The 83,623-nt window shown below is 41.1% G+C and carries 69 protein-coding genes, 1 pseudogene and 1 riboswitch (1 of these 71 only partly in view); of the genes and pseudogenes, 40 read left to right on the forward strand and 30 right to left on the reverse strand.

Annotation, left to right across the window (positions count from 1 at the left end):
* On the reverse strand, positions 1 to 980 hold the 5' portion of the coding sequence (locus ACM0OY_RS03575; RefSeq protein ID WP_414567515.1) for a phosphotransacetylase family protein. Its footprint begins 115 nt before the window's first position; only the first 980 of its 1,095 coding nucleotides appear in the window; it begins with the start codon at positions 978 to 980; the stop codon falls past the left edge of the window.
* A 1,029-nt stretch (positions 981 to 2,009) separates the two neighbouring features.
* The gene (locus ACM0OY_RS03580; RefSeq protein ID WP_414567516.1) at positions 2,010 to 2,510 is read right to left on the reverse strand and encodes a fatty acid hydroxylase; all 501 of its coding nucleotides are present in this window, start codon (positions 2,508 to 2,510) and stop codon (positions 2,010 to 2,012) included.
* Positions 2,511 to 3,424: 914 nt separating this feature from the next.
* Here ACM0OY_RS03580 and ACM0OY_RS03585 point away from each other — a divergent pair.
* Positions 3,425 to 3,571 (forward strand): ribbon-helix-helix protein, CopG family, encoded by a 147-nt coding sequence (locus ACM0OY_RS03585; RefSeq protein ID WP_096538967.1) that lies wholly within the window; start codon positions 3,425 to 3,427, stop codon positions 3,569 to 3,571.
* Positions 3,572 to 4,020: 449 nt separating this feature from the next.
* On the opposite strand, the gene ACM0OY_RS03590 is transcribed toward ACM0OY_RS03585, so the two are convergent.
* Positions 4,021 to 4,200 carry a RepB family protein gene (locus tag ACM0OY_RS03590; protein WP_414567517.1) on the reverse strand — a complete coding sequence of 60 codons (180 nt, stop codon included), beginning with the start codon at positions 4,198 to 4,200 and terminating at the stop codon, positions 4,021 to 4,023.
* A 442-nt stretch (positions 4,201 to 4,642) separates the two neighbouring features.
* On the opposite strand from ACM0OY_RS03590, the gene ACM0OY_RS03595 reads away from it, so the two are divergent.
* Positions 4,643 to 8,194: an NB-ARC domain-containing protein gene (locus ACM0OY_RS03595; RefSeq protein WP_414567518.1), complete on the forward strand. Its 3,552-nt coding sequence runs from the start codon at positions 4,643 to 4,645 to the stop codon at positions 8,192 to 8,194.
* Positions 8,195 to 8,261: 67 nt separating this feature from the next.
* On the opposite strand, the gene ACM0OY_RS03600 is transcribed toward ACM0OY_RS03595, so the two are convergent.
* Together ACM0OY_RS03600 and ACM0OY_RS03605 are read right to left on the reverse strand one after the other, a co-directional pair.
* Complete coding sequence (locus tag ACM0OY_RS03600) at positions 8,262 to 9,401, reverse strand: 3-oxoacyl-ACP synthase III family protein (protein WP_414567519.1); 1,140 nt, start codon at positions 9,399 to 9,401, stop codon at positions 8,262 to 8,264.
* Positions 9,402 to 9,414: 13 nt separating this feature from the next.
* Positions 9,415 to 11,172, reverse strand: coding sequence for a ScyA-related TPP-binding enzyme (locus tag ACM0OY_RS03605; RefSeq protein ID WP_414567520.1), 1,758 nt, complete (start codon positions 11,170 to 11,172; stop codon positions 9,415 to 9,417).
* Between the two features lie 341 nt (positions 11,173 to 11,513).
* On the opposite strand from ACM0OY_RS03605, the gene ACM0OY_RS03610 reads away from it, so the two are divergent.
* Together ACM0OY_RS03610 and ACM0OY_RS03615 are read left to right on the forward strand one after the other, a co-directional pair.
* Complete coding sequence (locus ACM0OY_RS03610; protein WP_414567521.1) at positions 11,514 to 12,224, forward strand: haloacid dehalogenase type II; 711 nt, start codon at positions 11,514 to 11,516, stop codon at positions 12,222 to 12,224.
* Between the two features lie 325 nt (positions 12,225 to 12,549).
* The gene (locus tag ACM0OY_RS03615; RefSeq protein ID WP_414567522.1) at positions 12,550 to 13,419 is read left to right on the forward strand and encodes a DUF5895 domain-containing protein; all 870 of its coding nucleotides are present in this window, start codon (positions 12,550 to 12,552) and stop codon (positions 13,417 to 13,419) included.
* A gap of 50 nt (positions 13,420 to 13,469) precedes the next feature.
* Here ACM0OY_RS03615 and ACM0OY_RS03620 read toward each other — a convergent pair whose 3' ends face one another.
* Both ACM0OY_RS03620 and ACM0OY_RS03625 read right to left on the reverse strand, forming a co-directional pair.
* Positions 13,470 to 14,720 carry a murein transglycosylase A gene (locus ACM0OY_RS03620; protein WP_414567578.1) on the reverse strand — a complete coding sequence of 417 codons (1,251 nt, stop codon included), beginning with the start codon at positions 14,718 to 14,720 and terminating at the stop codon, positions 13,470 to 13,472.
* 3 nt (positions 14,721 to 14,723) lie between these two features.
* Positions 14,724 to 14,978, reverse strand: coding sequence for a hypothetical protein (locus ACM0OY_RS03625; protein WP_096538960.1), 255 nt, complete (start codon positions 14,976 to 14,978; stop codon positions 14,724 to 14,726).
* 285 nt (positions 14,979 to 15,263) lie between these two features.
* Between ACM0OY_RS03625 and ACM0OY_RS03630 the strand changes: the two genes are divergently transcribed.
* From ACM0OY_RS03630 to ACM0OY_RS03670, 9 genes are all read left to right on the forward strand, one after another.
* Positions 15,264 to 15,512: a DUF4278 domain-containing protein gene (locus ACM0OY_RS03630; RefSeq protein ID WP_414567523.1), complete on the forward strand. Its 249-nt coding sequence runs from the start codon at positions 15,264 to 15,266 to the stop codon at positions 15,510 to 15,512.
* Positions 15,513 to 15,844: 332 nt separating this feature from the next.
* A complete protein-coding gene (locus ACM0OY_RS03635) occupies positions 15,845 to 17,332 on the forward strand; it encodes a glycosyl hydrolase family 57 (protein ID WP_414567524.1) in 1,488 nt (495 codons plus the stop codon).
* A gap of 369 nt (positions 17,333 to 17,701) precedes the next feature.
* Entirely contained in the window at positions 17,702 to 18,295 is a 594-nt protein-coding gene (locus ACM0OY_RS03640) for a Uma2 family endonuclease (protein WP_414567525.1), read from the forward strand.
* A 263-nt stretch (positions 18,296 to 18,558) separates the two neighbouring features.
* Positions 18,559 to 18,810: a hypothetical protein gene (locus ACM0OY_RS03645; RefSeq protein ID WP_414567526.1), complete on the forward strand. Its 252-nt coding sequence runs from the start codon at positions 18,559 to 18,561 to the stop codon at positions 18,808 to 18,810.
* A 216-nt stretch (positions 18,811 to 19,026) separates the two neighbouring features.
* Positions 19,027 to 19,620, forward strand: coding sequence for a LemA family protein (locus ACM0OY_RS03650; protein ID WP_414567527.1), 594 nt, complete (start codon positions 19,027 to 19,029; stop codon positions 19,618 to 19,620).
* Positions 19,621 to 19,626: 6 nt separating this feature from the next.
* The gene (locus ACM0OY_RS03655; RefSeq protein ID WP_414567528.1) at positions 19,627 to 21,525 is read left to right on the forward strand and encodes a M48 family metallopeptidase; all 1,899 of its coding nucleotides are present in this window, start codon (positions 19,627 to 19,629) and stop codon (positions 21,523 to 21,525) included.
* 261 nt (positions 21,526 to 21,786) lie between these two features.
* Complete coding sequence (locus ACM0OY_RS03660) at positions 21,787 to 22,506, forward strand: hypothetical protein (RefSeq protein ID WP_414567529.1); 720 nt, start codon at positions 21,787 to 21,789, stop codon at positions 22,504 to 22,506.
* 534 nt (positions 22,507 to 23,040) lie between these two features.
* On the forward strand, positions 23,041 to 23,808 hold the full coding sequence (locus ACM0OY_RS03665; protein ID WP_414567579.1) for a DUF1350 family protein: 768 nt from the start codon (positions 23,041 to 23,043) through the stop codon (positions 23,806 to 23,808).
* Between the two features lie 299 nt (positions 23,809 to 24,107).
* Positions 24,108 to 25,244 (forward strand): PP2C family protein-serine/threonine phosphatase, encoded by a 1,137-nt coding sequence (locus ACM0OY_RS03670; RefSeq protein WP_414567530.1) that lies wholly within the window; start codon positions 24,108 to 24,110, stop codon positions 25,242 to 25,244.
* Here ACM0OY_RS03670 and ACM0OY_RS03675 read toward each other — a convergent pair whose 3' ends face one another.
* The 5 genes from ACM0OY_RS03675 to ACM0OY_RS03695 all read right to left on the reverse strand — a co-directional run bounded on the left by ACM0OY_RS03675 (position 25,245) and on the right by ACM0OY_RS03695 (position 30,117).
* Positions 25,245 to 25,571: an STAS domain-containing protein gene (locus tag ACM0OY_RS03675; protein WP_414567531.1), complete on the reverse strand. Its 327-nt coding sequence runs from the start codon at positions 25,569 to 25,571 to the stop codon at positions 25,245 to 25,247.
* Positions 25,572 to 26,109: 538 nt separating this feature from the next.
* Positions 26,110 to 28,101, reverse strand: a complete 1,992-nt coding sequence (locus ACM0OY_RS03680; protein WP_414567532.1) for a PAS domain S-box protein — start codon at positions 28,099 to 28,101, stop codon at positions 26,110 to 26,112.
* A gap of 357 nt (positions 28,102 to 28,458) precedes the next feature.
* Positions 28,459 to 29,112: a nucleotide exchange factor GrpE gene (grpE, locus tag ACM0OY_RS03685; RefSeq protein ID WP_414567580.1), complete on the reverse strand. Its 654-nt coding sequence runs from the start codon at positions 29,110 to 29,112 to the stop codon at positions 28,459 to 28,461.
* 126 nt (positions 29,113 to 29,238) lie between these two features.
* Complete coding sequence (locus tag ACM0OY_RS03690) at positions 29,239 to 29,730, reverse strand: Dps family protein (RefSeq protein ID WP_414567533.1); 492 nt, start codon at positions 29,728 to 29,730, stop codon at positions 29,239 to 29,241.
* A gap of 123 nt (positions 29,731 to 29,853) precedes the next feature.
* Positions 29,854 to 30,117: a ParB N-terminal domain-containing protein gene (locus tag ACM0OY_RS03695; RefSeq protein WP_012410090.1), complete on the reverse strand. Its 264-nt coding sequence runs from the start codon at positions 30,115 to 30,117 to the stop codon at positions 29,854 to 29,856.
* A gap of 122 nt (positions 30,118 to 30,239) precedes the next feature.
* On the opposite strand from ACM0OY_RS03695, the gene ACM0OY_RS03700 reads away from it, so the two are divergent.
* Positions 30,240 to 31,907: a SpoIID/LytB domain-containing protein gene (locus ACM0OY_RS03700; protein ID WP_414567534.1), complete on the forward strand. Its 1,668-nt coding sequence runs from the start codon at positions 30,240 to 30,242 to the stop codon at positions 31,905 to 31,907.
* Between the two features lie 343 nt (positions 31,908 to 32,250).
* Here ACM0OY_RS03700 and ACM0OY_RS03705 read toward each other — a convergent pair whose 3' ends face one another.
* Complete coding sequence (locus ACM0OY_RS03705) at positions 32,251 to 32,550, reverse strand: ferredoxin (protein WP_392535201.1); 300 nt, start codon at positions 32,548 to 32,550, stop codon at positions 32,251 to 32,253.
* A gap of 285 nt (positions 32,551 to 32,835) precedes the next feature.
* Between ACM0OY_RS03705 and ACM0OY_RS03710 the strand changes: the two genes are divergently transcribed.
* The 3 genes from ACM0OY_RS03710 (at position 32,836) to ACM0OY_RS03720 (ending at position 35,625) form a co-directional block, all read left to right on the forward strand.
* Entirely contained in the window at positions 32,836 to 33,873 is a 1,038-nt protein-coding gene (locus ACM0OY_RS03710; RefSeq protein ID WP_414567535.1) for a Gfo/Idh/MocA family protein, read from the forward strand.
* Positions 33,874 to 33,883: 10 nt separating this feature from the next.
* On the forward strand, positions 33,884 to 34,669 hold the full coding sequence (map, locus tag ACM0OY_RS03715) for a type I methionyl aminopeptidase (RefSeq protein WP_414567536.1): 786 nt from the start codon (positions 33,884 to 33,886) through the stop codon (positions 34,667 to 34,669).
* A gap of 245 nt (positions 34,670 to 34,914) precedes the next feature.
* Positions 34,915 to 35,625 carry a TIGR04283 family arsenosugar biosynthesis glycosyltransferase gene (locus ACM0OY_RS03720; protein WP_414567537.1) on the forward strand — a complete coding sequence of 237 codons (711 nt, stop codon included), beginning with the start codon at positions 34,915 to 34,917 and terminating at the stop codon, positions 35,623 to 35,625.
* Here the strand turns inward: ACM0OY_RS03720 and ACM0OY_RS03725 are convergent.
* Positions 35,560 to 35,964, reverse strand: a complete 405-nt coding sequence (locus tag ACM0OY_RS03725) for a hypothetical protein (RefSeq protein WP_414567538.1) — start codon at positions 35,962 to 35,964, stop codon at positions 35,560 to 35,562. The two genes, ACM0OY_RS03720 and ACM0OY_RS03725, sit on opposite strands and share 66 nt — an antisense overlap.
* 170 nt (positions 35,965 to 36,134) lie before the next feature.
* On the opposite strand from ACM0OY_RS03725, the gene ACM0OY_RS03730 reads away from it, so the two are divergent.
* The 3 genes from ACM0OY_RS03730 (at position 36,135) to ACM0OY_RS03740 (ending at position 39,627) form a co-directional block, all read left to right on the forward strand.
* Entirely contained in the window at positions 36,135 to 36,881 is a 747-nt protein-coding gene (locus tag ACM0OY_RS03730) for a TVP38/TMEM64 family protein (protein WP_414567539.1), read from the forward strand.
* A 157-nt stretch (positions 36,882 to 37,038) separates the two neighbouring features.
* Complete coding sequence (locus ACM0OY_RS03735) at positions 37,039 to 37,806, forward strand: TVP38/TMEM64 family protein (protein WP_414567540.1); 768 nt, start codon at positions 37,039 to 37,041, stop codon at positions 37,804 to 37,806.
* A gap of 270 nt (positions 37,807 to 38,076) precedes the next feature.
* Complete coding sequence (locus tag ACM0OY_RS03740; protein WP_414567541.1) at positions 38,077 to 39,627, forward strand: mercuric reductase; 1,551 nt, start codon at positions 38,077 to 38,079, stop codon at positions 39,625 to 39,627.
* Positions 39,628 to 39,835: 208 nt separating this feature from the next.
* Here the strand turns inward: ACM0OY_RS03740 and ACM0OY_RS03745 are convergent, their stop codons facing one another.
* The gene (locus tag ACM0OY_RS03745; protein ID WP_414567542.1) at positions 39,836 to 43,345 is read right to left on the reverse strand and encodes a PA14 domain-containing protein; all 3,510 of its coding nucleotides are present in this window, start codon (positions 43,343 to 43,345) and stop codon (positions 39,836 to 39,838) included.
* A gap of 1,008 nt (positions 43,346 to 44,353) precedes the next feature.
* Here ACM0OY_RS03745 and mgtE point away from each other — a divergent pair.
* Complete coding sequence (mgtE, locus tag ACM0OY_RS03750; RefSeq protein WP_414567543.1) at positions 44,354 to 45,754, forward strand: magnesium transporter; 1,401 nt, start codon at positions 44,354 to 44,356, stop codon at positions 45,752 to 45,754.
* Between the two features lie 76 nt (positions 45,755 to 45,830).
* On the opposite strand, the gene ACM0OY_RS03755 is transcribed toward mgtE, so the two are convergent.
* The gene (locus tag ACM0OY_RS03755) at positions 45,831 to 46,088 is read right to left on the reverse strand and encodes a hypothetical protein (protein ID WP_414567544.1); all 258 of its coding nucleotides are present in this window, start codon (positions 46,086 to 46,088) and stop codon (positions 45,831 to 45,833) included.
* A gap of 255 nt (positions 46,089 to 46,343) precedes the next feature.
* Positions 46,344 to 47,207, reverse strand: a complete 864-nt coding sequence (locus ACM0OY_RS03760) for an SDR family oxidoreductase (protein ID WP_414567545.1) — start codon at positions 47,205 to 47,207, stop codon at positions 46,344 to 46,346.
* Positions 47,208 to 48,272: 1,065 nt separating this feature from the next.
* Here ACM0OY_RS03760 and ACM0OY_RS03765 point away from each other — a divergent pair.
* Together ACM0OY_RS03765 and ACM0OY_RS03770 are read left to right on the forward strand one after the other, a co-directional pair.
* A complete protein-coding gene (locus tag ACM0OY_RS03765; RefSeq protein ID WP_414567546.1) occupies positions 48,273 to 49,874 on the forward strand; it encodes a peptide ligase PGM1-related protein in 1,602 nt (533 codons plus the stop codon).
* 341 nt (positions 49,875 to 50,215) lie between these two features.
* Positions 50,216 to 51,079, forward strand: a complete 864-nt coding sequence (locus ACM0OY_RS03770; RefSeq protein ID WP_414567547.1) for an inositol monophosphatase family protein — start codon at positions 50,216 to 50,218, stop codon at positions 51,077 to 51,079.
* Between the two features lie 72 nt (positions 51,080 to 51,151).
* Here the strand turns inward: ACM0OY_RS03770 and ACM0OY_RS03775 are convergent, their stop codons facing one another.
* Positions 51,152 to 55,810, reverse strand: coding sequence for a GAF domain-containing protein (locus ACM0OY_RS03775; protein WP_414567548.1), 4,659 nt, complete (start codon positions 55,808 to 55,810; stop codon positions 51,152 to 51,154).
* A 324-nt stretch (positions 55,811 to 56,134) separates the two neighbouring features.
* Here ACM0OY_RS03775 and ACM0OY_RS03780 point away from each other — a divergent pair, with 324 nt between their 5' ends.
* The 7 genes from ACM0OY_RS03780 (at position 56,135) to ACM0OY_RS03810 (ending at position 63,170) form a co-directional block, all read left to right on the forward strand.
* Positions 56,135 to 56,458, forward strand: a complete 324-nt coding sequence (locus ACM0OY_RS03780; RefSeq protein ID WP_414567549.1) for a YnfA family protein — start codon at positions 56,135 to 56,137, stop codon at positions 56,456 to 56,458.
* 452 nt (positions 56,459 to 56,910) lie between these two features.
* Positions 56,911 to 58,311, forward strand: coding sequence for an ammonium transporter (locus ACM0OY_RS03785; protein WP_414567581.1), 1,401 nt, complete (start codon positions 56,911 to 56,913; stop codon positions 58,309 to 58,311).
* A 159-nt stretch (positions 58,312 to 58,470) separates the two neighbouring features.
* Complete coding sequence (locus ACM0OY_RS03790; protein WP_414567550.1) at positions 58,471 to 59,343, forward strand: SGNH/GDSL hydrolase family protein; 873 nt, start codon at positions 58,471 to 58,473, stop codon at positions 59,341 to 59,343.
* A 78-nt stretch (positions 59,344 to 59,421) separates the two neighbouring features.
* On the forward strand, positions 59,422 to 60,630 hold the full coding sequence (locus ACM0OY_RS03795) for a 4-hydroxy-3-methylbut-2-enyl diphosphate reductase (RefSeq protein ID WP_414567551.1): 1,209 nt from the start codon (positions 59,422 to 59,424) through the stop codon (positions 60,628 to 60,630).
* 193 nt (positions 60,631 to 60,823) lie between these two features.
* The gene (locus tag ACM0OY_RS03800) at positions 60,824 to 61,030 is read left to right on the forward strand and encodes a hypothetical protein (protein WP_414567552.1); all 207 of its coding nucleotides are present in this window, start codon (positions 60,824 to 60,826) and stop codon (positions 61,028 to 61,030) included.
* Positions 61,031 to 61,118: 88 nt separating this feature from the next.
* The gene (purM, locus tag ACM0OY_RS03805) at positions 61,119 to 62,147 is read left to right on the forward strand and encodes a phosphoribosylformylglycinamidine cyclo-ligase (RefSeq protein ID WP_414567553.1); all 1,029 of its coding nucleotides are present in this window, start codon (positions 61,119 to 61,121) and stop codon (positions 62,145 to 62,147) included.
* 336 nt (positions 62,148 to 62,483) lie between these two features.
* Positions 62,484 to 63,170, forward strand: a complete 687-nt coding sequence (locus ACM0OY_RS03810) for a PHP domain-containing protein (RefSeq protein WP_414567554.1) — start codon at positions 62,484 to 62,486, stop codon at positions 63,168 to 63,170.
* Between the two features lie 184 nt (positions 63,171 to 63,354).
* Here the strand turns inward: ACM0OY_RS03810 and ACM0OY_RS03815 are convergent, their stop codons facing one another.
* Both ACM0OY_RS03815 and ACM0OY_RS03820 read right to left on the reverse strand, forming a co-directional pair.
* Positions 63,355 to 63,813, reverse strand: coding sequence for an ACT domain-containing protein (locus ACM0OY_RS03815; protein WP_414567555.1), 459 nt, complete (start codon positions 63,811 to 63,813; stop codon positions 63,355 to 63,357).
* 220 nt (positions 63,814 to 64,033) lie between these two features.
* Positions 64,034 to 64,477 (reverse strand): GNAT family N-acetyltransferase, encoded by a 444-nt coding sequence (locus tag ACM0OY_RS03820; protein WP_414567556.1) that lies wholly within the window; start codon positions 64,475 to 64,477, stop codon positions 64,034 to 64,036.
* Between the two features lie 431 nt (positions 64,478 to 64,908).
* Between ACM0OY_RS03820 and ACM0OY_RS03825 the strand changes: the two genes are divergently transcribed.
* The 3 genes from ACM0OY_RS03825 (at position 64,909) to ssuD (ending at position 68,242) form a co-directional block, all read left to right on the forward strand.
* On the forward strand, positions 64,909 to 65,664 hold the full coding sequence (locus ACM0OY_RS03825) for a dienelactone hydrolase family protein (protein ID WP_414567557.1): 756 nt from the start codon (positions 64,909 to 64,911) through the stop codon (positions 65,662 to 65,664).
* Positions 65,665 to 65,940: 276 nt separating this feature from the next.
* Entirely contained in the window at positions 65,941 to 66,996 is a 1,056-nt protein-coding gene (locus ACM0OY_RS03830; protein WP_414567558.1) for a sulfonate ABC transporter substrate-binding protein, read from the forward strand.
* Between the two features lie 109 nt (positions 66,997 to 67,105).
* Positions 67,106 to 68,242, forward strand: coding sequence for an FMNH2-dependent alkanesulfonate monooxygenase (gene ssuD, locus ACM0OY_RS03835; RefSeq protein WP_414567559.1), 1,137 nt, complete (start codon positions 67,106 to 67,108; stop codon positions 68,240 to 68,242).
* A gap of 217 nt (positions 68,243 to 68,459) precedes the next feature.
* Here the strand turns inward: ssuD and ACM0OY_RS03840 are convergent, their stop codons facing one another.
* From ACM0OY_RS03840 to ACM0OY_RS03860, 5 genes are all read right to left on the reverse strand, one after another.
* Positions 68,460 to 68,759 (reverse strand): RNA recognition motif domain-containing protein, encoded by a 300-nt coding sequence (locus ACM0OY_RS03840; protein ID WP_414567560.1) that lies wholly within the window; start codon positions 68,757 to 68,759, stop codon positions 68,460 to 68,462.
* A 589-nt stretch (positions 68,760 to 69,348) separates the two neighbouring features.
* Positions 69,349 to 69,414, reverse strand: coding sequence for an HAD hydrolase-like protein (locus ACM0OY_RS03845; RefSeq protein WP_414567582.1), 66 nt, complete (start codon positions 69,412 to 69,414; stop codon positions 69,349 to 69,351).
* 80 nt (positions 69,415 to 69,494) lie between these two features.
* Positions 69,495 to 70,544, reverse strand: coding sequence for an aliphatic sulfonate ABC transporter substrate-binding protein (locus ACM0OY_RS03850; RefSeq protein ID WP_414567561.1), 1,050 nt, complete (start codon positions 70,542 to 70,544; stop codon positions 69,495 to 69,497).
* A 558-nt stretch (positions 70,545 to 71,102) separates the two neighbouring features.
* Entirely contained in the window at positions 71,103 to 71,462 is a 360-nt protein-coding gene (locus ACM0OY_RS03855) for a VOC family protein (RefSeq protein WP_414567562.1), read from the reverse strand.
* Between the two features lie 360 nt (positions 71,463 to 71,822).
* The gene (locus tag ACM0OY_RS03860) at positions 71,823 to 72,665 is read right to left on the reverse strand and encodes an alpha/beta hydrolase (RefSeq protein ID WP_414567563.1); all 843 of its coding nucleotides are present in this window, start codon (positions 72,663 to 72,665) and stop codon (positions 71,823 to 71,825) included.
* Positions 72,666 to 73,274: 609 nt separating this feature from the next.
* On the opposite strand from ACM0OY_RS03860, the gene ACM0OY_RS03865 reads away from it, so the two are divergent.
* The 7 genes from ACM0OY_RS03865 (at position 73,275) to ACM0OY_RS03895 (ending at position 78,545) form a co-directional block, all read left to right on the forward strand.
* Entirely contained in the window at positions 73,275 to 73,676 is a 402-nt protein-coding gene (locus ACM0OY_RS03865) for a fasciclin domain-containing protein (RefSeq protein WP_414567564.1), read from the forward strand.
* Between the two features lie 212 nt (positions 73,677 to 73,888).
* Positions 73,889 to 74,224 (forward strand): hypothetical protein, encoded by a 336-nt coding sequence (locus ACM0OY_RS03870; protein ID WP_414567565.1) that lies wholly within the window; start codon positions 73,889 to 73,891, stop codon positions 74,222 to 74,224.
* 42 nt (positions 74,225 to 74,266) lie between these two features.
* The gene (locus ACM0OY_RS03875; protein ID WP_414567566.1) at positions 74,267 to 74,683 is read left to right on the forward strand and encodes a hypothetical protein; all 417 of its coding nucleotides are present in this window, start codon (positions 74,267 to 74,269) and stop codon (positions 74,681 to 74,683) included.
* 236 nt (positions 74,684 to 74,919) lie between these two features.
* The gene (locus tag ACM0OY_RS03880; protein WP_414567567.1) at positions 74,920 to 75,072 is read left to right on the forward strand and encodes a hypothetical protein; all 153 of its coding nucleotides are present in this window, start codon (positions 74,920 to 74,922) and stop codon (positions 75,070 to 75,072) included.
* A 544-nt stretch (positions 75,073 to 75,616) separates the two neighbouring features.
* Positions 75,617 to 75,684: riboswitch (cobalamin riboswitch) on the forward strand.
* A gap of 69 nt (positions 75,685 to 75,753) precedes the next feature.
* Positions 75,754 to 77,145, forward strand: a complete 1,392-nt coding sequence (gene cobG, locus ACM0OY_RS03885) for a precorrin-3B synthase (protein WP_414567568.1) — start codon at positions 75,754 to 75,756, stop codon at positions 77,143 to 77,145.
* 69 nt (positions 77,146 to 77,214) lie between these two features.
* Positions 77,215 to 77,841: a precorrin-8X methylmutase gene (locus ACM0OY_RS03890; protein WP_414567569.1), complete on the forward strand. Its 627-nt coding sequence runs from the start codon at positions 77,215 to 77,217 to the stop codon at positions 77,839 to 77,841.
* Positions 77,841 to 78,545, forward strand: coding sequence for a precorrin-2 C(20)-methyltransferase (locus ACM0OY_RS03895; protein ID WP_414567570.1), 705 nt, complete (start codon positions 77,841 to 77,843; stop codon positions 78,543 to 78,545). Before ACM0OY_RS03890 ends, ACM0OY_RS03895 begins: the two co-directional genes overlap by 1 nt.
* Positions 78,546 to 78,865: 320 nt before the next feature.
* Here the strand turns inward: ACM0OY_RS03895 and ACM0OY_RS03900 are convergent, their stop codons facing one another.
* The 5 genes and pseudogenes from ACM0OY_RS03900 to ACM0OY_RS03920 all read right to left on the reverse strand — a co-directional run.
* Complete coding sequence (locus tag ACM0OY_RS03900) at positions 78,866 to 80,368, reverse strand: DUF3131 domain-containing protein (protein WP_414567571.1); 1,503 nt, start codon at positions 80,366 to 80,368, stop codon at positions 78,866 to 78,868.
* Between the two features lie 168 nt (positions 80,369 to 80,536).
* Positions 80,537 to 80,857, reverse strand: coding sequence for a 2Fe-2S iron-sulfur cluster-binding protein (locus ACM0OY_RS03905; protein WP_414567572.1), 321 nt, complete (start codon positions 80,855 to 80,857; stop codon positions 80,537 to 80,539).
* A gap of 310 nt (positions 80,858 to 81,167) precedes the next feature.
* On the reverse strand, positions 81,168 to 81,770 hold the full coding sequence (locus ACM0OY_RS03910) for a methyltransferase domain-containing protein (protein WP_414567573.1): 603 nt from the start codon (positions 81,768 to 81,770) through the stop codon (positions 81,168 to 81,170).
* A 245-nt stretch (positions 81,771 to 82,015) separates the two neighbouring features.
* The gene (locus ACM0OY_RS03915) at positions 82,016 to 83,368 is read right to left on the reverse strand and encodes a selenium-binding family protein (protein ID WP_414567574.1); all 1,353 of its coding nucleotides are present in this window, start codon (positions 83,366 to 83,368) and stop codon (positions 82,016 to 82,018) included.
* Positions 83,369 to 83,396: 28 nt separating this feature from the next.
* Positions 83,397 to 83,474: pseudogene (locus tag ACM0OY_RS03920) on the reverse strand (cation:proton antiporter); the annotation flags it as partial.
* Positions 83,475 to 83,623 lie beyond the last annotated feature (149 nt).

Here is an 83,623-nt window from a genome sequence, read left to right on the forward strand (position 1 = left end):
ACTTGACCAAAAGTGCGGTCAACAATTTCGACTGTGGTGAGGGTGTCTAAGTCAACAGATAAAATGGGAATTTCTAGTTCTTCAGCACGACTGAGAATGAACGGTGGAGGTGGTAGTTGCCCCGTGAGAATCAAACATTGGGTAGAAGTTTCCAAAGCGGCCTGCTGAATTTCCACGCGATCGCCTCCTGTTACCACTGCCATATTCCGGCGTTTGCGGAAATACTTTACAGCCGAGTTGACATTCATTGCGCCAATTGCCAGACTTTCCACCAACAAATCTAGGCGATCGTTACGACACAGAACGTCAGCCTTTAACTGCTTAACGAGTTCGCCAACACTCACACTCTTAAGTAAATCGCTATTTGGTAGCATTCCCAGCACTGGAATATCCCGCTGTTCCAAAAATGGGCGTAATAGAGTGTCAACCGCTTTGAGTTGTCCCACAGGAATATCATTGATGACAACACCAATCAAGCGATCGCCCATACGCTGCTTGGCAGCCAATAATGCCTCAACTGAAAGCAACGATTTATAACGGGCTACTAACAGGACGCCAGCATCCAAGACCTCAGCCACTTGTAGTAAAGATAAGTCAAACAAATTGCCTTCAGACAAATCACCAGGTCCCTCTAGCAACACCAAGTCTCCTGGCGACATTTGCGAATATTGCTGTAATAGTGACTGCTGATAATTTGTTTTGTCCTCCCCACGCAAGCGTTTTTGCACATTTAGCTCATCCAAAGCCAGCATTGTAGGTGCAACACGGTTTTCCGGCAAATTCAGGCTAAGAGCGATGAACTGGACATCTTCTTCAATTACAGTTCCGCTAGACGAATTCAAACACGTACCGAGCGGTTTACCGTAAGCTATATCCAGTCCTTTTTGCTGTAGCTGATGAGACAAACCCAGAACAGTTGCAGATTTACCGCTGTAAGTCTCGGTTGATCCAATCAGCAAATATTTAGGGGATTTGGGCACACATGCACTCCTAATTTCAAAAGTCAGAAGAACCCAGCTAGGTGTTTCCTAATTCTAGTTCGTTCTGGCAAAAGCCTCTCTCTCTCCTAGAAACTAGGATTTTTCAGAATATAGCCCTTGGAGCTTGGATGCAATACACAACGATACACAATAGAAAATTATGTGAACTGAATTTGAAAAATGATTGTTACAGCTAAGCATTGCTCCCCACCCGTGTCTTGAAAAGACGGTAAAAATTTTCAACGCCCTTTGGGCAAGGCAGAAGACAGGTGGTCACTGAGACTTAGTGTAGCCGAAGTGTGCCTTATGCCTTTCTTCAACTTAATGTGTAACTGATGTCGGACACACTGAACTAAAGTAGATTTGATCTTCGTAGGCGTAGCCCATTGGAGACATCGCTTGCTGATGTCAGGATAGCAATTGAGTTTTGATGATAAATATAAAGTTTTGAATAGTAACATTGAGTAATTTTTTAATTTCTTACTAATTGTATTGACTTATATCAAATTTTTAGGTAAGTATAAATACATAAGTTATTCGATTCATAAGTTTCTAGGCTTTACGGGTTTTCACAGAAGTTGTCCGTTTAACAAACGGTTTAAGCCCCTTATTAAGGTAGGGCTAGAAAAATACAAGTTTTAAGCTTCAGTGCGTAAGTTCTGAGCTTTTCAACTTATTCATTTCAAATTTGTTTTATAAAGCCAAGTAAGTTTTTATAAAAAATTATCAAACAATGTTTTTTTGTATATGATAGCTTTGATTTTTGAAATTGTTTACGTATAAGTAGAGAGGTGATTAATTGCCTTTGTACCCAATTAGGGAATCAGGAATCAGTCTTTTCAACTTGTACCGAGTTGTTTAAAAAATCAAATTTGAGTACATTATACCTATTTTAAAAATGGAAAATGAGAGTAGGGAGTAAGACAGACAACACAGACAATTTTCAACAAGCCTTTCTCCTTGTCCCCCAATCATCTTCCCTACCCTCAATGCCTGATTGAAAAAATTTTAGTTAAGCACTGGCTTTGCTTAAATACGAGAGTAGCGGAAACGAAGCCTCAGTAGCCGTAGCCAGCGCAACCAGATTTGTGCAGGTTGTTCAAAGAAGGTAAAAATATCGCCAAAACCCAAGTTCGTTTTGTGATGATGTAACCAGTGTCTTTCAGGAGTAGTAATAAATAGAATTTGGCATAAAATATTTATAGGCTTTGGAGTTTGCCAACCCAAGACACTTATGTGTCTCCACCATACATGAAACTGACCAAGTAGTAGTCCAAAAATAACGCCGATGGGAGAAAAAGACCAGAGAACTACTGCTATGAGTATATAAGGTAAAGCTCCCAAGATACCATCCAAAAGAACCTGGGGATTGAAAGTCAATATAGCGTAGTGGCGAAAGTCCTTTTTCCAGGAGTGGTGCGTTTTTAAATGAAGGCTACCAAAAACATGCTCGGGTACGTGGTAAAAGAATGTAGATAGGAAATCACCAAAGAATAGTAATAACCAAGCAACAGCGATAGCCTCAAGCATTTTTACTCCTCAAGTTTAGTAACAAAACTTCACAGAAAATATGCAAATTTCATGATGTTGGCGTAGACAGATGGTTTTCCACTATGCAACAAGCATTTTTGTGTCTTATCGGGTCTACGCTCCAGTTAATTTGGTTGGCTTAAAGTTTGTGTAATTTAGTAAGTTACAGTTTCATAAATCTACAATCCTGAACGCACTAAAAAATTAGCGATAAGAGCCTCCTATTTGGCTTCTACGTTTGGGTAGATCGATAAAATACATCTATAAACCGATGGGAATACAGTATTTTACCACAGCTACTACACAATCTTCTTACTAAGGCATACAGCTTGAGCAAAGGTTGAGTTAAAATTAGTACAAATTTAGGTTAAGGCTTTCTTGAAGATTTTTGATTGTAGATTGGTTGTAATTCAGCCTCAATTGTGGAACTGAGCACAACGATAGAACAGTCCTTGTGCAAGGAAACTAAGGTTATTGAAATGAGTAAAGTGGGTTGACAATCTAATTGCTCGACAGCAGAATCTGGGGTATTAGTAATTATCTGGATACCCCAGTGAGCAGAGTATTTAATACTACTGAAATATCCTAATGATGTAGTAGGCGATCGCCTCTAGGTTTTTTGTCTAGATTTCTAGAACTTACGCACTCAAAGCCTAAACCTAAATCGCCTTAACCCCTCTGTAACAAGCAGCGCTGTTTTTTACTAAAAAGCGTTAGTTTACAACCGTGTAAGGGAAAAAAATTAGGTGATAAAAAATATGATTGAATAATAAAGTACAACTGCAATATTACAATATTTACAACTTATCCTAATTTTACGGGTATCTTGGTAGATCCGAAATTTAGGTTACTTTACAGTCGGAAAGGTAAAATCAGGTTTTGAAGTTATCAATACACGATTTAACTGTTTGAGCATGAACAAAAAATGGGCGGTCAAGCGAATTACTGTAAACTTGGCATCCAATGAAGCCAAGAACCTTGAAAAGTATTGTGAACAGACAGGCAGGCCAGCAACGGATGTGATTCGAGAACTCATCCGAGCGTTGCCAGTGATGAAATGAAAGTAGTTCGCAATTTGTTAGTGATGATTGAGACGTAACAGCTTACCGATGGCGTGCTGCGCTCGTTTACAGGCAACACAGTACGCCTCGATAAAGCTGCCTATGCTGTAGGCACAAGGAGTACACACCAAACTAAGTAGAATTTAAGCAAGGAGATTATTATCTTGACGGCACTGCTGATTTCAATCTCTACAAAGGTAATCTTTGCAATAGACTGGAACACGGTACGCATGTCCCAAAAAATAATATTTTTTGGCAGTGCCTATAAACACACTTTCTCAGGTTTTTTGGAGTTATTCTTACCTTCTATGCTGTATCTTTCATTTGTAAACGAAATGGCATAGTAACCATTACTTAGATTGCACAATCGAGAGTCAGAGAATGTTTTTCAACTTTAACTATGGGTCTTGTGGTTTCTGAATTTTTGAAACTCACTGGGAAAACTTAGGTTATGGCAACGAGCGAATGAGTTCCTCAATCACATCCGTTGCCGTTTTCCCTGTCTGTTCGCAATACTTTTCAAGGTTCTGAGCTTCATCTGATGCTAGGTTTATAGTGATTCGCTTGAGCGTCCTTTTTTTTGTGGAGGTTGCTAAACTAGAAAATCTCTTTACGGCAGTATCATTCATTGTATTGATAGACTAAATATTTACAAACTTTCTTTATCAAGATTGCCAATTCACAACTGTCTTTACCAGTGAAAATCGAGATTTTAAGATTGAACTTAAGCTTTACGCCCCAATCAGATTACTGAAAAGTTAATGTATTAAGCAACTAACATCACGCGTAATGAATTTGGCATTACCCAAACGCAATGAGCTTTTAGTTAAACAGATGATGTCAGCAATACCCCAGACATTAGATTGTCTATTGAGTAATAGATTTTGACTTATAGAAACCATTGGATTGTCCAATTTAGCTTTGATCGCTGAACATTTTGGCGTTACACTTTTTTTAAATCCTCTGCAACACAGGATTATTACTTTGTTATAAATATTACTTAATATCTACAGCAACCTCGTAGATAATTCTTTCTAGTCACAGGTGATTAAACAAACGGTGAATTAATACATGACTTTACAGAATTGGAGACGCAAGCGTGGCGTTGCACTTACTAATAAGGGTTTGCAAAAAATTAAAGAAGCAAAGCATCAGTCAGAAGCAAAAGAAAATTTTGGAAACAGGTATACTCTTGAAGAAATGAGCGCACGCTCTGGATTATATTCCGGTACGATATCGAAAGTATTGAATCGCGAAGGAGGGGTTGACAAACAGACTATTGAGAAGCTGTTCTCAGCTTTTTCATTAAAAATAGATAAAAGTGATTATTCAAGCTCAAATAGTCGTCTAGATTGGGGAGAAGCTATCTTTGCATCAGTTTTTTATGGACGTACTGAAGAACTTAGTACGTTAGAGCAATGGATTCTTGATGAAGAATGCCGATTAGTGGCAGTATTGGGAATAGGAGGTATTGGTAAAACCTCACTGTCTGTAAAGTTTGCTCAACAAATTCAAGAAAACTTTGAGTATGTGATTTGGCGATCACTACGAGAAGCCCCACCTGTTAAAATTATTCTCAGTAACTTAATTCAATTTTTATCTGACGAACAGGAAACAGAAGCTAACTTACCAGAAAGCTTTAGCGAACGGCTATCACGGCTACTTGATTATTTACAAAATAATCGTTGTTTACTGATACTTGATAATGCAGAATCAATTCTCCGCAGTGGTAGTCGTGCTGGAGTTTATCGAGAAGGATATGAAGAATATGGTGAGCTTTTAAGGCGGGTAGGAGAAGCAACTCACCAAAGCTGCTTACTACTCACTAGTCGGGAAAAACCAAAAGAAGTAGCATTGCTCGAGGGAGAAACCCTACCTGTTCGCTCTTTACCACTAAGTGGCTTAAAGGTGGCCGAAGGGCAAGAAATCTTAAAACTCAAAGGGCTATCTGCGGCAGAAGATCAATGGAAAATCATGATTGAACGCTATGCTGGCAATCCATTAGCCTTGAAGATAGTTGCCACGACCATTCAAGATATTTTTGATGGTAACGTGACTGAGTTTTTGCAACAAGACACGGCTGTTTTTGGCGACATTCGCGATGTTTTGGAGCAACAGTTTGAGCGCTTGTCAGATTTAGAAAAGGACATAATGTACTGGCTAGCGATTAATCGCGAGTCGATAACACTAAAAGAATTACGAGAAGATATTGCATCACCAATACCACCAGCAAAATTAGTAGAGGCTGTAGAATCGTTATGGAGGCGATCGCTAATCGAGAAAGCTACACCCGCGCTCATTGAACAAACTGCATCGCTTTTTACCCTCCAGCCTGTAGTCATGGAGTATATGACTACTAGCTTGATAGAAAAAGCTTGTGAAGAGATTCTCACTGAGAATATTGATTTATTCAGGCATCATGCTCTGATGAAAGCGACGGGTAAAGATTATGTTAAAGATACTCAAATTCGCCTTATTATCAAACCAGTTATAGATGGACTACTTAAGACTTTAAGAACTAAAAGAAAAATTGAAAATCAGTTAACTCAAATTTTACTAAAACTCCGAGAGACATCACCCCTAGACCCAGGATATACAGCTGGCAATATTCTAAATCTGCTTTCTCATCTGGAGGTCGATCTTAGTAGTTATGATTTTTCTTCTTTGACTGTTTGGCAAGCAGATCTCCGAAGTGTGAATTTGCATAATGCAAATTTTGCTCATGCCGATCTTAATAAGTGTGTTTTTGCTGAAACCTTAGGAGGCATCCATTCGGTGGCATTTAGCCCAAATGGAAAATTATTAGCTACTGGGGATAGCTATGGTGAACTTTGCCTTTATCAAGTTGCAGATGGAAAGCAATTACTTGTTTGCAGTGGACACAAAGATTGGCTCTGGGATGTTGTCTTTAGTCCAAATGGAAATATCCTTGCTAGCAGTAGCAAGGATCAAACAATCAAGCTGTGGGACGTGAATACCGGGGATTGTCTGGCAACCTTACAGGGGCATAGTGGTGGAATTTGGTCTGTTGCCTTCAACCCTGAAGGTAAGATTCTTGCCAGTGCAAGTGAAGACCAAACAGTAAAACTGTGGGATATTAGCACTGGTGAATGCCTCAAAACTTTGCAGGGAAATAATAGTCGAGTTACATCAATTAGTGTTAGTCCAGATGGTCAAACTTTGGCCAGTGGCTGTCATGACCAAACAGTGAAACTGTGGGATATCGGCACTGGTGAATGCCTCAAAACTTTACAAGGGCATAACGGTGGAATTTGGTCAGTTAACTTCAGCCCAGATGGTCTAACCTTGGCTAGTGGCAGCCATGACCGAACAGTTAAGTTATGGGATATCAACACTGGTCAATGTCTCAAAACTTTACAGGAGCATACTGACTGTGTGTATTCAGTTTTTTTCAGCCCGGATGGGAATACACTAGCAAGTAGCAGTGATGACAAAACAGTAAAACTCTGGAACATGTCTACAGGTCTTTGCACAGCAACGCTTTGGGGACATAGTAGCAGAGTATGGTCAGTTGTTTTTAATGTAAACAATTGTATAGTTGCTAGCGGCAGTAGTGATCAAACAGTAAGGTTATGGGATGCTAGGACTGGTCAATGCCTTAAGACCTGGCAGGGTTACAGTAGTGGAATATGGTCAGTAACCTTCAGTGTTGATGGTCACATACTGGCCAGTGGCAGTGGCAATAAAATCGTTAAGCTGTGGGATGCTGATACTGGTCAGTGCGTTAAGACTTTACGCGGGCATAGTCATAGAGTCACATCAGTTGCTCTCAGTTCAAATAATTCGCTCCTTGCCAGTGGTAGTGAGGATCAAACGATAAAGCTGTGGGATGTCGCCACTGGTCAATGTATTAAAACTTTGCCAGGGCATAGCAATTGGGTGACATCAGTTGCTTTTAGTCCAAACTGTCAAATGATTGCCAGTGGTAGTGATGACCATACAGTAAAACTGTGGGATGTTGCTACTGGGCAATGCATTCAGACTTTGAAGGGACATCTTGATAAGGTATGGTCTGTCGCTTTCAATCTCAACGGTCAGACCTTAGCAAGTGGTAGTATTGACCAAACATTGAGACTGTGGGATGTTGCTACTGGGCAATGCATTCAGACTTTGAAGGGACATGATGACTTAGTGTGGTCAATAGCGTATAGCCCTGATGATCGTATGCTAGCCAGTGCCAGCAGTGACCAAACAATAAAACTTTGGGATGTCAGTAGTGGGCAATGCATTCAGACCTTAAATGGACATGGTAGTTCTGTATATTCAGCTACCTTTAGTCCGGATAATTGCATACTTGCAAGTAGTAGCGAAGATCAAACAGTGAAGTTGTGGGATCTCAGCACTGGCCAATGCCTTAAAAGTTTAGAAGGACATACGCAATTAGTTTGGTCTGTTGTGTTCAGTCCCAACGGGCAAACTCTAGCTAGTGGCAGTCAGGATGATACTATTAAAATCTGGCATGTCAAAACTGGTGAATGCATAAGAACTTTGAGGAATCAAAGACCGTATGCAGGTTTAAATATCACAGGTGTTACAGGTATAACTCAAGCTCAGAGAACTTCTTTAAAAAATTTAGGAGCGATCGCTTATGCAGAAAGTTAGCTCTGTTTAGTAGTTTTTTACACCGCTAACTTTTAAATATTTTTGTTTTCAATAATCGTAGAGAATTTTAACAAGAAAGGAGGCTAATATTTTGGGCATCTTTCATTGTTGAGTTGATTGTTGCGAGGGAGTCAAGACCTAGCGCCACTTTGCCCCAGCGCATGATACTTGCAGAAGCAGCACCAGCAGCACCAAATCCATAGATCAGCACCAAGTCGTTTTCACGAATTTTTCCTAACTGTGCAGCATGGTACATATTGGCTATGGTGATTACTGGTCCAACGTTTGCATATTGAGGATAGAGGTTGATTGTACGCTCTGGCTCAATGCCCAATACACGCGTACAGAAGCTTGCAAACCAAGCACTAGTTGTATGGAAAAGAAAAAAGTCAATTTGATCAAGGGTAACACCAGCAGCAGTGACAGCACCCTGGCAACAGGTACGGAGCAAATCCACAGATGTTTCGCGAAATAATTTATTTGCACTTTTGTCAATCTGCATACGAATCAGGGGATTACCGCCTTCATCCTGTGTGATTTGAGAAAATAAACTGTCACACAATATACTTGTATTGATTGTCTTGGTTCCGAGAACTCCCTGGTCAGCTTCAAGTGAGCCAACCACAAAAGCTCCAGCACCGTCGCCGATACACCAGGATAGGGTGTCATTTTCATCAAAAAAGCGAGAATAAGTGCATGAGACCACTACCAGTACGTTTTTGTACTCTCCGGCTCGGACTAGAGCACAGGCAGTTTGCAGTGCAACTGGAGTAACTCCACACGCTCCATCAATATTCCAAGCAGCACCTTGCAAACCTAGTTTACGAGCAAGGAAAGCAGCATTACCAAATCCTATTTGTTCAGGCCAGACTGAGGCAACGATCATCAGTTCAACTTGATCGAGAGAAAGGTTTGCTGCTTTGAGGGCGTCTTTTGCTGCCTGCTCTTCTAGGGTCAGCGATGACTCGTCTAAACTCAGAAGCCGTCGCTCAACACTACCACGAAAAGGGTCTAACAGATAGGGCATCATCTCCAAATCAAATTCGTTACCAGGAGCAGCCCCCGCCAGTGAAAACAACTTTGCCAAACTTTTTTGCTCAGCCTGTGCGAACATATCAGGGTATTTTTCTATGTAATAGTCATTTGTGCGTTTGATGCTTGGAAGGCTCAAAGCGATGGAACGAATACCGACTGGAGAATAAACCATATATAATCTACTGTTAATAATTTGTAGCGCCTTGTACAATCAAACTTTGATTGCGACTCTCAGATGGTGGTATTTGAGTGGGGTCGATGATTACGTCAACTACAAATGGGCCTTTTGCTGCGATCGCTTTTTCTAGGGCTGCCTGAACATCGGACTCGCTTTCTACCCGAATACCTTCTGCTCCCATTCCCTGAGCAATCTTGACGAAATCTGCCTGAGGAATGGTTGCATCCGCGTCATTGAACCCTAGATATGCCATTCCTTGTTGGCATATATTGTAGCGCCCATCATTAAGTACAATCCACACGGCAGGAACTTGATATTTCACAGCCGTGTTTACCTCACTGTTCATCAACATTGCACCATCTCCCACAATGGCAACAGCCTTGCTATTTCGGGCCAAAGCAGCACCCACTACACCTGTAACAAAATGCCCCATAGACCCAAATCCATTACTGATGCGGTAACGATTTGGTGTAGTAAATTGCAGCAGATGAATTACCCAAGCAAAGGAGTTCCCTGACTCTGCCATCACTAATGCATTACTCCCATCAACAATTACTTGTTGAATTACATTCATTAGCAATTCTGGTCGTACTGGACTGCCCGCACGTGGCTTCATAGCATGGCGGTTAAATATTGGCACAGGCAGAATTTTTGGTATCCCAGAGGCATGAGGAAAATACTTCAGTAATGCCTTGACAAACACTCCCACATCGGACTGGATGGCAAAAGTCTTGGCAGATGGATATGCTGTTCCTGGTATCTGCGGATCGATATCAACATGGAGGAACCCCTGACAAGGAACCATCAAAGGGTTCCAAAAGGAGGTGAATTCACCAAGACGTGTTCCCAGCACTAGCACGCGCCTTGGACGTTGCTCGTGCATATATCTCAAAACTGACTCATGCCCACCAAATCCGGTGACACCTACGAACTGAGGATGGTCTTCAGGAAAGATACCCTTACCTCGTGGCGAACACATGACAGCAGCACCTGTCCTCTCAGCAAGCTGGCGAATTTCTTGTGCCGCCCCTCGTGCCCCGAAGCCCAACCATATCGCAAAAGAACCTTCAGATAGCAACTGGGCGCATTCTGCGATTGTCTCCTGGGTTACTGTTGCCACACCGCGAGACAGATTTACTTGTGGCAAAGATATGTTTAGTGAACTTGTCTGGATGTTTGTAGGAATACTCAAATGAGCTACAAATCCTCCCGGTTGTGTTAGTCCAAGGGCAAGCCTTCGAGAAATCTCTGGAAGTTCATTGCTAGATTCCAGAGTAGTTGCGTAATGGAATACTGAACCGGAAGTAAAAATACCTGCGCTAGGCATAGTGTATCTGCTGGTTTCCTGGATAGCCCAACGTCCTCGCTGTGGTGCGGAAGTTGAAGCTGACACAAGAATCACTTTAGCGCCTTCCCACCGAGCAGCTAGCAACCCTGTCAAAGCATTAGTAATTCCTGGTCCTGTAGTAGCGAACACTACAACTGGGCGATCGCTAGCAAAGTACGCCTCAGTGGCCGCAAAAGCGGCTCCGGCTTCGTGGCGAAAGTGCAACATCTGAATGGAACTTTGGTGTAGTGCAGCCCACAGTGGGGCGATCGCACCTCCCGAAACCCCAAAAGCATACTCAACTCCCAGATTTTCTAGGATTTTAACCACTGCCTCTGCTACCAAAAAAGGTCTCGATGGCTTGCTATAAGATTGCTGTTCAGTTGAGTTTAATTCTTTACTGGTATCTGCTTTTATATCCTCAGATTTCGCATCCATACAAACTATCTTAGGAATATTTTCCTGTGCCTTGTAACATTATCTCACACACGTAGACTTAACTAAATATTTATTGCCATAATCGGACAAAAGACTTTAGGGAGATGGCTTTTAGTCTAGTTCATTTTTGTTTACATAGTTTAGTTTTATTGTAACGAACTACTTACTTGTTTTCATCCAGTTTGGTATTTTATTGTATATCTACTTAAACCCTGCTTTGATATATAAAGAAATGCTCAAAGACTTTAAGAGCGCCACATCTGGCGAAAAGTAGATCGTTTTACCTGCTTTTTAGCTTGTTAAAACTCAACACAATCAAGCAAACTCTAGAGTATAAAAACGTGATTAACTTCAATGAGTACAAAGCTTTAACCTTTGATTGTTATGGAACCTTAATCGATTGGGAGAGCGGCATATTAGGGGCGCTCAAGCCAGTTCTACTGGCACACAACCAAAGTTTGGATGACAATCAAATTCTGGAACTTTTTGCTCAATTGGAAGCAGAACTACAACAAGGAGAATACATCAAGTATCGAGAAGTTTTAAAGAGAATAGTCGATAAATTTAGTGAAAAAATTGGATTTAAGCCAACTAATGACCAGATAAATTCACTTCCTGATTCAATTCAGTATTGGCGACCTTTCCCGGATACAGTTGAGGCACTTAAAACCCTCAAGCAAAAGTTTAAGCTAGTAATTATATCAAATATAGATGACGATTTGTTTGCTTTCTCGGCAAAGCATTTGGAGGTGGAATTCGATGAAATAATCACAGCAGAACAGGCAAAAAGTTACAAACCTTCGTTAAATAACTTCAAAGTTGCTATTAAGAGAATTAATCTACCCTTGGAAGAGATATTACACATTGCTGCTAGTGTTTATCACGATATCGTTCCAGCTAAATCTTTAGGACTATCGACAGTCTGGGTGAACCGTCGATCTGGTCAACAAGGAACTGGCGCTACTGTATCAGCAGTCAGTCAAGCTGATTTAGAAGTTCCTGATTTGAAGACCCTCGCTGCTTTGAGTTCAGCAAAAGAGTCGCGATCTTAATCTTTGCATGTGAGCATATAATTTTACTTCGCGCCAGTAGGGAGTGGGGAGGTGGGGGCAAAGGAGAATAATTAATGACTAATGACTGTTGTTAAAAAACGAAACAGGGATTGCAACATAGATTGATTCTGCCTTACTCTGGAAAAACTACTATGGCAGTTTGGCCTGACGTTCGGCAGCCCTTTGCGGCGACAAATTATACCATAGTGTTGGACTAACCGTAACGTAGTTGTTTTTAAACTTGAGGACAGCAGATAACTGTCTCACCAAAATCAGCTTCCTGCCGATAAACTTGTTCAAGAAAACACTTTGATAGCCTAAAACGATGAAAGCATCTGCTAATTTCGACTTTGAAGACGAGAAATTCAATGCACCGCCTTCTCAAGTCATCCCCTGGTGTCAGATGATTAATCCTCGGTATGGCGCAAATGGTATGCAATCTTACGGTTTGGCGCTGAAGCTTGACAATGCCAATGCTGTCGGCTTTGTACCAGATGAGAATTGGCAGCAGGTAGAGCATGAATTTAGCTCTGGAGTAGAAACTGTCTTTATGAGTACGACCCCACGCTTAGTTATAGTGCGGCGGGGGCCATTGTCTGTCAAAGACCGAGAAACGGGTCTAAAACTGGGTACGCTCAAAGATAACTATGATGCTTTTCTCGCAGACAAACTTAAATTTAAAACCTTCACTCGTTATTTAATTTTTATAGTGGGAGAGAATAAAAAGTTTTTACATCAATTACCACTACAACTAACACTTAATGGTGCAGCCGGAGCGAGTTTCAGCAAAACTTACTGCGAATTCCAACAAGGGAAAGTAGTTAGTGGGTTCGTTGCTGAACTAGAAAAAGCTTATGCTGTCTATCGCAAGCAACCATTGACACCAAAAGGCCCTTTGTTCCACGCTCACGGGATTTTTTGCCCGATAATTGAGTGTGAAGAAAGAGGCATTGAACCAAATACAGTTCTAGTAGCTTCAACTGTGGATTACAAACATCCGACAGTCGGAACTTTAACACAATTTTTAATTGCTTCGGACTCTCTGGAGTCTACAATTATCTGCAAGACTTTTGAAGAATACAAAGAATTTGGCAAGGAACCTATAAAATCAGAAACACCGAAAATGGCAATGGCAGGGGTTTCTAGTTCTTATGTGTATGCTGATGAAGATGATTTTGCTTATCCGCCATATTAAGTGGGGATTGGGGATTGGGAAAACTCTTCCCCAGTCCCTAGTCCCCATATTTATTCTTTGAGCAATAAATAATATAGTGAACCATTACCGCCTGTGATGCCAGCACGATCGCCTGCTAATTTCCCAGATCCCATAAAATAATCTACTCGTCCAGGGCCTTTGATGGCGCTTCCTGTATCCTGGTCAAGGACAAAGCGGCTGACAGCACGTCTTTCGAGTTTGCCACCAGTGGTGGGATAGGGAAATGAGTTGTAAATTAGGGCTAGCGCTCCCGGAGGCATGAGAGACTTATCTGTGGCAATGGAACGTTCTGCTGTTACTGGCACATGAATACTGCCGGTAGCTGGTCTACCACCTGTTTCTTGGAAGAAAATAAATCTTTCCCAGCGTGGCAGATAATTATTTAACTCCTGGGGTTTTTGCCGGAAGTAACTAATCAAACGTGGCATTGTCAAACCTTCCAGAGGTAGTTTGCCATCTTTGGCTAGTTCTTTGCCGATACTAGTCCAAGGGTAATCGGTTCCACCTGCATAACCAACAGACGTTGTTTTACCATTAGTTAATTTAATTTGGGCAGAACCTTGGATATGTATCATATATGCATCTAGGCGATCGCGAAACCAAAGTATTTCTAAACCGCTTAGTTGGCTTTTATTTCCTAGTAAGCCATCCTTTCCTTCCAAATCAATTCGTTTTGGGTGGGGTTTCGCCCATTGGCTGAAATCAGTTGGTAGCCTGTAAAGGGGATACTTATATGTTGCAGTCCTGACACGGCTAGCAGTGTAAACAGGTTCATAGTAAGCTGTGAATTTAACAGTACCCTTGCCATCGTTGCCCACAGACTGGTAAAAAACAAATTCCCGCCTGACAGCAGCTTGTAATTGCGCTGGTGACTTAGAACTGACAACCAGTTGACGAAAACGTAATAAACTCCGGCGGACGCGATCCAGCGTAATTTCCTTGATGGGATAATTTTGATATGCTGCGATCGCCTCACCCTTTGCTAAGTAACGCAAACTGTTGTCAATAGAAGCCAATAGCGCTTGGCGATCGCCTGTTTTACCTATTTGGCCCCAAAGTTGGTCATCCCAGCCCAAGCAACTCTGCCGAAGCGTACAATCGGTTCCAATCGCGACTGGTTTTAGCGGCGGGGTTACCTCAGGGGTGGTTAGAGGCGCGAGATCGGGAGTAGTCGGTATTGGCAAGGGCGGTAAATTAGGAACCTGAGCAACAACCGACAAGAGAGGATTTACAAAGGCAATTCCCAGACTTAAGGAAAGCAAAGCAAGGGTTTTTCTCATCATTTAGTTGAATCTTTCAACGCTGGAACTAAAAACGGGTTCTACCCGGATTGCCACGATCCGAGAAGGGCGTACCACCATATACTCTCCCTGAATATTCTTGATCGGGACGCTAATAAAGTCACTTGAAGCAGATTTTGGCACAAGTTCGCCACTATACCACTTTTGAAACTCTTGAATAGTAGGAAAACGTACTTCTTCCCGGTGGCCGGTTTCCAGTAGGAGGTATACGGCGTATTCATTTGGAGTTCTAGGCATAAAGTTGAATCATTTAAAAAACATTCAACCCATTGTTAACCACGTTACCCCAGAATGAAAAGGGTAAGCATACGGGAGATGGGGGGCAAAGGGGAAAATAATAACTCCTAACTCCTAACGGGCTAAACGCCCTGCTACCGCTAACAGCACCCCAACGCCCAATGACTCTTCAACCTAGACGACTAATGCTTTAACCAGTTCCTGAAAAAGTTTGCATAAGTCTCCAATTAACCTCTGATAACTCATCAACATTATTGAACAACAGTTATTCAGGAGGCAAAAACTATGAAACTTTACTACCGTGGTCTAAGTTATGAATATGACCCAAGCCAAGTTAGCAACAAAAAAACACAACGGGCGTTTACGTCAGATCATAATTTGACATACCGTGGCGTTAGCTATCATCTCGATCCAAATTCCAAATTGGACGAAGTTACCCAAGTGCCACTAGCTTATAAATTAAGCTTTAGGGGAATCAGTTACGTTATAAATAAAACTGCATATCCCTCTTCTGTAACTTTCCGAGTATTTTGAATAAAAGAATCAAAAAATAAAACTCTACAAGGTAAGTAGGGCAATAGATATAGAACTACAAATCCTGAAATATTTGGCAAGAGATCCCTACCCAACAGTTGCAAGCAGATGGTAAACAAACTTCATTAAAAAGTAGAACAAAAAGATGGGAAAATCTGGTGAGACTGCGCCAATGACAATTGCCGGATTTGCCTAAGTTCGCAGTTGTTGATTAAAAATCAGCAAGTTAAGAATTGTGTGACTTAGGGTATTGATTGTATATACGGTGATTGGAGTGCTATTAAATACAAACGCAATCTTTCCAGATATAACTCATATTGGAGCAACCAGAAATGCTTTCCTTTCCTACTAATCTGAGTAATTTACCCGAAATCATTGATAACTTGCCGAATATTTCTGGTTGGGAAACAGAAGTTCTCTCTGTAGTTAACCATAATGCGCCTGTATTTTTACCAACAACGAATATTAAGTTAGAAGATGTAAATGCTGTATTTGCGATCGCCTTACACATGCACCAGCCCACGATCCCTGCTGGATACGGTGGTACACTCATTAGCCATCTGCAATACATGTTTGAACATTCCAACGAAGGAGATAATCATAATGCAGCGCCTTTTGCTTATTGTTACAGCCGCATGGGAGATTTCATTCCCGAACTTGTAAATCAAGGTTGTAATCCCCGTGTGATGTTGGATTACTCAGGTAATCTTTTGTGGGGACTCAGACAAATGGGACGCAGTGATATTCTTGATAACTTGAAACGTATTACTTGCGATTCTACCTATCAACCTTATGTAGAATGGCTGGGTACAATGTGGAGCCATGCTGTTATTCCTTCCACTCCCATAGCAGACATTAAATTACATATAATTGCATGGCAACATAATTTTGCGGCAATTTTTGGTTGGGAAGCATTAGCACGAGTCAAAGGATTTTCCCCTCCAGAAATGCATCTTCCAAATCACCCTGATGTTCTCTTTGAATTTGTCAAAGCTCTCAAAGAATGTGGATATCGTTGGCTACTTGTTCAAGAACATTCTGTAGAAACAATTAACGGTGAATCTCTGAGCTACAAACATTTACCACATCGTCTGATTGCGCGTAATTCTCAAGGCGAAACAATTAGTATTACAGCTTTAATTAAAACCCAAGGTTCGGATACTAAATTAGTTGCTCAAATGCAGCCTTATTATGAAGCAAAAACCTTATCTAAACAACACCTAGGAAGTGTATTTGTACCACCAATAGTTAGTCAAATTGGAGATGGTGAAAATGGCGGCGTTATGATGAATGAATTTCCTAGTGCTTTCAAACAAGCTTGGTGGGATATGGTAAATCATGGTGGGGGAAAATCGGGTGTTGTTGGGATGTGTGGCACAGAATATTTAGAATTAATAGAAGCTGCTGGATGCAAACCTGAAGACTATCCAACTTGCCAACCAGTTGGGCAACATCAGATTTGGCAGCGAGTTTCACCAGAAAATTGCCAACCTGGGGCTGTAGAGAATGCAATTCAAGAATTAAAAGAAAATAACTCTAATTTTCACATAGATGGAGCCTCGTGGACAAATCATATTAGCTGGGTAAAAGGGTATGAAAATGTCTTATCTCCTATGTATCAATTAAGCAGTTTGTTTCATCAAAAATTTGATCCATTACAGCAAATTGATTCATTAGAAACTGTTACTAGACAATCTGAATACCGTAACATTCTTCTACATAACCTTTTGCTGCAAACTAGTTGTTTTCGTTATTGGGGACAAGGTGCTTGGACTGATTATGCAGGGGAAATTTATCAACAAGGTAAAAGCTTGTTGTAAAAGACATTTGATATCAGAATTCAGATTCCAGAAGCTAAACAGGGTTCTTACCTAGTTTTGATACGAATATTTGTGTACTTCACGTTCCTTTAAATGTGCTGTAAATAACGTGAGATCGATAATTTGAATTTTACCTCTCTCCTAAAAGGAGAGAGATTCTTGAATAATTGCGATCAATCTTACAGCCTCAGGCAAATATAATATACTTAAGATATTACATCTGAGAAAATACACGCATCCTAGAAGAAGTTATTGACGAAATATATTCAATTCCTAGTGTAAGCGATGTCTGACGACAAGCCGCTTTGCGTTGCGTCTACGCAATTATAGCTTGTAAACTATTTACTCAATAATCATGTTTGTATTTATATGACTTCACAAATTTTAGATAAATTCACCACCCTCGAAGAACAGCGGTTTCTCTTACCTGGCCATTACACTTGGGAAGAATTTGAGAAACTTGAGGCTTTAACAGCAGATGCGCCAGGTTTGCGGATAACTTATCTTGATGGGTCTGTAGAATTTATGACTCTTGGCGAACAACACGAAGCTATTAAAAGCGTGATTGCAATATTACTAGCGCTTTACTTATTTGAAAAAGATATCAACTTTTTTCCTGTAGGTAGCGCTACCCGTCGAGGAAAAGAAAAAGGTACTTCTTTTGAGCCTGATGAATCTTATTATATAGGGGAAAAAAAAGAAAATCCTGATTTAGCAATTGAAATAAATATTACTAGTGGTAGCATCGATAAATTAGAGAAGTACAAGCGTTTTAAAATTACTGAAGTTTGGTTTTGGGAAAATAATCAGTTATCTTTATATCACCTTATTAATGATAACTATGAACAAGTTACTCAAAGTAAATTATTACCAGAGTTAGATATAAATTTGTTATTACGTTGTGTTGTAATGCCTTCAATAATTGAAGCTAGGAAAGAATTTATCAAAGGAATTCGGCAGTAATATTTTAATTAAAATACTTTAAAAAAGATTATACAAGGAAAAAATAAACGTATTCAAATAAATTTAGATTTATCACCATAACTTTATGAGACAATAAGCAATCTGGCGCAACAGATTAATAGAGATAATGCTGAGGTGCTGTTAAAAGTGATGCCTACGCACTTCTATAACTTACAGTATAAGCCAAGCAAAAAGGTAAACATAATCTGGATTGCAGATAAAAACTAAAACTTGGAAACTGAAATTATTGGTATCTAAACAGCATGACATATATAAAATATTTATCAAAAATTATTGCCGCCACAGATAACAACCCGTTGTTTCTATCAATGGAAAACTTACAGTCACCAGAAGATGCAGAACTTGAGCGCAAACTGCGAGAACTCAAATTTAAACAAGAGCTTAGGAAAGATTGGATTATATTTATTGTTAGGGATGTAGTATTTTTTTCTGCTGCTATTCTTTTTATTTTTGCTGTCAGCGGTTATTCCCTATTTATGCAAATTTATAGATAATTTATCTATTTAAGTTGTAAATACTAAACTTTTCGCTGTGCCTGTGTGCTTATTAAAAAATTTGACAACTCATCTTCCTCAGTAAAGTTGCGTAATTAATTTTACAGACGACGAAGCCAACTTGCTACAAGTAAACTCATTGTCATATCCAGCTATTTAGATTATTCCATCAAAATAGTTGAAATTCTCTTCTGCAAGTTTTATGGATTCAAATTTATGACTATCGGAGTTTTCATCTTTGCTGTAGCTTTAGTTGCCATCGTTGCTCTGATTCTAATTAATGGTTACAACGATTTAGTAAAGTATCGCAACCGCTACAAAAATGCTTATTCTCAAATCGATGTTCAATTACAGCGTCGCTATGATTTAATTCCTAATTTGGTGGAAACTGCCAAAGGATATATGAAACATGAACGGGAAACTTTAGAAGCTGTGATTGCAGCTCGAAATTCTGCGATGAATGCTAACAGTCGCGCTGTACAAAATCCTGGCGATCCCCAAGCTATGCAGCAGTTGGGTAATGCTGAAGCAGCACTCGCAGGCGCGTTAAGTCGCTTCATGGTACTTTCAGAATCTTATCCGGAATTGAAAGCCGATCGCACTATCAGTCAAGTGATGGAAGAACTATCTTCTACTGAAAACCGCATTGCTTTTGCCCGCCAAGCTTTTAATGATGCTGTGACACTTTACAACACCAAAAGTGAATCTTTCCCCAGCAACCTTGTAGCAAATACTTTTAATTTTACTGTTGCAGAATTGCTTCCCGAAGCAAATTCAGAAGTGAGAAATGCTCCTCGCGTGTCTTTTTAGGTGTCTATGAATTTCTTTGAACATCAGGATCGGGCACGCCAAAATACGCAACAATTAATCGGGTTGTTTTCTCTATCCATCGCAGCCATGATTTTGGCGATTTATATTGCCACTTTATTTCTGTTTCGCATGGCTCCTCGTATTTGGTGGCATTCAGGTTTATTTCTCTATGTTGCTGGAATTACAATAATTGCGATCGCTTTAGGAAGTCTCTATAAAATTGCCTATCTCCGTGAGGGAGGAAGCGTAATTGCCGAGGAGTTAGGAGGCAGACTTTTACTACCAGAAACCGCCGATGAACAAGGACGACAACTATTAAATATTGTCGAGGAAATGGCGATCGCTTCTGGTATTCCTGTGCCAGAAGTTTATCTCCTCGATAGAGAAACCAGCATTAATGCTTTTGCTGCGGGATTTACGCCCAATGATGCCGTGATTGGAGTTACCCGTGGGAGTTTGCAAAATCTCAACCGAGATGAACTTCAAGGAATTATCGGCCATGAATTCAGTCACATTCTCAATGGAGATATGCGCCTGAATTTGCGTTTGGTGGGACTACTACACGGAATTTTATTCATTTATTTAACTGGGGAATTGCTGTGGCGGCTTCGTGCTGGCTCCCGGGAAGACAAAGGTTTGCCTTTGTGGGCGTTTGGTTTAGCACTAATGGCAATTGGCGGTATCGGCTTACTTTGCGGACGCTTGATTAAAGCCGCAGTTTCTCGCCAGCGGGAATTTCTCGCCGATGCTTCCGCTGTACAGTTCACTCGCAATCCCAAGGGACTTACCGAAGTCTTCCAAAAACTCCAACAAATGGATTCACGTTTGATTTCGCCCGGAGCAGAAGCCGCTAGTCACATGTTCTTCGGTAATGCGCTCAACCCTTCTTTTTGGGACAGCATGTTTTCTACCCACCCACCTTTAGCAGAACGTATCCGCCGTGTTGGGGGTGTCAACGTCAGCAATTTACCTCCTATCCGCAATCATACGCGTTCCCAGGAATCTCTAGCAATGGGCTTTGTGGGTGGTGCCAATGCCACGCCACAAGAGCTAGTCAATCAGGTGGGAACCGTTGCACCAGAGCATTTTGCCCACGCTCAAGGGCTGTTGTCACAGTTGCCAGAATCTTTGCGCTTGGGTGTGCGGCAGCAGGAAAGTGCAATGGCGATCGCTTTTGCGCTAGCCTTAGATACGGAAAATATCGAAATCCAAAAACGTCAAATTGCTTGGTTACGGGAAGTGCAGCCCGGAGATTTGGTAGAAAAAACTCTGGAACTGAGTAGCGAAATTAGCCAGTTAGATCCCAGTATTCGCTTACCACTTGTAGATTTGATAGTACCCGCATTGCGCCAAAATTCCGCCAAAGAATGCCAAAGGCTGTGCAAATGCGTCTACGGTTTAGTGAAAACCAAGGGCGATTTATCATTGTGGGATTTTGTGTTGCAGTTAATACTATGGCATCGCCTCCAACCTTGTATCAATCCTACGGCAGTGATAACAGTAGAATTCACCACCATCGAACAAATTTGGCTAGATAGCATATTAATACTATCGACACTCGCACGTGTCGGACATTCCGAACCCGATGCCATAGCTTATGCTTTTCGTTCTGGAGTTTTTCGACTTCCCAAAGCCGGAGAACAAGAAAAACCAGACACACCAGTTCCTTATAATTTTTCCGATCTGAAGAAAAGCATTGAACGCCTTCAGCTTGCTAGTCCTAAACTCAAGCAAGCTATTATTGATGCCTGTGCCCACACAGTACTCTTAGATAATAAAGTTACTCCAAAAGAAGCAGATTTATTAAGAGCGATCGCTATGACGTTAGACTGTCCTATACCGCCATTTTTAAATTCTCAACGTGGGGTTTCAAAACAAAAACAATCTTCTCCAAAGGTCAGTTAAAGCACAATTAATTTATTTAGCGATCGCAGTAAAAGAGTATCATATTGTACAAAAAAATCCTGACTTGTATATAAGTATTAATTTACTTAAAAAGTTTGGACAAAATACCCACTTGTTTCGCATTTTATAAATTTGGTTGCTATAGTAGATTACAGCGCTTTTCAAGTCATTGAACTACACCACTCCCCATTACCTCCCTGAATTGTGGTCAAATACCTGAAAACTGCTGTAAATAACTATTCTTGCAAGGATTTGAAAGCTGTGCGGGATGATTTACAGGGCTTGGAAATTAGTCAGAATGAACTGCAAAATCTGACTAATTTACCTGTCAATGAGGAACTGTTAATTATTACAAATATCTTGCTAAAATTTGGAAAAACATACATAGATAAAATTAAAGGTTCCGAAGGAGCGACTGTAATATTTATTGGATTTTCCACATTTGTTTTTACCTATATTTTATTTGATTTAGTTCTGAAAATATTTGTTTCATGGATAACAATTCCGTCCTGGATCTTCTTAATTGTTTTAGGTCTTTGGGTTGGTGGATTAACCCAAAGTATTTTATATATAATTTGGAAAAGCAGAACTAAATTAGTTAAAAAAAATATGAATAATTCTCTAGGAATACTTTTACATGATGTGAATAAATATAATACTATTATTAAAGCAATAGATATTAATGACCAAATAGAAGAAGCTGGTAACCCAGAAGTGGTTATAAAGCAAAGAGATAGTGTGATAGAAGCGCTTAAACTCACAAAATCTGACTTAGTTCGCGCTTTAAAAACAGAAAGGATATTGAGGGAAAATAAAAACTTTATTCTTAGTAATACGGAATTATTTGTCAATAATTTAGCAACTTTAACAGCCATGCAAGTACATGAACAGGCTACCGAGCATGGAAGATTACTCAACGAAGCATTACAAATTGCATTAGATGTACAACATGAAATGAAAAAATTACAGAGCCAGCGTTAAAAACAGTACTCCGGCTAATAGCTGCGCTCAGGAAATCAATTGGAGAAAGGATCACAATACTGCTCGCTTTGTGCATTTTTAACTCGGCATTGGATTTGGGGAAAAGGTTAAAGGTTTTTTCTTTCCCCCTTTCCCCTTCCCCTTTTCCCCTTAACCGACAAGTATTGGAAAGGATCAGACAATTTTGGATTTCGGACTTCGGCTTTGCTCAAGGTAACTCGCTCAGTCGAACGATTTTAGATTTTAGATTGACTTCACGGATAAATCCGCTTGCTCCATACCATCAAGGAATCATTGGTCAATACTCTCCATCAGTCCATAACAAACTTCCAACCAATTATCACTAATTGTGGGTGGGCCGAAAAGCCCGCCATTAATCAGGGCATCCTACAAAATATGGTTAGAGCTTTTTTATTTGGAAATTTATAGACGCTGTTGCACGTTAAAGCCCTAATGGCTTTTTTGGTAATCCTTCCCACGGTTGCAATCCCCGGTCTAACATAAATATTATTCATGAAGCGATCGCTTATCGGCATGGACTGGAAAGAAGTTAGAGGTAACTGGGTAGTCATTCCCCGAAATCCTATAGGTATCATCCATTTTTTAGGAGGTGCTTTCGTCGCCACTGCACCGCACCTAACTTATCGCTGGCTACTGGAACAACTGGCAAGTAAAGGTTACGTTGTCATTGCTACACCTTTCGTCAATACCTTGGATCATACTGCGATCGCCAAATCTGTGCTGCTCAACTTTGACCGCACCCTCGAACGCTTACATGACTCTGGGGCATTACGTAAGCTTTACTTCCCCATTTACGGCGTTGGACACAGTATGGGCTGTAAACTTCACTTATTAATAGGTAGCCTCTTTGAAGTTGAACGCGCAGGCAATATTTTAATATCCTTCAACAACTACGCCGCTAAAGAAGCCATTCCCCTAGTAGAACAATTCAATTCTACTTTGAAAATCGAATTTACTCCCTCACCATTGGAAACTAACAGACTTGTCCTAGAGCGATATAATATCCGGCGTAATTTATTAATAAAATTTAGCAACGATACCATTGACCAATCAGCAGCTTTAACCAAAATCTTGCAACAACGCTTTGGTGAAATGGTGACAGCGCAAACGTTACCAGGAAATCACACAACACCTCTAGGTCAAGATATCAAATGGCAAACTGGAACATCTTTCACTCCCTTTGATGCCTTAGGGCAATGGTTCAAACAAGAAGCATACCGCGACTTGAATCAGCTAAAAACCAGCATTCTCTTGTGGCTGAATCCGCTTGCACCTCCATAATCTTTTATGACTTTAAAAAAGCCATAAATTCGACGGAAAAATCAAAATATGTTAGTAGTATTAATACAGCAATATTACTAATATATTACTAAATTCTGATTAGCATATTACCTATCTATTTCTTTGCCTTTTTCGCAACGGCAGTCATTCATTTTAGAGACCAAAAAGACCGTCCTTGCTGTTTTTTGTGATTAGTAAACAAATTAGGTATTTTTCAATCGGTCAGCGAATAGTCTAGATCCTATTTTATTTTTCTATATTTACAGCAAGTTGTTAATTAGTTGTTCCTGCAACGTTCTATGTATCAAATACTAATAATTGATGACGATCATTCAATAAAAATACTCCTGAAAAGGATGTTGGAAAAACAGGGATATGAAGTAATTGCTGCCAGTAGCGGCGAGGAGGGAATAGAAAAGGCGCTGGCTTGCCGTCCAGCACTAATTATTTGTGATTGGATCATGCCGGGGTTGAATGGTCTGGAGGTCTGCCACCGCATTAAAACAGACCCGAAATTTTCCACGACATTTTTTATTTTATTAACATCCTTAGATTCCGTTGCCGATTGTGTTAAAGGGCTAGATGCTGGTGCTGATGATTTTATCTCCAAACCCATTGAACATAATGAATTACAAGCACGGGTAAGAGCAGGATTACGCCTGCATCAATTGAGTAGAGATTTGCAGACTCAAAAGTTGCTTTTAGAATCAGAAATGTCAGAAGCCGCAGAATATGTGCGCTCGCTCCTGCCTTTTCCTATGACTGAACCCTTCAACATCAATTTTCGATTCATTCCCTCACGGCAACTCGGCGGTGACTGTTTCGATTATTACTGGCTTGATGCTGATTATTTGGCAATTTATTTGTTGGATACTGCTGGACACGGACTCAAAGCCACTCTTCCCTCCGTTTCAGTGATGAATTTGCTTCGTTCTCGTGCCCTTAAAGGTCTCAATTACTATCAACCTAGTGAAGTCTTAAAGGCTTTGAATGATACCTTCCAAATGAATTATCAAAATGACAAGTACTTTACAATCTGGTATGGAGTTTACAACCGAATCAATCGCCAGTTAATTTATGCTAGTGCAGGTCATCCACCAGCAATTTTAATTACTGGCACATCTCCCAGGAAATCCGAAATTAAACTCCTGAAAACTACAGGTATGCCAGTTGGGATGTTTCCAGAGGCAAAATATATTGATGCCTTTTGTAATATTGAAAAATTCAGTACTCTTTATATTTTTAGTGATGGTGCTTATGAAATCACGAAATCAGATGGCACACTTTGGAGTTTAGATGCTTTTATTCAGCTACTAGTTAGCTTACAAAATTCTGTTGATAGCCAACTCGAACAGGTACTGAGTTATTTAATCGCTCTCAACTCCAAAGATGGTTTCGATGATGATTTATCTATCTTGCAAATTCAATTTGATTAATTAATTTTTCGACACTAAAACTTGATTAAATGCTTCTTGAGTGGGAAAGATTTCAAATATCTTATCCATATTAGTCAGTTCAAATAATATCCTGACTTGCTCATTAATTGAACAGATAACAAGCTGAATATCCGCTGCTCTCAAGGTTTTAAAAGCTAAGACTAAAGCTCCTAAACCAGAACTATCCATAAAAGTTACATCTTGAAAATCAAGTAAGACAATTTTCACACCAACTTCAATAATTTTAGTAATATTTTGTCGAAATTCTTGTGAAGTTGTGGAGTTCAGATTCCCACTTAGTTTAATAACTTTGACTTCTTCTCTCATAATTATTTCACCGCGATTTGTGTAAATGTTGTTTGGATTTTGCTATTATATACCTATAGTAGGATTTTTTTAACTATCGAAAAATAAAAAATCAAATTCAATATTGATAAATTCTTAATTATTTGAAATTACTAAATAAAACTTTGAGAAATATTCACTATTGATTATTCATTTAATTAAAAGTAGCGATCGCTCCTAAAATTTACTGGCAAAAATATTACATAAGCCCTTGAGTAAATTAGCTTATATATAGTTGTGTAAAATATATTTAATCATTTAAAATATTGATAATTTTTTCTAATTAACATCTAATTTTTTATGTTTCATAGGTTACAGAATTGAACGAATTCAGGTTTGGATTTGAGAACGTAAAACTAATAACTTTGATTTGGTTTCCGCCAAGTTCAAACATACAAATTATACCAATTTTAAAAAAAAATGCGATCGATACATACTCCCAAACCCTTGTTCTGTCTGGCTTTCTTAATTTTAAATTTTGAATTGGTATTAGATGATTTTTCGGCATGAAGGTAGTAGCTTATTTTGGACTAAGAGGAATAGTAATCACAAATTCAGCCCCACTTCCTGGCTGCGAAATACATTCCAAGCTGCCACCATGCTTTTGTGAAATAATTTGGTAGCTAATAGACAAACCCATGCCAGTACCTTTACCAATGGGCTTAGTACTAAAGAATGGGTCAAAAAGTCGCTGTTTCACTTCCTTAGGTATTCCCAATCCATTGTCAGCAATGCGAATAACAACTTGTTTTTCGCTAGTGAGTTCAGTATGAATGGTAATCGTGGGAATTAGATATGTGGCATTGGGAGTCTGGGAGATTTGAGAGCAATCTTTTATAACCTTTCCCTCCACACTTTCCCATCTCTCCATCTCCCCACTCTCTACTCCCCACTCATCATTCCCCATTGCCTCCTCTAAAGCATCAATCGCATTAGCCAAAATATTCATAAACACCTGATTGAGTTGCCCAGCATAACATTCCACCAAAGGCAAATTACTGTATTCTTTGATAACTTGAATGGCAGAGTGGTTAGGTGTAGCCTTGATCCGATGTTCCAGAATCATCAGAGTACTATCGATTCCCTCATGGATATTTACCTCTTTCATATCAGCTTCATCCATGCGAGAGAAATTGCGTAATGATAAAACGATCTCTCGAATTCGTTCGGCCCCGACCTTCATTGAGTTAAGGAGTTTGGGCAAGTCGTCTATCAAAAACTCTAAGTCAATCTCTTGTGCTAATTCTTCAAGTTGAGCTATGGGATGGGGATACAGTTGTTGATAAAGTTCTACAAATCTTACAAGATCTTTGATGTAGTCATTGGCGTGGGTGAGATTGCCGTAAATGAAATTCACAGGGTTATTGATTTCGTGAGCAACACCCGCCACCAATTGTCCCAAACCTGACATCTTCTCACTTTGGACAAGCTGCATTTGAGTTTGCTGGAGTTCTTCAAGGGCTTGTTCTAAATCTTTTGTCTGCTGCTTTAACTGAGTTTCTGCCCGTACACGCTCAGTAATTTGAAATGTTGTTCCTACCAATCGGTAGACTCTACCTTCAGTGTCTTTGAGGGGATTAATTGTAGTTAGCGACCAACTTTCCTCACCTTGGAAGGTCAAGCATTCTTCATAAGTCATTGGCACGCCTGCTTCTAAGCAGTTTATATATCTCTGACGAACTGCCGCACCTTCTACAACACCAGCCACATCTTCTGGCGTTTTACCAATTACTTCTATGCTACTGATACCAGTGGCACGTTCTGTAGCTGGATTCCAACCCGTAAAGCGAAAGTCACTATCTTCTAGAACATCCACTACAAATATCAAATGTTCAGATCCCTCGTAGACGGTGCGGAGGAATTGCTCTTTCTGTTGAAGTTGCACTTCTGCGAGTTTACGCTCGGTGATATCAGTAATTGCACCAACCAAACCAAGATTCTGCCCTGTAGAATCTTTCAGAGAATAAGACCTGAGGAAAGTCTGCATAATCCGACCACTAGCTGACTGTTGCTCAACCTCTCCTATCCAGGACTGACCCGAAATAGTAACTTGCCATATCTCCTTGGCAACTGCCGAGTTAGTAAAGACAGCAGAAAAGCTCCCAAATTTCATGAAATCCTGCACAGTTTCACATTCATACAATTTGGAAAATGCCGAATTTTGGTAAATGTGATTACCCGCAGCATCCGCTATGCCAATAGCATCGCTGGAGCTTTCTACCGCTTGCTTGTAAAGCATTAATTCTGCTTGTGCCTGTTGCCGTTGAGAAATCTCAGTTTGTAGTGCCTCGTTAGTTTTGATTAATTCTTGAGTCCGTTCTTCTACTTGTCTTTCCAGTTCTGCATAAGCTTGCTGGAGTGCCTCGTGGGTTAGTTGAAGTTTCTTGATATCGTTAACAATCTGCAATAGAAAGGCAATAGAGACATTTTGCTGTTGGTTTTTAACTGGACAAGTGCTGACGAGTTCCCATAATTGATTGGGGAACTCATTTGTTTTGTTGTCCTTTTGCATACCCTAAGTCCTGTTTGTAACTGGAGTTTAGATGCACCTTCCCTCTCAAAAAAGTTATCTGAGGCATCGCTTCTGCTGCTTTAGTATTCCCTGCGTCTGTTATTTCTCAACAGACAATACTAAAACTGAGAATTTATGATTTATAACTCCCCAGTGTTAACTTGTAATTCCTGACTTTCTCAATACTTCGTGACGTAAGGGACTGGGGAATGGGGAGTGTGGGGAGTGTGGGGAGATGGGGAGATGGGGAGATGGGGGAGTGTGGGAAGAAAAGGGGGAAAGATTTCTTTCCATCCTCCCACACCTCCCTCACCTCCCACACTCCCTGTTTACCCTATACCCAATTCCCAACCCCTGTTACACAGGACTTACTTTGGCTCTATAAAGCAGTTTGTCACCTTGAAGGTAACCAGTGTAGCGCACCTTGACTATTTCTCCAGGTTGTGCTGTCCCCTCCATCAATTGATGTAGTTGGGGATCGTAGGCTACCTCTCTTCCTACAGATGCGATCGCTTCCACTCCCCATCCGTGTAAAAGTTTTTCTAGGGGTTTCTGCACCAACGGCACTATTTTGACTGCTGCTAGCTGTGGATTTTCTTGGGCTTTTTGTGCTGCTGTTGGCCATTGCAACAACAAAGACTCCAGCAGCTGTATAGTTGACTGCTGGAGTTCTTGTAGTAATATTTCTCGCTGCTGTTCCAATTGAAGTTGCAAGCGATCGTACTCTGTTTTTAAATTTGCAATTTCTTGTAATAATTCTTGATTAGCTGCTGCTGGATTTTGTAATAATTCTACACTTGAAAAAGTTGTGACTAATTCACTCAACGGCATCTCTAGGACTGGCGACAGCTTCAGCAACACATCTACTCGCATCTGCTCTAGTTTTCCTTGCCGTAACCGCAAAATTTGACGCTCTGAGACACCAGCAGCACGACTGAGCGCTTTAAAACTAGAAATACCCACTCGTTGCATTAAATTTTGTAACTTTTGGGTGAAATCAATATTGGGCATAGGGAATAGGACATTGGGCATTGGACATTGGGCGTTGGGCATTGGGCATTGGGCATTGGTTATTTTTCTCATCTCTCCATCTCCCTCATCCCCCATGCCCTATTCCCTATGCCCCATGCCCTATTCCTATTCTTCCAGCAAGCTTCTCAACATCCAAGCTGTTTTTTCGTGTACTTGCATCCGCTGAGTTAATAAATCGGCAGTAGGTTCGTCGTTAACTTCATCCACTACGGGGAAAATAGACCGTGCAGTTCGGACTACGGCTTCTTGTCCCTCTACTAGTAAGTTGATCATTTCCACAGCTTTAGGAACTCCAGGAGTTTCTGGAATCGAACTTAATTTGGCATATTCGCTGTAAGTTCCTGGTGCGGGATAGCCAAGCGCTCTTATTCTTTCAGCAATTAAATCAACTGCTAGCGCTAATTCTGTATACTGGGTCTCAAACATCAGGTGCAATGTTTGGAACATGGGCCCAGTCACATTCCAATGGAAATTATGAGTTTTCAGATACAGTGTGTAGGTGTCAGCCAAAAGGCGAGATAATCCCTCGGCAATTTTAGCCCTACTCGCCTCGTCAATGCCGATATTCACATTTTTGACTGTTACTTGTGATGACATAATTTTCTCCTAATTAGGTTATATGTAATTGGGGACTGAGGAGTTGGGGAAAGACTTTCTGCAACTTCTCCTCTGGCCATCCGCCCCTCCACTCCCCATCTTCCCATCCCCACTCGCCATTCTCTATGCCAAGTGCATCTTCAAAACGCTACGGGGTGCTTTACGGACTCTGGCTAAAACGGTTTCTTTGCCTAAACGCTGGCAAGCTTCATACCGATGGCAACCAGAAAAGCCATAATATTGTCCATCTACTTCTAGAACATCTATCGGTTCTTGCTGCCCAATCTCGGCAATCGATTCCATTAAGGCTTGTACTTTATTTGGATCGTTTGCACGGGGCAACGGGCGTTTAATCTGATTTAATGGAATTTCTTGGACTCTAACCATAAGGAGTTTATCAACTAGTTTTGTTTTGTACCTTTAAATAAATCATAATCGTTATGACTTTGTTTTGCAAGTAGGTAATATTTATTTGGGGCAAAACTGGTAATGGTATCATTGGAGCACTCATGCGACAAAAAGACCGCGTTACAAAGCAATTGGAAAATCAGCTCCAACGCCGCTTTCCGGGGCAGAATCAGGTAGCTATGAAATTTTCCTTTTGGCGTTTTTCCTATACACTGGTGGCGACATTTAGCCTATCGGGACTGACTGCGGCATCGGGACCTCAGAGCAATATCCAGGATGTAGAACTGAAAATTGGGATTGTGCAACGATTTGGCGACGAAGCCACAGCTAAGCTGCAACTAGAACCGACAAAGGGCGATCGCTTAAAGCTAAAATTTCAAACGGGTAACAAGCAGCAAGTTGTGGTTACCAATAAGCCTGTCAAGCTGGAAACAGTTATGCAAGCTTTAGCCCAGCCAGCAGTTGAAGAAGTAGTAGTCTTGGGTACATACCGCACCTTTGAAACTGCCGAAGACAGTGCAAAAAAATGGCGTTCTCAGGGAATGGAAGTAGAAATAGCCCAGCCAGAACGCTGGCAAGTGTGGGCGAAACGCGATGTTTACAGCACTCCTTTATTGCGACGCTTGTTGTTGCAGAACATCCAAGCTGCTAATCAACAAAAAGCATATCTTGATACTAAAGTTTTGAAACAAGTGCCGCGAGTTAGTTGGGTAGTGGATGGTAAGCGCTACAGCCCGAATGATTTAGAAATTAGCACTGAGAAAAACTTGATTCGGGTGAATAAAAGCGATAAACCAGGGAATGCTCGTCTATATGCGGGGCGGCTAAATTTACAACCAAATGCTTACGGTACATACACTTTAGTTAACCAAGTACCCTTAGAAACTTATTTGCGTGGGGTTGTGCCCTATGAAATAGGCACTGATGCACCAACAGCAGCGCTAGAAGCCCAAACAATTCTTGCTCGTACTTATGCTTTAAGAAATTTACGTAGGTTTGCCGCAGATAACTACCAGTTATGTGCTGATACACACTGCCAAGTTTATTATGGACTGAATGGAGCAGCTGCCAAAACAGACCAAGCGATCGCTGCAACTAGGGGTAAGGTACTAACTTATAAAAACGAACTAGTAGATGCCTTGTATTCTTCCACCACTGGCGGTGTCACCGCCTCCTTCAGCGATGTCTGGAATGGTGAGGATCGTCCTTATCTGCGCCCTGTAGTCGATGCTGCGACTAATCTTTGGAACTTATCAAAGCAAAATTTAGCCGATGAAAAGAACTTCCAAAAGTTTATTAATCTGAAACAGGGTTTTAATGAAACCAAGTGGAATATGTTTCGTTGGCGCAGGGAAACCCGTTTAGAGGATATTATCAAGGATTTACAAAAATTTTTGCGGGTAACAAATAGTCCTCATGCCAAATTTAAGACAATTCAAGCTATGGCTGTGGTGAAGCGAAGCGAGAGTGGACGCATCCTCCAACTCGCAGTCAAAACTGATAACAGCACCTTTATTCTTCATAAAGACGAGGTTCGCAGTGCTTTTGCTGCTCCCACAAGTACACTTTTTTATATAGAACCTTTAAACAAAGGCAAACCAGAACTATGGGGATACGCCTTTATTGGTGGTGGATTGGGACATGGAGTCGGCTTGAGTCAAACTGGCGCTCAAAATTTAGCTAAACTTGGTTGGTCGAATCAGAAAATTCTGCAATTCTACTATCCTGGTACTGAGATTAAAATTCTCAGTCAAGAGATTAAGCTGTAAAGCTAATTAGCATGGCAATTTTAGTCATGAACACAAACAATCGAGTTGTGATTTCGCTAATTTATAGCCATAAAAACACTGACGAAACTTGTTGCAAGGACAGTTTCAGCCAATAACTAAAGTTAGGGAATTAAACTTTTTTATACTCTAACTCAATCAATATGTTAATAAAGCAGGAACACAGTATTTCATGTTCCTGCTTTGTTATAAAATTAGGCTTTTTGTCAAACTATCATGAGAAAGGACACATACTATCAGGAGAATATTTCTCCTAAATTCGTTGCTTGTATTATTTGAACGTCAGTAACTCTTGCAAGAGGTTTATTGTTGAGACGCCTAATTCTTAGTAGAGTTCTTCTTCTTTGTGAGTTTCGATTGTTACATCAGACGTCGGGTAAGCAACACAGGTTAGTACATATCCAGCTTCTATTTGATCGTCATCTAAAAATGACTGATCGCCTTGATCGACAGTACCTGATACGAGTTTACCTGCACAGGTAGAGCAAGCACCAGCGCGGCAAGAGTAGGGTAAGTCAAGACCAGCTTCTTCAGCAGCGTCTAAAATATATTCATCATCAGGAACTTCAATCGTTTTGTTCAGCCCTTCAGCCTCATTGATGAGTGTGACTTTAAAAGTTGCCATTGGATAATCCTCTCTTTTTGAAACGGCAGTATAAGTTATGCTAAAGCAAATTTACCGGCTGTTCTTATACGATTAGCCGCCCTTTTATATTTGCTTCAATTCTGATACTACGAGAAAAATTAAACTATGTAACTCTAATTTGACCGCGATTAGTAATGAAATTTAGTTACTTCATACGAATAAGTTTTCTTTATGTATTGTTCGGTGTAGTCAGGCTGCGATCAAGAAAAATTATCTTCCCGGGATTGGTGACTGGGGAGTGTGGGAGGATCAAAAACAGAACTAATGAGGATCGTGTATAATTCAGAAGCAACTTTGGGAAAAGCAAAAGTGCGTGTAGGTTTGGTAGGTACTGGATATGCAGCAAAGTTTCGGGCTGAGGCGTTGCTGAATGATGGGCGAATGGAGGAAGGGAAAGCTGCGCGATCGCACTTAGTTGCAGTTGTTGGTCATACAACTGAAAAAACCCAAACCTTTGCCAGAGAGTACGAAATTGAAGCTTTGAGTTCTTGGAAACAGCTAGTAGAACGCCGAGATATAGATTTGGTGATCATTTCCACTGTGAATCGAGATCATGGTGCGATCGCTCGTGCAGCACTTACCAACGGCAAACATGTGATTGTCGAATATCCACTTTCTTTGGATGTGGCAGAAGCTGAAGAACTCATCGCCTTAGCTAAAGCACAACAAAAACTCCTGCACGTTGAACACCTAGAACTTTTGGGTGGGATGCATCAAGCTTTGAAGCAAAACTTAGCCAAAATTGGTGAAGTTTTTTATGTCCGCTACAGCACCATCAATCCCCAAAATCCTGCACCCCGCAAATGGACTTATAATCATGAGCTTTTCGGTTTTCCGTTAATTGGTGCCCTGTCGCGCCTACATCGTCTCACCGATTTGTTTGGTAAAGTATTTACTGTTAACTGTCACCAAAGATATTGGGAAACCGAATCAGAATACTATCAAAGCTGTTTATGCACTAGTCAACTCTGCTTTGACAGTGGACTTTTAGCCCAAGTAATCTATGGCAAAGGCGAAACTGTTTGGCAGTCAGAACGCAAGTTTGAAGTTCATGGAGAAAATGGTGCTTTAATTTTTGATGGCGACACAGGATTTTTTATCCAGCCAGGGGAAACAACACCTATAGAGGTTGGTCCTCGCCGGGGTTTGTTCGCCAAAGACACAATTATGGTGTTAGACCACCTTTTTCATGGCACTCCTTTGTACGTGACCCCAGAGGAGAGTTTGTACACCCTAAAGGTTGCTGAGGCTGCCCAAAGAGCTGCACTGACAGGGTTAACTATATTTATGAAAGATATTTAGATAGAAGTTGATGAAAACCGAACTAATTGTTATTTTATCCCAACGAGAATTAGAAAAAATGCGTCAAGCTGGACGCTTAGCAGCTAAACTTCTGAAGCATCTAGAACCGATGGTGAAGCCAGGGGTTAGCACTCTTGAACTAAATGATGAAGCCGAACGTTGGACACAAGCGCACGGAGCAAAAAGCGCACCCCTTGGTTATAAAGGTTTTCCCAAGTCGATTTGCACTAGTGTAAATGAGGTAATCTGTCACGGCATTCCTAATGCTAAGCAAATCCTCAAGGAAGGTGACATTATTAATATTGATGTGACACCGATTGTTGAAGGTTACCACGGCGATACATCCAAGACTTTCTTTGTCGGTACTCCTTCCCCAAAAGCGAAAAAGTTGGTGGAAGTGACAGAGAAGTGTTTGCGCTTGGGTATTGCTGAAGTTAAACCAGGGGGACGCATTGGCGACATTGGTGCAGCCATTCAAGAGTATGCTGAAGCAGAAGGTTTTTCTGTGGTGCGAGATTTTGTGGGACACGGAGTCAGTAATATTTTTCACACAGCGCCGGATATCCCCCACTATGGCACACGGGGTAAAGGCAAGCGCCTCAGACCAGGGATGGTTTTTACCATTGAGCCAATGATTAACGAAGGCACTTACGAAGTCGAAGTTCTCAGCGATAAGTGGACTGCTGTAACGCGCGATCGCAAGCTTTCTGCCCAATTTGAGCATACCTTAGCTGTGACTGAAGATGGCGTTGAAATTCTCACTCTACCTGAAGGCGAGAATTACTGGGGTGTATGACAACATAACTATGGAAATTTGCACGATTTTCAATAGCATGAATAAGAGCGATGCCTGCGGCGGGCTACGCCTACGCTAGTTCATACTCATCGTCAAAAATCTGTGAAGAAAGCTCATAACGTTTTATGTGGAGCGACTCATTTTCAATGCGGTTCATCTGAGGCGAGTATGGGGGCTGAAAGTCATCTTAAGGTAACAGTAGAGTGTTCATTTCCGGAGAAAGTGGAAAAGAAAACTCAGCAATCATGAGTGAGAATATTGAGGCAGCAAAAATTTCTATTATCATTCCAACTCTCAATGAAGCAGCGAATATCAAAGAAGCTATTGCTACTACGCAAGCCCGTATAAATATAGAATTCATTGTTGTAGATGGTGGCTCTAGCGATGATAGTGTAGAAATAGCTCAGTCTTTAGGTGTCAAAGTTATCTCATCATCTGCTGGTCGTGCTGTGCAAATGAACGCGGGTGCCGTAGCAGCTAGCGGGGAGATTCTGCTATTTCTCCATGCAGATACCCGTTTACCTGCTGGGTTTGATGAGATGATTTGCACCGCTCTACAACAACCTGGGATTGTGGCTGGTGCATTTAACTTGCGGATTGATGCGTCGCTTTTGAGTTTAAGATGGGTAGAGTTGGGTGTAAAGTGGCGATCGCATTTTTGTCAAATGCCATACGGCGACCAAGCAATTTTTCTCACAAAAGCACTATTTCAACAAATTGGTGGTTTTGCTGAATTGCCCATCATGGAAGACTTTGAACTCATGCGTCGTCTAAAAGCGATGGGACGTATTGCAATTATCTCCACACCAGTTGTTACCTCAGCGCGTAGATGGTTGCAAAAGGGAGTCTTTAAAACTACGTTACTTAATCAAATAGTAATTATTGCTTATTTACTCGGTGTTTCGCCTGAGCGAATTCGTTGCTGGTATCGCAGAGAAAAATTTAAGAGGATTTAAGCTGTTTCTCATGTCAGTAGTATATGTTAGTGGCATTGGATTCAACGTGTAAGTTTCAAAATTGAGCCTCAAAAGGTCAACGTCGAGCCTCAGAAGGTCAAAGTTGAGCCTTAGAAGGTCAAAGTTGAGCCTCAGAAGGTCAACGTCGAGCCTCAAAAGGTCAAAGTTGAGCCTCAGAAGGTCAACGTCGAGCCTCAGAAGGTCAAAGTTGAGCCTCAGAAGGTCAAAGTTGAGCCTCAGAAGGTCAACGTCGAGCCTCAGAAGGTCAAACTTGAGCCTTAGAAGGTCAACGTCGAGCTTCAGAAGGTCAAAGTTCAGCCTCAGAAGGTCAACATTCAATACGGTTCGGTTAAGATCCCCCCGCCTACGACGACCCCCTTAAAAAGGGGGTATAAACAGGATTTTGAGCAAGCCTTTTTAAGGGGGGTTGGGGGGATCTTCGAGGAATAAACACGTTAACCGAACCGTATCGGGTCAACGTCGAGCCTCAAAAGGTCAAATGTATCAAAATGAAGAAGCGTTTATTCAATTCCAAACTTAAAATATTACTGCTAAGTTGCCTGATTGTCGCTTTTATAATTGCCGCTAAACAGTTAAACTTTCAGGGACTTTTACACAGCTTAGTCATTTGGGTAGAGAGTCTTGGCATCTTCGGCCCCATTGCTTACATATTTATCTACAACTTAGCTACATTATTGTTTATACCTGGTTCCCTGTTAACTCTCAAAGGTGGTTGCCTGTTCGGAGTATTTTGGGGATCAATATACGTACTAATTGCTGCCATAATTGGAGCAACATTAGCTTTTGTTATTGGACGCTACCTATCGCGGAATTGGGTTTGTCAACAAATGGACAAACATCCTAAATTTAAAGCGATTGATTTAGCAGTTTCTAAAGAAGGGTGGAAGATTGTTTTGCTAACTCGTCTATCTCCCGTCTTTCCCTTCAATTTATTGAATTATGCTTTTGGAGTTACACAGGTTTCTCTCAAAGATTATATATTAGGTTCTTTTGGCATTATCCCCGGTACTGTAATGTACGTTTATATTGGTTCTTTAGCTGGGAATATTGCCATGATTAATACATCTCATCAACCAACTACTCCAGAAACTCAAATCTGGCAATGGATAATGCAAGGAGTTGGGTTAATTGCTACCATTGCTGTGACTGTTTATATTACAAAAATTGCTCAGAAAGCCCTAGCTAAAAGTGTAGCAATAGTAGAACTAACCAATAATGAAACGAAAAATCATTAATACAGCAGAATGCAGAAGTTTTTTAGCCAGTTTTGTAGGGTGTGTTATGGACGTTAGTCCTAACGCACCAAAAATTTAGGATTGTACGTTATCCCATAGGCTAACGCACCCTACAAAATTAAAGCCAATTTAAAAATTTATCTCACCTTTGCAAGTTATGAAAAAGCAATTTATAGAAAATCGATTAAATCCCAAAGGCTGGCACAAGTTATTTCGATTAACTGGATTAATATTACTAGTACTTGGCTTTGGTTTTTTATTAAATACAGACTTGGCCTTAGCACAAGAATCTGTGAATCCCAATTCTTTTAATCCCCAAGTAATTTTACGAGATGCATTGCAGTGGATTGATAGCCTTGGTACAGTAGGAGCGATCGCTTTTATTGCACTTTACATTATCGCCACCGTCGCATTTTTCCCAGGTTCTATTCTCACCTTAGGTGCTGGCGTTATCTTTGGCGTAATTTGGGGTTCTTTATACGTGTTCATTGGCGCAACCCTTGGCGCTACAGCTGCTTTTCTCGTCGGACGTTATTTAGCAAGAGACTGGGTTGCTCGTAAAATTGCAGATAACAAAAAATTTGCCGCCATTGACCAAGCCGTTGGCAGAGAAGGATTAAAAATTGTCCTGTTAACGCGACTGTCGCCGATATTTCCTTTCAATTTATTAAACTATGCTTTTGGCATCACAGGAGTTTCACTCAAAGATTACTTTATCGGCTCCGTGGGTATGATTCCCGGAACCATCATGTATGTTTACATTGGTTCACTTGCGGGTAATCTTGCCACGATTGGTACTGAAGCTCAACCCACCAACCCCACCATCCAATGGACAATCCGAATTGTCGGTTTTATTGCCACAGTCGCCGTTACAATTTATATCACCCGGATTGCCCGCAAAGCTTTAGAAGATGGAATTTTATAGCTTCTGCCCTCCCTTCCCTCACTAAACCATTTTCTTTATTAACAACCACATAAATTTAGTAAAACTTAGCGTCCTCACCGAAGTTCAGATCGGCAAAAGCCGCCGCTCCGACTTCTCTGTGCGTTTAAAAACTCCTTCCTCTTTCAAAAATCAGATTATTTGTTAATTCTCAAACTGATAAAACAGCGCAAAGATGTAATTCTGATTAAATAACGATTAATAAATTTATCTTGACTTTGGTATTTTCACTTTTGAAATGAGGTATCAACAATGACTAATTCAGAATTCGAGAGAGTCACAGTTCGCCCAATGGATGAGTATAACCAAAAGTTAGTATCTTACGTCCATCCGCCAAATTGGGTGAATCCTCAACCCGCCGATGTTTACGACTTGGTGGTAATTGGTGCTGGTACAGCCGGTTTAGTGGTAGCCGCGGGTGCAGCAGGCTTGGATTTGGGTTTAAAAGTAGCATTAATTGAAAAGCATCTCATGGGTGGAGATTGCTTAAATGTTGGTTGCGTACCATCTAAAACTGTGATTCGCTCGGCTCGCGTAGTTGGCGAAATTTGGAATGCTAAAAATTTGGGAGTTAATATTCCCCAACATAATATTGATGTCGATTTTCCCAAAGTCATGGCCAGAATGCGGCGGGTAAGAGCTGATATTAGCCATAATGACTCAGCAGAACGATTTCAAAATTTGGGCGTCGATGTCTTCTTGGGTAGCGGTCGATTTGCAAGTAAGAATACCGTGGAAGTTGGCGATAAAACTCTCCGCTTTAAAAAAGCTGTAATTGCGACTGGAGCCAGAGCTTCACAACCCGCGATTCCCGGACTGGAACAAGCAGGTTATCTCACCAACGAAACAGTTTTTTCTTTAATCCAACGACCAGAACGTTTAGCGGTAATTGGTGGCGGCCCCATTGGTTGCGAATTGGCGCAGGCTTTCCGGCGCTTGGGTTCTGAGGTGGTACTGTTTCATAGCGGTTCTCAAATTCTCAATAAAGAAGATGCTGAGGCCGCTAAAATTCTGCAAAGGGTTTTGGTTAACGAAGGAATTCGCGTGGTGTTGAATTCCAAATTAGAAGAAGTGGTAACAGTTACCGAAGGTAAACGGCTTTACTTTTCTTCCAATGGTCATCGAGATTCTGTGACAGTAGATGAGATTTTAGTTGGTGCGGGACGTGCGCCGAATGTAGAAGGTTTAAATTTAGAAGCAGCAGGTGTGGAATACGACAAACACCAAGGTGTAAAGGTGAATGATTACCTGCAAACAACCAATCCCAAAATCTACGCAGCTGGCGATATCTGCATGAAGTGGAAATTTACCCATGCTGCCGATGCCGCAGCGCGGATTGTAATTAAGAATACCCTATTTTCTCCCTTTGGCTTGGGACGTACCAAACTCAGTAGCTTAATAATGCCTTGGGTAACTTACACCGACCCGGAAATTGCCCATGTAGGAATGTACGAACATGAGGCGCAGAAGTTAGGTATTGAGGTGACAACGATCGCCATTCCTTTTAATAGTGTAGACCGAGCGATCGCTGATGATGAAGAATTAGGATTTTTGAAAATCTATCATAAAAAAGGTTCTGATGAAATTCTCGGTGCAACTATTGTTGCCCGTCACGCCGGCGAAATGATTTCAGAAGTGACCACGGCAATTGTGAATAAAATCGGTTTGAGTAAATTAAGCAGCGTAATTCATCCTTATCCCACTCAAGCCGAAGCAATTAAAAAAGCAGCTGACGCCTATCGTCGTACACTACTGACATCAACTACTAAAAAATTGTTGGGATTTGTCACAAAGTTATCTTGAATTGGGAATGGGGAATGGGGCATTGGGTAAACAGGGAGTGTGGGAGGTGTGGGAGGTGTGGGAGGTGTGGGAGGTGTGGGAGGATGGGGAAGAAATCTTTCCCCCCTCTCTCCCCTCTCTCCCCACACTCCCCACACTCCCCCATCTCTCCTTGTCCCCTTGTCCCCTTGTCCTCTTCTTTCCCTCATCTCCCCACTTCCCACCTACTTTAAACAGGTTTCCAGCTGTCAATCTTACCTGATATCAAGTCTACGTAGTACAACTTGCCATCATCTCCAGCCTTAACACTTACAGGCACCCCTAAGTTGGAAGCAAACTGTGTAGTTGCAACAACTTTGTTCTGACTGTTCAATGTTAAAGCATCGATAGTTCCCTTACTGGGATTGAAGATCATCAAAGCATTGTTAAAGCTACCACCAGTGTAAAAAGTACCAACGCCGATAGAAGTAGAACCAGTTAAGTGATCGTAGGCGTAAATTGGTGCTGTAACGGGTTTACCACTTGCGTAGAACTCCTTCGCTATATTGAGATTAGAATAGGCGGGTTGTTTGGTGTTGATGAGATTGCCATTTGCATCAACACCACCCTCATAGAATGGCCAGCCAAAGTTTTTGCCTCCGCCGCCAACATTCACCTCTTCCCACTTGTACCAGCCCACATCGCCGATAAAAGGAACATTAGTTTGTTGATTGACGGTAAAGCGGAAGGGGTTACGCAGACCGAAGTCATAGACTTTGGAACGATTGCTGTTAGGATCGCCGTTGTAGAAAGGATTACTTGATAAACCTTGACCAGTAATAGCATTAATGTGCAGGACTTTACCAGACAGATTATCAATATCCTGAACGCGAGCTGCTCGAATATCTGCTCGGTTGTAAGAAGTACCATCACCGAAGCTAACAAACAGAGTACCATCGTTACCAAAGCGTACACTACCACCGGAGTGAGTTGAACTATCAGTCGCTATGAAATCCTGGACATTTGTGAAGTTGCCTGTTTTCAGCGCGTCTACATATTCCTGGGAGTTAGCAAATAATTTGCCAGTAGTTTTGTTTAAAATACCTGATGGTGCTTCATTCTTGCTTTCATCGGTAGGATCGACGGCTGTGCTGTCTTTATCTGGGCGACTAATGTACTGCCAAGTGCTATTTTTGCCTAATAGTATAACTTCACTGCCAGCGATCGCAGTTTTGTAACCAGTGTTGGGATCGGCTGTGACTCTAATTAGCCTTGCTGCACGGTTACCTCGCTCATTGGCATCGTCTAAGGTGCTATTGGGATTATTTTTGGGATTGGTTTTATCTGTTTCAACTGGATCGTAGGTAAACAATAGGTAAACATAGTTGTTGCCAGTCGGACTCTTGCCAAAATCTGGATGTACCGCTAAGCTTAACAATCCGCGATCGGCTACGTTATTGACCTGTCCTGAAATATCAATAAATGCCTTTGATTCTAAGACACCTGTGCTGGTGTTCAACACCTTTACTACCCCATCTTTCTGGGCGATGAACATCAGCTTATCGTCAGCTGACCAGTCAAAGTCTATAGGTGCACTCAACCCAGAAGCCACAGTATTTTTCTCAAACTCACCTAAGTCATTATCAGTAATAGTCACAGTCGTCTGAGTGATAGGCAGCAACACCCCAACTGCGTTACTAAAGTTCAAAGTAAACGCTTCATTCGCTTCTGTAACTGAATCATCTTTAATGGAAATAGAAATAGTCTTACTGGTTTCTCCGATTCCAAAGTTCAAGATTCCAGATAAAGCCAGATAGTCAGATCCGGCTTTAGCAGTTCCATCCGCAGTTGCATAGTTCACACTAGCAGTTGCCGAAGCATTATTGCGTGTAACTGTCACTATTGCAGTACCATTATTCTCACTAACTACTGGCTGACTGAAACTCAAACCTTGACTATCATTATCTTTAATCGTGATTCCGAGAGTTCTTTGGGTTCCTAGTGTTGCACCCTCTGGCTGATCGATAGCCACACTAAAGTTTTCATCTGATTCCGCTAACGCATCGTCAAAGATAGGAATGATGATTTGTTTGCTACTTTCTCCTGGTGCAAAGTTGAGTGTCCCCTCTATTTCTTCCCCACCATTAGCGTAGTCATTCCCTACTGTTGCAGTACCAGCTAAGGTAGCATACTTAATCGAAGATGTACCACTTAAATTACCACTTCTCAGTACAGTAACAGTCACAGTACCATCAGATTCGTTCACACTGGTGGTAGATGAACTCAAGATGATAGTGGTTGGCAGGACTGGTGAATAGAGTTGAGACTGAGGAATAATTTCTTTGGCTTGAGAGTTGCTTGACCAAGATAGTTGAGAAAGTGCAGAGTAAGTATTCTCGAAGTACTCAAGTTTAATATCGTATTTTTGACCTGCAACCAAAGCGATGGAACCAGTATGTTCTGTGTTTCCTTGATTGATAAACTTATCAATCAGCAGTTGATTATTCACCCACAGTCGCACGCCATCATCACTACTGGTGTAGAAGTTGTAAGTCTCGTTGTACTTAGCTTGTACCTGACCTGTCCAACGCACTGAGAAGGTGTCTGGACCGATGAGCGGATCTGGAGAACCACCACCCCACTTAAAGTCCACTTTGCTATCTGTGCGAGTTAACTTCAAGTTAGTCAAATTACTGTTGTCGTAGTATTCTGCTTTGAGTCCGTTGCCATTACCCACAGGTGTACTCACCTGACTATAAAGTTGAGACTGAGGAATAATTTCTTTAGTCTGAGAGTTGCTTGACCAAGATAGTTGAGAAAGTGCAGAGTAAGTATTCTCGAAGTACTCAAGTTTAATATCGTATTTTTGACCTGCAACCAAAGCGATGGAACCAGTATGTTCTGTGTTTCCTTGATTGATAAACTTATCAATCAGCAGTTGATTATTCACCCACAGTCGCACGCCATCATCACTACTGGTGTAGAAGTTGTAAGTCTCGTTGTACTTAGCTTGTACCTGACCTGTCCAACGCACTGAGAAGGTGTCTGGACCGATGAGCGGATCTGGAGAACCACCACCCCACTTAAAGTCCACTTTGCTATCTGTGCGAGTTAACTTCAAGTTAGTCAAATTACTGTTGTCGTAGTATTCTGCTTTGAGTCCGTTGCCATTACCCACAGCTGCAACTACCTGACCCTGACTCACCTGACTATAAAGTTGTGACTGGGGAATAATTTCTTTAGCTTGAGAGTTACTTGACCAAGATAGCTGGGAAAATGCAGAGTAAGTATTGTCGAAGTACTCGAGTTGAATATCGTATTTTTGACCTGCAACCAAGGTGATGGAACCACTATATTCTGTAATTGCTTGGTCTATAAACTTATCAATCAGCAGTTGATTATTCACCCACAGGCGCACACCATCATCACTACTGGTGTAGAAGTTATAAGTTTCGCTGAACTTAGCTTCTACCTGACCTGTCCAACGCACTGAGAAGGTGTCTACACCGATGAGCGGATCTGGAGAACCAACACCCCAATTAAAGTTGACTGTCGCATCTGTGCGAGTTAGTTTCGAGTTGGTGAAGTTGATCTCGTCAAAATATTCTGCTTTGAGTCCATCTCCCTGAGAAACTAGGTTGCTAGACCCACCCAATATACTTGGTTGCGCTTGATCCAGAACTGCTAGAGATGATTGACCACCAATTACTGGACTTGTTGTTGGTAAGAGTGGATTATTTTGATTCTGTAAATCGGCCATTGATATATATGCCTCATAATAGAGTTAAAACTAATACCATAATTCAGTGCTTAAGGATTAGTTTTTAATTGAATCTTTTGAAGGAAAATGTGTAGCTGTCTTAAGGAAATTTACTTAATTTATTAATATATCAATCAATGCTAATACACATTTTCCCTATCTGTTCTTTTGCCTATTGACTCTGATGGTTTGCTGCTTGTTTGTAACAAGTTAAAAATCAGCCAGCATGGGGCGACATATCTTCCTATATCTCCGCTAAAAGCAGATATATAGGAAAATATGTATGACCAGAAATACTAGAGACTAGTTTTATGGCGCATTAGCCATGATTAAACTTTGTTTTCTAGAAATTTCAGAATTTGTGAGCTTATGTAAATTCACTTTGGTCAATTTATTTAAAAAATATAAATCGCCATGAACAACTGATAATTTAACCTGATATGCAATCACATGAGAATTTTAAGAAAGAGGACAGTACTCGGTTAAATTAAGTATATACGTAAGTGCGCTTTAATTCCTCACTTTTGTACTTAGATGTGTTTAGAGTTCAATCAATTGAACATTTGACACTACATGACCGTGTTATGTCTATCTCTTTTATCCAACTTTGTTTAAATATTCATATTAAATATCGATTTTTAAAGGTATATCAAATTTTTTAGGATTTTTAAATAAAAATTACGCATAGATAGCATATTCTCATATTTTTTTTGCCTGTGAATATATAGTTATATGAAAATTTAATAAAGAAACTTTTTTTATTTAAAGATTTTAAAAAGTATTATTTATCATTTACTTCATTTTGATTATAAAATTGGATCTTTGTTACAAGAATTAGCAAAGTACTGAGGTAACAGCGATCGCCTGCCGACGATTAACTATAATTAGTTTGCAAAAGCTTTCAATTGACTCAAGTTAGAAAAAATCACAAGTTTGACGTTGCATATCCCCACTTTCCCCTAGACTAATGGCAGCAACCTTGTTCAAACTGGCTGAGGAAAGTGAACTTTGACTGAGACAAACAATTTAAACTCTACCCTCCAGAATGTCTCACGCAGGGAATTGCGGGATTTGGTGCGGACTCAGCTGCAAATGCTGTTAGAAGCAGGCGACTTGCAGGGAGCAAAAGCTATTCTCGTACCTGTGCAGCCGGCGGATATTGCCGAGGCAATTGAGGGTTTGCCAGAAGCGATGCACGCTTTGGCTTTTCGCTTGCTTTCTAAGGATGAAGCTATCGAAGTTTATGAGTATCTCGACTACACCGTTCAAGAACGGTTAATTGACGAACTTAAAAGTCAGGAAGTCCGTGATATTGTAGATCAAATGTCGTCAGATGACCGAGCGAGGTTATTTGATGAGTTACCCGCAAAAGTCGTTAATCGTCTCCTAGAACAACTAAGTCCATCAGAACGCCAAGCTACAGCCTTATTATTGGGTTATGAAGCTGACACTGCTGGGCGAATCATGACCCTAGAGTTAATTTCGCTCAAAGAAAACTTCACAGTATCTCAAGCCCTAGAGCGAATTCGCAACTTAGCTAATGCCAGTGAGATGATTTATTATCTTTATGCCACTGATGCAGAAAGGCGGCTAACGGGAATTGTATCGTTGCGGGAATTGGTGACATCCCAGCCAGAACAAATTATTGGCGAAATCATGACGCGTGATGTGGTGTTTGTCCACACCGATACAGACCAGGAAGAAGTCGCCAGATTAATCCAAAGATATGATTTTTTGGCTGTGCCTGTGGTAGATCGAGAACAGCGTCTAGTAGGTATTGTCACTGTAGATGATGTGATTGATATTCTGCAACAAGAAACCACCGAAGATATCTATGCCTTGGGTGGTGGTGTACAGTCTGGGGGCGACAATTATTTTCAGACAAATTTATTAGAAGTTGCTCGTAAGCGGGTTTTATGGTTGTTGGTTTTACTGATAACCAATACGGTCACAGGAACGATTATTAAGTCTCAAGAAGATATTTTAACAAAAGTCGTGACACTGACAGCATTTATCCCCTTACTTACTGGTACTGGTGGTAATGTAGGTGCCCAGTCTTCCACAGTTGTAATTCGCGGGATGAATACTGATGAGATTCGATCGCTTGGTTCATTACAGGTAATTGGACGGGAGGCGATCGCAGGTACTTTATTAGGAGTTATGTTAGGTTCGATCGCTACTATCTGGGCTTACTTTTTGCAGGGACGATTAGAAGTAGCGATCGCTGTGGGCACTAGTCTGGTAGCCATTTCTATATTAGCTTCTGTCTCTGGTTCAGCACTGCCATTTCTATTTCGTTTCCTACGTTTAGATCCAGCATTAATGTCAGCACCATTCATCACCACGGCGGTTGATGTACTTGGTGTTTTAATTTACTTCAATTTGGCACGGGTAATTTTAAAATTATGAAAACTATCATTACTCATTAGTCATTGGTCATTTGTTATTTGCAAAGGACAAAAGACTAATGACTAATGACTAAATTTTACAATTCTGATGCTGTATCTGGAGCAATGATTTCGCCAGTACCCAATTGCAATATCAAGTCTTGCTCAGTAATCAGTTCGCTAAGTTCCTTTACTTGCAAATTCATTTCTTCGCAAGCTTGTCTGAGTTCTCGCGCAAATTTGTTGAGATCTTCACCATAGCCACATTGATAAGCAGCAGTTTCAATACCTTGCTTTGCATTTGCTCTAGCACAATCTACTAGTTCTGTACCATGCAATGGTGTAGGAGATGCCATAGAGATAGTTATTTTTTGTTAAACGTTTGCTGGTAAGTATATTAGCAACCTTTAAACATCAAAATCATCTCCCTAATGGAGGAAAATTAGGGAATCTTTAAGAGTAATTATTTATTTTTCATTAGTCATTTGTCCTTTTTTCCAAAGTTATGATATTCCCAAATTCGCAAGATACTTTACATTTTGTACTTTGTGATTGACTAATCGCGAATGACAAATGACTAATGACTAATAACCAATAGCTAACTGTTTAATTTAGCCGTTGACAACATCTCCACCATTGATATGTAACACTTGACCAGACATATAAGAAGCGTCATCAGATGCTAAAAATACATAGCTAGGTGCAACTTCTTCTGGTTGTCCGGCTCGTTGCATTGGTACTTGCTTGCCAAAAGTTTCAACTTTCTCTTCGGGAAAAGTTGAGGGAATTAAAGGTGTCCAAATCGGGCCTGGTGCCACAGCATTAACACGAATTCCTTTTGACACTAAATTTTGTGATAAGGAACGAGTAAAGGCAACGATCGCACCTTTTGTTGAGGAATAATCTAGTAGTTGTGGATTACCTTTATAAGCTGTCACCGATGTGGTATTAATGATAGAACTGCCTTCATGTAAGTGCTTGAGTGCAGCTTTAGTCATGAAGAACATAGAGAATATATTAGTGCGAAATGTCCGCTCTAATTGCTCTTTAGTGATTTCCTCAATACTTTGTTTAGGATGTTGTTCAGCAGCGTTGTTGATGAGGATATCGAGTTTGCCAAACTCACCAATTGTTTGTTGTATAGCCTGCTGACAAAAGGTTTCATCGCCAATGTCACCTGCTATAGTTACTGCACGACGCCCTTGTTTTTCTACCAAATGTTTTGTCTCTTTGGCATCGTCGTGTTCGTTAAGATAAAGAATTGCCACATCTGCGCCTTCTTTAGCAAAAGCGATGGCTACAGCACGACCAATACCACTATCTGCACCCGTAATTAATGCTACTTTATTTTGTAGCTTACTACTACCCTGATATTGAGCATCATCAGCTTTGGGTTTTGGCGTCATTTCTGATTCCGCGCCTGGTGGTTGTTGTTGCTGTGGCGGTTGTAGTTTTTGCTCTTTCGATTTAGGCATAAGTCCGGTTTTGGTAATTGAATATTTACTCGGAATTGAGGATTGTATTAGTAATTATTCTTCTTCTTATCCCCATTCCCTATTTCCAAAAGTAAACCTTGGATCGAATATTCAATCCAAGGTTTATTTTTTGCTTTGGCTCCCACTTGCCATTTGCAATTTTAGGCTTTTACACCTCTAATGCTTACCAAACGTACTTATTAATAATAATTGTACGCGGTTTGCGTTATTTCTCCTCACACCTGACACAGTTTATTCATCTGACCACGAAAAACAAGTACAGAACTCTCATGTGATGAAGGATTTGTACTTTTCACCTGTATTTAAGTAAACTATGTATTTAGCAAGACTTTATCGCTCTCTAGAGATAAAGCAAGCTGAAGTTTGCTCAACCTTAAGACATAAAATCAATTCAAACGATAATACAGCCCATTTCATCTGAATGAGGTACATAAGGGCAGGCAGGATGTCCATCCCACAATATTTACTTGCAAAGTGGTGTAATTACCAAATTTATCTATAGGAATCCGATTTGATTCGGAGAAATCGTATGGTGCGCGTTCGCGAAGCGCAAGCGCGATAGGCAGGCAATAGGCAATAGTAAAAAAGACAGGTCAACGTGTACTGACTTTTTTCACACAATCAAATACTAGTACAGGTCGGCGTAAATAAACAACCTATTCAAAATCTCTGAAAACCTTACACTGTATTCATTCGGAATTTTTAATCCATGGCGGTACTAGTCTCCTATGACTATCTGTTGTTGTAATGTATGTCGATAAAATTCAATATAAATTGTTACCTGAACATTCATAAGTGCCAAAATACGCACTATAATGCTTGCTATTTTCGTTAATATTAATTTAAGCTGGTATTTCCGCAGAACCTTCTAGCATTTTTTGCCAAGTTTCTCTGGTTTGGTGAAACAAATTTCTCAAGCTACTCAAATTTGGAACAACAAAATTAATTAATATTAATTTTCTACAAAGCAGCGACTTGTCAAAGAAGTGACTTGGGATCTACCAGAACAGTAAAGTAGTTTTTGGATCGCCACAGGAAGAGATTATGGCAACACTAGATGTTTCTGAATTACAGCAGATTGAAAAGTTTCGCCATCTGCAATCAACTCTGCGCGATCGCTGGAAAACTATTGAGCTATTTGATAATAGTGAAGCTGATATTGTAGTTATTCCTTCTTTGAGTATTGACCAGCGCGAACTTCAAAAAATTGAAGGCTGCGAACATTATGAAGAAAGATTACTATTTTCCTTGATTCGGTTGCGGAATCCCCGTACTAGGCTGATTTATGTCACATCAGTACCATTACACCCTAGTATAATTGATTACTATCTACAACTTTTGCCAGGAATCCCCTTTTCTCATGCTCGCAATCGCTTGCTGCTACTTTCTACTTACGATTCCTCTCTTAAACCCCTCAGCCAAAAGATTTTAGAACGCCCCCGCTTACTAGAGCGAATTCGTCAAGCATTGAGGCTGGATAAATCATTTATGATCTGCTACAATTCCTCAGTTTTTGAAGGCGAATTATCTGTAAAATTGGGTGTACCATTGTATGCTGCTGCACCAGATTTACAAATTTGGGGGACAAAAAGTGGTAGCCGACAAATTTTTAGCGAAAGTGAAGTACCACATCCAGATGGTAGCGAAAAAGTTTGGCATCACAGCGATTTAGCAGAAGCCGCTAGTGAATTGTGGGAACGCCAACCGACATTACAAAAAATAGTAGTGAAACTCAACGAAGGTATTTCCGGAGAAGGAAATGCCCTAGTAGATTTAACACCGATTGAGAATGTCGCACCTGGTAAAAGTACTCATGCCCAAAGGGTAGCAGCAATTAGCGATCGCTTTTCAACAATGCGTTTTCAAGCAAAACAAGAAACTTGGCAAAATTTTTCGACAAGAATTCCGGAATTGGGGGCAATTGCGGAAGCATTTGTGGAAGGAGAAATTAAGCGTTCGCCCAGCGTTCAAGGACGAATTACCCCTGGTGGCGAAGTAGAAATCCTCTCCACCCACGACCAAATTCTCGGCGGCCCAGACGGTCAGATTTATCTTGGTTGTAGCTTTCCCGCTGATGAAAGGTATCGATTGCAACTACAGCAATTGGGATTGCAAGTTGGCAGAAAGCTAGCCGAGAAAGGTGCCCTAGAGCGATTTGGAGTAGATTTTATCGCAGTTGACAAGGGTAATGGAGAGTGGGATATTCAAGCGATCGAAATTAACCTGCGTAAAGGCGGCACAACTCATCCATTCATGACCTTGAAATTATTGACGAACGGTCGCTATGACCTTTCCACAGGCTTATTTTACAGCCAACAAGGTCGTCCAAAATACTACATTGCCACTGACAACCTACAAAAAGACCGCTATCGGGGATTATTACCTAATGATTTGATGGATATCATCGCTGACTACAGACTGCACTTCGACAGCGGCACTGAGACAGGCACAGTCTTTCATCTTATGGGTTGTCTTTCACAGTTTGGCAAGTTGGGATTAACCAGTATTGGTGATTCTCCCCAACAAGCACAAGATATTTATAACAAAGTCATCAAAGTTCTGGATGAAGAAACCCGCAGTCAAAATCAGGTCTTCTCTGCGTTTTCAGATTACTCCTTTCCCGTGGCTTGGAATGAGTACAGCTAAGCATAGAGACCGGGAGATTAAAGTAGGTACGGCAGCTGTAGCCATCGCCAAAAAGAGTGGTTCATGATACCGTAATTTTGTCGCCTTGCGAATAGACCTCTTGCAAAAATAGTTTTGCACTCTTGGGGGGAAAGGGAAAAGGTTAAAACGAAAGGATTGTTCTTAACCCTTTTCCCTGCTTCTGCCAGAAGTCTAATGATGGAAGAGGAAAAGAGGATAAGAGATGCCCCAAGTCGGCGCTGGCAAACTTCAGAGGAAAGACTTGTTGCAACCACTCTCTCCTTGTCCCCAATTCACCTTGTCTCCCCTTGTCTCTTTTTTCAAGAAAGGAGTTTGCTGGAATGTCCACAACACCGAGTACTCGATTGATTTTGTCAACTTTACTTCCTCATCTGAAAGTAGCAGCAGGCTACGCCCGTTTCATGCAGCCAAAAATTGCTGCACTTCCGGCTAAAGAAGAAGGAAAAAACTTTTTTGCGGCTGCACTTACTGATGCGGATGTAGCGATTCAAAATCTGGTGGAAGTAGTACTACTGGGGACTTTTCCAGAAATTCGCTTTTATGGGGAAGAGTATGAAAGTTCTAGAAACACGAAGTATTTTCGTGCTACTGAACTTGGGCTTGAAGATGATTATTTAGTCACACTCGACCCAATTGATGGCACGACATTTTACATGGATGGACATTCTAATTACCAAATTATTCTTAGTATTTTAAATGCGGATGATTTTGAGGCAGTGCTGGCAATTTCTCCTGCCCAAAATGTTTATTTTTATGCTTTGAGAGGCGAAGGAGCTTTTAAAGGAACGCTGGAAATGAATTTAGAAGCCTGCATTCCGTTAGAGATTACATCAGCCAAACCTGCTGTATTGTTAGGATGGGGAATGAATGCGATCGCACCTCTACTAAAAGATCGCTATCAAGTAATTGATATTGCCAACGATTATTCTAGTGATATTCAAATTCCCAATCTCAATGGGATTCTGACTGGTGATTTGAGTGGAGCAGTAATCAGAGCCGGTAAATTTATTGATGGTGCAGCCCTGGCTTTTTTGGCAAGAGAAGCCGGCTATCTTGTCACTACTCTCGATGGTTCAACTTTACCACCACTGGATACTTGTGAAAACTATAGCCTACCTGGATTGATCGTAGCTGCCTCAAAATCCGTTCATCAACATTTGCTGGAAGCAACGCAAAGCTTGTAGCAGGGAAGAGGGAAGAGGCAAGGGGCAAAAGGCAATTAATACTTTCCCCATTCCCCATTCCCCATTGCCTATTTATTCACTGAATTCAGTTAAAAATTCTTGAATACGGTTGACAAATTCTTCTACTTCTGAAATTAACTTAGTCGCACCTTTATGCTCCTGCTGGAGAGCTTGCTGTTCTAGTTTTTCAACAGCTAAGTACATAGCTGTGGCTCCAATGTTGCCACCGGCACCTTTAAGGTAATGAGCTTCTCGAACAATTTGTCCAAAATCATAAAGTGCGATCGCACTTTTCATAATCTCTAAACGGGGTTTAATATCTTGAACGAAGATTTGCAAGAGATTTAATTCAAATTGTGTGTCATTATCTGATACTTGATGCAGGTATTCCCAATTGATTGTTTGGTCAACTTGAGAGTTATTAGTGGGGGAAGCTGTTTGCTTACATTCAACCATCACCTGTTGTGAAAGGATTATATCTGCCCAATGTTCTAGGATAGCTGCCAATTTTTCTTTCAACACTGGCTTACTGAGATAATCGTCCATTCCAGCATTTAAACACTTTTGTTTGTCTTCTTTCATGGCATTAGCTGTCATCGCAATTACCACAGGACGACGATGACTAGCAAAAGCACTTTCTTGCCAACGATGAATTTCTTTTGTCGTTTCTAAACCATCAAGAATTGGCATGTGGCAATCCATTAAAACCAAATCATAAGGAATTTTTTCTAATAACTGTAAAACTTCTTTTCCATTAGCAACGACATCAGCTGTATAGCCCAAAGTTTGGAGTTGTTTTATGGTTACTTTTTGATTGACTAAATTATCTTCAGCTAGCAAAATTTTTAACTTTGATTTAGTAGATAAGTTAGGGGTTGGGGACTCGTAAATAGGGCAAGAATTAGCAATATTTGAAGTTTTTCTCCTTTGGAATTCTTCCCTAGCCCCTTGTTCTAGTTCCGTGTGAGTTTGTAAAATATTCATAATCATATCCAAAAGTCGGGACGCCTTAATGGGCTTGACTAAATAACCAGCAAATCCGATTTTCAAGGCTTGCTGTACTTGATTCCGTTGATTAGTTGAGATGACGATAATTAAAGGTATCTCAGCAATTGCAGAAGTGGCTTTAATTTGTTCTCCTAGTTTGATACCATCCGTTTCGGGCATTTGCAGATCAATTAAGGCAACATCATAGGGATTTCCCTGTTCACAAGCTTTCTCAATCGCTTTGAGTGCAGCAGCAGCACTGTTAGCTCGATCTATTTGCATTCCCCAACCAGTAGCTTGATGATGGATCATTTTGCAATTAGTAGAGTTATCATCGACTACTAAGGCACGGTGATTAATTAAAGATGGGCAGGATTTTAAAACAGGCTCAATTTGCTTGGCAAAAGGCACTTCAAACCAAAATTTAGATCCTTTGCCAATCTGACTTTCCACCCCAATTATTCCTCCCATTAAAGTTACCAGCTGTTTACAGATGGCTAAACCTAAACCAGTACCACCATACTTGCGAGTAGTAGAAGCATCGACTTGGGTAAATGGCATAAACAGTCTGGGCCGATCTTCAGGGCTAATACCAAGACCTGTGTCTGTAATGGCAAAGTAGATGCTAACTGTAGTGGAGGAAAGGGAACGTAATTGGGCTTCCACTACTACTTCGCCAACACTAGTAAATTTGATAGCGTTGCTAATTAAATTCATCAGAATTTGCCGCAACCTACCAGCATCTCCTTGGAGATGAATAGGGACGTTATGCTCAATCAAAGCGGCAATTTCTAATCCTTTATTATGGGCTGATGGAGCCAATAATTCCAATACTTCTTCAACACAAGTAGATAGATTAAAATTTAGAGTCTCCAGAGCCATCTCTCCAACTTCTAATTTGGAAAGATCTAAAATTTCGTTAATTAAAGTTAATAAAGCTTCTCCACTGATGCGAATCGTTTCAATAAAATCTCGCTGTTCTGGATCTAAAGGAGTATCTAAAGCTAAACTAGTCATTCCCAATACAGCATTCATGGGGGTACGAATTTCGTGACTCATATTCGCCAAAAAAGCACTTTTGGTCTGAGAAGCTAATTCAGCTTGGTAACGGGCAATTTCAATTTCTTGTCGTTGACGAGTTTCTGCTTCTAATAGTTGGGCTTGGGCTAAGGCTATACCTACTTGGTCGGCTATTTGCCGCAAAAGATGAGTTTCAAAGTTAGACCATTGATGAGAATAGTCACACTGATGAACTATGAGCAAACCGCGAAGTTCTTCTTTGACGAGAATTGGCACAACTAAATTGACTTTCACACCAAATTGTTGCATTAATTCCAGGTGTTTTTGTTCGAGTTCGAGGAGGTCTAAATTAGCTAGGCCCAAAACTCGTCCTTGACGGTACTGTTGTAAATAGTACTGTTGTAAGTATTCGGCTTGGAAGTAGGGAGCGGTGATGTTTTGCTCTTTAATTGCTGGTAAGCCAGAAACTACTGCTTCAATTACAGTGGTTGTAGACTCATCTGGGAGAAGCTGATAAATTAATACTCGGTCAGTCTGGAGGATTTTTTGGACTTCTTTAACAGTAATTTCCAGAATTTCTTCGATTTGCAAAGACTGGCGAATTTTCAGGGTGATTTCAGTAAAAAGTTGCGATCGCAAGTTTTGACGTTGTAGTTCTTCTTCAGCCTGTTTGCGCTGGATAAATTGCCCCACTTGCTCACCAATAAAATTCATCGTTTTTGCTAAGTCTTCGTCTGGTTGCTGAATTTGACGGTTAAAGCAGGTAATGACGCCAAGAATTTTGCTATCAGTACGGAGTGGAAAACCAAAAGCAGCATGTAGTCCTACTTGAGCCGCGATTTTGAAGTTAGGGAAATTCAGATCTTTAACGACATCAGCAATCCAAACAGGCTCGGAACTCGCCCAAATACGGCCAGGTAGTCCGACTCCTGGAGCAAAAGTTGTTTCCCGCTTCCAGGCTATAAAGTCTTGTAGCTCAAGGGATGGTTTGTGCCAAATATCAAAAAAACGCAGCACATTTGCTTGCTGATCTACCATCCAGATTTCGCCCAAATCCCATCCTAAACTTTCACAGATTCCTTGAAGAATTTGCGGCATTGCTTCGTTGATTGTAGTCGAATTTGCTAAAACATGGGTTGCAGCGTATTGTGCAGTCAGATGTTGTTGAGTTCGTTTGCGCTCGGTAATATCAATACCTGTACCAACAACGTATTCTACAGAACCGTCATAGTTTTTTAAGATAGTATTCGACCAGGCAATTAGTCTGCGACTGCCATCTTTCATTACCCAATAATTTTCGTGTTCCTGGAAACTCTTACCAGCTCCCAATTGTTCAAAAACTGCTTTGACTGACTCCACTTCTTCGGGGAGTAGAAACAAGTTCCAGAAATACCTACCTCTTACCTCGTCAAAGGAATAACCTGTTATTTGCTCACAAGCTTGATTAAAACGAACGATTTGCCCTTGGGAGTTGGCAACTACTACTAAAGCGCTAGCTGTATCAAGGACTGCTGTGATAAAGTTGCGTTCTTGGTTTAAGATTTCTTCTGTGCGTTTGCGTTCACTAACCTCACGATAGATTAAATAGTAGACTACAGCCAGCACGAAAAAACTGAGACAAATGGCGATCGCAATTGTCACAGTGGTTTGCCGAGTCCAAGCTTTTGTTGCTCGTGATAATTGCTGACGCCGCCCTTTTTCTTGGTTCTCTATCTCATGAATCGCTTTATGGATATCATTCATGAGATTTTGACCATCATTTGTTACTAATCCCTGCAACGCCGCCTCTAATCCCTGATTCTGGCGCAAGTTGATAGTTTCTTTTAATTGAGTAAGTTTAGCTGCAATTAGAGATTCAAGTATTACGATCTGCTTTTGTTCCTTTGGTTGATCTGCGGTTAAATTCTTCAGTTTTGTAATTTCGCCATCGACGTTAGTAAGTGCTACTTGATACGCTTTTAAATAAACTTCTTTTTCAGTCAAAATGTAACCACGTTGTCCAGTCTCAGCATCTTTTGTATCCGACAGCAGTTTTTCTAAGCTGTTGATTTTTTTATTAATATTTTTTATGATGTTGCGGTTATTAGTAGATACCTTTGTATTTTGATAAGAAACTGCGCCAATCACAACTAAAATTACCGATGCCAAAACAAAGCCCGCCGCAATTCTTTTGAAAAATTGCTTGTGTAGTTTCTTTGGTTGTTTACCTTTATTACTCACAAGCACTAGACTCGCTAAATTACGACGCAATTCCAGTTGTTTGATTACTTGGCGGCCCAAAGTTCGTAATGCTTCTATCTGATCTGAAGTAAGTTTCCGTGGTACGTAGTCAATCACACAGAGTGTTCCTAGTGCGTATCCCTCAGCATTAGTTAGGGGTACACCAGCATAAAACCGAATTTTTGGGTTAGAAGTGACCAGTGGATTTGCGGCGAACCGTTCATCATTTGTGGCATCAGGCACAACAAGAACATCAGGTTGTAGAATCGCATGGGCACAAAACGCTTGGTCTCGATGTGTTTCCGAGATATGCAAACCCACCTTGGCTTTGAACCACTGGCGGTTTGTATCGATTAAGCTAATTAAGGCAATTGGAGTCTGACAAATATACGAGGCTAAATGAGTGAGATCGTCAAAGGCAGCTTCAGGTAGCGTATCGAGGATTTTATACTGCAAAAGCGTCTCGATTCTCTGTGCTTCGTTATCAGGTAATGGTGCTTTCATCCTTAAGCCTTATCTAGGGGGGATTGGGCATTTCGCATTGGGCATTAGGTACAAGAGGCGGAAGGGCGGAGGGGCAAAGGAGCAGGGGGCAAGGGGCAAACAGGAGGTGTGGGAGGTGTGGGAGGATTGGGAAGAAATCTTTCCCCCCACACTCCCCACACTCCCCCATCCCCCCACACTCCCCACACTCCCCATCTCCTCTGCCCCCCATCCTCTTCACCATGCCCAATTCGATCAATAAACTTACTTTAATTAATGACAATACTTGAGTTAAAACCGTTAGCGTAATTTCACTGAGTTCAACCTTAGAGAAAAGTTGGTCAAATGATTAAGTCGCTGTTGTATTTTTTATGGGCTGGTTTATTTGAAATCACTGGTGGCTACTTAATTTGGTTATGGTTGCGTGAAGCTAAGCCTTTGTGGTGGGGGATATTGGGCGGAATTGCTTTAGCTATCTATGGGGTTATTGCAACTTTGCAGCCAGCAAATTTTGGTAGAGTGTATGCGGCTTATGGCGGCGTGTTTATTGCAATGGCAATGCTTTGGGGTTGGAAGATAGACGGGGTAACTCCAGACCGCTACGACCTAATTGGAGCTTGTTTGGCTTTGGTAGCTGTATTAATTATTATGTTTGTGCCCCGTACTTAAGTAATATTACTAAATTATTGCTCACTAGAAAAGGATAAGGGGATAAAGGGAGAACTTGCAACAAGTGTTTCTCTTCTCCTCTTCCTTCACCCATAATTTTTATGATGATTCATTTTTAAAAGATAATAACCCAGGCAAAATTGCAAAGATTTTTTAGTAACTACCCACTTGCAAGCAACTATACGGCTATGTCATGGAAAAATCGAATCATGCTGTATTTGTGCAAATTCTAGGACAAAACTGGACAAACTTTTCCAGGCTTCCAAATTCTTGAAATTACGATTTAAATCTCATAAACTCACCTCAATGATTATACTTTTGTTAATATTTCAAAAAAAGCAAAGTAGAGTAGCTTGCAAGACAAAAAATCGTATCAAACCGTACTGAAAATATATTAATCTAATACAAATTTGTTGGTGCTTAGGGACAAAATAGTGTTGAAGAAAGTTGTCATGATTGGGGCTATGACCCTGGTAATTTTGGCACAACCGTTGATGGGCAATGCTTTTGCCCAAACATCAGCGGGCAGTCCACCTGCGGCCGATACTGGAGATACAGCATTTATGCTGATTTCGGCAGCACTAGTGCTGCTAATGACACCAGGATTGGCATTCTTTTATGGTGGATTTGTACGATCGCGCAATGTCCTAAATACATTGATGATGAGCTTTATGCTAATGGCGATCGTGGGAGTTACCTGGATTCTCTGGGGTTATAGTCTTGCCTTTGCGCCAGGTTTGCCGTTCATCGGTGGATTGCAGTGGTTGGGTTTGAATGGTGTCGGTTTAGAGACAACCGATTATCTCAAAGGCTCAAATCCTGCGGAATTAGTTTCTTATGCAGCGACGATTCCCCACCAGGCATTCATGATTTATCAAGCCATGTTTGCCATTATCACCCCAGCCTTAATTTCTGGGGCGATCGCTGAACGGATGAGTTTCCGCGCCTATTCATTGTTTGTGTTACTGTGGTCAACCTTTATTTACGCTCCCCTGGCACACATGGTCTGGGCCAAAGGTGGATTTTTAGGTTTGGCTGGTGGTTTGGGTGCCCTGGACTTTGCAGGTGGTACAGTAGTTCACATTAGTTCCGGCGTTTCTGCTTTAGTAGCAGCGATCGTCCTTGGGCCTCGGAAAACCCATCCTGACCGCCTTAGCCCGCCACATAACGTTCCGTTCATTTTACTGGGTGCTGGCTTGCTGTGGTTTGGCTGGTTCGGCTTCAACGCTGGAAGTGCCCTATCCGTTGGTAGCGGAACTTCAGGTGCCTTAATCACAAATCTGGCAACAACAGCCTTTGTTGCTACTAATACAGCTGCGGCGGCGGCAGCTTTAATGTGGCTAATTTTGGAATCATTTTTACGTGGTAAACCAACTGCCGTGGGAGCCGCTACAGGAGCCGTTGCTGGTTTGGTGGGTATCACTCCTGCTGCGGGATTTGTTACACCGCTATCAGCGATTTTAATTGGTTTCATCACCGCCTTTGTTTGCTTCTATGCCATTAGTTTCAAACACAAGCTACAAGTTGATGATGCCCTAGATACCTATCCCGTGCATGGCGTTGGTGGTACTGTGGGGGCGATTTTAACAGCAATCTTTGCTACCACTCAAGTCAACGGAGGCGGTAAAGACGGAGTGCTACGCGGTAATTTTGGTGAATTGGGAGTCGAACTAGTAGCAATTGTCGTTGCCTATGTAATAGCAGCAGCTGGTACCTGGATTATTCTCAAAATTATCGATGCTACAGTCGGGCTGCGAGTCAAAGAGGAAGCAGAATTGCAAGGTTTGGATATCAACGAACACGGCGAAGAAGGTTATAATTCCGAGTTTGGTGGCGATCGCCCCATTCAGTAATGAGTGGGGAGTGGGGAGACGCGGGGACGCGGGGACGCGGAGAATAACTAAATGCCTGACGCTCAATGCCCAATGCCCCATTCCCTATTTTCATAGAGTGTGATTTTTGAGTGCTAGCGTTAAAATCTGATTCAAAATAATTGGTAAATTTCGCTAGTCGTGTCTACTTCTGCAAAAACCTTTCCCATCTGGGCATTTTTCTCGCTGTTAACCAACGGCGTACTATTGTTGGCGGTCATTCTGCTAATTTGGCAACAGCAGAAATTGACCGCTTTTTTTGGGGGAATCATAACATCCCCAGAGCAAATTAACGTGAACAACTCAGGTCCAGTTGCTATACCTGCTATACCTGATTTAGGTCGCCGCCACCAACTAAGTTACCAACAGTGGGTAGATATCCTCAAACAAGAAGCTAAGGTAGCTGCTGACAGGCGTCCTGTGCACTTAACCATACTGGCGGGAGATTCTCTAAGTTTGTGGTTTCCGACTGAGTTATTACCCGGAGGTAAAAATTGGCTCAATCAAGGAATTTCCGGCGAAACCAGCAAGGGTCTTTTGAAAAGATTGAATATATTTGACCGCACCCAGCCAGAGGTGATTTTTGTGATGATTGGGATTAATGACCTAATTCGGGGGATCGACGACAAGGTGATTTTAGATAATCACCAGCAAATTATGAGTTACCTGCGAAGAGTGCATCCTACAGCCGAAATTGTTGTGCAGTCAATTTTGCCGCATGGTGGAGAAGAAGCAACTTGGCAAGGACGAGATAAACTTCTGGCTATTACCAATAATCGTATTCGCCGATTAAATGAGCAGCTGCAAAGCATATCTGCAAAAAAAGGTGTAAAATTTCTCAATTTATATCCCCTATTTACCAACACTCAAGGTAATCTCCGTCAAGAATTTACTACTGATGGCTTACACTTAAATCGTGAAGGCTATATAGTTTGGCGTTCTGCATTGCAGATTTATAGCGATATCGAATTAAAACCTGAAATTCAACGTGTTTCAGGCAGGGATAAGAAGTAATATCTTTGAATACAAGTCTGTATAAATCGCGTCTGGGCGCGAGAGAATAAAAAATAGTGGTTTAAGTAGACAAATCTCATGGATACAAAAGCTTTTAAGCGGACGCTCCAACACTCCGAAAATTACAATCGCAAGGGGTTTGGTCACCAAGCAGAAGTTACCAGCCAGTTGCAATCTGAGTATCAAAGTAACTTGATTCAGGAAATTCGCGATCGCAATTACACCCTGCAACGAGGTAACGTCACCATCCGACTAGCACAAGCCTTTGGCTTTTGTTGGGGTGTCGAACGTGCTGTGGCTATGGCCTATGAAACCCGTCAACACTTCCCCACAGAAAGCATCTGGATTACTAACGAGATTATTCACAACCCTTCTGTCAATCAGCGGATGCAGGAGATGGAAGTAAAATTTATCCCAGTAGAAGCAAACCAAAAAGACTTTTCTATTGTTGATACTGGTGATGTTGTCATCTTGCCTGCTTTTGGCGCTAGCGTTCAAGAAATGCAGATACTTCACGAGAAAGGCTGCAAAATTGTCGATACAACTTGTCCTTGGGTATCTAAAGTTTGGAATACAGTAGAAAAGCACAAAAAAGTTGATTATACTTCAATTATTCATGGTAAATATAAACACGAAGAAACAGTTGCAACGAGTTCCTTCGCTGGCAAGTATTTAATTGTCTTGAATTTGTCAGAAGCAGAATATGTTTCTAACTATATTATTAACGGTGGAAACCGTGAAGAATTTTTGAAAAAATTTGCCAAAGCTTGTTCGCCAGGATTTGACCCCGATCGCGATTTAGAAAGAGTTGGTATTGCCAACCAAACTACCATGCTTAAAGGCGAAACTGAGCAAATAGGCAAGCTTTTTGAGCGTACTATGTTGCAAAAGTATGGCCCTACCGAATTAAATCAGCATTTCCAAAGCTTCAACACTATTTGTGACGCTACCCAAGAACGGCAGGATGCAATGCTGGAGTTAGTGGAAGATAATTTAGATTTAATGGTAGTAATTGGTGGGTTTAATTCCTCAAATACTACGCAATTGCAACAAATTGCTTTTGAGAGAGGAATTCCTTCTTATCACATTGATAGTGTCGAACGTATTCAATCAATAAATTCGATTGAACATCGGCAATTAAATGGACAATTAATTATTACAGAAAACTGGCTGCCAGATGGAGAAATTGTTGTCGGAATTACTTCCGGTGCATCCACGCCAGATAAAGTAGTAGAAGATATAATTGAAAGAATTTTCGCTTTGAAATCAACAGCAACACTAGTGTAAAAGGAACTGGACAATCGGGAACGGGGTGCTGAGTTAAGAGTTAGGAGTTAGGAGTTAAAAGTTATTCTCCCCATCTCCCTCATCTTTCCCAGTCCCTAATCCCCAGTCCTCAATCCCTTTTTCGGAGGCACTTTTTGAGCTAGAAGGGTGCTCCTCCTGTATCTTAAAAGTAGTAAGATTAAAATCAAAATATATGGATAGTAGAGAATTAGCCCAATATATCGAAGCAACGAATAGCATCAGTAAACCTTGGCTATTGGTTCAACTGCGCCTCAAAAAACTGCAAGAGCGTCGAGCTACGCTGACAGACGATGTTTATAGCAAAGAATTAGAAGATATTTACCAAGACTTGATGAATTTGGGGGAATGGTGGCGCGGCATTGAAGATGAGGTATTTTAAAGTTAGGAGAGACGCGATTAATCCCGTCTGTACAGGAGTTTTTGTAATTTCTGATTTCTAACTGAAATTAATAAGGGTGTAGTAGGGAATGGATTATCGGGATGCAGGAGTTGATGTTGAGGCTGGTCGAGGCTTTGTAAATCAAATTCGTAACTTGGTGCACAGTACTTTCAGACCGGAAGTAATTGGTGGATTAGGTGGCTTCGGTGGCTGCTTTCAACTACCAAGCGGTTTTAAAGAACCAGTTTTGGTTTCTGGGACAGATGGTGTTGGTACAAAGCTGAAAATCGCTCACATGCTCAACCGCCATGATACTGTTGGCATCGATTTGGTGGCGATGTGTGTTAATGATGTGTTGACATCTGGTGCAGAACCGCTGTTTTTTTTAGATTATGTAGCAACTGGAAAGTTGGACAAAGAGCAATTAACTGATGTGGTTGCGGGTATCACTTCTGGATGTAAGCAAGCTGGTTGCGCTTTATTGGGAGGAGAAACGGCAGAAATGCCAGGTTTCTACCAGGTGGGTGAGTATGATTTGGCTGGGTTTTGTGTGGGAATTGTCGAAAAAAGTCAGATGTTGGACGGTTCTCTAGTAAAAGTAGGAGATGTAGCGATCGCCCTCCCCAGCACTGGCGTACACAGTAATGGTTTTAGTTTAGTACGAAAGATTGTTAGCGATGGCAACTTTGCTTGGAGCGATACTCCAGAATTGTTAGGTGGCGAAACTATCGGCGAAACTTTCCTTAAACCCACGCGCATTTATGTCAAATCGGTTTTAGCAGCACTAAAAGCAGGTTTGTCAATTCATGGTATGGCTCACATCACAGGTGGCGGTTTGCCAGAAAATTTGCCTAGATGTTTGGGAAAAGGTCAAGCGATTAAAATTGACAACAGTAGTTGGAATATTCCCCCTGTTTTTCAGTGGCTAGCTGAAGCAGGAGAAGTTAGTCCCCAAGCTATGTACAATACATTCAACATGGGAATTGGATTTGTATTGCTGGTGTCACCTCATGAAGTTGAGCAGACAATTAACCATTTTCAGTCACATGAAATTCCAGCTTTGGCCATCGGTGAAGTCATTACCGGTTCAGGAGACTTAGTGGGATTACCATTGTAATAGGTATTTTTTATACATAATATAAAGCTTGCTTTTAGCTTAGTAGAGTAACTTTCTCTGCTAAAGATTGACTGTATAAGTTACTTAGTACAGCTTGTATGGGCATATGATTAAATTTAATATGCAATATTTATTACTACTTAATTTTCGAGGTAATTCAAATCATCCATGACTACTGCCGTTGAGATTTGCTAACGTAGTCTTAACATATCGAAAAATTTGCTAATAAAGCTGAGAAATTAGCTGTCAACACTAATTTACAGTCCTGAGTATTTCTCATCTGTAGGTGTGGCGTTTTAGTGTGTTAGGAATATATATTTTTGTTTAGAGGGGGTTATGGTTATAAATTTGGCCCGCACTACTGCTTCAGTGGAACTGTTAAAGCAGGTATTCCAGAACGTTGATGCACATAGTTGTCCCCGGCTGTTCAACTTTCATATGCACACTGTCCATTCCGATGGGAGGTTGCAACCGAGTGGATTGATGGAACAGGCGATCGCTATTGGGCTAAAAGGGTTAGCGATTACCGATCATCATGGTATTGGCGGCTATCAAGCAGCACAAGCTTGGTTAGAGGATTGGAAGTGGAATAATCCTGGTGCAAGCACTCCTATATTGTGGAGTGGTGTGGAAATCAATGCCAACCTTTTAGACATAGAAGTTCACATTTTGGGTTACGCTTTCGAGCTAGAACATCCCAGTATCAAACCCTATTTGCAAAGAAGAGCAACTACAGGTAAAGAATATCAAGCAAGTAATGTGATTGCTGCTATTCATGAAGCTGGGGGATTGGCAGTTTTAGCTCATCCTGCGCGTTACAAGCGATCGCATTTTGATTTAATTCCAGCTGCGGCCGAAAAGGGTATCGATGGCGTGGAAGCTTTCTATGCCTACAATAATCCCAATCCCTGGAAACCCAGCCCTTTGGAATCAGAGCAAGTGCAAAAGTTGGCTGATGAATATCTTCTTTTCAATACCTGTGGTACTGATACTCATGGATTGAATTTGCTACAACGTTTGTAGGGATGAACTCATGCTTGGAAACTACCCACACTGAACTGACGGTAAAGTGTGGGCTTTCAACTTTAGTGAGGAATGCCACATCTCGGACTATAATAGCGCACTCAGTACATTGCTCGTAAAGGTGCTGAAGATTATTAAGACTGAAAAATTCTTTTAAACCTCTAATCAACTTGAGAAATTAGCCTCACTTTTGCTCTGTTTCATCCTTGCTCATTAAAGTGAGAATTTCCATAGTAGGTTGTGCATCTTGCCATCTGACAAACAAATGATCGTGATAATAGGCGGCAACCAAATTACAACTTATACCAGCTATTGCTAACTTGTGAGAGATAGCCGCTGTCAAACCGACTGCCTCTAGTGACGAATGAATAGTCAATATAATCCATGCTGCTACGAAGGAATAAGGAATCGAAAGCCTATCCGCTTCCTGTTTTGTAATAATTAATGTCGTACCTTCTACTTCTCGAAATACGCAAACTGGTTCTATATCTGTTGGAACTCGATCTATAGGCACAGTGCAAAACACATATTCACCAGCTTGTAATTGAGGTTTCATCCCTTTTATCAAAGTTGACAGTTCTGTCTCTCCACTCATTTTTGTAAGCCTAATTCCTGAAAAGATTGACCTGACTATAGGACTCATATTTGATTTTTGAAAAAAACTCACTACACTTAATCTTCTAGAATCCTCTTGCCTATTGCCTATTTATTGTCTACCTATCGCGCTTGCACTGCGCTTCTCTACGAGACGCTTCTCTAGGAGAGGCTTTGCCAACGCGAACGCGCACCACACAATTAATTTTAGGAATCAAGCCGGATTCCTATATAACTGAGTAAGTAATACATAATGAAGTGTTATACTATTACTGTAATCGTAAAGCGTAATGATAAAACTCTTCATCCTTGATATATCCTTGCGATTTATAAAGTTTTTGAGCATTTATATTAGAAATATGAGTAGCTAATATTACTCGAACCGCTCCACTAACTTTTGCATATTCTTGTGCAGCATTCATCAATAATGTTGCAACTCTCTTCTGGCGATGCGACTCTTTCACATACAAATCGTTCAATATCCAGACTCGCTTCATGGACACTGAAGAAAAGCTGGGATAAAGCTGAGTAAACCCAATTATTTCTCCATTATCATTAGCTGCAAACACTACTGAATCATTATTCTTAAAACGCTCTTGGATAAATTCTTTGGCAGCTTCAATATCTGATGTCTGATTATAAAAAACGCGGTATCTATCAAACAGTATCGATAGACTTTCAAGATGATTGATATTAGCTAAAAAAACTTCCATATGGCTTTCTCTCCCCTGCCCGTGTGCGAATTTTCATTGAATCTGAATTCAGATTAGCTCAAAGAGCGTTCTTAAACCGATTCATTCGCAGGGGGTGGTGTAATGCCAGTGCGGCGCGTCGCTTTTCAAGACAATATGTTCTTGCTTCAATTCCTATTTTTAAGTATGATGTGCTACTCAGTATGGTCTAAACGCCCCTTAAAGCTAACAGGACTACTGAAAAAGAGTGCTAGCCTTGGCTCAACTGTATTAGGGATGTAGGGGTGAAGAGGTTTTTATGCCCTGTTTGCTTCCCAAATCAGGGCTTGCGTTTGCACATTGTTTGTGAAATACTACTTTTAAAATACGGTAAATCGGTAAAGATTAAGTATTTTATTGGATTTACCATAAAAGATCCCTACCTCAAAGCGATTGAAAGCTAATCTCAAACGATGACAAACAGAGAAATTCGCACTAGTCAGGTTAAAGTCCCCAACGGTGATTTACAAATTGACGCTTACTTAGCGGAACCGATACAAAAAGGAACTTTCCCAGCGGTGATTGTGATTCAGGAAATCTTTGGGGTAAACATACACATTCGGGAAGTCGCCGAAAAATTTGCCAAACAGGGGTATGTAGCGATCGCTCCGACTTTGTTTCAACGCACTGCTCCCGGTTTCGAGGCTGGATACAATCCTGAAGATATTCAACAAGGGAGACAATATAAGGAGCAAACTAAAGCAGACGAAATATTGAGTGATATTCAGGCAGCGATCGCTTATTTGAGAACTCTACCAAATGTGCAAGCAGATGCGATTGGTTCCATTGGTTTCTGCTTTGGTGGTCACGTCGTTTACTTAGCTGCCACATTACCAGATATTAAAGTTACAGCTTCTTTTTATGGTGGTGGGATTACAAACTCAACTCCCGGCGGTGGAGAACCAACCATCACACGTACTCCCGATATAAAAAATCCCATCTATGCATTCTTTGGTCTGGAAGATCAAGGAATTCCCTTAGAACACACACAAGAGATTGAAGCTGAATTAAAGAAATATCAGATTCCCCATGCAATCTTCCGCTACGAGGGAGCAGGACATGGCTTTTTCTGCAACCATCGCGCTAGCTATAATCCCGAAGCTGCTGCTGATGCTTGGAAAAACGTTGTAGAACTGTTCCAAAAGAATCTTCAGCTGCAAACTGTCTAAATCTTTGTGTTAGTAGAGCGGCACAGATGTGCATACGTGTCAACTTCAGATCAAACACTCAATCTCCCGTCGTTTTATATCCCCCAACCCTCTTAAAAAGGGGCATTCGATTCTAGTTCCCCCTTTTTAAGAGGGGTTAGGGAGATCGAAAATCTAGGTAGTAGATGGAAGAATTTTGAAATGCTTATCAGACTTCGCTTTTACGTTAAGTTGACACCAATAACAGCTGTGCGCCCATACAAATGAACATACCAAATAAAAATCAAGCACTACATCATGATTACCGCCTTCAAAAAGCCACGAGTTAAAATTTTTCAACAGCTTTCATTATTAGTATTACCTGGATTATTAACAATCTCAGCAACCTTAGTTAGTTGCTCAGTCGAAACCCCAAAAGCAGAAAATAAGACTACTGGTTTTCAAACTAAAATTGTTCGCATGGGATATCAAAGTTCTGGGGATATTGTCAGACTCAGAGGACTGCTTGAAAAGCGTCTACAACCTTTAGGTGTTTCCGTTGAATGGGCGCAATTTGCGGCTGGTCCACAACTGATGGAGGCGATGAATGTGGGTAGAGTTGATATTGGTTCTGTAGGCGAAACTCCCCCAATATTTGCTCAAGCTGCTGGTACATCTTTAGTTTATGTTGCTAGTAACCAACCCAGCACTGGGAAAGGAAGTGGCATTGTAGTTCAAAATAATTCACCGATTCGGACTTTAGCTGACCTCAAAGGGAAAAAAATAGTTTTTCAAAAAGGTTCTGCTTCCCATTATTTATTAATAAAAGCCTTAGAAGAAGGCGGTTTGAAATATAGCGATATTCAAGCCTTGAGTCTACCTCCCTCGGAAGCTCGTGATGCCTTTATTCAAGGAAAAATTGACGCCTGGGTAACTTGGGACCCTTATTTAGCAGTGGCAGAAAAAAAGGTAAATGCCCGTGTTTTGAGAGATGCTAGCGGCATTTCTACTCAAGGAGGATATTATATGTCGGCGCGAAAATTTGCTACTGAAAATCCCAAATTAGTACGATTAATCCTTGAGGAGATAGATAACACAGGTCAATGGGCTGACAAAAATCGAGCGGAAGCTGTAAAACTTATTGCTCCTCATCTGAAAATAGATCGAGATATTTTAACAACAATGGTTGGAAGGCGAAATTACGGTTTAAGACCAATTACTCCACAAATCATGGAGAATCAACAGAAGATTGCTGATTTATTTGCTAAGGAAAAAATAATTCCTAAACCTATAAATATTCAGGAAGCGATGTTGAGTACTGAACAATATGCAGCTATCACACCAGAAACTATTAGTCAAAGCACCATTAGATAGTATAGGGACTTGGGATTGGGTATTGGAAACTGGGAAAGAAATATTTCCAAAAATTGGTGTTTATTTTGATTTTTGGGTTGATGCGATTTAAATTTGGAACAGAGTGATTATGGAAGTTTTTTGGTATTTGCCTACACAGGGAGATGAGCGTTATTTAGGCACTACAATTGGCAGGCGTCCAGCAACTTATTCTTATATGCAGCAAATCGCCCAAGCTGTTGATAAATTGGGTTATGGTGGCATGTTAATTGGTACTGGACAAAAACAGGATACATGGATTGTAGCTAGTTCTCTGATTTCAGTTACCGAACGTTTGCGATTTCTTGTAGCTTTTCGTCCGGCAATTATGTCGCCTTCTTTAGCAGTGAGGATGGCTGCTACTTTTGACCAGATTTCTAATGGTCGAATTATTCTAAATGTGGTGACTGGTGGCGATACAAAAGAACTAGCTAAAGATGGAATTTTTCTAGCTCATGACCAGCGTTATGAACTGACTGATGAGTTTTTAACAATTTGGCGATCGCTCATGCAAGGTGAAGAAGTAACTTTCAATGGTCGTCATCTGAAAGTTGAAGGTGCAAAACTGCAATTTCCTCCCGTACAAAAGCCTTATCCGACTTTATATTTTGGTGGTTCTTCTGATGCTGCTCTCCAAGTTGCTGCTAAACATATTGATGTGTATTTAAGTTGGGGTGAACCACCAGAGCAAGTTGCCCAAAAGATTGCCAAGGTACGGCGATTAGCAGCAGAACAAGGTCGAACGGTACGTTTTGGAATTCGGATGCACGTTATAGTCCGGGAAACTACGCAACAAGCTTGGGATGCAGCTAACGAATTGATTCAGTATGTGGATGATGAAGCGATCGCTGCTGCATATCGGCGGTTTGCTCAATCGGAATCAGAAGGACAACGCCGCATGGCACAACTGCATAATGGCGATCGCCAAAACTTAGAAATTAGCCCGAATTTATGGGCAGGTGTTGGCTTAGTGCGTGGAGGTGCTGGAACTGCGTTGGTAGGAGATGCAGATACAGTTGCAGCGCGAATGCTGGAATATACTGATTTAGGCATTGATACCTTTGTTTTTTCCGGCTATCCCCATCTGGAAGAAGCCTATCGAGTTGCAGAATTACTATTTCCCCGCTTACCAATGCAAACGCCAGCGAGCGCATTACCGCAACAAGTTGCAAGTACATTTAGTGAATTCGTTACCAAAACAGATTTACTCAAACCACAGCCTGTGTAAACTAGATTGGTAGGTTGGATTTAGGAATGTAGCAAGATACCGTAGGGTAACCTAACATTTATGTTGCTTTGTTGGCTTATCCTACGGGAATGCTAGAGAGCGATCGCCTAACTTCTGATAAACCCAAGTTTGCAGCAAAAAGGCTCAAGCATTCTTGCCTGAGCCATAATTAAATTCAATTTAAAGATTAGCTCCAAGAGCTAAATCTTTAAATTATTTAGTAACGATTGCGGAAGTTATTGTTTCCCCGGTTACCACCAAAGGAACCTCTGTCTTCTTTGGGCTTAGCCTTATTTACTTTAAGGTCACGTCCCATCCACTCAGCACCATCAAGAGCATCAATGGCAGCTGTTTCTTCAGCATCTGTGCCCATTTCTACAAAACCAAAGCCACGCACACGACCTGTTTCACGGTCGGTAGGTAGCTGAACCCGTTTTACAGCACCATATTCTGCAAACACGGCATTTAAACTTTCTTCTGTAACTTCATAAGAAAGATTGCCTACATAAATTGACATAAATTGTCTCCAAAATCATAGAGGTGTAGAGATTTAGATTTCGGAGAAAAGTCTGTGAATACCAAAAGAAAGAAGCCTGTCAATAATAAAAACAAACGAGGTCGTCCGAATTAACTCTCACCTCTCATTGTGACATAGGAGGCAAATATTGAGGGATACTTTATAAAAGTGTTACGAAAAGTAATCTAAGCAATTTATAGCTCAGTAAGTAGAAATAATTAAACGTCAAATGATTCATTGTTGCCGTCTTGGTTTGTTATGGCAACCTAGATTTACTAAAACAATCTACAGGACTTACGCACAGCTAACGGAAAATCGAACCGCAGAGGACGCAGAGGGCACGGAGAAATAAGAGTTTCAGAGAGTTCTTGCGTAAGTCCTAAATCTATTAGGACTACTACATTTATTGCGTGAAAAAATTCCGTACATCTTGAAAAAGCTAATTCCCTATTCCCTACTCCCCACCTACGCAAATAATTTCAAAAATTAAAGCGGATTACTATATTATATTGAGCAATTCACTCAAGCTGGATATCTGAGCATCCGGAATACAGATATCTTGTGAGAGAGTTTTTCTGGAACGATTGATTCAAATACCTCTGATACCGGTTTTCTGCGCTCCTTTGATATCTCGACTGAGATTATCACCTACCATGACATCTCATCATCAAAGTTAAGGCTTAATTTCTGATGGCGTTAAGGCAGTTTCTCAGGTTTAATATTGATTAAAAATCCTCAAGGCTTAACTTCTGAAGGAGTCACAGCAGCATATTGTTCAGAAGAAAGTGTTGCTTGTCTAACATCAATCTTCTTAGTGATAAATTTTTGTTCATAGAACAAGTCAGCAATCTTCTGCTGTCCCGACAAAATTTCTTCACTCAGCGGTCTTAATGTGTAACGCCTGCGCTTTGATACTAGTTCTAGTGTGGGAACATCAATTTTTGCTTCCGGCGAAATCAGTTTGGCTACTTCCTGTGGGTTGGCTTCAGCCCATTCGCCGATGTTGTTAACTTCTTCCAAAATAATTTTCACTACCTCAGGATTATCTTTAACGAAATTACGCGAACCTAACCAGTAACCTCCTTGGGTCGTAATTCCCTTACCATCCCGGATGATACGAACTCTATTAGTTTTCTCAAATAGAGCGAGGTGGGGGTCGCCAACTACAGCTGCTTCAACGCTCTTACGTTCAAATGCTGCACGAGTTTCTAATGGTGTCAGGTTGATGTGTTTAATATCGCTAAGTTTTAGTCCTGCTTCTTCCAGAACTTTAATAACGAAGTATTGTTGTGCTGTAGCTCTTTGAAAGGCTAATCCCTTACCTTTGAGGTCAGCTATTGTCTTGATGGAAGAGTCTTTCTCCACTACAACAGCTGTTGCCTCACCAGTTCCAGGTTTGCTGCTAGCAACATAAACAAAAGGTACACCAGATGCTTGAGCAAAGATAGGCGGAGTTTCACCCACAAAACCGAAATCTACACTTCCCACATTCATTGCTTCTAGAAGTTGCGGCCCAGCAGCAAATTTTGACCATTCGACTTTAATCCCTAGTGGAGTTAAACGTTTTTCTAACACTCCTTTAATCTTGAGTAGATCTCCGGCAGTCATATAGCCCATCTGTAAGACTTTTGTCTTGGTGCTATTAGAGGCGTTAGCTGCTTTTGCTGGTGTATTTGGCGCTTTACAACTGACTAAAGTTGTGGATAATGTGAATACTCCACCTACTAAGAATAGTAGAAAGTAATTGAATAGCTTGAAGTGAGATTTGCTGGATATTTCTACCATAATGCACTAGTAATTGTTGAATATTGTTGTTTTTTCAGCACAAAATGTTTGCCCTTTGTGGTAATGAAAATCGGCTGAAAAGTTATATTAAAGTTGTAGCTGATTAATTCAATTAAGCAGCTTTACAAATGGCGGATAATGCAGATAGACTATTATCTACTGTAAGTCGATAGGATTAGAGTATTTTGCATTTGCACGGATATTATCATAGACTCTTTGAAGAATCAAGCAGCAGAACAAACGTTAAGTAGCTAATGGCAAGACTCAGTTAATATAGCGGTTCCCATTCAGATGCGGTACAACATTATATCGCCAGGTGTAGGGGCACGGCACTGCCGTGCCCCTACAGGTGTACCTCAGTAGGTCGGGAAACGCTATATTTCCAAAAAGCATAGACAAATATCTCATGCCCTTTGTGCGCCGGGAATAACCCCTACAGGGCGAACTACAACGCCCCCTATCCCTAGACTAAACGCTGTCGGGATTATTTTTCTCAAATATATTCTAACTACCATTCACATCAGCATGAATCAATAAACCATTTGGGCTAAAAATTAATCAAACTAATTCAACATACTCAATAATTGTTCCATCAGGATGCAGAACTCGCATATTAACTCCGGTAGGGACTTTGTTTGGTTCTGTCAGAATTACTGCGCCTTGCTGAGTCAGTGCTTCTCGAAAATCATTGAGTGAGTCAACGAGAAATGTGGCGTGTGTAGTTTTGAATGGAGAGAGTGCTTCAGCTGAACCGGCAATTAAAAGAATAGAACCGACGCCAGCCAGTTCCAACTCAGCTTCGGAATATTGAAACCACAACCAGCATTTTTCTGTAAATAGGTTTTCATAGAAAGCGATCGCCTCATCCAAGTCTATGGGACTAAGATAGACTCTAGTTAGTACTTTAAGAATTTGCATTGCAACCTGTCTATTAGGCAGCCATCGTATTTGGTCGTGCTAGGAAATTCGGGTATTGTTTACCCAAAGGACTACCTTGGAACCCTTTCCAACGCAGTGGCCGTTTTCGAGTGGTAAATTGTTACCTTTGAAAAAGGTTTTCTACTCTGTGTTCACCTAGCTAAAGATAACGTTACTCGCTATCACTCAAAATGCATTTCATTTCTACACCTTTAGCCCTGCCTTAGTCATCTGTATAGTTATTACGAATATATATACATGATTAAGTATCAGTACCTAATTTGGGTACCATCTAATATTATATGTTACAAATTTACTATTTATGACTGTTGATGATACCCCACTATACTAAAATATTGCTCAATTCTGAATTCTTAATTTTGGATTATTCTTCAATATTTTAATAAATGTATTTAGAGTTGTTTTATATTTCTCTCCAGCTACCGAGAATAAATCATTATGATTAGCCTGCTCAACCCACAAAGAGAGTTTTTGTGATGATGCAGTAGCAAACAATTTTTCTCCATGAGAAAAAGGGATAATTTCATCAGCTTTTCCATGTACTACTAACACAGGACAATTAATCTTTTTAATTTTGTCAATATTAGAAAATTTATCAAAAGGTAAAATCCGATATGGTATTATTACTTGAAATGCTGAAATAAAAGTACTTTCAATAATTAAACCTGCAACTGGTCTTTGGGCTGCCAAGTTGACAGCAGAACCACCCCCAACAGAACGCCCCCAAACTATAATTTTTTGTGGTGAGATTTTTAAATCTTTTGTCAAGTAGTTGTAGGCCGTATCAATATCCTGATAAGCATTATTTTCTGTTGGGATTCCTTCACTTGTACCATAACCACGATAATCATAAGATAAAACACTAAAACCCCAAGCGTATAATTGCTCTAGGGTTTGTTTGATATTACCTAAATCTTCTGCATTACCGTGAGCATAAAGAATAGTATACTCAGCTTGAGGGTTAAACAAATATCTAGCAGAAATTTTTGTATTGTCATTACTTTTCAATTGGATAATTTCCTCACTATCGTTATAACTAGAGGATTGGGGGAGAAAAATCATGCTGTCTGCTCTGAAATAGACATATACACCAAAAAATATATAAATAAAAACTAGAGATTTCATCAATCTAGTCCAAGTTAAATCGCCGATTATTATTTTTAGTAATTGTTTTCTATTCATATTTAATTTTGTCCATAAAATGTATTTCAATAAGTATCAAAATTTTATTAAACGTAGACGCTTTGCGGTGAGAGGGTCGCAGTCTTGGCGGTTTCCGTCGATTCCAACCCCCCGAACTCGAAGGGCTTGCCGTAGGCTACCGCCTTCTCTACGAGAGGCTTCCGCCAACGCGCAGCGTCTCGTAGAGAAGAACGCCAAGGAAGAGAAGGGTAATTAGAAGAGTGCAAGTGGAGAGAAAATTGGTATTACAAGAGGGCTGATAATTTCTTATTTACATGTTTCCCCATTTTTGAGTCAGGGTAACAGATGTGGTGTAAAATAGCGACCGAGCTAAGCTAGGCGATCGCACTCAACAACCAGTATAGAAATGTTTTGGCGATCGCGTTGGCTCGAATATGTACAAATAGAGGTCATCTGACCTGTTTAGATTGCTGGGAGTAGGGCATGAAAGAAGATTTTATCCAGCTGATTTGGTCACGGAATTGAGAAAAACATTAATCTGCTTGTATTCAAGATAGGCACTCACCTTATTGGCCTGGACTTGAAACATAAAACTTAAAATATGTTTATTATCCTTTAAAATCATTTGCAGAGATTTAGGTACTAAATATGGCTGATATTGTTGATATTGCTGTTAATGCTGAGTCTTTCAAAACACTAGTAGCGGCTGTACAAGCTGCTGGTTTAGTAGAAACATTAAAAAGTCCCGGACCTTTCACCGTCTTTGCTCCCAATGACGATGCTTTTGCCAAGTTACCACCCGGAACCATTCAAACTCTGTTACAAAATATTCCTCAGCTAACGCGGATTTTAAAATATCATGTCGTTTCCGGAAAGCTCTTAGAGACTGATTTGGCACAACTTGGTACGGTGAATTCTGTCGAAGGTTCACCGATTAAAATTAGTTCTTCTGATGGTTTTGAAGTTAAAAATGCCACAGTTTTGGCAGCAAATATCGAAGCTGATAATGGTGTAATTCACGTTATCGATACAGTGATTTTGCCCGGTTAATTCAGTCAGGGTGGGCGTTTCCCACCCTAATTTATGGAAAATTTTGAGGATTCATTAGGATTCACTATTGTTACTATAAGAACTTAATTGAATTGTTTAAATAATGTTAAATTTTGAATTTTACTACTCTCGATATATGCTAAGGTAGATTTAGTTATTTAGAAATAATTTACATTAAATTATAAGTTTCTAACATTATCCCCAGGATCTTGATGTTCGATTTCAACACCTTAGCTGAGTTCTCTCGCGCCAACTGCGTGACTATTTGTACATTTCTTGTACCAGCAAATTTGTTGGTGACAATTTTGACAATGGTTCTAACGGCACTACGTCGCCCATCACACCAAATCTGGCAGTCTGCGGCAATTGCCAGCTTTTTCGCTTCCGTGATGATCTTGCACGTATACACTTGGTTTCTGATTGGCGTGGTGATGGCTCCTACTTATATCTTGATGTCTTTAGCAATCAGCTGTTTGCTGACTAATTTGGCAGCAATTATTTTTCACAGACGCTACGGTAACAGCACTAGTCTTTCCAATAATGCCTAATATTTTTTGTCATTTGTCCTTTGTTTATCCACCAATTGACTAATGACTAAACCGATTGTTTGGGTACATGGAGACTGCCTCACTCCATATAATCCCGCGTTACAAGAATACCCTGATGCCCCTGCTATTTGGGTTTGGGACGATGCTTTGATAGAGGAATGGCAACTCAGTCTTAAACGCTTGACGTTTATTTACGAATCTTTGCTAGAGTTACCTGTTGTCATTCGCCGTGGGAATGTAGCGGAAGAAATTTCGGCTTTTGCTAAAGAACAGAAAGCAGATTTAGTGGTGACAGTAAATAGTCCGAGTCCCCGGTTTGATGATATCTGCAATCAAATTGAGCGTTCCATAAAAGTGGAAGTGCTAGAGGTGGAACCATTTTTTGATTATGATGGCTACATTGATTTGAAACGGTTTTCGCGTTATTGGAAAGTGGCTCAAAATTATGTTTTTGAGTAGGTTAATTGTAGAACTGTAGTGTATGGCGATCGCTAAAGGCTAGATTCCTGACTTATTTGAAAGTTGGGAATTTTGTTGTTTAGTTACAAGACTGCCTCAAACTTTTATGGTCTTCCGGATGAGTCAGAAAATAGTCTTGGAGCCATTGAGATCCTCGTGGGAGTAAATCATCTAATTTCAAACTTCAGCAAATAGACCCTCACTTGTACTTGTTACTTCCCGCTAAAAAACAATTAGTGGCGGAAAACGATGATATTTCCCCAAAGGATTTTAATGCTCGATTAAGTGTTACCTTACCAGAAGATAGTGTCTATTATCTGTTGGCGAACACCTTTGAAGCCGGAGAATCTGGTAGTTATAGCTTACGAGCCGCCATATCTCAGAGGTAATTTATAGGATAATTCTGAATTCAGGAGTCAGAATTCAGAATTACAATAGGCTCTGTGCTTAGTTTTGAGATGTAGATAGTGTACTTCACGCTTCTTTAAATCTGCTGAATAAAGGCAGGCAATTCAAAAAAGCAGAAAATTGAAAATCAGCTTTTGTGACATGAAAAGCAGCTTTTGTGACATGAAAAGCAGCTTTTGTGACATGAAAAGCAACTTTTGTGACATGAAAAGCAGCTTTTGTGACATGAAAAGCAACTTTTGTGACATAAAAAGCAACTTTTGTGACATGAAAAGCAGCTTTTGTGACATGAAAAGCAGCTTTTGTGACATGAAAAGCAACTTTTGCGATATGAAAAGCAGCTTTTGCGATATGAAAAGCAACTTTTGTGACTCCTATATTAATTGCGTGAAAAAACTGACCCTCACCTGGAAAAGACCAATTCCCTATTAGCTACTCCCCACACACACAAATCAGGTTGATGCAAAATATGAAGTCTTCAACTTACTGACTGCCTTCTCATGCTAAATTACAATAGCTTGGGGTTGGGAAACTCCGGTGAAATTCCGGGACTGTGCCGCAACTGTGATGGGATCGCCTAAGTCAGAATGCCAACTCTCAGGATGTCCTCAAGACACACTCACCGTCTACTCCCTGCGTCGCACGGGGAAGGAGTTCTAAATTTGCTTTCTCGATTTGCCACTTGTCCTGGCTTGTTTTATCCTACACCCGCCGAAGATGGTATACTATCTCGCATGAGAATTCCAGGCGGGATTATTAATAGCGAACAGTGCCGCGCCATCGCAGATATAGCAGACCAGCACGGCGGCGGCTATGTAGATGTGACTAATCGAGCTAATTTGCAAATCCGCGAAATCCGCACTCCGATCAATTCTCAAGTTCTCAACCACCTACAGGATATCGGACTCGGTTCTGGCAATACCGATGTAGACCACATCCGCAATATTATGACCAGCCCAACTGCTGGTATCGACCCGCAAGAATTAATTGACACTCGTCCTTTTGTTCAAGCTTGGGATAATTATCTTGCTGCACATCCGGCGTTATCGGCACTGTCAGCAAAATTTAGCGTTTGCTTTGATGGTGGTGGAATAGTTCAAGTGAGCGATCGCCTAAATGATATCCTATTTGCTGCTGTCTTAGTCGATGGTAATGTTTACTTTCGCCTCTATCTGTGCGTAGGCCCAAAGGGACAACCACCCAGCGATATGAAAATTTTGTTACGCCCAGATGATTGTTTACCGATCTTGGCAGCTTTAACAGATGTCTATCTAAATCATAGTGATATTAATCATCAGCGTCGCCTACGTTTGAGAGAATTATTAAATACTTTGGGTTACGAAAATTATCTTCAGGAAGTCCAGCAACGTCTACCTTTTCCTCTTTTTTGCAGTGAAATATCCCCAGTTGCACAGAAAATAGATACTAAATATCAGCATCTTGGCATCCATCCCCAACGCCAGAAAGGATTATTTTACATTGGTGTCGTCTTACCTCTTGGACGAGTTGAGAGTAGACAAATGCGGGGTTTAGCAGATTTAGCAGCAAAATACGGCAGTGGAACTCTCAGGTTAACCCCCTGGCAGAATTTACTCCTAACAGATATTCCTCAAGAACGGCTTACCGATGTTCAAAATCAAATTACTCTCTTAGAATTAGATTCCTCACCAAGCAACATCAAAAGTGCATTAGTAGCCTGTTCTGGTAACAAAGGTTGTGCCGCTTCTGCCACCGACACCAAAAATCATGCCTTGGCATTGGCAGAATATCTTGAAACTCGCCTCACTCTCGAACACCCAATTAATATCCACTTTACTGGTTGCCAAAAATCCTGCGCCCAACATAGCCAAAGTGACATCACCCTACTCGGCGTCAACTTTGAGGCAGACAACCAAACAGTCGAAGCCTATCACATTTATCTAGCTGACACGAACAGCACTCAGAAATTCGGTCGTCAACTATACCAGAATGTCACCTTCCCCGAACTACCCGCATTAATAGAACAAATCCTACAAATGTATAAAGTTCAACAGCAAAACTCCCATACCCATTAACCCAGCCCAACCCCATCTAAATCTCTAACTCTCTGTGCGCCTCTACGTGCAAATTCATCACTCCCCACCATGCCCGACTACATCCGAGACGCCAACGAAATTTACCGCAATTCCTTTGCCATCATCCGGTCAGAAGCCAACCTAGATGTGCTGCCTCACGACGTAGCAAAAGTTGCTGTACGTCTTATCCATGCCTGTGGAATGACGGATATTGTCACTGACTTGGGATATTCACCAACAGCAGTGCAATCAGCAAGAACAGCACTAGCAGCAGGAGCACCAATTCTCTGCGATTGCCGGATGGTTGCCGATGGTGTCACCAGGCGGCGCTTATCTGCAAACAATGAAGTTATCTGTACCCTCAACTATCCTGAAGTCCCAGATCTTGCCAAAAGCCTTAATACTACAAGGTCAGCAGCAGCTTTAGAATTATGGCGATCGCACCTTGAAGGGTCAGTAGTCGCAATTGGCAATGCCCCCACCGCCTTATTTAGACTATTAGAAATGCTCGACGAAGGAGCGCCAAAGCCTGCTATAATTTTAGGCTTTCCAGTGGGTTTTGTCGGTGCAGCCGAATCGAAAGCCGCATTGGCAGCAGATAGCAGAAATGTACCATTTTTAACATTACATGGTCGGCGCGGTGGCAGTGCGATCGCCGCCGCCGCAGTAAACGCCTTGGCAACGGAGGAAGAATAATGAATACTAAAGGTCGTCTTTATGGAATTGGTGTCGGCCCGGGCGATCCAGAATTATTGACTCTCAAGGCGCTACGGCTATTACGTGCAGCTCCTGTGGTAGCCTATCAATCAGCCACAGATAAACAGAGTATTGCTAGAGCGATCGTCGCGCAATATCTGACTGGGGATCAAATCGAGGTATTATATCACCTACCCCGCGCTTTGGAACCAGAAAAAGCCAAGTCCATTTACGACAAAGAAGTCGAACCAATCGCCGCTCATTTAGCAGCAGGTCGAGATGTCGTAGTGTTGTGTGAGGGTGACCCCTTTTTCTATGGCTCCTTCATGTATCTGTTCACGCGGTTATGTGGCGAGTACCAAACAGAAGTTGTCCCCGGAGTTTCCTCACTGATGGCTTGTCCAGTAGCTTTGGGTGTACCTTTCACTTACTACAACGATATTCTCACCGTCCTACCTGCCCCACTGCCAGCAGAAGAACTAACTACACAATTATTGATGACCGATGCAGCAGCAATTATGAAACTAGGTCGTCATTTTACCAAAGTGCGAGACGTTCTGCATAAATTAGGGCTAGCATCGCGGGCAAGATATATTGAGCGGGCAACAACAACACAACAACGCATTCTACCCTTAGATGAAGTCGATCCCGCAGAAGTCCCGTATTTCGCAATGATTGTGATCCCAACCAAAAATCGACTATAGAACTTGTCGAATTCACGTTCCAATTAGAGTCAGTTGACAGGAGCCAAAAAAGTCCTTCAACGATTCGGTCGCCTGCATCGCTTACATCCAATTTGCATAGATTGAGGATATCAGGAAAAATAATCTTTCTTTTGTCACTCTAGGCAGAGGAAAAAGAAAGTTAAGAGGGAAAACAGCAACCGGCAATGTAAAGAAAAACCTTTCCCCCTTCCCCTTTTCCCTTTGCCCTTTGCCCCTTCCCCTTCCCCCTTCCCCTTCCCCCTTTACCCAAAACCTAATTCTGGGTTCAAAATTCTTAACCGATTAGTATTGCGACTGGCTTAATTTGACTTGCTACTTCTCTTAACTCCAGCCCAAACGGTAAGCGGTTGTCCGACTTGCTTGTAGAGCAAACTCTCTAAAATCACACCATTATTATTGGCTGTCAGAGTTTTATTTGGCTGACGCAGAGATTCATAGAAACCGTTGTACCAACCATCTTTTGATTTGAGGTTGGTTTGGACGAAATCAAATAAATTACGCGTATAAGCAGTGTTATAAAGCACATGCCAACCTATTGATGCCTTAGCACTTAAAAAGCGCAAATCATTACGCTGTTGTCGAGTATCTGTGATGGTAGCCCAAGGTTCTCCGTTAACGAACAAACTGCTGTAAACAAAGTAAGGAGGGCGGTCTAAGTTGTCTTCGGTAACGGCAGTTAATTGTTTTGTGGCTTGATAGCGAGATTCTTGAGCAGCTAAAATTCTATCGGCGTAGGCTTTGGGTAAAGCTTGAAACCCAGTTTCAATACCATCTAATATATAAGGTTCGCTCAAAACGTAGTTATTAGCTTCAGATTTTTTATAGTCACGTTTGTCGTAAGGAATTCCTTGTCCGTAAAGATTTACAAAGGCAGTATTCGATTGGTAATCCAAGGCTTTTTTAACATCCAAGCCCCAAAGTTGCAGACCATAGGCAGCATAGTTCTCGTAGCCCAACCGACCTTCTTGGTTGTATTGTTCTTTACCTTTGATGACGCTAGTACCGTACATTCGCCCATTTCTGGTGAGACGCTTGACTTGCCAATGTTTCCAAACGTCCCTGGAAAGTGATCGCATTTCGGGATACTTTGCACCAACAATCTTCAGCCAGATTGCCATCCGCCCCAAATCAATGGCAGACCAACCAATTTCTTCCCGTTTTTCTAGTTGACCATAATTAACAGGTATCAGGGTTTTTGGATTGTAGACCTTGTTGGGTAGTTCTTCTTTGTATAAAGGCAGAGATGCCAGTGTTTTCAACATTTTGGTCATTTTGGCTTCAAATTCCGCCGCAGGCACGATATTGAGTTCTCTAGCACTAACTAAAGCGGCGATCGCTGCTGCCTGATCCCACATAGTTACGGAGGCAAAGCTATCAACGGAATTAACTAAGCCAGTTTCGTTATTCCAGTTACGCTGGAAGTATGACCAAGCCTGACGAGCAGTGGCAATTTCTTCTTTTGTTAACGATCCTGCACCAGGAGCAACATAAGGAGTGATGGCTATCGTCAATTGGTTGGCAGCAATGGGTTCACCTGGTAAAACTACAGATGTAGCGTCAAGTTTGGCAATTGTTTCAGTTTCTTGAGCAGTAAAAGGAGTGTTTTGTATGGGTTCCTTTGGTTGTGATAGCTGCTCTGAAGTAGTTTGGGATGTTGATATTTCAGGTTTTTCTAGAGAATTCTGAGAAACTTGCCCAGACCAAAAATTAAAACCAGCGATCGCGATGACAGCAGTTGCCACTCCTCCTACGGAAGCGAGTATGGACAAGTTTTTAGGTGGCGGTTGAAAATCAGAACTCATAGGGATTAAAGCCTCATTTTATGAATTACAGTTGCTTGCGTAATCTCACCAGACTTTATTCTTCCCAATTTTGAAATCTGATTAACTTAATTTTCCATAACCCAATAAATACGGTGATGCTCAAACAGAAGCAAGTGTAATTAAAATTACATATCTGATAAATTAATCTCAGCGACGACCTTTAAAGGGATTGATATAAAGTTGGTCTTGGCATTCCACCCCCACCTCAAACTTGCAATCTGAGCGGGGATAGGCAATGCAAAGTAAAACATAACCCATTGCTTGCTGTGCAGATTTAAGGGCGATCGCCCCAGACTGATCGACTTTACCCTCAATTAGACGCGCTGCACAAGTAATGCAAGCACCGTATCTACAACCCACGGGTAAGCGCAAACCCATGGCTTCTACAGCATCTAATATGTACTGACTTTCCGCCACTTTTACAACGAAGTTATTGCGATTAACAAGTTGCACTCGGTAACTTTTCATGGCAATTACAGCAATTTTTAGAACGTTATCAAGAAGTAGAGCAAACACTATGACCACATACGTCAATCTTGGAAAAGCATTGATGCCTTAGTGCCGCGTCTAGAGACAGATTTAGGACTTACGCAAAAACTCTCTGAAACTCTTATTCCTTTGTGTCCTTTGTGTCCTTTGTGGTTAGTTTTTTCATAATTTTGCGTAAGTCCTGAGATTATAAACATTTGCCCTTTATGGCTATGGGGTACTGTCGGGTGGAGCGCTAGCAGATCTTTACAGCAGAGGATGAGGAAGGAGCCGCAGGGGGCTGTGGCTGCTAGGTCGATCTCACCCGAAAAATTGCCAAATGTTCTTCGCCTTTGCGGTTGACGATGGAATCCTTGGCAGCTTTAAACAGGATGATATCGAAGTAGGGTGAAAAGCTATCCAAAATTGCCTGTGGCTTGACGCCAAACGGAGGCCCATCTAACCGACTATGGGTATAAAAAATGGCAATTAGTTGACCATTAGGACGTAGTAAGTTTTTGACAACCTGTACATATTGCGATCGCAACGTTGGATCGATGGCACAAAAACAAGTATGTTCTAATACGTAATCAAAAGTATGTAGAAACTCTGCTTCCAATTCAAAAATGTTGCGTTGTAAAAATTGAACGTTCAGTTCTCGTGCTTTGGCAATAGTAGAGGCACGCGCAATCGCACTGTCAGCAAAATCAAACCCAGTGACATCAAACCCTGCTGTTGAAAATAACATCGCATCCTGTCCGCTTCCACAGCCTAGAACTGCCATTCGTCCTGGCTTGGGAGCTTGAGCTGATGCCAGAAGATTAATAAAGGGTGGAGCCGGACAGCCCAAATCCCAAGGATCTCGATGTTCTTGATACCGTTTTTCCCAAGCTTCAGCGCTGAGGTCAATCATGATTGAATTCTCAAACAGCAACAATTTCCCTTACTTGTCATATCATGTTCGTCCGTTTAAAGACTTATCATTGAGAGGGCAGAGAAGCAGGAGGTAGGGAGCAGAGGGGAAAAGGCTTTTGGGATTTTTGCACAGATGCGGTAATCAGAACTGATTACCCCTTCAACCGAAGATTATATGACACATGGATCGCCAAAAAGCTTATCTAGTAACTATTTGACAATCCAAAATCTAAAATGGTTAGATTAAATCCAAATATCTGAAGTGCAATCACCGCCAGGATAGCGCATCTCATGGGCACGAGAGGGGCCTGCTGGTTCTTTGCCAAAGTCAACGTAGAAGTCTTCGTTGATTTTTAGTCCGCCGTTTTCAGTGTCGCAGTCAATCTGTAATAAATATGAGCCAGTCTTAGACAAATCAGGATAAAACTGATTATCCCAAGTGCTAAATAGGGAATTCGTCACATAAAGCCGTTTACCATCCAGACTCAGCTGTAGCATTTGCGGCCCACCAGCCAATTTATGACCTTGAACTTCACCACTGTTACCTAACAAACCACCACACCAAACTTGACCAGTGAGTCGAGGATGGGCTGGGTCAGTGATATCATATTGGCGGATATCTCCATGCAACCAATTGGAAAAGTAAATATAGCGATCGCACATTGAAATCAAGATATCAGTAATCAACGATGGCACTGGTATCGGCCAGCCTTCCACTTCTACCGAAGGTATATCAATTACTTTCTCTATTTGCCAATGACCGTTTGGTTTGTGCCAATGCCAAACATTACTGCTGAGTGCTGCGGCGACAAACCCATGAGTGCTATCGGGGTTATGGTGAAAGCGCAGTTCTAAGGGAATTAATCCTTCTTGTGCTAAATCAAAACTTTGGATAATTTTCCGTGTTGACCAATCCCAAAAATGTATCTGATGACCATAGTTATCAGCTGCTATGTCGTTGAGGTCAAAACCAGGATAATAGGTTTTGGGTGCAGCCCACTCACTGCTCACCATCACGTTATGACGCGGCTGATACCAAAAGTCATAGTTAAACCGCATGGCATCGGCTTGTTGTTCCCAACGTCCAGCAATCTCAAAATTCTCATCCAGTAACAAAAAGCCACCAGGACCATTCCCCTGGCTGTCGCCCAGCATGGAAATCATTACATGACCATCTGCTAGGCAGTGTACTGTGTGAGGAGCTGTTAAATTTGTTTTCTCTTGAATTTCTTGTGGTTCAATAACTTTGTGCAGTTTTGGCGCTTTGGTATCTGCTGTATCAACAATATAGATGCGGCTAGAACGTTGTCCAGGTATCACACTAAATCTGCGGGATTTACTGGCATCGCCATGACAAGAGCTACAAGCATTCCAGCCAAAGTGATGTAATTCATCGCCAATGTAAGGCATAGGTAGACGATGAATCACTTGGGAGTAAGTCGGCGAATCGGGGTCAACGTCTACAGTGGCAAGATAATCTGGTTCTTCGATACCACTACCAGTGTAGAGAGCGATCGCATAAAGCACCTTTTCTCTTTGAGCCTTGGTGGCTGCTTCTGGAGAAGCGTAGCCAGGGCCGCAGCAAGCATGAGTCATGGTTTTACACCTTACAATTACAACAAGTTTACAACAAGCGTCGATCACGAATAAAAACCAAAATTACTGCCCAAGAACCTAACGCGACTTTGACTGCAACCAAAATATAGCGGTTCTTGTTTGGACGCAATACACTTTGACCTCTCTCCTAAAAGGCTACCGTGTACACACAAGTCTTTTAAAGTTGCTGTGTAACGTAGGGTGGGTTAATTTTTGCAGGTCGATGCAACAAAGGTGCAGGTCGATGCAACAAAG

Source organism: Nostoc sp. CCY 9925, assembly GCF_963920935.1.
Classification (GTDB): domain Bacteria; phylum Cyanobacteriota; class Cyanobacteriia; order Cyanobacteriales; family Nostocaceae; genus Nostoc.

Excerpts from the sequence above, each read along its gene's own strand:
- ACM0OY_RS03690 (WP_414567533.1), bottom strand. The coding sequence starts at position 29,730 with ATGTCATCACAAGTAACAGTCAAAAATGTGAATATCGGCATTGACGAG.
- ACM0OY_RS03585 (WP_096538967.1), top strand. The coding sequence starts at position 3,425 with ATGAACAAAAAATGGGCGGTCAAGCGAATTACTGTAAACTTGGCATCC.
- ACM0OY_RS03620 (WP_414567578.1), bottom strand. The coding sequence starts at position 14,720 with ATGAGAAAAACCCTTGCTTTGCTTTCCTTAAGTCTGGGAATTGCCTTT.
- ACM0OY_RS03815 (WP_414567555.1), bottom strand. The coding sequence starts at position 63,813 with ATGAGTCCTATAGTCAGGTCAATCTTTTCAGGAATTAGGCTTACAAAA.
- ACM0OY_RS03830 (WP_414567558.1), top strand. The coding sequence starts at position 65,941 with ATGATTACCGCCTTCAAAAAGCCACGAGTTAAAATTTTTCAACAGCTT.
- ACM0OY_RS03720 (WP_414567537.1), top strand. The coding sequence starts at position 34,915 with ATGAGTGAGAATATTGAGGCAGCAAAAATTTCTATTATCATTCCAACT.
- ACM0OY_RS03740 (WP_414567541.1), top strand. The coding sequence starts at position 38,077 with ATGACTAATTCAGAATTCGAGAGAGTCACAGTTCGCCCAATGGATGAG.
- ACM0OY_RS03795 (WP_414567551.1), top strand. The coding sequence starts at position 59,422 with ATGGATACAAAAGCTTTTAAGCGGACGCTCCAACACTCCGAAAATTAC.
- grpE (WP_414567580.1), bottom strand. The coding sequence starts at position 29,112 with ATGCCCAATATTGATTTCACCCAAAAGTTACAAAATTTAATGCAACGA.
- ACM0OY_RS03865 (WP_414567564.1), top strand. The coding sequence starts at position 73,275 with ATGGCTGATATTGTTGATATTGCTGTTAATGCTGAGTCTTTCAAAACA.
- ACM0OY_RS03770 (WP_414567547.1), top strand. The coding sequence starts at position 50,216 with ATGTCCACAACACCGAGTACTCGATTGATTTTGTCAACTTTACTTCCT.
- ACM0OY_RS03650 (WP_414567527.1), top strand. The coding sequence starts at position 19,027 with ATGACTATCGGAGTTTTCATCTTTGCTGTAGCTTTAGTTGCCATCGTT.
- map (WP_414567536.1), top strand. The coding sequence starts at position 33,884 with ATGAAAACCGAACTAATTGTTATTTTATCCCAACGAGAATTAGAAAAA.
- ssuD (WP_414567559.1), top strand. The coding sequence starts at position 67,106 with ATGGAAGTTTTTTGGTATTTGCCTACACAGGGAGATGAGCGTTATTTA.
- ACM0OY_RS03905 (WP_414567572.1), bottom strand. The coding sequence starts at position 80,857 with ATGAAAAGTTACCGAGTGCAACTTGTTAATCGCAATAACTTCGTTGTA.
- ACM0OY_RS03735 (WP_414567540.1), top strand. The coding sequence starts at position 37,039 with ATGAAAAAGCAATTTATAGAAAATCGATTAAATCCCAAAGGCTGGCAC.
- ACM0OY_RS03695 (WP_012410090.1), bottom strand. The coding sequence starts at position 30,117 with ATGGTTAGAGTCCAAGAAATTCCATTAAATCAGATTAAACGCCCGTTG.
- ACM0OY_RS03785 (WP_414567581.1), top strand. The coding sequence starts at position 56,911 with ATGATTGGGGCTATGACCCTGGTAATTTTGGCACAACCGTTGATGGGC.
- ACM0OY_RS03625 (WP_096538960.1), bottom strand. The coding sequence starts at position 14,978 with ATGCCTAGAACTCCAAATGAATACGCCGTATACCTCCTACTGGAAACC.
- ACM0OY_RS03915 (WP_414567574.1), bottom strand. The coding sequence starts at position 83,368 with ATGACTCATGCTTGCTGCGGCCCTGGCTACGCTTCTCCAGAAGCAGCC.
- ACM0OY_RS03615 (WP_414567522.1), top strand. The coding sequence starts at position 12,550 with ATGAAAGCATCTGCTAATTTCGACTTTGAAGACGAGAAATTCAATGCA.
- ACM0OY_RS03755 (WP_414567544.1), bottom strand. The coding sequence starts at position 46,088 with ATGGCATCTCCTACACCATTGCATGGTACAGAACTAGTAGATTGTGCT.
- ACM0OY_RS03775 (WP_414567548.1), bottom strand. The coding sequence starts at position 55,810 with ATGAAAGCACCATTACCTGATAACGAAGCACAGAGAATCGAGACGCTT.
- ACM0OY_RS03640 (WP_414567525.1), top strand. The coding sequence starts at position 17,702 with ATGACTTCACAAATTTTAGATAAATTCACCACCCTCGAAGAACAGCGG.
- ACM0OY_RS03595 (WP_414567518.1), top strand. The coding sequence starts at position 4,643 with ATGACTTTACAGAATTGGAGACGCAAGCGTGGCGTTGCACTTACTAAT.
- ACM0OY_RS03700 (WP_414567534.1), top strand. The coding sequence starts at position 30,240 with ATGCGACAAAAAGACCGCGTTACAAAGCAATTGGAAAATCAGCTCCAA.
- ACM0OY_RS03605 (WP_414567520.1), bottom strand. The coding sequence starts at position 11,172 with ATGGATGCGAAATCTGAGGATATAAAAGCAGATACCAGTAAAGAATTA.
- ACM0OY_RS03855 (WP_414567562.1), bottom strand. The coding sequence starts at position 71,462 with ATGCAAATTCTTAAAGTACTAACTAGAGTCTATCTTAGTCCCATAGAC.
- ACM0OY_RS03705 (WP_392535201.1), bottom strand. The coding sequence starts at position 32,550 with ATGGCAACTTTTAAAGTCACACTCATCAATGAGGCTGAAGGGCTGAAC.
- ACM0OY_RS03850 (WP_414567561.1), bottom strand. The coding sequence starts at position 70,544 with ATGGTAGAAATATCCAGCAAATCTCACTTCAAGCTATTCAATTACTTT.
- purM (WP_414567553.1), top strand. The coding sequence starts at position 61,119 with ATGGATTATCGGGATGCAGGAGTTGATGTTGAGGCTGGTCGAGGCTTT.
- ACM0OY_RS03895 (WP_414567570.1), top strand. The coding sequence starts at position 77,841 with ATGAATACTAAAGGTCGTCTTTATGGAATTGGTGTCGGCCCGGGCGAT.
- ACM0OY_RS03655 (WP_414567528.1), top strand. The coding sequence starts at position 19,627 with ATGAATTTCTTTGAACATCAGGATCGGGCACGCCAAAATACGCAACAA.
- ACM0OY_RS03870 (WP_414567565.1), top strand. The coding sequence starts at position 73,889 with ATGTTCGATTTCAACACCTTAGCTGAGTTCTCTCGCGCCAACTGCGTG.
- ACM0OY_RS03860 (WP_414567563.1), bottom strand. The coding sequence starts at position 72,665 with ATGAATAGAAAACAATTACTAAAAATAATAATCGGCGATTTAACTTGG.
- ACM0OY_RS03810 (WP_414567554.1), top strand. The coding sequence starts at position 62,484 with ATGGTTATAAATTTGGCCCGCACTACTGCTTCAGTGGAACTGTTAAAG.
- ACM0OY_RS03765 (WP_414567546.1), top strand. The coding sequence starts at position 48,273 with ATGGCAACACTAGATGTTTCTGAATTACAGCAGATTGAAAAGTTTCGC.
- ACM0OY_RS03910 (WP_414567573.1), bottom strand. The coding sequence starts at position 81,770 with ATGATTGACCTCAGCGCTGAAGCTTGGGAAAAACGGTATCAAGAACAT.
- ACM0OY_RS03780 (WP_414567549.1), top strand. The coding sequence starts at position 56,135 with ATGATTAAGTCGCTGTTGTATTTTTTATGGGCTGGTTTATTTGAAATC.
- ACM0OY_RS03675 (WP_414567531.1), bottom strand. The coding sequence starts at position 25,571 with ATGAGAGAAGAAGTCAAAGTTATTAAACTAAGTGGGAATCTGAACTCC.
- ACM0OY_RS03630 (WP_414567523.1), top strand. The coding sequence starts at position 15,264 with ATGAAACTTTACTACCGTGGTCTAAGTTATGAATATGACCCAAGCCAA.
- ACM0OY_RS03580 (WP_414567516.1), bottom strand. The coding sequence starts at position 2,510 with ATGCTTGAGGCTATCGCTGTTGCTTGGTTATTACTATTCTTTGGTGAT.
- ACM0OY_RS03760 (WP_414567545.1), bottom strand. The coding sequence starts at position 47,207 with ATGCCTAAATCGAAAGAGCAAAAACTACAACCGCCACAGCAACAACAA.
- ACM0OY_RS03840 (WP_414567560.1), bottom strand. The coding sequence starts at position 68,759 with ATGTCAATTTATGTAGGCAATCTTTCTTATGAAGTTACAGAAGAAAGT.
- ACM0OY_RS03745 (WP_414567542.1), bottom strand. The coding sequence starts at position 43,345 with ATGGCCGATTTACAGAATCAAAATAATCCACTCTTACCAACAACAAGT.
- ACM0OY_RS03875 (WP_414567566.1), top strand. The coding sequence starts at position 74,267 with ATGACTAAACCGATTGTTTGGGTACATGGAGACTGCCTCACTCCATAT.
- ACM0OY_RS03600 (WP_414567519.1), bottom strand. The coding sequence starts at position 9,401 with ATGGTTTATTCTCCAGTCGGTATTCGTTCCATCGCTTTGAGCCTTCCA.
- ACM0OY_RS03645 (WP_414567526.1), top strand. The coding sequence starts at position 18,559 with ATGACATATATAAAATATTTATCAAAAATTATTGCCGCCACAGATAAC.
- ACM0OY_RS03730 (WP_414567539.1), top strand. The coding sequence starts at position 36,135 with ATGAAGAAGCGTTTATTCAATTCCAAACTTAAAATATTACTGCTAAGT.
- ACM0OY_RS03900 (WP_414567571.1), bottom strand. The coding sequence starts at position 80,368 with ATGAGTTCTGATTTTCAACCGCCACCTAAAAACTTGTCCATACTCGCT.
- ACM0OY_RS03820 (WP_414567556.1), bottom strand. The coding sequence starts at position 64,477 with ATGGAAGTTTTTTTAGCTAATATCAATCATCTTGAAAGTCTATCGATA.
- ACM0OY_RS03680 (WP_414567532.1), bottom strand. The coding sequence starts at position 28,101 with ATGCAAAAGGACAACAAAACAAATGAGTTCCCCAATCAATTATGGGAA.
- ACM0OY_RS03890 (WP_414567569.1), top strand. The coding sequence starts at position 77,215 with ATGCCCGACTACATCCGAGACGCCAACGAAATTTACCGCAATTCCTTT.
- ACM0OY_RS03665 (WP_414567579.1), top strand. The coding sequence starts at position 23,041 with ATGGACTGGAAAGAAGTTAGAGGTAACTGGGTAGTCATTCCCCGAAAT.
- ACM0OY_RS03670 (WP_414567530.1), top strand. The coding sequence starts at position 24,108 with ATGTATCAAATACTAATAATTGATGACGATCATTCAATAAAAATACTC.
- ACM0OY_RS03590 (WP_414567517.1), bottom strand. The coding sequence starts at position 4,200 with ATGAATGATACTGCCGTAAAGAGATTTTCTAGTTTAGCAACCTCCACA.
- ACM0OY_RS03800 (WP_414567552.1), top strand. The coding sequence starts at position 60,824 with ATGGATAGTAGAGAATTAGCCCAATATATCGAAGCAACGAATAGCATC.
- ACM0OY_RS03635 (WP_414567524.1), top strand. The coding sequence starts at position 15,845 with ATGCTTTCCTTTCCTACTAATCTGAGTAATTTACCCGAAATCATTGAT.
- ACM0OY_RS03710 (WP_414567535.1), top strand. The coding sequence starts at position 32,836 with ATGAGGATCGTGTATAATTCAGAAGCAACTTTGGGAAAAGCAAAAGTG.
- ACM0OY_RS03825 (WP_414567557.1), top strand. The coding sequence starts at position 64,909 with ATGACAAACAGAGAAATTCGCACTAGTCAGGTTAAAGTCCCCAACGGT.